This window comes from Paracoccus limosus, from assembly GCF_009711185.1.
Classification (GTDB): domain Bacteria; phylum Pseudomonadota; class Alphaproteobacteria; order Rhodobacterales; family Rhodobacteraceae; genus Paracoccus; species Paracoccus limosus.
Map to the genome: position 1 here is coordinate 217,707 of NZ_WMIF01000001.1, position 106,971 is coordinate 324,677.

The 106,971-nt window shown below is 66.1% G+C and carries 104 protein-coding genes, 1 tRNA gene, 1 pseudogene and 1 riboswitch (1 of these 107 cut by a window edge); of the genes and pseudogenes, 56 read left to right on the forward strand and 50 right to left on the reverse strand.

All coding sequences use genetic code 11. The features are described 5' to 3' along the window. The 3 genes from recJ to GL279_RS01180 form a co-directional block, all read right to left on the reverse strand. Positions 1–783 carry the 5' portion of a single-stranded-DNA-specific exonuclease RecJ gene (gene recJ / locus GL279_RS01170; RefSeq protein WP_155062760.1) on the reverse strand. 984 nt of this gene lie to the left of the window's left edge, so 783 of the gene's 1,767 nt are visible here — the first part of the coding sequence; it begins with the start codon at positions 781–783; the stop codon falls past the left edge of the window. A gap of 47 nt (positions 784–830) precedes the next feature. After that, positions 831–1,796: a class II fructose-bisphosphatase gene (gene glpX, locus GL279_RS01175; RefSeq protein ID WP_155062761.1), complete on the reverse strand. Its 966-nt coding sequence runs from the start codon at positions 1,794–1,796 to the stop codon at positions 831–833. Between the two features lie 78 nt (positions 1,797–1,874). Next, positions 1,875–2,126, reverse strand: a complete 252-nt coding sequence (locus GL279_RS01180; RefSeq protein ID WP_155062762.1) for a BolA family protein — start codon at positions 2,124–2,126, stop codon at positions 1,875–1,877. A gap of 69 nt (positions 2,127–2,195) precedes the next feature. Here GL279_RS01180 and GL279_RS01185 point away from each other — a divergent pair, with 69 nt between their 5' ends. Beyond that, positions 2,196–2,822, forward strand: coding sequence for a J domain-containing protein (locus tag GL279_RS01185; RefSeq protein WP_155062763.1), 627 nt, complete (start codon positions 2,196–2,198; stop codon positions 2,820–2,822). 169 nt (positions 2,823–2,991) lie between these two features. Here the strand turns inward: GL279_RS01185 and metK are convergent, their stop codons facing one another. The 3 genes and pseudogenes from metK to GL279_RS01200 form a co-directional block, all read right to left on the reverse strand. Beyond that, on the reverse strand, positions 2,992–4,158 hold the full coding sequence (gene metK, locus GL279_RS01190) for a methionine adenosyltransferase (RefSeq protein WP_155062764.1): 1,167 nt from the start codon (positions 4,156–4,158) through the stop codon (positions 2,992–2,994). A gap of 4 nt (positions 4,159–4,162) precedes the next feature. Further along, a riboswitch (SAM-SAH riboswitch) is annotated at positions 4,163–4,212 on the reverse strand. 14 nt (positions 4,213–4,226) lie between these two features. Next, entirely contained in the window at positions 4,227–5,771 is a 1,545-nt protein-coding gene (lnt, locus tag GL279_RS01195; protein ID WP_155062765.1) for an apolipoprotein N-acyltransferase, read from the reverse strand. Between the two features lie 552 nt (positions 5,772–6,323). Further along, positions 6,324–7,868: pseudogene (locus GL279_RS01200) on the reverse strand (DEAD/DEAH box helicase); the annotation flags it as partial. Positions 7,869–8,178: 310 nt separating this feature from the next. Between GL279_RS01200 and argS the strand changes: the two are divergent. From argS to GL279_RS01230, 6 genes are all read left to right on the forward strand, one after another. Next, positions 8,179–9,924 (forward strand): arginine--tRNA ligase, encoded by a 1,746-nt coding sequence (gene argS, locus GL279_RS01205; RefSeq protein WP_155062767.1) that lies wholly within the window; start codon positions 8,179–8,181, stop codon positions 9,922–9,924. A gap of 66 nt (positions 9,925–9,990) precedes the next feature. Beyond that, positions 9,991–11,235, forward strand: coding sequence for an SPOR domain-containing protein (locus GL279_RS01210; RefSeq protein WP_155062768.1), 1,245 nt, complete (start codon positions 9,991–9,993; stop codon positions 11,233–11,235). After that, the gene (locus GL279_RS01215; protein ID WP_155062769.1) at positions 11,235–12,227 is read left to right on the forward strand and encodes a glycoside hydrolase family 3 N-terminal domain-containing protein; all 993 of its coding nucleotides are present in this window, start codon (positions 11,235–11,237) and stop codon (positions 12,225–12,227) included. The genes GL279_RS01210 and GL279_RS01215 overlap by 1 nt, the downstream gene beginning before the upstream one ends. A gap of 57 nt (positions 12,228–12,284) precedes the next feature. Then, the gene (locus tag GL279_RS01220; RefSeq protein WP_155062770.1) at positions 12,285–13,103 is read left to right on the forward strand and encodes a segregation and condensation protein A; all 819 of its coding nucleotides are present in this window, start codon (positions 12,285–12,287) and stop codon (positions 13,101–13,103) included. Further along, positions 13,100–13,765, forward strand: a complete 666-nt coding sequence (gene scpB, locus GL279_RS01225) for an SMC-Scp complex subunit ScpB (protein ID WP_155062771.1) — start codon at positions 13,100–13,102, stop codon at positions 13,763–13,765. The genes GL279_RS01220 and scpB overlap by 4 nt, the downstream gene beginning before the upstream one ends. Before the next feature lie 18 nt (positions 13,766–13,783). Next, the gene (locus tag GL279_RS01230) at positions 13,784–13,987 is read left to right on the forward strand and encodes a hypothetical protein (RefSeq protein WP_155062772.1); all 204 of its coding nucleotides are present in this window, start codon (positions 13,784–13,786) and stop codon (positions 13,985–13,987) included. Between the two features lie 93 nt (positions 13,988–14,080). On the opposite strand, the gene GL279_RS01235 is transcribed toward GL279_RS01230, so the two are convergent. From GL279_RS01235 to ihfA, 4 genes are all read right to left on the reverse strand, one after another. Then, positions 14,081–15,148 carry a 2'-deoxycytidine 5'-triphosphate deaminase gene (locus GL279_RS01235; RefSeq protein ID WP_155062773.1) on the reverse strand — a complete coding sequence of 356 codons (1,068 nt, stop codon included), beginning with the start codon at positions 15,146–15,148 and terminating at the stop codon, positions 14,081–14,083. A gap of 61 nt (positions 15,149–15,209) precedes the next feature. Beyond that, positions 15,210–15,287, reverse strand: a tRNA-Pro gene (locus GL279_RS01240). A 122-nt stretch (positions 15,288–15,409) separates the two neighbouring features. Continuing rightward, positions 15,410–16,018, reverse strand: a complete 609-nt coding sequence (locus GL279_RS01245; protein ID WP_155062774.1) for a MerR family transcriptional regulator — start codon at positions 16,016–16,018, stop codon at positions 15,410–15,412. Further along, positions 16,018–16,320 (reverse strand): integration host factor subunit alpha, encoded by a 303-nt coding sequence (gene ihfA, locus GL279_RS01250; RefSeq protein WP_155062775.1) that lies wholly within the window; start codon positions 16,318–16,320, stop codon positions 16,018–16,020. Before ihfA ends, GL279_RS01245 begins: the two co-directional genes overlap by 1 nt. Before the next feature lie 199 nt (positions 16,321–16,519). Between ihfA and GL279_RS01255 the strand changes: the two genes are divergently transcribed. Further along, positions 16,520–16,795 (forward strand): DksA/TraR family C4-type zinc finger protein, encoded by a 276-nt coding sequence (locus GL279_RS01255; protein ID WP_155062776.1) that lies wholly within the window; start codon positions 16,520–16,522, stop codon positions 16,793–16,795. 9 nt (positions 16,796–16,804) lie between these two features. On the opposite strand, the gene GL279_RS01260 is transcribed toward GL279_RS01255, so the two are convergent. The 4 genes from GL279_RS01260 to GL279_RS01275 all read right to left on the reverse strand — a co-directional run bounded on the left by GL279_RS01260 (position 16,805) and on the right by GL279_RS01275 (position 20,287). Further along, positions 16,805–17,776, reverse strand: a complete 972-nt coding sequence (locus tag GL279_RS01260) for a beta-ketoacyl-ACP synthase III (protein WP_155062777.1) — start codon at positions 17,774–17,776, stop codon at positions 16,805–16,807. A 16-nt stretch (positions 17,777–17,792) separates the two neighbouring features. Beyond that, the gene (gene plsX, locus GL279_RS01265) at positions 17,793–18,902 is read right to left on the reverse strand and encodes a phosphate acyltransferase PlsX (protein WP_155062778.1); all 1,110 of its coding nucleotides are present in this window, start codon (positions 18,900–18,902) and stop codon (positions 17,793–17,795) included. Positions 18,903–18,919: 17 nt separating this feature from the next. Beyond that, entirely contained in the window at positions 18,920–19,126 is a 207-nt protein-coding gene (gene rpmF / locus GL279_RS01270; protein ID WP_155062779.1) for a 50S ribosomal protein L32, read from the reverse strand. Between the two features lie 342 nt (positions 19,127–19,468). After that, positions 19,469–20,287, reverse strand: coding sequence for a sulfotransferase family protein (locus GL279_RS01275; RefSeq protein ID WP_155062780.1), 819 nt, complete (start codon positions 20,285–20,287; stop codon positions 19,469–19,471). 131 nt (positions 20,288–20,418) lie between these two features. Between GL279_RS01275 and GL279_RS01280 the strand changes: the two genes are divergently transcribed. Beyond that, positions 20,419–21,996 carry a DUF5928 domain-containing protein gene (locus GL279_RS01280; protein WP_155062781.1) on the forward strand — a complete coding sequence of 526 codons (1,578 nt, stop codon included), beginning with the start codon at positions 20,419–20,421 and terminating at the stop codon, positions 21,994–21,996. 12 nt (positions 21,997–22,008) lie between these two features. Further along, a complete protein-coding gene (locus GL279_RS01285) occupies positions 22,009–22,383 on the forward strand; it encodes an HIT domain-containing protein (protein ID WP_155062782.1) in 375 nt (124 codons plus the stop codon). A 13-nt stretch (positions 22,384–22,396) separates the two neighbouring features. Here the strand turns inward: GL279_RS01285 and GL279_RS01290 are convergent, their stop codons facing one another. Next, positions 22,397–23,350: an ABC transporter ATP-binding protein gene (locus tag GL279_RS01290; RefSeq protein WP_155062783.1), complete on the reverse strand. Its 954-nt coding sequence runs from the start codon at positions 23,348–23,350 to the stop codon at positions 22,397–22,399. Positions 23,351–23,419: 69 nt separating this feature from the next. On the opposite strand from GL279_RS01290, the gene GL279_RS01295 reads away from it, so the two are divergent. Continuing rightward, the gene (locus tag GL279_RS01295; protein WP_155062784.1) at positions 23,420–23,608 is read left to right on the forward strand and encodes a zinc-finger domain-containing protein; all 189 of its coding nucleotides are present in this window, start codon (positions 23,420–23,422) and stop codon (positions 23,606–23,608) included. A 172-nt stretch (positions 23,609–23,780) separates the two neighbouring features. Then, on the forward strand, positions 23,781–26,585 hold the full coding sequence (polA, locus tag GL279_RS01300; RefSeq protein WP_155062785.1) for a DNA polymerase I: 2,805 nt from the start codon (positions 23,781–23,783) through the stop codon (positions 26,583–26,585). A gap of 51 nt (positions 26,586–26,636) precedes the next feature. Here polA and hemN read toward each other — a convergent pair whose 3' ends face one another. Beyond that, positions 26,637–27,992: an oxygen-independent coproporphyrinogen III oxidase gene (hemN, locus tag GL279_RS01305; RefSeq protein WP_155062786.1), complete on the reverse strand. Its 1,356-nt coding sequence runs from the start codon at positions 27,990–27,992 to the stop codon at positions 26,637–26,639. A 49-nt stretch (positions 27,993–28,041) separates the two neighbouring features. On the opposite strand from hemN, the gene fnrL reads away from it, so the two are divergent. After that, positions 28,042–28,791: a transcriptional regulator FnrL gene (gene fnrL / locus GL279_RS01310; protein WP_155062884.1), complete on the forward strand. Its 750-nt coding sequence runs from the start codon at positions 28,042–28,044 to the stop codon at positions 28,789–28,791. Between the two features lie 15 nt (positions 28,792–28,806). Here fnrL and GL279_RS01315 read toward each other — a convergent pair whose 3' ends face one another. Further along, positions 28,807–29,640, reverse strand: a complete 834-nt coding sequence (locus GL279_RS01315; protein ID WP_155062787.1) for a universal stress protein — start codon at positions 29,638–29,640, stop codon at positions 28,807–28,809. 198 nt (positions 29,641–29,838) lie between these two features. Here GL279_RS01315 and ccoN point away from each other — a divergent pair, with 198 nt between their 5' ends. The 8 genes from ccoN (at position 29,839) to ccoS (ending at position 37,982) form a co-directional block, all read left to right on the forward strand. After that, entirely contained in the window at positions 29,839–31,458 is a 1,620-nt protein-coding gene (ccoN, locus tag GL279_RS01320) for a cytochrome-c oxidase, cbb3-type subunit I (RefSeq protein WP_155062788.1), read from the forward strand. Positions 31,459–31,467: 9 nt separating this feature from the next. Continuing rightward, the gene (gene ccoO, locus GL279_RS01325; RefSeq protein WP_155062789.1) at positions 31,468–32,193 is read left to right on the forward strand and encodes a cytochrome-c oxidase, cbb3-type subunit II; all 726 of its coding nucleotides are present in this window, start codon (positions 31,468–31,470) and stop codon (positions 32,191–32,193) included. A gap of 9 nt (positions 32,194–32,202) precedes the next feature. Further along, positions 32,203–32,391 (forward strand): cbb3-type cytochrome c oxidase subunit 3, encoded by a 189-nt coding sequence (locus GL279_RS01330; RefSeq protein ID WP_155062790.1) that lies wholly within the window; start codon positions 32,203–32,205, stop codon positions 32,389–32,391. Further along, positions 32,391–33,461: a cytochrome-c oxidase, cbb3-type subunit III gene (gene ccoP / locus GL279_RS01335; RefSeq protein ID WP_246175065.1), complete on the forward strand. Its 1,071-nt coding sequence runs from the start codon at positions 32,391–32,393 to the stop codon at positions 33,459–33,461. The genes GL279_RS01330 and ccoP overlap by 1 nt, the downstream gene beginning before the upstream one ends. A gap of 234 nt (positions 33,462–33,695) precedes the next feature. Then, positions 33,696–35,144: a cytochrome c oxidase accessory protein CcoG gene (gene ccoG, locus GL279_RS01340; RefSeq protein WP_155062791.1), complete on the forward strand. Its 1,449-nt coding sequence runs from the start codon at positions 33,696–33,698 to the stop codon at positions 35,142–35,144. Beyond that, positions 35,141–35,632 (forward strand): FixH family protein, encoded by a 492-nt coding sequence (locus GL279_RS01345; RefSeq protein WP_155062792.1) that lies wholly within the window; start codon positions 35,141–35,143, stop codon positions 35,630–35,632. The genes ccoG and GL279_RS01345 overlap by 4 nt, the downstream gene beginning before the upstream one ends. A gap of 1 nt (position 35,633) precedes the next feature. Beyond that, positions 35,634–37,814 carry a heavy metal translocating P-type ATPase gene (locus GL279_RS01350; RefSeq protein ID WP_155062793.1) on the forward strand — a complete coding sequence of 727 codons (2,181 nt, stop codon included), beginning with the start codon at positions 35,634–35,636 and terminating at the stop codon, positions 37,812–37,814. A 9-nt stretch (positions 37,815–37,823) separates the two neighbouring features. Further along, entirely contained in the window at positions 37,824–37,982 is a 159-nt protein-coding gene (gene ccoS / locus GL279_RS01355; RefSeq protein ID WP_155062794.1) for a cbb3-type cytochrome oxidase assembly protein CcoS, read from the forward strand. A gap of 13 nt (positions 37,983–37,995) precedes the next feature. Here ccoS and GL279_RS01360 read toward each other — a convergent pair whose 3' ends face one another. The 3 genes from GL279_RS01360 to GL279_RS01370 all read right to left on the reverse strand — a co-directional run bounded on the left by GL279_RS01360 (position 37,996) and on the right by GL279_RS01370 (position 42,626). Further along, positions 37,996–40,008, reverse strand: coding sequence for a capsular polysaccharide biosynthesis protein (locus tag GL279_RS01360; RefSeq protein ID WP_155062795.1), 2,013 nt, complete (start codon positions 40,006–40,008; stop codon positions 37,996–37,998). A 4-nt stretch (positions 40,009–40,012) separates the two neighbouring features. Beyond that, positions 40,013–41,191 (reverse strand): polysaccharide biosynthesis/export family protein, encoded by a 1,179-nt coding sequence (locus GL279_RS01365; protein ID WP_484555858.1) that lies wholly within the window; start codon positions 41,189–41,191, stop codon positions 40,013–40,015. Between the two features lie 100 nt (positions 41,192–41,291). Beyond that, on the reverse strand, positions 41,292–42,626 hold the full coding sequence (locus GL279_RS01370) for a capsule biosynthesis protein (protein ID WP_246175067.1): 1,335 nt from the start codon (positions 42,624–42,626) through the stop codon (positions 41,292–41,294). A 255-nt stretch (positions 42,627–42,881) separates the two neighbouring features. Here GL279_RS01370 and GL279_RS01375 point away from each other — a divergent pair, with 255 nt between their 5' ends. The 7 genes from GL279_RS01375 to GL279_RS01405 all read left to right on the forward strand — a co-directional run bounded on the left by GL279_RS01375 (position 42,882) and on the right by GL279_RS01405 (position 48,064). Beyond that, positions 42,882–43,475, forward strand: a complete 594-nt coding sequence (locus GL279_RS01375; RefSeq protein ID WP_155062796.1) for a riboflavin synthase — start codon at positions 42,882–42,884, stop codon at positions 43,473–43,475. Next, positions 43,472–44,053, forward strand: a complete 582-nt coding sequence (locus GL279_RS01380) for a hypothetical protein (protein WP_155062797.1) — start codon at positions 43,472–43,474, stop codon at positions 44,051–44,053. Before GL279_RS01375 ends, GL279_RS01380 begins: the two co-directional genes overlap by 4 nt. Further along, positions 44,043–45,161, forward strand: a complete 1,119-nt coding sequence (gene ribB / locus GL279_RS01385; RefSeq protein WP_155062798.1) for a 3,4-dihydroxy-2-butanone-4-phosphate synthase — start codon at positions 44,043–44,045, stop codon at positions 45,159–45,161. The genes GL279_RS01380 and ribB overlap by 11 nt, the downstream gene beginning before the upstream one ends. Positions 45,162–45,164: 3 nt before the next feature. After that, positions 45,165–45,710 (forward strand): 6,7-dimethyl-8-ribityllumazine synthase, encoded by a 546-nt coding sequence (locus tag GL279_RS01390; protein WP_155062799.1) that lies wholly within the window; start codon positions 45,165–45,167, stop codon positions 45,708–45,710. Beyond that, positions 45,707–46,207: a transcription antitermination factor NusB gene (nusB, locus tag GL279_RS01395; RefSeq protein WP_155062800.1), complete on the forward strand. Its 501-nt coding sequence runs from the start codon at positions 45,707–45,709 to the stop codon at positions 46,205–46,207. Before GL279_RS01390 ends, nusB begins: the two co-directional genes overlap by 4 nt. 119 nt (positions 46,208–46,326) lie before the next feature. After that, positions 46,327–46,647 carry a hypothetical protein gene (locus tag GL279_RS01400; protein ID WP_211371235.1) on the forward strand — a complete coding sequence of 107 codons (321 nt, stop codon included), beginning with the start codon at positions 46,327–46,329 and terminating at the stop codon, positions 46,645–46,647. Positions 46,648–47,125: 478 nt separating this feature from the next. Beyond that, positions 47,126–48,064 carry a DUF481 domain-containing protein gene (locus GL279_RS01405; RefSeq protein ID WP_155062801.1) on the forward strand — a complete coding sequence of 313 codons (939 nt, stop codon included), beginning with the start codon at positions 47,126–47,128 and terminating at the stop codon, positions 48,062–48,064. 99 nt (positions 48,065–48,163) lie between these two features. Here the strand turns inward: GL279_RS01405 and GL279_RS01410 are convergent, their stop codons facing one another. Both GL279_RS01410 and GL279_RS01415 read right to left on the reverse strand, forming a co-directional pair. Next, positions 48,164–48,841, reverse strand: a complete 678-nt coding sequence (locus GL279_RS01410) for an ABC transporter ATP-binding protein (RefSeq protein WP_155062802.1) — start codon at positions 48,839–48,841, stop codon at positions 48,164–48,166. Between the two features lie 3 nt (positions 48,842–48,844). After that, positions 48,845–50,329 (reverse strand): KpsE/RkpR family capsule polysaccharide export protein, encoded by a 1,485-nt coding sequence (locus GL279_RS01415; protein WP_343039676.1) that lies wholly within the window; start codon positions 50,327–50,329, stop codon positions 48,845–48,847. A gap of 147 nt (positions 50,330–50,476) precedes the next feature. Here GL279_RS01415 and GL279_RS01420 point away from each other — a divergent pair, with 147 nt between their 5' ends. Then, the gene (locus GL279_RS01420) at positions 50,477–51,229 is read left to right on the forward strand and encodes an ABC transporter permease (RefSeq protein ID WP_155062803.1); all 753 of its coding nucleotides are present in this window, start codon (positions 50,477–50,479) and stop codon (positions 51,227–51,229) included. Positions 51,230–51,238: 9 nt separating this feature from the next. Here GL279_RS01420 and GL279_RS01425 read toward each other — a convergent pair whose 3' ends face one another. Further along, positions 51,239–54,265, reverse strand: coding sequence for a calcium-binding protein (locus tag GL279_RS01425; RefSeq protein ID WP_246175069.1), 3,027 nt, complete (start codon positions 54,263–54,265; stop codon positions 51,239–51,241). Between the two features lie 206 nt (positions 54,266–54,471). Between GL279_RS01425 and rfbC the strand changes: the two genes are divergently transcribed. From rfbC to GL279_RS01475, 10 genes are all read left to right on the forward strand, one after another. After that, the gene (gene rfbC, locus GL279_RS01430) at positions 54,472–55,035 is read left to right on the forward strand and encodes a dTDP-4-dehydrorhamnose 3,5-epimerase (protein WP_155062805.1); all 564 of its coding nucleotides are present in this window, start codon (positions 54,472–54,474) and stop codon (positions 55,033–55,035) included. Next, entirely contained in the window at positions 55,032–56,069 is a 1,038-nt protein-coding gene (gene rfbB / locus GL279_RS01435) for a dTDP-glucose 4,6-dehydratase (RefSeq protein ID WP_155062806.1), read from the forward strand. Before rfbC ends, rfbB begins: the two co-directional genes overlap by 4 nt. Further along, entirely contained in the window at positions 56,066–56,917 is an 852-nt protein-coding gene (rfbD, locus tag GL279_RS01440; RefSeq protein WP_155062808.1) for a dTDP-4-dehydrorhamnose reductase, read from the forward strand. The genes rfbB and rfbD overlap by 4 nt, the downstream gene beginning before the upstream one ends. Continuing rightward, positions 56,914–57,801, forward strand: a complete 888-nt coding sequence (gene rfbA / locus GL279_RS01445; RefSeq protein WP_155062810.1) for a glucose-1-phosphate thymidylyltransferase RfbA — start codon at positions 56,914–56,916, stop codon at positions 57,799–57,801. The genes rfbD and rfbA overlap by 4 nt, the downstream gene beginning before the upstream one ends. Before the next feature lie 336 nt (positions 57,802–58,137). After that, positions 58,138–59,241 carry an ABC transporter ATP-binding protein gene (locus tag GL279_RS01450; protein WP_155062812.1) on the forward strand — a complete coding sequence of 368 codons (1,104 nt, stop codon included), beginning with the start codon at positions 58,138–58,140 and terminating at the stop codon, positions 59,239–59,241. Between the two features lie 50 nt (positions 59,242–59,291). Next, positions 59,292–60,374 carry an ABC transporter substrate-binding protein gene (locus GL279_RS01455; protein ID WP_170293892.1) on the forward strand — a complete coding sequence of 361 codons (1,083 nt, stop codon included), beginning with the start codon at positions 59,292–59,294 and terminating at the stop codon, positions 60,372–60,374. Between the two features lie 116 nt (positions 60,375–60,490). Then, positions 60,491–60,637, forward strand: a complete 147-nt coding sequence (locus GL279_RS01460) for a hypothetical protein (RefSeq protein WP_155062815.1) — start codon at positions 60,491–60,493, stop codon at positions 60,635–60,637. A 105-nt stretch (positions 60,638–60,742) separates the two neighbouring features. Further along, positions 60,743–61,825, forward strand: a complete 1,083-nt coding sequence (locus GL279_RS01465) for an ABC transporter substrate-binding protein (RefSeq protein ID WP_155062817.1) — start codon at positions 60,743–60,745, stop codon at positions 61,823–61,825. Positions 61,826–61,892: 67 nt separating this feature from the next. After that, positions 61,893–63,194 carry an ABC transporter permease gene (locus GL279_RS01470; protein ID WP_155062819.1) on the forward strand — a complete coding sequence of 434 codons (1,302 nt, stop codon included), beginning with the start codon at positions 61,893–61,895 and terminating at the stop codon, positions 63,192–63,194. Between the two features lie 5 nt (positions 63,195–63,199). Next, positions 63,200–64,153, forward strand: coding sequence for an ABC transporter permease (locus GL279_RS01475; RefSeq protein WP_155062821.1), 954 nt, complete (start codon positions 63,200–63,202; stop codon positions 64,151–64,153). A gap of 102 nt (positions 64,154–64,255) precedes the next feature. On the opposite strand, the gene GL279_RS01480 is transcribed toward GL279_RS01475, so the two are convergent. The 13 genes from GL279_RS01480 to GL279_RS01540 all read right to left on the reverse strand — a co-directional run bounded on the left by GL279_RS01480 (position 64,256) and on the right by GL279_RS01540 (position 75,387). Then, positions 64,256–65,200 carry an AEC family transporter gene (locus GL279_RS01480; RefSeq protein WP_155062823.1) on the reverse strand — a complete coding sequence of 315 codons (945 nt, stop codon included), beginning with the start codon at positions 65,198–65,200 and terminating at the stop codon, positions 64,256–64,258. Beyond that, on the reverse strand, positions 65,197–66,045 hold the full coding sequence (locus GL279_RS01485) for an MBL fold metallo-hydrolase (RefSeq protein ID WP_155062825.1): 849 nt from the start codon (positions 66,043–66,045) through the stop codon (positions 65,197–65,199). Before GL279_RS01485 ends, GL279_RS01480 begins: the two co-directional genes overlap by 4 nt. Further along, a complete protein-coding gene (locus GL279_RS01490) occupies positions 66,042–66,842 on the reverse strand; it encodes a TatD family hydrolase (protein ID WP_155062827.1) in 801 nt (266 codons plus the stop codon). The genes GL279_RS01485 and GL279_RS01490 overlap by 4 nt, the downstream gene beginning before the upstream one ends. A gap of 22 nt (positions 66,843–66,864) precedes the next feature. Then, positions 66,865–67,944 (reverse strand): DNA polymerase III subunit delta', encoded by a 1,080-nt coding sequence (locus tag GL279_RS01495; RefSeq protein ID WP_155062828.1) that lies wholly within the window; start codon positions 67,942–67,944, stop codon positions 66,865–66,867. Further along, the gene (gene tmk / locus GL279_RS01500) at positions 67,941–68,537 is read right to left on the reverse strand and encodes a dTMP kinase (protein ID WP_155062830.1); all 597 of its coding nucleotides are present in this window, start codon (positions 68,535–68,537) and stop codon (positions 67,941–67,943) included. The genes GL279_RS01495 and tmk overlap by 4 nt, the downstream gene beginning before the upstream one ends. Before the next feature lie 10 nt (positions 68,538–68,547). Further along, on the reverse strand, positions 68,548–69,705 hold the full coding sequence (locus tag GL279_RS01505; protein ID WP_155062831.1) for a D-alanyl-D-alanine carboxypeptidase family protein: 1,158 nt from the start codon (positions 69,703–69,705) through the stop codon (positions 68,548–68,550). 141 nt (positions 69,706–69,846) lie between these two features. Then, positions 69,847–70,545, reverse strand: coding sequence for a transcriptional repressor LexA (lexA, locus tag GL279_RS01510; protein ID WP_155062833.1), 699 nt, complete (start codon positions 70,543–70,545; stop codon positions 69,847–69,849). Positions 70,546–70,656: 111 nt separating this feature from the next. Further along, entirely contained in the window at positions 70,657–71,829 is a 1,173-nt protein-coding gene (locus tag GL279_RS01515; RefSeq protein ID WP_155062834.1) for a molybdopterin molybdotransferase MoeA, read from the reverse strand. Positions 71,830–71,838: 9 nt separating this feature from the next. Continuing rightward, the gene (gene moaC, locus GL279_RS01520) at positions 71,839–72,309 is read right to left on the reverse strand and encodes a cyclic pyranopterin monophosphate synthase MoaC (protein ID WP_155062835.1); all 471 of its coding nucleotides are present in this window, start codon (positions 72,307–72,309) and stop codon (positions 71,839–71,841) included. Beyond that, a complete protein-coding gene (gene trpC / locus GL279_RS01525) occupies positions 72,306–73,094 on the reverse strand; it encodes an indole-3-glycerol phosphate synthase TrpC (RefSeq protein ID WP_155062836.1) in 789 nt (262 codons plus the stop codon). The genes moaC and trpC overlap by 4 nt, the downstream gene beginning before the upstream one ends. Before the next feature lie 9 nt (positions 73,095–73,103). Continuing rightward, positions 73,104–73,769, reverse strand: a complete 666-nt coding sequence (locus GL279_RS01530; protein ID WP_155062837.1) for a uracil-DNA glycosylase — start codon at positions 73,767–73,769, stop codon at positions 73,104–73,106. Further along, positions 73,769–74,800 carry an anthranilate phosphoribosyltransferase gene (gene trpD, locus GL279_RS01535; protein WP_155062838.1) on the reverse strand — a complete coding sequence of 344 codons (1,032 nt, stop codon included), beginning with the start codon at positions 74,798–74,800 and terminating at the stop codon, positions 73,769–73,771. The genes GL279_RS01530 and trpD overlap by 1 nt, the downstream gene beginning before the upstream one ends. Then, positions 74,797–75,387 (reverse strand): anthranilate synthase component II, encoded by a 591-nt coding sequence (locus GL279_RS01540; RefSeq protein ID WP_155062839.1) that lies wholly within the window; start codon positions 75,385–75,387, stop codon positions 74,797–74,799. The genes trpD and GL279_RS01540 overlap by 4 nt, the downstream gene beginning before the upstream one ends. A 127-nt stretch (positions 75,388–75,514) precedes the next feature. On the opposite strand from GL279_RS01540, the gene GL279_RS01545 reads away from it, so the two are divergent. The 5 genes from GL279_RS01545 to GL279_RS01565 all read left to right on the forward strand — a co-directional run bounded on the left by GL279_RS01545 (position 75,515) and on the right by GL279_RS01565 (position 82,852). Beyond that, complete coding sequence (locus GL279_RS01545) at positions 75,515–76,396, forward strand: hypothetical protein (protein ID WP_155062840.1); 882 nt, start codon at positions 75,515–75,517, stop codon at positions 76,394–76,396. An 8-nt stretch (positions 76,397–76,404) separates the two neighbouring features. Then, complete coding sequence (locus tag GL279_RS01550; RefSeq protein WP_155062841.1) at positions 76,405–77,595, forward strand: aminotransferase; 1,191 nt, start codon at positions 76,405–76,407, stop codon at positions 77,593–77,595. A gap of 123 nt (positions 77,596–77,718) precedes the next feature. Continuing rightward, positions 77,719–79,653, forward strand: coding sequence for a peptidylprolyl isomerase (locus GL279_RS01555; RefSeq protein WP_155062842.1), 1,935 nt, complete (start codon positions 77,719–77,721; stop codon positions 79,651–79,653). Then, positions 79,653–81,158, forward strand: coding sequence for an anthranilate synthase component I (gene trpE, locus GL279_RS01560; RefSeq protein ID WP_155062843.1), 1,506 nt, complete (start codon positions 79,653–79,655; stop codon positions 81,156–81,158). Before GL279_RS01555 ends, trpE begins: the two co-directional genes overlap by 1 nt. A gap of 380 nt (positions 81,159–81,538) precedes the next feature. Next, on the forward strand, positions 81,539–82,852 hold the full coding sequence (locus GL279_RS01565; protein ID WP_155062844.1) for a dicarboxylate/amino acid:cation symporter: 1,314 nt from the start codon (positions 81,539–81,541) through the stop codon (positions 82,850–82,852). Positions 82,853–82,994: 142 nt separating this feature from the next. Here GL279_RS01565 and GL279_RS01570 read toward each other — a convergent pair whose 3' ends face one another. Genes GL279_RS01570 through fabI form a run of 4 tightly spaced genes read right to left on the reverse strand, consistent with a single transcriptional unit; the run spans position 82,995 to position 85,432 of the window. Next, complete coding sequence (locus GL279_RS01570) at positions 82,995–83,477, reverse strand: DUF2127 domain-containing protein (protein ID WP_170293893.1); 483 nt, start codon at positions 83,475–83,477, stop codon at positions 82,995–82,997. A 7-nt stretch (positions 83,478–83,484) separates the two neighbouring features. Beyond that, positions 83,485–83,982, reverse strand: a complete 498-nt coding sequence (gene gpt / locus GL279_RS01575) for a xanthine phosphoribosyltransferase (RefSeq protein ID WP_155062848.1) — start codon at positions 83,980–83,982, stop codon at positions 83,485–83,487. A gap of 13 nt (positions 83,983–83,995) precedes the next feature. Next, complete coding sequence (locus GL279_RS01580) at positions 83,996–84,595, reverse strand: LysE family translocator (protein WP_155062850.1); 600 nt, start codon at positions 84,593–84,595, stop codon at positions 83,996–83,998. A 9-nt stretch (positions 84,596–84,604) separates the two neighbouring features. Further along, entirely contained in the window at positions 84,605–85,432 is an 828-nt protein-coding gene (gene fabI / locus GL279_RS01585; protein ID WP_155062851.1) for an enoyl-ACP reductase FabI, read from the reverse strand. 83 nt (positions 85,433–85,515) lie between these two features. Between fabI and pdxH the strand changes: the two genes are divergently transcribed. The 3 genes from pdxH to GL279_RS01600 all read left to right on the forward strand — a co-directional run bounded on the left by pdxH (position 85,516) and on the right by GL279_RS01600 (position 87,349). After that, positions 85,516–86,178 (forward strand): pyridoxamine 5'-phosphate oxidase, encoded by a 663-nt coding sequence (gene pdxH / locus GL279_RS01590; protein ID WP_343039677.1) that lies wholly within the window; start codon positions 85,516–85,518, stop codon positions 86,176–86,178. Positions 86,179–86,267: 89 nt separating this feature from the next. Continuing rightward, complete coding sequence (locus tag GL279_RS01595; protein WP_155062853.1) at positions 86,268–86,861, forward strand: cold-shock protein; 594 nt, start codon at positions 86,268–86,270, stop codon at positions 86,859–86,861. 71 nt (positions 86,862–86,932) lie between these two features. Further along, positions 86,933–87,349: a DUF192 domain-containing protein gene (locus tag GL279_RS01600; protein WP_343039678.1), complete on the forward strand. Its 417-nt coding sequence runs from the start codon at positions 86,933–86,935 to the stop codon at positions 87,347–87,349. Positions 87,350–87,738: 389 nt separating this feature from the next. Here GL279_RS01600 and ptsP read toward each other — a convergent pair whose 3' ends face one another. Then, positions 87,739–89,982: a phosphoenolpyruvate--protein phosphotransferase gene (gene ptsP, locus GL279_RS01605; RefSeq protein ID WP_343039679.1), complete on the reverse strand. Its 2,244-nt coding sequence runs from the start codon at positions 89,980–89,982 to the stop codon at positions 87,739–87,741. Positions 89,983–90,012: 30 nt separating this feature from the next. After that, positions 90,013–91,269, reverse strand: a complete 1,257-nt coding sequence (locus tag GL279_RS01610) for an aspartate kinase (RefSeq protein ID WP_155062856.1) — start codon at positions 91,267–91,269, stop codon at positions 90,013–90,015. A 334-nt stretch (positions 91,270–91,603) separates the two neighbouring features. Between GL279_RS01610 and GL279_RS01615 the strand changes: the two genes are divergently transcribed. After that, on the forward strand, positions 91,604–93,328 hold the full coding sequence (locus GL279_RS01615) for a hypothetical protein (RefSeq protein WP_155062857.1): 1,725 nt from the start codon (positions 91,604–91,606) through the stop codon (positions 93,326–93,328). A gap of 92 nt (positions 93,329–93,420) precedes the next feature. Further along, the gene (locus GL279_RS01620; RefSeq protein ID WP_155062858.1) at positions 93,421–94,386 is read left to right on the forward strand and encodes a tetratricopeptide repeat protein; all 966 of its coding nucleotides are present in this window, start codon (positions 93,421–93,423) and stop codon (positions 94,384–94,386) included. Positions 94,387–94,604: 218 nt separating this feature from the next. On the opposite strand, the gene GL279_RS01625 is transcribed toward GL279_RS01620, so the two are convergent. Next, positions 94,605–96,236: a D-alanyl-D-alanine carboxypeptidase family protein gene (locus GL279_RS01625; RefSeq protein ID WP_246175070.1), complete on the reverse strand. Its 1,632-nt coding sequence runs from the start codon at positions 96,234–96,236 to the stop codon at positions 94,605–94,607. Positions 96,237–96,549: 313 nt separating this feature from the next. Here GL279_RS01625 and clpS point away from each other — a divergent pair, with 313 nt between their 5' ends. From clpS to GL279_RS01640, 3 genes are read left to right on the forward strand one after another with little or no spacing between them, the layout of a single operon-like run. Next, entirely contained in the window at positions 96,550–96,864 is a 315-nt protein-coding gene (gene clpS / locus GL279_RS01630) for an ATP-dependent Clp protease adapter ClpS (protein ID WP_155062859.1), read from the forward strand. Between the two features lie 3 nt (positions 96,865–96,867). After that, the gene (locus GL279_RS01635) at positions 96,868–97,875 is read left to right on the forward strand and encodes a class I SAM-dependent methyltransferase (protein ID WP_155062860.1); all 1,008 of its coding nucleotides are present in this window, start codon (positions 96,868–96,870) and stop codon (positions 97,873–97,875) included. Next, positions 97,872–98,678 (forward strand): SDR family NAD(P)-dependent oxidoreductase, encoded by an 807-nt coding sequence (locus GL279_RS01640; protein ID WP_155062861.1) that lies wholly within the window; start codon positions 97,872–97,874, stop codon positions 98,676–98,678. The genes GL279_RS01635 and GL279_RS01640 overlap by 4 nt, the downstream gene beginning before the upstream one ends. A gap of 4 nt (positions 98,679–98,682) precedes the next feature. Here GL279_RS01640 and GL279_RS01645 read toward each other — a convergent pair whose 3' ends face one another. Then, positions 98,683–99,096 (reverse strand): hypothetical protein, encoded by a 414-nt coding sequence (locus GL279_RS01645; protein ID WP_155062862.1) that lies wholly within the window; start codon positions 99,094–99,096, stop codon positions 98,683–98,685. A 79-nt stretch (positions 99,097–99,175) separates the two neighbouring features. Between GL279_RS01645 and hemF the strand changes: the two genes are divergently transcribed. Beyond that, positions 99,176–100,033 carry an oxygen-dependent coproporphyrinogen oxidase gene (gene hemF / locus GL279_RS01650; protein WP_155062863.1) on the forward strand — a complete coding sequence of 286 codons (858 nt, stop codon included), beginning with the start codon at positions 99,176–99,178 and terminating at the stop codon, positions 100,031–100,033. Next, complete coding sequence (locus GL279_RS01655) at positions 100,030–100,587, forward strand: histidine phosphatase family protein (RefSeq protein ID WP_246175071.1); 558 nt, start codon at positions 100,030–100,032, stop codon at positions 100,585–100,587. Before hemF ends, GL279_RS01655 begins: the two co-directional genes overlap by 4 nt. Here the strand turns inward: GL279_RS01655 and GL279_RS01660 are convergent. From GL279_RS01660 to GL279_RS01675, 4 genes are all read right to left on the reverse strand, one after another. After that, positions 100,572–101,123: a sugar O-acetyltransferase gene (locus GL279_RS01660; RefSeq protein WP_246175073.1), complete on the reverse strand. Its 552-nt coding sequence runs from the start codon at positions 101,121–101,123 to the stop codon at positions 100,572–100,574. The genes GL279_RS01655 and GL279_RS01660 overlap by 16 nt on opposite strands. After that, a complete protein-coding gene (locus tag GL279_RS01665; protein WP_155062865.1) occupies positions 101,120–101,479 on the reverse strand; it encodes an SUF system Fe-S cluster assembly protein in 360 nt (119 codons plus the stop codon). Before GL279_RS01665 ends, GL279_RS01660 begins: the two co-directional genes overlap by 4 nt. Positions 101,480–101,559: 80 nt before the next feature. Next, complete coding sequence (locus GL279_RS01670; RefSeq protein WP_155062866.1) at positions 101,560–102,291, reverse strand: MipA/OmpV family protein; 732 nt, start codon at positions 102,289–102,291, stop codon at positions 101,560–101,562. A gap of 98 nt (positions 102,292–102,389) precedes the next feature. After that, positions 102,390–104,234 carry an ABC-F family ATP-binding cassette domain-containing protein gene (locus tag GL279_RS01675; RefSeq protein WP_155062867.1) on the reverse strand — a complete coding sequence of 615 codons (1,845 nt, stop codon included), beginning with the start codon at positions 104,232–104,234 and terminating at the stop codon, positions 102,390–102,392. Positions 104,235–104,358: 124 nt separating this feature from the next. Here GL279_RS01675 and ndk point away from each other — a divergent pair, with 124 nt between their 5' ends. Next, complete coding sequence (gene ndk, locus GL279_RS01680; RefSeq protein ID WP_155062868.1) at positions 104,359–104,781, forward strand: nucleoside-diphosphate kinase; 423 nt, start codon at positions 104,359–104,361, stop codon at positions 104,779–104,781. Between the two features lie 79 nt (positions 104,782–104,860). Here the strand turns inward: ndk and GL279_RS01685 are convergent, their stop codons facing one another. Then, a complete protein-coding gene (locus GL279_RS01685; protein WP_155062869.1) occupies positions 104,861–105,160 on the reverse strand; it encodes a hypothetical protein in 300 nt (99 codons plus the stop codon). 122 nt (positions 105,161–105,282) lie between these two features. On the opposite strand from GL279_RS01685, the gene GL279_RS01690 reads away from it, so the two are divergent. After that, on the forward strand, positions 105,283–106,197 hold the full coding sequence (locus GL279_RS01690) for a LysR family transcriptional regulator (protein WP_155062870.1): 915 nt from the start codon (positions 105,283–105,285) through the stop codon (positions 106,195–106,197). A gap of 78 nt (positions 106,198–106,275) precedes the next feature. Here GL279_RS01690 and GL279_RS01695 read toward each other — a convergent pair. Next, a partial coding sequence (locus GL279_RS01695; protein ID WP_246175075.1) for a Hint domain-containing protein occupies positions 106,276–106,971 on the reverse strand: 696 nt, incomplete at its 5' end.

The following is a 106,971-nucleotide window of genomic DNA, read 5'->3' on the forward strand; positions in this document are numbered from 1 at the left end:
ACGGACAAAGGCGCGGTTGACGCCGATCAGCGGCGCGACATCGGCCACCGTGGCCAGCGCCACCAGATCCAGCAGTCCGATCAGATCGGGCTGCGCCCACCCGGCCTCGCGCAGCAGGCGGTTGCATTGCACCAACGTCAGAAAGACCACGCCCGCCGCGCAAAGATGGCCAAGGCTGCCGTCCTCATCTGCGCGGTTGGGGTTCACCACGGCCAGCACCGGGGGCAGGGTCTCGCCGCCCTGATGGTGGTCCAGAACGATCACGTCGCAGGTGGCGGCGGCCAGCGCCTCATGGCTGAGCGTGCCGCAATCGACGCAGATGATCAGATCGGCCTTGGCTGACAGCGCCTGAATCGCGGGGATGTTCGGGCCATAACCCTCATCGATGCGGTCGGGGATATACAGCACCGCCTCGATGCCTTGACGGCGCAGCCAGTCGATCAGCAGCGCGGCCGAGGCGCCGCCGTCCACATCGTAATCGGCAAAGATGGCGATGCGCTGCTGGCCTGTGACGGCGCGCAGGATGCGCGCGGCCGCCTTGTCCATGTCACGCAGGCTCAGGGGATCCGGCAAAAGGTCGCGCAGGCGCGGTTCCAGATAGGCCTGCGCCTCATGCGCCGGCACGCCCCGCTCGGCGAGGATCCGGCTGACGGGCAGGGGCAGGCGGCTTTCCTGCGCCAAGGCCTCGGCCGCGCGTTCCAGCGCCGGGTCGGGGCCGCGCCAGAACCGGCCGGTCAGCGAAGAATCGACGGAAAGAAAGGCAGGCGGGGCAAGCAGGGTCATGCGGGCTTCATCCCCCATGACCGCCGCTTGCGCAAGGTGCAGCCGGGTTACTTGACCGGGTTGCGATAGATCATGCGCCGCACCGAGCCGGTCTTCGAGCGCATCAGGATGGTTTCGGTGGTCAGATAGCCCGGCTCGCGTTTCACGCCGGCCACGATCGAGCCATTGGTCACGCCGGTCGCGGCAAAGATCACGTCGCCGGTGACCAACTCATCGCGCGAATAGATCCGGTCCAGATCAGTGATGCCGGCCTTGCGGGCGCGGCCCTTTTCGTCCTCGTTGCGGAACAACAGCTTGCCCCACATCTGGCCGCCCATGCATTTCAGCGCGCTGGCTGCCAGCACGCCCTCGGGGGCGCCGCCCGAACCCATATACATGTCGATGCCGGTCAGTTCGGCCTCGGCGCAGTGGATGACGCCCGCCACATCGCCATCGGTAATCAGGCGGATCGCGGCGCCGGTCGAGCGCACTTCGGCGATCAGATCCTCGTGCCGGGGGCGTTCGAGGATGCAGACGGTGATGTCGCTGTCCTTGACGCCGCGTGCGTTGGCCAGTGCCCGCACGCGTTCGGCCGGGGTCATGTTCAGGCTGACCACGTCCTTTTCATAGCCCGGCCCGATGGCGAGCTTTTCCATATAGACGTCCGGCGCATGCAGCAGCGTGCCGCGCGGCGCCATGGCGATCACGGTCAGCGCATTCGGCATGTCCTTGGCGGTCAGCGTGGTGCCTTCCAGCGGATCCAGCGCAATATCGACCTCGGGGCCATGGCCGGTGCCGACTTCCTCGCCGATATAAAGCATCGGGGCCTCGTCGCGCTCGCCCTCGCCGATGACGACGACGCCCTTGATATCCAGCATGTTCAGCTGATCGCGCATGGCGTTCACGGCGGCCTGGTCGGCGGCTTTCTCATCGCCACGCCCGATCAGCAGGGCCGACGCATGCGCCGCCGCCTCGCTCACCCGGGCAAGGCCCAGCGACAACATGCGGTCATTGAAATCCTTGGGCGAAATCATCGGAGAATTCCTTGGTTGGTGTCCCTGCGGCTTCTACGCGGCGGGGCTGATTGCGGCAATCCTGTGTGCGCTAACAGCTCAATCCCCGGCGATTTCCAGCGCCAGCGCGTGGATCCGCGGCACGATGTCGCCCAAAGCCTTGTGGATGGCACGATGCCGGGCGACATGGCCCAGACCGGCCAGCGCAGGGCTGGCGATGCGGATGCGAAAATGCGTCTCGCCCCCTTCGCGCCATCCGCCATGGCCGCGGTGCTGATCGCTTTCGTCCCAAATCTCCAGCCGGCTCGGCGCCAGCACGGCCAGCCTTTCCCGCATCTCGTCGATGATCATCCGCAATGCCCCTTTCATGTCGCGCGAAATAGCCTAAACTGCGCGTCCCGATGAGGACAAGGCAGTGAAATGAGCAATAGCGACCCGTTCGGTTTCGACATGTCCGCGGCTTCGGACAAGAAGCGCAAGACCAAGGGCCGGCGCGGCATGTCGGGCGCATTCGAGACCTCGACGCGGCGCTGCGACAAGGAGGGCTGCAACGAGCCCGGCCAGTATCGCGCGCCGAAATCGCCCCGGAATCTGGATGACTACTATTGGTTCTGCAAGGACCACGTCCGCGAATACAACCTGAACTGGAACTACTTCCAGGGCCAGTCCGAGGCCGAGTTCCAGCAATTCCTGGACAATGCCACGGTCTGGGAACGCCCGACCAAACCCTTTGGCCGCGCGGCGCAGGAACAGAAATGGGCCCGCCACGGCATCGACGACCCGCTTGAGATTCTTGGCGCCAATGGCACCAACCCCGAGGTCCGCCGCGCCGCCACCCGCAAGCTGCCGCCGACCGAGCGCAAGGCGCTGGAAATCCTCGAGGCCCGCGATAGCTGGACCCGGGCCGAAATCCGCAAGCAATACAAGTCGCTGGTCAAGGATCTTCATCCCGACATGAATGGTGGCGACCGCTCGGACGAGGATCGCTTGCAAGAGGTCGTCTGGGCCTGGGACCAGATCAAGGATAGCCGCAGCTTCAAGGACTGAGGCCGCATGGGGGCTTTGCGCCCCCACGCCCGGCTGACCTGCGGTCCTCCGGGCTTCCCCCGCAGGATATTTGTCCACGAAAGAAGGGCCCGGAATCGCTCCCGAGCCCTTCTTTCGTGCTTAAATATCCTGGGGGAGCGCGGCACGCGCGGGGGCGAAGCCCCCTGCCTTACAGCTCGCGTTTCAGCGCGTCAGCCAGATCGGTGCGCTCCCAGGAGAAGCCGCCGTCCGCCTCGGGTGCGCGGCCGAAATGGCCGTAGGCGGCGGTGCGGCGATAGATCGGCTTGCACAGATCCAGATGTTCGCGGATGCCGCGCGGGGTCAGGTCCATGGCGCGCGAGACGGCGCGTTCGATCTCGGCCTCGGGGATTTCCGAGGTGCCAAAGGTATCGGCATAGATTGACAGCGGCTTGGCCACGCCGATGGCATAGCTGAGCTGGATAACGCAGCGTTTCGCCAGACCGGCCGCGACCACGTTCTTGGCAAGGTAGCGTGCGGCATAGGCGGCCGAGCGGTCGACCTTGGTCGGATCCTTGCCCGAGAAGGCGCCGCCGCCATGCGGAGCGGCACCGCCATAGGTGTCGACGATGATCTTGCGTCCGGTCAGGCCGGCATCTCCATCGGGGCCGCCGATGACGAAGGTTCCGGTCGGGTTCACCCACCATTCGGTGCGCTCGGTCAGCCAGTCGGCGGGCAGGACCTCGCGGATATAGGGCTCGACGATGGCGCGGATATCGTCCGAGGTCTGGGCGATGTCCTTGTGCTGATGCGACAGCACGAGGCTGGTTACCTCGACCGGCTTGCCGTTCTCGTAGCGCAGGCTCAGCTGGGACTTCGCGTCGGGGCCAAGCATGGGTTCGGCCCCGGATTTGCGGGCCTCGGCCAGACGGCGCAGGATGGCATGGGCGTACTGGATCGGCGCCGGCATCAGCTCGGGCGTCTCGTCGACGGCATAGCCGAACATGATGCCCTGATCGCCGGCGCCGTCGCGGTCGACACCCTGGCTGATATGGGCGGATTGCTCGTGCAGGTAGTTGTGGACGTGGCAGGTGTTCCAGTGGAACTTTTCCTGCTCATAGCCGATGTCATGGATGGTATCGCGCGCGATCTGGCCAATGCGGCCCATGTATTCGCCAAGCTTCTTCTGATCGGTCAGGCCGATCTCGCCGCCGATAACCACGGTGCCGGTGGTGGCAAAGGTTTCGCAGGCGACGCGCGCGGCCGGATCCTCGGCCAGCAGCGCATCCAGCACGGCATCCGAGATCTGGTCGCACAACTTGTCGGGATGCCCCTCGGAAACCGATTCCGAGGTGAACACATAATTCTGTCTGGCCATGGAGTGCTCCGTTGAAGGTTACGCCGTCACGCCAGGAAGCCGTTGTGACGGTCAGCGTCAGCGATAGATCACGTCCCGGTTGCCGTCAACCGCCGCCGGGTGATGGCAAGGGCCAATGCCGCCACGGCAGCCAGCACCGCCGGCCAGTCGCCCCAGCGGCACCAGAGCGTGGGCGGCAGCGCGCCGGGCAGGGCGGCGTCGATCCGCCCGTCCAGATCAAGCCCCAGCGTCGCGCGCAGCCCGCCGCGCGCGTCGATCACTGCCGAGACGCCGGTATTGGCCGCCCGCATCAGCGGTAGGCCGGATTCGATGGCGCGCAGCCGCGCCTGCGCCAGATGCTGCCAAGGGCCCGAGAGGCGCCCGAACCATGCGTCATTGGTCACTTGCAGCAGCCAGGCCGGGCGCCCGGCCCCGGTGATCAGGTGGCGCGAGAACACCGCCTCGTAGCAGATCAGCGGTTGAAACGCGGGCAGGCGCGGCAGTTGCATCACCTGCGGCCCTGGCCCGGCGGAATAGCCGAACCCGTGTTGTGCGGCAAAGGCGCGGATGCCAAAGCCCGAGAGCTGGTCGCCCCAAGGCGTGTATTCGCCAAAGGGCACCAGATGGAATTTGTCATAGACCGGACCGATGCCGTCTGCGGTGAACTCGGTCAGGCTGTTGTAATAGCGCTCGCCCTCGGAGCGCTGGATGCCAAGGATGACGGGTGCCCCGGCATAGGCCGCGATGTCCTGCGCGGCGGTGCCGGATTGGTCCAGCAGGAAGTTCACCGCGGTTTCGGGCCAGATCACCGCATCGGGGGCCGGTCGGCCCGGATCGCGGGCGGTGGAGAGGTCAAGCAAGCGGCGAAAGAAGATCTCGGACCAATAAGGGTCCCATTTCAGCGCCTGCTTGGCATTGGGCTGGACCAGCCGGATGTGCAGCGCGCTGTCGGCGGGCTGGGGGGCGGCCAGTCGGGCCATGCCCTGCGTCCAGGCGGCGGCGATCAGCAACAGCGACAGGATCGCGCCGGGGGCAGCGGTGCGCCAGCTGCGGTGTCGGGCCAGCGCCTGCGGCAGACAGCTTGCGGCCATGGTCAGCGCCGAAAGCCCGATCGAGCCAAAGGTCGCGGCCAGTTGCCCGGCCGGCGTCGCAATCCAGATATGGCCCGAGAGCGCCCAGGGCAGGCCGGTAAAGATCCAGCCGCGCAGCCAATCCGACAGCACCATCAGCGCGGCAAAGGCGATACCTTGGCGGGCAAAACCGGGCGCCAGCCGTGCGGCCAGCCAACCCGGCACCGCCCAGAACAGCGCGCCGCCAAGCGCCATGAAGAACAGCGCAAAGGGCGCCATCCAGCCATAGACATCGGGCTCGACCAGAAATGGTTCGACGATCCATGACATGGCCAGCGCGAAATGGCCAAGGCCGGCGGCCAGCGCGTGCCAGAAGGCGCGGCGGGCGCTGCCGGCACCGGCGATGCGCCAGCACAAGAGCGCCATCGCCAGCACGGTCAGCGGCCAAAGGCCCCAAGGCGCCTGACCCAGGGCGGCGGCAAGCCCCAGCCCCAGGTCCAGCACCAAGGCCAGCCAGCCGGGCCGCTGCCTTGCCGGCGTCAGCTCAGAGACCAGCGCAGCCATGGCACGAACTCAGACCTCGGCCTTGTCGCCGGTGCCGGGTTGCGGTTCCGGCTGGGCCTCGGGCTGCGGCTGGGCCAGTTGCGCCTCCGTCGTGACCTCGGCGGGCGCGGCCTTGGCGCGGCTCTTGCGCGGGGCGCGCGGTTTGGCCGGTTTCTTCTCGGCCTTTTCGGCGGCGCCATCCTCGGCAGGGGCGGCCTTGGCGCGGGATTTGCGCTTGGGTTTTTCCGCTGGGGCTTCAGTTGCGGTTACCTCGGTCACCTCGACCGGCGCGGCTTCGACTGCTGCGGCCTCGACCGGCGCGGGCGCGTCGGTGCTGGCTTCGGCCACCGGCTCGGCGGGTTTGGCCTTGGGGGCGCGCGGCTTACGCTTGCGCTTGGCCGGCGCGGCGGCCTCGGCGGCGGCTTCGGCCGCAACCTCGGCCACCGGCTCGGCTGCCGGTTCCACGGCGGCGATGGCTTCGACGGCAGGGGGCTGTTCGACGGGCGCCTGTTCCACCGGAGCCTGAGCGGCGGGGGCGGCCTGCTTGACCGGGGCCGGAGCCGCGTTGGCCGGCGCCTCGACGGGCTCATCGGCCTCGATGACCGCTTCGATGATGCGCGGGCGGAAGCTGCGGGTCATGAATTCGGGCATATGCTCGCCCATGCCCATCACCGGATGGCGGTCGCCACCGCGATCCCCGCGTTCGCGGCGATCCTCGCGCCGGTCGCCCCGGCGTTCGTCGTGACGCGACTCATGACGCGTTTCCTGACGCCGTTCCTCGCGCGGCGGGCGCGCTTCCTGACGGGGGGCCTCGGCGCGAACCTGTTCGACGGGCTCGCGCTCGCTGCGCTGCTCGCTGTCGTCGCGGCGGCCCCGGCGGTCGCCACGGTCACGGTCGCGACCACGCTCGCGCTTGCCGCTTTCGCGGGGTGGGCGGGGGGCGTCTTGCGCGGCGGCCGAGAGCGCAAAGCCCTCGGGCAGCGGCGCGCGGGGCAGGGATTGTTTCACCAGGGCCTCGATTGCGGTCAGGTATTTCTCATCCGCCGGCACGCCGATCGAGATGGCGGTGCCCAGCCGGCCGGCGCGGCCGGTGCGGCCGATGCGGTGGACGTAATCCTCGGCATGGCTCGGCAGGTCGAAGTTGAAGACATGGCTGACGGCCGGAATGTCCAGACCGCGCGCCGCCACGTCCGAGGCGACAAGGAAGCGCAGCTTGCCTTCGCGGAAATCGTCCAGCGTCGCCATGCGGTGGCGCTGGTCCAGGTCGCCGTGGATCGGTGCCGCGTCATATCCATGGGCCTTCAGCGACTTGGCAACGATATCCACATCGGTCTTGCGGTTGCAGAAGATGATGGCGTTTTTCAGCGCCTCGCCCTCGGCGTCGATCAGGGCGCGCAGCAGTTCGCGCTTTTGCTTGGCCGACTGGTCGCGGCGGGTCGGCGTGATCTCGACCAGCTTCTGGGTGATGGTCTCGCTGGTGGTGGCCTGACGCGCGACCTCGATCCGCTCGGGCGAATGCAGGAAGGTGTCGGTGATGCGTTCGATTTCCGGCGCCATGGTGGCCGAGAAGAACAGCGTCTGCCGGGTAAAGGGCGTCAGCTGGAAGATCCGCTCGATATCGGGGATGAAGCCCATGTCCAGCATCCGGTCGGCTTCGTCCACGACCATGATCTGCACGCCGGTCAGTAGCAGCTTGCCACGCTCGAAATGATCGAGCAGCCGGCCGGGTGTGGCGATCAGCACGTCGACGCCACGGTCGATCAGCTTGTCCTGTTCGCCAAAGCTGACGCCGCCGATCAGCAGCGCCTTGGTCAGGCGGGTGTGCTTGGCATAGATGTCAAAGTTCTCGGCCACCTGGGCGGCCAGTTCGCGCGTCGGGCACAGCACAAGGCTGCGCGGCATGCGCGCACGGGCGCGGCCACGGCCCAGAAGCGTGATCATCGGCAGGGTAAAGCTCGCGGTCTTGCCGGTGCCGGTCTGGGCGATGCCCAGCACGTCGCGGCCCTCGAGCGCGGGCGGAATCGCCCCGGCCTGGATCGGGGTCGGCGTTTCATACCCGGCTTCGGCAATGGCTTGCAGAACCTTGGGGTCGAGCTTCAGATCAGAAAACTTGGTCATTCAGGGCTTTCGTGTAATGACGCGGGGTCGTAACCCGCGCCTTGCTTGCGTCCATCGCCGCGCTCTCAATTCCCGGAATCGCGGCGGTCCGGGACGCAATTTCCGCACGCCCCTGCCATGCCCGCCGAATGCAGGCCCCGCCCGACTAGCCGAAAACCCGTCCTGCGTCAATCTGATGCATCATTTACGCCTTGCATGGCGTCCTTGCGGCGGGACGCGGGCGCTTTGCGGGGTCTGTCATCTGCCTGTCGCGTGGTTGACGGCCCCCGGCGGCAGGCGCTATCCCGGCGCGATCTTATGGATGGACGCCATGAACCTGTTTTCCGATATCCGCGCGCTGGTCATCGACGCTCTGGCGCAGATGGAGCAGCTGGGCGAGCTGCCCGCTGGCCTTGACACCACCGCCGTCACCGTCGAGCCGCCGCGCGATCCCGCGCATGGCGACATGGCGACCAATGCTGCGATGGTGCTGGCCAAGCCGGCCGGAAAGAAACCGCGCGAGATCGCCGATGCGCTGGCCGCGCGGCTGGCCGCCGATCCCCGCATCATCGCCGCCGATGTGGCCGGGCCGGGCTTTCTGAACCTGCGTCTGGCGCCGGGTGAATGGCAGGGTGTCGTCCAGGTGGCGCTGCGCGAGGGCGCGGATTTCGGCCGCTCGACCATGGGCAAGGGCACCAAGGTCAACGTCGAATTCGTCAGCGCCAACCCGACCGGGCCGATGCATGTCGGCCACACCCGCGGCGCGGTCTTTGGCGATGCGCTGGCGACGCTTCTGGACTTTGCGGGCTATGACGTCACCCGCGAATATTACATCAACGATGGCGGTGCGCAGGTCGATGTGCTGGCACGCTCAGCCTATGAACGTTACCGCGAGGCGAACGGGCTTGAGCCCGCGATCCGCGAAGGCCTTTACCCCGGCGACTATCTGATCCCCGTGGGCGAGGCGCTGAAGGCGAAATACGGCACCGGCCTGCTGGACAAGCCGGAATCCGAATGGCTGGTCGAGATCCGCGAATTCGCCACCGAGGCGATGATGGAGATGATCCGCGCCGATCTGGCGTTGCTGAATGTCCATATGGATGTGTTCTCCAGCGAAAAGGCGCTTTACGGCACCGGTCGGATCGAGGCCGCCATCGACCGCCTGCGCGAGGCCGGGCTGATCTATGAAGGCACGCTGGAGCCGCCCAAGGGCAAGGCGCCCGAGGATTGGGAGCCGCGCCAGCAGACGCTGTTCCGCTCGACCGCGCATGGCGATGACGTGGACCGCCCGGTCAAGAAATCGGATGGGTCGTGGACCTATTTCGCCCCTGACATCGCCTATCACTGGGACAAGATCGACCGCGGCTTTGATCAGTTGATCGACGTGTTCGGCGCCGACCACGGCGGTTATGTCAAGCGCATGACCGCCGCCGTGAAGGCGCTGTCGGACGGTCGCGTGCCGCTGGACATCAAGCTGATCCAGCTGGTCAAGCTGTTCAAGAACGGCGAGCCCTTCAAGATGTCGAAACGCGCCGGCACCTTCGTCACCCTGCGCGACGTGGTCGAGCAGGCCGGGGCCGAGGTGACGCGGTTCCACATGCTGACGCGCAAGAACGACGCGGCGCTGGATTTCGATTTCGACAAGGTGCTGGAGCAGTCCAAGGACAACCCGGTCTGGTATGTGCAATACGCCAGCGCCCGGGTGAACTCGGTGCTGAAAAAGGCCGCCGAGCTGGGCGTGGACGTGTCCGACGCGGGCCTCGCCGGCGCCGATCTGTCGCTGTTGTCGCATCCGGCCGAGCTGGAGCTGGCGCGCAAAGTGGCAGAATGGCCACGCACGATCGAGATCGCCGCCCGTTCGGGCGAACCGCATCGCATCGCCTTCTTCCTCTATGATATCGCCTCGGACCTGCATTCGCTGTGGAACCGGGGCAATGACGACCCCGCGCTGCGCTTCGTGCAAGAGGGCGATCTGGCGGCGACATCGGCGAAAATCGCGCTGGTGCGGGCCGTTGGCGTTGTCATTTCGGCCGGTCTTGGTATCTTGGGTGTGACTCCGGCAAAAGAGATGCGCTGAAAACAGCCGCCGCCGGATCTGAACGAGCAGCAAGTGAACACCGGGCAAACCGGCAGGCAGGCAGGAATGGCAGTAGTAGATTTCCGCTCCGGCGGCTTTCAGGGTGCGCAACCGCAGCGCCATGCGCAGGATTTTCCCTATGGGCAGGACGCCGGGGCCGAGGAAGGCCAAGGCGACTGGCAGGCCGATTGGGATGACCAATATGCCGCGCAGGGCCATGATCCGGCGCTGATCGAATCGCCCAGCCTGCTGGGCCGGCTGTCGCGGCTGACGCATTATGTCGGCGCGCTGGTGTCGGTCGGGCTGGTGGTGATCCTTGCCGTCTGGGGCTTCAAGCTGGTGGTCCGCGATGTCTCAGGCGTGCCGGTGATCCGGGCCGTGCAGGGCGAGGCGCGCACCGCCCCCGAGGATCCGGGCGGCGAGCTGTCGGACCGCACGGGGCTGGCCGTCAACTCCGTCGCTTCGGGTGAAAAGCCGGGCCGGGTGGACAAGGTCGCGCTGGCGCCGGGTTCGACCGGACTGGAAGATGGCGATCTGGCCATGGGCACGCTGGGCGCGACCGCGCAGCAGCCCTCGCGCGCCGTCGAGCTGCCGCCGCTTGACGATGCCGCCCGCACCATTGCCATGTCGGATGCCGAGGCCAGCGCCGCGGCCGCCGCTGCCGCTGCTGCGGCCGCCGCAGCACCTGCGCCGGCTGCGGTCGAGCCGAGCACCGTCGAGGATGCGATGATCTCGGACGCTCCGGCCGCCGAGGCGCCGGCCAATGAGGCGCTGACCGACCTGTCGGGCGAGGAGCCCGAGGACAGCGGTATCAGCCAGGCCCTGGCCGAGGCGCAGACCGCTGCCCCCGCGCCGGCCCCCGCCGTGGCGCAATCCGTGCGCCCCGCGCCGCGTCCGCGCCGCGTGGCCGCAGCCAGCACCGTGATCAGCGACGCTGCCCCGGCGGCTGCCGCGCCGGTGCCTGCCGCCGCCCCCGTGGCGGCAAGCCGTCCCGAGGCCGCGCCGAAATCATCCGCAGCCCAGCCGGCTGCCGACGCTGCCCCGGCGGCCAAGGTCGCGACCGGCTCGGCCATGGTGCAGATCGGCGCCTTTGACAGCGATGCGCTGGCCAAGGGCGAATGGAGCCGCGTTTCGGGCAAGTTCGGCTCGCTCTTCTCGGGCAAGTCGCGCGTGGTGCAAGAGGCGCAAAGCGGTGGCCGCACCTTCTGGCGGCTGCGGGCTGCGGGCTTTGCCTCCAAGGACGAGGCGCGGCGCTTTTGCGCGGCGCTGATCGCCGAGGGCGTGGACTGCATCCCGGCCGTCGCCAAGTGATGACGCAGACGGGCGCGACCATTCTGGGCGGCATTGCCGGCCCCGATCTCGCGCCCGGCGAGCGGGATTTCTTTCGCGCCGCCGATCCTTGGGGCTTTATCCTGTTCGGGCGCAATATCGACACGCCCGCGCGGCTGGAACGGCTGACCGGCGCCCTGCGCGAGGCCGTCGGCCGCAATGCGCCGGTGCTGATCGATCAGGAAGGCGGCCGCGTCCAGCGCATGCGCGCGCCGCATTGGACCGATTTCCGGCCGCCGCTGGGTCAGGCCGAGCTGGGCGAGCGCGCGGTCTGGCTGCATCACCATGTTCTGGGTCGCGAGTTGCGCGGGGTGGGTATTGACGCCGATTGCGCGCCGGTGCTGGATATCGCCCGCCCCGAGACCCATTCGTTCCTGCGCGACCGCTGTCTGGGCTCGGATGCCGCGACGGTCAGCCGGCTGGGCCGCATCGCTGCCGAGGCGCTGCTGGCGGCGGGCGTGCTTCCGATCATCAAGCATATGCCGGGCCATGGCCGGGCGCGGGTGGACAGCCACAAGGATCTGCCGGTGGTCGATGCGCCGCTGGCCGAGCTGGAGGCCAGTGATTTCGCCTCCTTCCGCGCGCTGTCGGACCTGCCTTTGGCGATGACCGCACATATCCGCTTTACCGCCATCGACGATGCGCCGGCCACGCAATCGGCCCCGGTCATTGCCATGATCCGCGACCGGATCGGCTTTGACGGGCTGCTGATGTCGGACGACATCGGCATGGAGGCGCTGTCAGGCAGCCCGGCCGAGCGGGCAGCGGCGACCATGGCCGCCGGCTGCGATCTGGTGCTGTCCTGCAACGAGACTTTGGCGCAGATGGAGGCCATCGTGGCGGCGGCGGGGCGGCTGTCACCGCAGGGCATGCGGCGCTCGGCCCGTGCCCTGACGTTGCGCCACGCGCCCGAGCCGCTGGATCTGGCCGATCTGCGCGCTGAGCTGCGCGGGCTTGGCGGTTTGGCGGCCTGAATTGACAGCGATGGCGTCTTGCCCGATTCTGCGCGGATTGAACCCGCCGGACCCGCGATGACCAAGGTGCCCTATCTGACCCCGGTGCCCGACGCGCCGGCTGCTGCTGCGGTTTCCGCGCCGGACGTGGCCGAACGCCGCGCCGAAGAGGTGCTGGTCGTCGATGTCTCGGGCTTCGAGGGGCCGCTGGACCTGCTCTTGACGCTGTCGCGCAGCCAGAAGGTGGATCTGTTGCAGATCTCGGTCCTGCAACTGGCCAACCAATATCTGGATTTCGTCGAACGCGCGCGGGCGCTGCGCATCGAACTGGCCGCCGATTATCTGGTGATGGCCGCATGGCTGGCATTCCTGAAATCCCGCCTGCTCTTGCCGCCGGACCCCGAGGACGAGGGGCCTTCGGCCGAGGACATGGCCGCGCATCTGGCCTTTCAGCTGGAACGTCTGGCCGCAATGCGCGAGGCGGCAGGACGGCTGATGGCGCGTGACCGGCTGGGGCATCAGCGCTTTGCCCGGGGCGCGCCGGAAACCGTGGTGCGCGCCCGGCGCGTGGCGTGGCAGGCGGGGCTGATCGACCTGATGCGCGCCTATGCGCGTCTGCGCACCCGTGACGAATTCCGGCCCTATGCCTTTGACCGCAAGGACGTTTTCACCATGGAGCAGGCGCTGGAGCGGGTGCGCGGCCTGATCGGCTATATGGGCGACTGGACCGCGCTGGCAGAGTTCCTGCCCGAGGGCTGGTCCGACGATCCGCAACGCCGCCGCTCGGCCACCGCCGCAACCTTTGCCGCAACGTTGGAGCTGGCGCGGCAGGGGCGGCTGGAGCTGTCTCAGGTCGGGACATTCGCGCCGATCTCGATCCGCAGGCGGCCGCAATGAGCGAGGGTCCGCAAGCCTTTCCGCCGCTGCCGCTGTTCGAGCAGGAGCGCATGGTCGAGGCGGTGCTGTTCGCAGCTGCCGAGCCGATGAGCCTGCGCGAGATTTCCGCGCGCCTGCCCAAGGGCTGCGATGCGGCCGAGGCGCTGCGCCATCTGCGCGCGCGCTATGAGGGGCGGGGGGTGCGGCTGGAGCGCGCGGGCGACAGCTATGCCTTTCGCACGGCGGCCGATCTGGGCTTTCTGATGCAGGAAGAGACCGTCGAATCACGCCGCCTGTCGCGGGCCGCGACTGAAACCTTGGCCATCATCGCCTATCACCAGCCGGTCACCCGCGCCGAGATCGAGGAGATCCGGGGCGTGGCCACCAACCGCGGCACGCTGGATCAGCTTATCGAGCTGGAATGGGTGCGGGTCGGGCGGCGGCGGCAGACGCCGGGCCGGCCGGCAACCTTTGTGGTGACCGAGGCCTTTTTGGACCACTTCGGCCTGGAAAGTGCCCGCGACCTGCCGGGGCTGGCCGAGCTGCGCGCTGCAGGTCTGCTAGAGTCGCGCCCGCAAGGCGAGGCGGGCATGTTCGTGCTGCGCGATCCCGAGGCGGATGCGGCGGGCGACGAAGAGGACGGGGCTGCGGACCCGGCCGAGGATCTGTTCGAGGACGAATAGTCAGAAAAGGCGTCGAGAATGAACCTGAACCAGTTGTTTGCCAAGCTGTCGCGGCTGTTCGGCCAGCGGTTGCTGAACCGGGGCGCGGATGTGGCTTTGCACAAGCGCAACATCGATTCGGATGGCAAGCAGAGCCCGCAACAGCGGCAGCGCGAAAAGGCGGGCCGGGCTGCGGCCAAGCGCGCGCGTCAGGCGGCGCGGATCACCCGGCGGATGCGCTGACCCGGGCGTGGTCCTGGGGCTCTGCCCCACGTTTTTCCTGCCCCTGATCGGGGCCGGGAAAACGTTCCCCGGGATATTTGGGCACGAAAGAACTCAGGCGAATTGCTTGGCGAGCTTGAGGCCCTGGCCCTGATAGTTCGAGGCGATGCCGCTGCCGTAAAGGCGTTCTGGCCGGGCGGCCATGCGTTCATAGATCAGCCGGCCGACGACCTGACCATGTTCCAGCGCAAAGGGCGCCTCGTGGCAGCGCACCTCAAGGACGCCGCGCGCGCCCTGACCGGCGGGGCCGTGGCCGAAGCCGGGATCGAAGAAGCCGGCGTAATGCACGCGGAATTCCCCCACCATGGCGAGATAGGGCGCCATTTCGGCCGCGTAATCGGGGGGAATCGCCACCGCCTCGCGGCTGACGAGGATGTAGAAGGCGCCGGGGTCGAGGATCAGCTGGCCATCGCTGCTGCGCAACTCGTCCCAGAAGTCGCGGGCCGGATAATGGCCGATGCGGTCGAGGTCGATGACGCCGCTATGCGGTCGGGCGCGGTAGCCGACCAGATCGCCCGACGCAGGCCGCAGGTCGACGGAAAAGCCCAAGCCTTCGTCGATCAGCGCCTCGCCGCTGACCAGAGGCTGGTCGGCATGCAGGCGGCGCAGCTCGGCATCGCTGAGCAGGGCATGCCCTTGGCGCAGGCGCAGCTGGTTCAGCCGCATGCCGGGGCGGACCAGCACCGAAAAGCTGCGCGGGCAGATCTCGGCATAGATCGGGCCGTCATAGCCGGGGGGCAGGCGGTCGAATTCGGTGCCCTCATCGGTGACGAGGCGGGTCAGCAGGTCCAGCCGCCCGGTCGAGCTTTTGGCATTGGCGACGGCATCGAGGCCCGGCGGCAGGCTCAGCCGCTCCATCAGCGGCACCAGATACACGCAGCCTTTCTCCAGCACGGCACCGCCGGTCAGGTCCATGCGGTGCATCTCGAAATCCGCCAGCCGGTCGCTGACCCGCTTGCCGCGCCCGGCAAGGAACGAGGCGCGCAGCCGCCATGCGGTCGCGCCCAGCCGCAGGTCGAGGCTGGCGGGTTGGATCTGTTCAGGCAGAATCGGGTGCTCGGCGCGGATGGCGCCGGTTTCGATCATCTGGCGCAGGGCGCCATCGGGCAGGACACCGTTCACGAGACACCCTTTCGGCAAAAGGAAACGCCCACCCCCTGAAAGGAGATGAGCGTTTTCGGAATGGTCGGGCCGGAGAGATTCGAACTCTCGGCCTTCCGCCCCCCAGACGGACGCGCTAACCAGGCTGCGCCACGGCCCGACGAGGGGCATATAGAGCCAAGCGCGGGGGCAGCACAAGGGGAAAGCGGCAGAAATCCAGGCATAAATTTCGCAGCCATTCCCGGTTCTTGAGATTTCCGGGAGAGGACGGCCAAGGCGGGCTCAGCGCGCACCGGTCCGGGCGTCGCGCAGCGCGGTCAGGGCGGCGGCGGGCAGGGGGTGCGACCGCTGCCGGCGCAGCAGCGTGGCGGCATGGCCGAGGCGATCAAGCCAGTCACCGCGGTCGGCGTCGGGCGTGGGGCGCCATGGGGCTGGTGGCTGTTCGTCCGGGAAGGAGGCGTTGTCGGTCTCGGCCCCGGCGGGGGCCAGAATGGCCGGTTGCGCGGCCTGTGCGGTCGTGGCGGGGGCCAGCGCGACAGTGGCGGCCTCGGGCAGGGCCAGACGCACGGCCGGGCCGGTGGATTGCTCGGCGGATGATTCCCCCATGGCCTCGCCCAGACGCAGGGCGCCGATCTGGCGCAGGCCGGCCCCGCGATCAGCCGCGATCAAACGCTTGGCGCCCCGGATGCTCATGCCTTCCTCGCGCATGACCTGACACAGGCCCGCGACCAGACGCACATCCTCGGGGCGGTAATAGCGCCGGCCGTCGCTGCGCTTGACCGGCGACAGCTGGCTGAACTGCGATTCCCAATAGCGCAGCACATGCGGCGCGACGCCGACCAGACGAGAGACCTCGCCAATCGAACGGAAGGCGTCGGGCGATTTCTCCATCAGCTTTTGTTGCCGGCCGCGACGCGGTCCTTCATCAGATGCGAGGGACGGAAGGACAGGACGCGGCGGGGCGTGATCGGCACCTCTTCGCCGGTCTTGGGGTTGCGGCCGATGCGCTCGTTCTTTTCGCGCACCGAGAAGGTGCCGAAGGACGAGATCTTGACCTGTTCGCCGCGCACCAGGGCATCGGAGATATGGGCCAGGACGCTTTCGACCAGCTGGGCCGATTCGTGCCGCGAAAGACCGACCTCACGGAACACGGCCTCGGCCAGATCCATGCGGGTCAAGGTGGAGTCGCTCATCTCGGAAACCTCTCTCTTGCTGGAAGGATGATATTCTTTGCTGCGAGCTGTCAACAATCCGGCCGCGATTCCGGTTCCGGCCGCCGAAAATTTCGTCATCTTATTCGCATCTTATCGCAGCTTCCGCGGCTTGACCAGTTGGCGAGCGGCGTCGGTGTGCCTATCTTGTGCGAATGGGACAAGCTTGGGGGAACAGCGGATGGCCGGTGGCTGGGCGCGCGATGATGCCGTGAACGATCAGATCGATGTCTCGACGCGCGAGGCGATCGAGCGGATGCGGCTGCGCAATGCCCGCGCCGCCGATGCCGAGAGCGCCGAGTTCTGCGACGAATGCGACGAGCCGATCCCGCAGGCGCGGCGCGTGGCGATACCGGGCGTGCGGCTGTGCGTCGAATGCCAGTCGGGACGCGACCGGGCGTTCAGGCCGCAGGCGGGCATCAACCGGCGCGGTTCAAAGGATTCGCAGCTGAAATAGGGTGGCGCCTTACCAGCGCAGCACGACCGAGCCCCAGGCGAGGCCGCCGCCGATGGCTTCGGCCACCAGCACCTGACCGGGCTGGAAACGGCCCTCGGCATTGGCAACCGACAGCGCCAGCGGGATCGAGGCCGCCGAGGTATTGCCGTGATCGGCGACGGTCAGCACCACCTTGTCCAGCGGCAGGTGCATGCGCTTGGCGGTCGCCTCGATAATGCGCAGGTTGGCCTGATGCGGCACCAGCCAGTCGACATCGGCGGGCGTCAGCCCGGCCTTGTCCAGCGCGCGATGCGCGGTATCGGCCAGCTTTTCCACCGCATGGCGGAACACCAGATTGCCCTGCATGCGCAGATGGCCGGCGGTGCCGGTCGAGGCAACGCCGCCATCGACATAAAGCAGCTCGCGATACTGGCCGTCGCTGTTCAGGTCGCAGGCGAGAATGCCGCGATCCTGCGGGGTGCCCTCACCCTCGACGGCTTCCAGCACCACGGCGCCGGCGCCGTCGCCGAACAGCACGCAGGTGCCGCGGTCGGTCCAGTCCATGATGCGGCTGAAGGTCTCGGCGCCGATGACCAGCACCCGGTCGGCTTGACCCGCGCGGATCATCGCATCGGCGTTCGACAGCGCAAAGACGAAGCCGGCGCAGACCGCCTGCACGTCAAAGGCAAAGCCCCGGTTCATGCCCAGCCCGGCCTGAACCATGGTGGCGACCGAAGGGAAGGTGAAATCGGGCGTCGAGGTGGCGACGATCACCGCGTCGATCTTGTTCGCAAGCAGGCCGGCGTTCTGCAGCGCGGCCTTGGCGGCGGCGATGCCCAGATCGCTGGTGCGCTGTTCGGGCGCGGCGAAATGTCGGCGCTCGATCCCGGTGCGGCTGCGGATCCATTCGTCGGTGGTGTCCAGCTTGTCCTCGAACCAGCTGTTTTCGACCACGCGTTCAGGAAGGTAATGGCCGGTGCCCCGGACGATCGCACGCCGCATCAGGACGTCCCTTCGTTCACTTGATATTCGTTTCGCCGGCGGGGCCGGCAGCTTCTGGCGCAAGCGATTGCGCGACACGGGCGGCAAGGCGGTTGTGGAAACCGGTCTGCGCCAGTTGGAACGCCAGCTTGATCGCGGCTGAAACGCCGGTCGCATCGGCCGAGCCATGCGATTTCACGACGGTGCCGTTCAGACCAAGAAACACCCCGCCATTGACCCGGCGCGGGTCGATGCGCTTTTGCAGCCGCTTGAGCGATGTCATCGCCAGCAGCGCCGCGAATTTGGACAGGATGGAATTGCCGAAGGCCTGTTTCAGCAGGTCGGCGATCAGCTTGGCGGTGCCTTCGCCGGTCTTGAGCGCGACATTGCCGGTAAAGCCGTCAGTGACGATGACATCGACCCGATCCGAGGGCAGGTCGCTGCCCTCGATAAAGCCGACATAGTCGAAATTGGCCGATTCGGCCGTAGCCGGCATCAGCTCATGCGCCTGTTTCAGCTCGGCGCGGCCCTTGTGTTCCTCGGTGCCGACATTGAGCAGCCCGACGCGCGGCCGGGCCAGTCCCAGCCCGTTGCGGGCATAGGAGGCGCCCATCAGCGCATAGGTCAGAAGATCCTGCGCATCGGCGCGGATATCGGCGCCCACGTCCAGCATGACGTTGAAGCCATGCGGATTGCGCGAGGGCCAGAGGCAGGCGATGGCTGGCCGGTTGACGCCGGGCAGCTTGCGCAGGCGCAGCATCGACAGCGCCATCAGCGCGCCGGTGTTGCCGCAGGAAACCGCGACCGTCGCCTCGCCATTGCGCACCGATTCCAGCGCCGACCACATCGACGTGCCTTCGCCGCGCCGAAGCACCTGGCTGGGCTTGTCATCCATGGTCACGACGCCCTGGGCATCGCGAATGTCGCAACGCCCGGCCAGATCGCCGCGACGGGCGATCAGCTGTTCCAGCTGGGCCTTGGGCCCATGCAGGATGAAGCGGATGTCGGGATTACGCTCGGCGCTTTCGGCAATGCCGGCGACAACGGCAGCCGGGCCGCGGTCGCCACCCATGGCATCGACGGATATCACCACGCTGCCCCTATTGTCCGGGGCGCGCGTGCCGGTCTTGGTCTCTGCCAAAGTCATCGCCGCGGTCGATCCGCTTAGGCCGCGTCGTCGTCCAGATCGACTTCGTTGGCCTGAGCCACGACCTCACGACCATCGTAATGACCGCAGGACGGGCAAACGTGGTGCGGGCGCTTCAGCTCGCCGCAGTTGGTGCATTCGTTCGGGTTACCGGCGACCAGTGCGTCGTGCGAACGGCGCATGTTGCGGCGGGACCGGGTAACTCGGTTCTGAGGGACGGCCATGTCTCAACCTCAAGGGGTTCGGGGGGCAACCGCAGGGCGGCCCCGGGTGTATCGGGTCTGGGGCGGGGCATAGGCCAATAGGACGCCGACCGCAAGGCGCGAAACTGCATTTGCGCGCCAGGGGACAACGGTCCGGGTCATCCCCCGCCGGTCGAATGAAGGCGGCAAAATAGTCGGGTCTGGCGATTTTGCAAGGAGAATCTTGCCGTGGCGCCGTCGGACGCAGCGGCGCGGGCAAAGCGGCGCGAGGCGCGCCGCTGCCTCCGGCGGGGATATTTGGGCACGAAAGAAACCTGCGGGAAAGGCCGGGGGCCGGGCGCGCGTCCCGGCCGGGACAGGCGCCTATTTGCCGAGCTTGGCGTGGACTTCGTCCAGATCGACCTCGGCCTTGGGGTATTTGTTGTCGGGGTTGTCGAAGTCGTATTTGAAGAGCTGGAAGTCCTTCTTGTAGATCTCCCAGATCAGGTGGCGCGACAGATCGTCGAAGTATTCGCTGATCTTATGGGCGCGCTTGGGGCCGTGGCCTTCGGATTCGTTGAACTTGGGCACGTCGTTCACGTCCAGCTTGACCGGGGTCGGGGCTGCGTCCAGCACCTTCTGCATGCCTTCGTTGAATTTTTCGGTGAAGAAGATCTGGTCGTAGCGACCGCCGTTGACGATGAAGGTCGAGATATGGCCGGACATGGCCGACCAGTGGATGTCGGGCTCCATCGGGCGGCGCCAGCGGATGGTGTCGCGCGCGAAGAGCAGGAAGCGGCGGAAGCTGGCGATCTGGTCGAAGTCGAAATCGTTTTCCGGGCTGCCGACGTCGATGCCGTAGCGCTGGATCAGCTGCGGCACCAGATTGCCGCGGTAGCGTTTGCCGTTGCGCTGGATCCCGGCGATCTTGTCGAAGAACGACGACAGGATGCGGCCATAGGGGTTGCGCACACAGGTGAAGGTCAGGGCGCTATGCGCCTTGACGCTGTCCTCGATCGCCTTCTGGCTGTGGTCCTGGTTCCATTTGTGCAGGCCGGTGGTCGCGTCATGGATGTCGCCGTCGAAATAGCGGCCGTGGTCCGAGAAGAACATGATCTGGCCAATGGACGAGCACGCGCATTTCGGGACGACACGATAGACCATGCTCTGGCTCTCGGTCATCCATGTTCCGGGGAATCCCATAGTCACATTCCTTGTTCGCGGCGCCCGTCGGGTTGCCGACCCTGCCAAAATCGTTACAGACAAATCAAATCACCGGGCGAGATTCAACCGCGTGACGAGGTTTCGGGGCGAAAGACGGGATCAACGGGTAAATGGCGCGCATTGCCTTCATTCTGCTCTGCCACAAGGATCCCAAGGGCATCATTGCCCAGGCCCGGCGGCTGACCGCGACCGGCGACTATGTCGCGATCCATTTCGATGCCCGCGCGAATCCCAAGGATTTCGAGGAGATCCGGCAGGCGCTGCTGGACAACCCTGGGGTTGTGCTGGCCAATCGGCGCTGGAAATGTGGCTGGGGCGAGTGGTCTCTGGTCGGCGCAACTCTGGATACCGCGCGCGCGGCGCTGGAGGCGTTTCCGCAGGCGACGCATTTCTACATGCTGTCGGGCGACTGCATGCCGATCAAATCGGCACAATACGCCCATGGCTTTCTGGACGCCGAGGACTGCGACTATATCGAGAACTTCGATTTCTTCGAATCGGACTGGATCAAGACCGGCTTCAAGGAAGAGCGGCTGATCTATCGCCACTGGTTCAACGAGCGCACCCGGTCAAAGCTGTTCTATGCCAGCTACGAGCTGCAGAAGCGCTTCAAGATCACGCGCGAGGTGCCTTCGGACATTCAGGTGATGATCGGCTCGCAATGGTGGTGCCTGCGCCGGCAGAGCCTTGAGAAGGTGATCGCCTTTTGCGACAGCCGGCCGGATGTCGTGCGATTCTTTTCGACCACATGGATCCCGGACGAGACCTTCTTCCAGACCATCGTGCCGCATGTCGTGCCCAAGAAAGAGCTGCGCGCCCGCACGCTGACCTATCTGATCTTTACCGATTATGGCATGCCGGTCACCTTCTACAACGACCATTACGACCTGCTGATGGGGCAGAACTATCTGTTCGCCCGCAAGATCAGCCCCGAGGCGATCCGGCTGCGCGAGCGGCTGGGCGCGCTTTGGGCGGCCTCGGGGGTGCATTTCCCGATCTCGAACGAGGCGACCGGGCTCTTTCGCTTCATGACCGGGCGCGGGCGGATCGGCCGGCGCTTTGCCCCGCGATTCTGGGAGGTGGACGGCAGTCTGGGCCGGCAGAACGCGTTGCGGCTGGTGGTGGCCAAGAAATGGCATGTCGCCAAGCGCCTGACCGAGGCGATCCGGCGGCACACCGACATTCCGGCCGTGGATTACCTGTTCAACGAGGTCGAGGCGCATCTGCCCGATCTGGGCGGGGTCGAGACCACCGTGTCCAAGCGCGAGCATCACCGCCGCGCCCTGCTGAAGCTGTTGTTCGAGCAATTCGAATCGAACCGGCTGGTGATCTGTCTGGACCCCTCGGCGCTGCACCTGATTCAGGACCTGTGCTCGGACAAGGCCGATACGCGGGTGCTGCTGATCGATTCGCATTTCGACGACGCCTATTTGCGCGGCCATATCCGGCGCGTCGGGCTGGCCGGTTCCGAGACCTCGGCCGAGGTCGTCGAGCGGCTGATTCCCACCGTGCGCGCCGATCTGGAACATGAGGCCGAGCGGCTGCGCGATGCCGATCTGGACGCGCTGCAATCCATCGCGCCTTGGCGTCCGGCCGATGACAATGCCGCGCAGCTGGCCCAATTCCTGGATGTGACGCCCGAGATGGCGCATCAGATCCTGGCTGCCGAACATCTTTTCAGCGACTGACAGGGAAAACAGATGCCTGCCTATGATCCGACGAATATCTTTGCCCGCATCCTGCGCGGCGAGATCCCCAACAAGACCGTGCTGGAAACCGAGCACACGCTGGCCTTTTACGACATCGCGCCCAAGGCGCCGGTGCATGTGCTGGTGATCCCCAAGGGTGCCTATGTCACCTATGACGACTTCGCCGCCCATGCGTCCGAGGCCGAGATTGTCGATTTCCACCGCGCCGTCGCCCACATCACCCGCGAGCTGGGGCTGGATATGGAGACGGGCCAAGGTTTCCGCGCCATCACCAATGCCGGTGAGCACGGGCTGCAGGAGGTGCCGCATTTCCACCTGCATATCCTTGGCGGCCACCCGGTCGGGCCGCTGGTCGCGCCGTTCTGAGCCCCGCGTGGCCCTAGGGCCGCGAGGTCAGCTGCACGAAGACATCTTCGAGATCCGGGGTTTCCACCGCGACATCCCGGATTGGCAGGCCCGCGCCATGCAGCGCCGCGATCAGCGCATCGGTGCTGAGCCGCGAGGGCGCATAGCTGATCGCCAGCCGCCCGTCGGGGCGCCGCTCGGCCCGGGCGCCTTCGGGCAGCGGCGGCAGGGCCGGTTCGGCGGCGGTCTGCACGATCAGCGTCTTGGAATCGGCGCGGCCGAGCAGGGTCGCGGTATCTTCGCAAAGCACCAGTTCGCCCCGGTCGATGATGGCGATGCGGTCGCACATGTCCTGCGCTTCTTCCAGGTAATGCGTGGTCAGGATGATGGTCATGCCCTGCTGGTTCAGCTTGCGGACATTGCGCCACAGCATCTCGCGCAGCTGGATGTCGACGCCGGCGGTGGGCTCGTCCAGCACGAGGATCTGCGGGCGGTGCACCAGCGCCTTGGCCAGCAGCAGCCGGCGCTTCATCCCGCCCGAGAGGTGGCGCGAATAGCTTTCGGCCTGATCGGTCAGCCCGACCAGTTCCAGAAGCTCGTCGGTCCAGCGTTCGTATTTGGGAACGCCGTAGAGCCCCGCCTGCACCTCAAGGCTGGCGCGCGGCGACAGGAAGGGGTCGATGTTGAGTTCCTGCGGCATGACGCCGATGGCGGCGCGCGACTGGCGCGGGTTCACATCCTGATCAAAGCCCCAGATCGTCACCTTGCCGGCGGTTTTGCGCACCAGCCCGGCAAGGATATTGATCGTCGTGGACTTGCCCGCGCCATTGGGGCCGAGCAGGCCAAAGATCGAGCCCGCCGGAATGGTCAGATCCAGCCCCTTTAGCGCCTGTTTGGGCGGGGCGGCGCCAGCTGCGGCATAGGTCTTGGTCAGGCCGCGGATCTCGATGGCATTCGCGGTGTCGATTGGTTGCTGGGGGGCTGGCATCGCGGCTCGGCTGTCATTATGATCGCCCCCGGTTTAACCGCGTTTGTCGTCAAAGCTCAAGGAACCACCATGACCCGTCCGGCCCCAGAGATCCAGACCGTCACCTCCTGGAAGGTGGCTTGCGATGGCGACGAGTCGCGCGGGCTGGGGCATCCCCGCGTCTGGCTGGCGATCCCGCAGGACAGCGGCTGGGTCGAATGCGGCTATTGCGACAAGCGTTTCGTCATCGACCGCGCCCACGCCCACAGCGATCACTGATCGGGTGATGCTTGCCGCATCGCAGGCATGCGGGGCGTGGATTGGCCCCGGCGTGGTGCGGGCGGCTGCCTCCGGCGGGGGTATTTGTGAAATGGCGAAAGCCGGGCCGGGGTTGGCCCGGCGATCCGTTCATGGCAGAAGGTGCGCCTGATCCGGGACAAGGGGGCGCTTCATGGACGGGGTTTTCGGCAAGGGCCACCATCTGCATCTGATCGACGGCTCGGCCTTTATCTTTCGGGCCTATCACGCGCTGCCGCCGTTGACGCGGAAGTCCGATGGGCTGCCGATCGGGGCGGTCGCCGGCTTTTGCAACATGCTGTGGAAATATGTGCAGGATGCGCGCGGGGCGGATGCGCCGACCCATGTCGCGGTGATCTTTGACCACAGTTCCAAGACCTTCCGCAACGAGATCTATCCGCTTTACAAGGCCAACCGCCCCGAGCCGCCCGAGGATCTGCGCCCGCAATTCCCGCTGACGCGCGAGGCGACGCGGGCCTTCAACATCGCCTGTATCGAGACCGCGGGCTATGAGGCCGATGACATCATCGCCGCGCTGTCCTGCCGGGCGCGCGATGCCGGCGGGCGCGTCACGATCATCAGCAGCGACAAGGATCTGATGCAGCTGGTCGGCGGCGGCGTCGAGATGCTGGACCCGATCAAGGGCAAGCCCATCGGTCCCGACGAGGTGCGCGAGAAATTCGGCGTCGGCCCGGAGCGGGTGGTGGATGTGCAGGCCTTGGCCGGCGATTCGGTCGATAACGTGCCGGGCGCGCCGGGCATCGGCATCAAGACCGCCGCGCAGCTGATCGAGGAATTCGGCGATCTGGAGACGCTGTTGGCGCGGGCGGGCGAGATCAAGCAGCCCAAGCGCCGTCAGACCCTGATCGACCATGCCGAGCAGATCCGCATCTCGAAGCGGCTGGTGGAGCTGGATTGCGACACGCCGCTGGAGTTCGGGCTGGAGACGCTGGAGGTGCGCGATCCCGATGCCGAGGCGCTGATCGAATTCCTGAACCGGATGGAGTTCCGCACGCTGACCGGGCGCGTGGCCGAGCGCTTTGGCGCGGCTGCCCCGGCGCCGGTGGTGGTCGATGCCCCTGCCGCCGAGGCGGGGGCCGCGCTGCCGCCGATCGATCGCAGCCGCTATGAGGTGATCCGCGACATGGCGGCGCTGACCGGCTGGCTGGCCGGGATCGCCGACACCGGCATCGTCGCCTTTGACACCGAGACCACTGGCCTTGACGAGATGGCGGCGGAACTGGTCGGCGTGTCGCTGTGCACCGGCCCGGGCCGGGCCTGCTATATCCCGCTGGGCCATGTCGGCGAGGGTGCGCCGGGCGATCTGTTCGGCGGGCCGGTTCTGGCCGAGGGACAGATCGACCGCGCGCAGGCGCTGGCCGCCCTGAAGCCGATGCTGGAGGACGATTCGGTCCTGAAGATCGGCCAGAACATCAAATATGACGTCAAGATCCTTGCCCGCGCCGGCATCCGCGTGGCGCCGGTCGATGACACCATGCTGATGTCCTATGTGCTGAACGCCGGCACGCATAACCATGGCATGGACGAGCTGGCCGCGACCTATCTTGGCCACGCCTGCGTGCCGATCAAGGATCTGATCGGTTCGGGCAAGGCGCAGATCGGCTTTCAGCAGGTCGCCATCGACAAGGCGGCGGAATATGCCGCCGAGGATGCCGAGGTGACCTGGCGGCTGTGGCACCATTTCCGCCCGCAGTTGTCGCGCGAGCGGGTCTCGACCGCCTATGAGCTGTTGGAGCGGCCGATGGTGCCGGTGCTGGCCGAGATGGAGATGGCGGGCATCCGCATTGACGCCGATCACCTGCGCCGCATGTCCAGCGCCTTTGCCCAGCAGATGGCGGGCTTGGAGGCCGAGATCCACGAGCTGGCCGGCGGGTCCTTCAACGTCGGCAGCCCCAAGCAGCTGGGTGAGATCCTGTTCGAGCGCATGGGGCTGGCGGGCGGCAAGCAGGGCAAGACCGGCGCATTCTCGACCAGCGCCGAGGTGCTGGAGGATCTGGCCGCCGAAGGCCATGACCTGCCGGCGCGGGTGCTGGACTGGCGCGGGCTCTCCAAGCTGAAATCGACCTATACCGATGCGCTGCCCTTGCATGTGAACTCTGAGACGGGCCGCGTGCACACCAGCTATTCAATCGCCGGGGCGCAGACCGGGCGACTGGCCTCGACCGATCCGAACCTGCAGAACATTCCGGTCAGGACCGACGAGGGGCGGCGCATCCGCGAGGCCTTTGTCGCCGGGCCGGGGATGCGGCTGGTCAGCCTTGACTACAGCCAGATCGAGCTGCGCATCCTAGCCCATGTCGCGCGGATCCCCGCACTGGTGCAGGCGTTCCGCGACGGCATCGACATTCACGCCATGACCGCCAGCCAGATGTTCGGCGTCCCGGTCGAGGGCATGGACCCGATGATCCGCCGCCGCGCCAAGGCGATCAACTTTGGCGTGATCTATGGCATCTCGGGCTTTGGTCTGGCGCGCAACCTGCGCATTCCGCGGGCCGAGGCGCAGGCCTTTATCGACACTTATTTCGAGCGTTTCCCCGAGATCCGCGTCTATATGGACCGCACCGTGGCCGAGGCCAAGCAGGACGGGTTCGTGCGCACCCTGTTCGGGCGGCGGATCAATACGCCGGGCATCAACCAGTCGGGTCCGGCGGCGGGGGGCGCGCGGCGGGCCGCGATCAACGCCCCGATCCAGGGTGCGGCGGCCGACATCATCCGGCGCGCCATGATCCGCATGCCGGCCGCGATCCGCGACCTGCCGGCCAAGATGCTGCTGCAGGTGCATGACGAGCTGGTCTTTGAGGTCGAAGAAAGCGCGGTGCCCGAACTGATCGCGCGGGCGCGGCAGGTGATGGAAACCGCCGCCGAACCGGCGCTGCAACTGGACGTGCCGCTGATCGTGGATGCGGGCACCGGCCTGAACTGGGCCGAGGCGCATTGAGGATCCGCCGCCCTCCACGCCGATCAAGGCGCGGGAGGGGCGGCGCAACCGTCAGATTGCCGGCGAATGGCCCGAGGCGGCCAGATCATAGGCGTCGAACATGCGCGCGATCATGCGCGTCAGCGCCTGACCTTGCGGCAGGATCGTCAGGCCGGTTTCGTCCAGCGCGACCATGCCGGTAAAGCGTTGGGCGACCGGGGCCAGCCGCGCGGCCAGCGTCTCGGCGGTAAAGCCATGATCGCGGATGAATTCCTGCGCGTCGATGCGGAAATCGCACATCAGTGCCTCGATCATCCGGGCGCGCCAGATATCCTCGGCGCTGAAGGCATGGCCGCGCCGGGTCGAGAAGCGGCCGGCCCGGATCGCCTCGACATGGGCACCGGTCGCCGGGGCGTTCTGGGCGTATCCCTGCGGAAAGCGCGAGATCGACGAGGCGCCGAGCCCGATCAGCACCGGCGCCTGATCGTCGGTATAGCCCTGGAAATTGCGCCGCAGCTTGCCCAGCCGTTGCGCCGTCGCCAGCCCGTCGCCGGGGCGGGCGAAATGGTCAATGCCGATTTCCTGATAGCCGTCCATCAGAAACAGCTCGCGCGCGGTCTGGAACAGGCTCAGCCGGTCGGGCGCGGCGGGCAGGGCCTCGGTGGGGATCATCACCTGCCGCTTGGCCATCCACGGCACATGCGCATAGCCGTAAAGCGCCACCCGGTCGGGCGACAGCGCCAGCAGCTTTTGCACGGAATCGGCGATGCGCTGGTTGTCCTGATGCGGCAGGCCATAAAGGATGTCGGCATTCAGGCTGGCGATGCCACGTTCGCGGATCAGGTCCACCGCGCGGCGGGTCAGCTCGAAGCTTTGCTCGCGGCCGATGGTGCGCTGGATCTCGGGGTCAAAGTCCTGCACCCCGATCGAGGCGCGGCTGAGCCCGGATTGCGCCAGCGCGTCCATGCGCTCGGCGTCGATTTCATTGGGGTCGATCTCGACCGAGAATTCGGCCCCCGGCGCCAGCGGAAAGGCGCTGAGCACGGTATCGGCCAGCCGGCGGATCAGGTCTGCCGGCAAAAGCGTCGGGGTGCCGCCGCCCCAATGCAGGCGCGACAGCGTCACGCCGGGGGCAAGGGCGGATCGCAGCAGGGCGATCTCGGCCAGAAGCGTTTCGGCATAGGCGCGCACCGGCTTGTCGGATTGCGTGCCCTGCGTGCGGCAGGCGCAGAACCAGCACAGCTTGCGGCAAAACGGCACATGCAGGTACAGTGAGATGCTGGCCCCGGCGGGGATTGCCGCGATCCAGTCCTGAAACTGGGCGGTCCCGACGGCAGGTGTGAAATGCGGCGCCGTGGGATAGCTTGTGTAGCGTGGGACCCGCGCGTCAAAAAGCCCCAAACGCTCAAGTTGCGATTGCTGTGTCATGCCGTTAATCTAGGCGGAACAGGAGCCCCTTTCCTTGACCCAGATCAATATGCCCGCTGATGCAGCTCTTATTGCGTCGCAGCAAGCCTGCGACATCTGTCCGGTCCGCTATCGGGCCGTCTGCGCGCATTGCGAGGCCGACGAGTTGGGCGAATTGGAAAGCACCAAGTTCTATCGCACCTATCAGGCCGGGCAGGTCGTGGTCTGGGCGGGCGACCGCATGGATTTCGTGGGCTCGGTGGTCTCGGGCATGGCCGGGCTGACCCAGCAGCTTGAGGATGGGCGCACCCAGATGGTGGGGCTGCTTTTGCCCAGCGATTTTCTTGGCCGTCCGGGCCGCGCCGTTGCCGCCTATACGGTGACCGCGACCAGCGATCTGATCCTGTGCTGCTTCCGGCGCAAACCCTTTGAGTCCCTGCTGATGGCGCGCCCGCGCATCGCGGGCCGGCTGCTGGAGATGACGCTGGACGAGCTGGATGCGGCGCGCGACTGGTTGCTGCTTCTGGGCCGCAAATCGGCGCGGGAAAAGATCGCCTCGCTGCTGGTCATTCTGGCCCGGCGCGAGGCCGCGCTGATCAAGCGTCCCGCCGAGGGGCGCATCACCATCGAGCTGCCGCTGACGCGCGAGGCCATGGCCGATTACCTTGGCCTGACGCTGGAAACCGTCAGCCGCCAGATGAGCGCGCTGAAGCGCGACGGGGTCATCGTGCTGGAGGGCAAGCGCCGCGTCGTCATCCCCAGCTTTCAGGATCTCGTTGTCGAAAGCGGGGACGACTCGGACGGCGGCATACCGAACTGATGCCGCGATGGCGCCTTAGCGCGCCATCAGCACCGGCACTTTTGCCTTTTCCAGCATGTTGCGGGTCGCACCGCCCAGGATCGCCTGACGAAAGCGCGAATGGCCATAGGCCCCCATCACCACCATATCCGCAGCGATCTCGGTGGCGCGATGGTTCAGGATATCGCTGATTTGGGGCAGGGTGCGCGCCAGCACCGCAATCTCGGCTTTGACGCCATGGCGGGTCAGCATCTGGCAGAGCGCGCCGCCCGGATCGGACCGCTCGGGCCCGTTGGGCGAGGGATCGACCACGGTGATCTCGACGGCATCGGCGGCCTGCAGCAGCGGCAGGGCGCGGCGCACCGCAGCCATGGCCTCGGTCGACTGGTTCCACGCGATCAGGATGCGCTTGCCAAAGGGTTCGCTCAGCTCGCCCGGCACGATCAGCACCGGGGCCGCGCCCTCGAACAGCGCGGCTTCGGTGATCGCCTCGGAATCGATGGTGGCATCGGGGCCATAGGGACGCGAAAGCACCACCAGATCGCTATAGCGCGCCCGCATCGCCACCAGTGTCGAGAGCCCGCCCACCTGCGCGACGGCGCTGTCTACGGACCAGCGGATGTCTTCGGGGTTCAGCCGCTCGCGCACCTTTTCTTCCAGCTCGCTGGCGGCGCCGACCGCCTTGTCGATGGTCTCTTGCAGGATATAGGCCGAGGCCCCGGCATAGTAATAGCCCGTCTGGCTGTGATCGACGCCCAGGCAGAACACGTCGAGATGCCCATTCTCGCGCCGGGTCATGGCGATCGCCGAATCAAGCTGTTGCTTCTGATCGGCATTGGTCAGCACGGTCAGGATGGATTTGTAGCCCATCGTCCCCTCTCCATTGGATTGCCGGCGGCGACCAAGGGTGCGCCGTGTGGCATAGGCCCAGCTTACACCTGTTTTGCGCCCCTGAATTGACACAGATCAAAGTCTCGCGATCACGTGAGCATTATTCTTGCCGATGACAGATCGCACGCCCGGCCGTCAGGGTCGGGACGGGTGCAGAGTAAGGGACAGAGAAACCTCATGTTGGATACCATCAAGCTGATAGCGCTTGGGGCGATTGCGGTGCTTGCCGCCATCGCCGCGAACTACGCGCGGCCAGATGACCCCGCCTATCTGGTCAGCGCGCTGATTGTCATGCTGGTTGCCAGCGTCATGTTCATCCGCGTGCTGCGCCAGATGGGGAATGCGCAACCCTCGCTGGATCCGGCGCCGCAGACCGAATATTTCGATTCGGTGGTGCGCGCGGGCGTGACGGCGACCGCCTTCTGGGGCGTCGTCGGCTTTCTGGTCGGCGTCGTCATCGCCTTTCAGTTGGCCTTCCCGGTGCTGAACTTCAGCGATTACACGATGGGCTACACCAACTTTGGCAAGCTGCGCCAGCTGCACACCAGCGCGGTGATCTTTGCCTTTGGTGGCAACGCGCTGATCGCGACCTCGTTCTACGTCGTGCAGCGCACTTCCGCGGCACGGCTCTGGGGCGGCAATGCAGGCTGGTTCGTGTTCTGGGGCTACAACCTGTTCATCGTGCTGGCGGCGACCGGCTATATCTTGGGCGCCACCCAGTCCAAGGAATACGCCGAGCCGGAATGGTATGCGGACTGGTGGCTGACTGTGGTCTGGGTCGTCTATCTGGCGGTCTTCCTTGGCACGATCCTGAAGCGCAAGGAACCGCATATCTACGTCGCGAACTGGTTCTATCTGTCCTTCATCGTGACCATCGCGATGCTGCATATCGTCAACAACCTGTCGGTGCCGGTCAGCTTGCTCGGCTCGAAATCGGTGCAGGTGTTCTCGGGCGTGCAGGACGGCTTGGTGCAATGGTGGTATGGCCACAACGCCGTGGGCTTCTTCCTGACCGCCGGGTTCCTCGGCATGATGTATTACTTCATCCCCAAGCAGGCCGAGCGCCCGGTCTATAGCTACAAGCTGTCGATCATCCACTTCTGGGCCCTGATCTTCATGTATATCTGGGCCGGTCCGCACCACCTGCACTATACCGCGCTGCCCGATTGGGCCACGACGCTGGGCATGGTGTTCTCGATCATGCTGTGGATGCCCTCGTGGGGCGGCATGATCAACGGCCTGATGACGCTTTCGGGCGCATGGGACAAGCTGCGCACCGATCCGGTGCTGCGCATGATGGTCGTCGCAGTGGGCTTTTACGGCATGGCGACCTTTGAAGGTCCGATGATGTCGATCAAAGCTGTCAACTCGCTCAGCCACTATACCGACTGGACCATCGGCCACGTGCACTCGGGCGCTCTGGGCTGGAACGGCATGATCACCTTTGGCGCGCTTTACTACCTGACGCCGCGCCTGTGGGGTCGTGAGCGGCTTTATTCGGACGCGCTGGTCAGCTGGCACTTCTGGCTCGCGACCATCGGTCTGGTGCTCTACGCGGCCTCGATGTGGGTCTCGGGCATCATGGAAGGTCTGATGTGGCGCGAGGTCGATGCGCAGGGCTTCCTGGTCAACGCCTTTGCCGACACGGTTGCAGCCAAGTTCCCGATGAACGTGGTGCGCGCATCCGGTGGCGTGCTCTATCTCAGCGGGGCGCTGATCATGTGCTACAACCTGTGGGCCACCGTCGCCAAGCAACCCAAAACCCATGCGACCGCCATCGCGGTCCCGGCAGAGTGAGGGCGGATCATGGCCATCCTTGAAAAACACAAGATCCTTGAAAAGAACGCCACGCTGCTGCTGGTCTTTTCCTTCCTGGTCGTCACCATCGGCGGTCTGGTCGAAATCGTGCCGCTGTTCTACCTGCAGAACACCATCGAAAAGGTCACCGGCGTGCGGCCCTATACGCCGCTGGAGCTGAAGGGCCGCGACATCTATGTCCGCGAGGGCTGCTATGTCTGCCACAGCCAGATGATCCGGCCGATGCGCGACGAGGTGGAACGTTACGGCCATTACAGCCTGGCGGCTGAATCGATGTATGACCACCCGTTCCAATGGGGGTCGAAACGCACCGGGCCGGATCTGGCCCGTGTCGGCGGCCGCTATTCGGATGAATGGCATATCGACCACCTGACCAACCCGCAGGCGGTGGTGCCGGAATCGATCATGCCGAAATACGGCTTCCTGCGGAACCGGATCATCGACCCGTCGAACATGAAGGAACGTCTCAGCACCGATGAGATGGTCGGCGTGCCCTACAATGACGAGATGGTGGCCAATGCCATCGCCGATTTCCGGGCTCAGGCCGATCCCGATGCCGATGCCTCGGGGCTGGATGCGCGCTATCCCGGCGCCCAGCAGCGCAACTTCGACCGCAAGCCCGGCGTGTCCGAAATGGATGCCCTGATCGCCTATCTGCAAGTTCTGGGCACGATGGTCGATTTCTCGACCTTCGAGCCGGACCCGACGCGCTGAGGAGGGGACATGGACCGCTATACGCTGCTGCGCGAACTGGCTGACAGCTGGGTGCTGCTGAGCCTGGTGCTGTTCTTTGTCGGCTCTTGCGTCTTTGCCTTGCGGCCCGGCACCCGGGCACTGCATCGCGATGCCGCCGAAAGCATCTTCCGCAATGAGACAAGGCCCGTCGAAACGGGCGAGAAGGAAGCCGAGTGATGTCCGAGGACGACAAACGCACGAGCCACCCTGATGCCGGCGCGCCCGATGCCGCCAGCCCGGAAAACGCCGACAACCGCATCGAACTCGGGCGGCTGGCCGCCGATGAGGCCCATGAGGCCAGCATCGCCGCCAACCCGCCCGAGGGGCCCGACGGCGAGCCGCTGCACAAGCCCGCAGCGGTCCAGACCCGCGTGGTGCGCGACCGCAAGGGCGTGCGCCACAAGGTCGAGGTGCCCTCGACCGGCCACAGCTGGGACGGGATCATGGAATATGACAACCCGCTGCCGCGCTGGTGGCTGTGGAGCTTTTACGCCACTGTCGTCTGGGCGGTGGGCTATGTCATCGCCTATCCGGCGATCCCGCTGCTGAACCACGCCACCACCGGCGTCATCGGCACCACCTATCGCGGCGAGGTCGCCGCCGATATCCAGCGTTTTGCCGAGGCGAACGCCCCGATCCAGGCCAAGCTGGTGCAGACGCCGCTGGACCAGATCTCGGCCGATCCGGAGCTGGCGAACTATACCGCCAATGCGGGCTCGGCGATCTTCCGCACCTGGTGCGCGCAGTGCCACGGTTCGGGCGCGGGCGGCAACGCCGGCTATCCGACGCTTCTGGACAATGACTGGCTGTGGGGCGGCACGATCGACGACATCCACACCACGATCCAGCACGGGATCCGCGATCCCAAGGATGCCGACACCCGCTTCTCGGAAATGCCGAAATTCGGCACCGACGGGCTGCTGGACAATGCCCAGATCGGTCAGGTGGTCAATTACGTCCTGCAACTGGGCGGCCGGCCGCATGACGCGACGCTGGCGGCCGAGGGCAAACAGGTCTTTGCCGACAACTGCACCGCCTGCCATGGCGAGAACGGCACCGGTGACCGTGCGCAGGGCGCGCCGAACCTGACCGACGCGGTCTGGCTTTACGGTTCGGACCCGGCGACGCTGACCCGCATCGTGCATGACGGCCCCTATGGCGTCATGCCGGCCTGGGCCGGGCGTCTGTCCGAGGCCGATATCCGCGCCGTCGCTTCCTATGTCCACAGCCTCGGCGGAGGCGAGTGACACCCAGATCCATGGCCGGCCCGCCGGCTGTGGTGGCACCGACCCTCTCTTGTTCGCGCGTTTCCTGGGGGTCGGTGCTCTTGAATTCGTGGAACCTTTGCGGGGATCCCGGTCCGGGGGCGGCAGATGCCTGCCCCCGGGCGCATTTGTCCCGGGCCGTCGGGACTTGATACAGATCAAGGCAGCCAGCGATCCGGCCCCCTAGGCTGGCGCCAGCGCAAGAGGAGCCATTCCATGTCGAAAGCCGACATCGACCCGCCAAATCTATATGCCGCCCGCGAGCCGATCTTTCCGCGCCGGGTCAAGGGTCGCTTTCGCAACCTGAAATGGATCATCATGGCGGTGACGCTGGGGATCTATTACCTGCTGCCCTGGATCCGCTGGGACCGTGGTCCCAGCCTGCCCGATCAGGCGGTGCTGGTCGATCTGGCCAACCGGCGCTTCTTCTTTTTCTGGATCGAGATCTGGCCGCATGAATTCTATTTCGTCGCCGGCCTTCTGGTCATGGCGGGGCTGGGGCTGTTCCTGTTCACCTCGGCGCTGGGCCGGGTCTGGTGCGGCTATACCTGCCCGCAGACAGTCTGGACTGATCTTTTCATCCTGACCGAGCGCTGGGTCGAGGGTGATCGCAACGCCCGTGTCCGGCTGTGGAACGAACCCTGGAGCGCGCGCAAGGCCCGGCTGCGGCTGACGAAATGGACGATCTGGCTGGTGATCGCGCTGATGACCGGCGGCGCCTGGGTGTTCTATTTCACCGACGCCCCGACGCTTCTGGGCAATCTGCTGACCGGGCAGGCGCATCCGGTGGCCTATATCACCATCGCGACGATGACGGCGACGACCTTCCTGTTCGGCGGCTTTGCCCGCGAACAGATCTGCATCTATGCCTGCCCCTGGCCGCGGATTCAGGCCGCGATGATGGACGAGGAAACCCTGACCGTCGCCTATCGCGACTGGCGGGGCGAGCCGCGCGGCAAGTCCAAGGTGACCCCCGATGCCGCGCCCAAGGGCGATTGCATCGACTGCATGGCCTGTGTGAACGTCTGTCCGATGGGCATCGACATCCGCGATGGCCAGCAGCTGGAATGCATCACCTGCGCGCTCTGCATCGACGCCTGCGACGATGTGATGGACAAGATCGGCAAGCCGCGCGGGCTGATCGACTATATGGCGCTGAAGGACGAGACCGCCGAACGTGCCGGCGCGGCGCCGAAATCGGTCTGGCGCCATATCCTGCGCCCGCGCACGGTGCTGTATTTCACGCTTTGGGCCGGTATCGGCATCGCGCTGATCGTGGCGCTGTTCCTGCGCTCGCCCTTTGACCTGAACGTGACGCCGGTCAGAAACCCGCTTTACGTCACCATGGCCGACGGCGCGATCCGCAACACCTATTCGCTGCGCCTGCGCAACAAACAGGGCAAGGAACATGAGTTCGCGGTTTCCGTGACCGCTGCCGATGGCTCGGTGCCGCAGGGCATTGCCGTGTTGCTGGAAGGCCAGCCCGACGCCCGCATTCACGTGGCTCCCGACACCACCCAGACCCAGCGGCTGTATCTGACCGCCGCCCCGGGCTCGGCCATGGCCGAGGGCGGGCAGGCCGAGATCGAACTGTGGATCGAGGATCTGTCGGACGGGCTGAAAACGCATGTAAACACCGTCTTCCACGGAAGGAGCGAGAAATGAGCGCAGCGCGCGGCAAGCCCCTCACCGGCAAGACGCTGACTGGCAAGCATGTGCTGGCGATCACCTTGACCGCGTTCGGGGTCATCATCGGCGTCAACGTGCTGATGGCGGTCAAGGCTGTCGGCACCTTTCCCGGACTCGAGGTCGCTAACAGCTATGTCGCGTCGCAAAGCTTCGACCGCGACCGCGCCGCGCAGCAGGCCTTGGGCTGGAAGGTCAGCGCCGATTACGATGGCAAAGAGCTGGTGCTGGCGATCCGCGACGCCCAAGGCAACCCGGCGCGCATCCGCGACATCGCGGTGACGGTCGGCCGCCCCACCTATGTCGCCGAGGATCAGCACCCGCAGATGCGTTATGAGGGCGGGCTTTATGTCGCGCCCTTGACGCTCAAGCCAGGGCTGTGGAACATCCATGTCGTGGCGACAGCGTGGGACGGCACCGAGTTCCGCCAGCGCATCGACCATTACCACGGCAACCGGGTCCAGTAAGATGAGCGATGCTGCCTATGAGGCCCGGCTTTCCGCCTGTCCGGCTTGCGATGCCGCACCGCTGGCTCAGCGCGTTGCCGGCTCGGGCGGCACCGTCGATATCATCCTGTCGCTGCCCACGGTGCATTGCGCCGCCTGCATCAGCGATGTCGAACAGGCGCTGACCCGCCATCCCGGCGTCAAGGCGGCGCGAGTGAACCTGACCCGCCGCCGCGTCACCGTCGATGCCTCGGGCCTGACCGCCGAGGAGCTGATCCCGGTGGTCGAGCGCATCGGCTATGAGGCGCATGAACTGGATCCCGGCGCGCTGTCGGCCAGCGCCGCCGACCGGCAGGGCCGCGACATCCTGATGCGCATTGGCGTGTCGGGTTTCGCGATGATGAACATCATGATCCTGTCCATTGCCGTCTGGTCGGGGGCCGATGATGCGACGCGCGACCTGTTCCACCTGATCTCGGGGGTGATCGCGCTGCCGACGGTGGCCTTTGCCGGGCAGCCGTTCTTTTCCAGCGCATGGCGCGCGCTCAAGGCGCGGCGGCTGGGCATGGACGTGCCGATCTCGCTGGCGCTGATCCTTGCCTCGTCGATCTCGGTCTATGAGACGCTGCATTCCGGGCATCACGCCTATTTCGATGCGGCGGTGATGCTGTGCTTTTTCCTGCTGATCGGGCGCTATCTGGACTATCGCACCCGCGCCGTGGCCCGTTCCGCCGCCGAAGAGCTGACCGCGCTTGAGGTGCCGCGCGCCTTTCTGATCACGCCCGCAGGCGATCAAGCCGTGCCGGTGGCCGAGCTGCGCCCCGGCGATCTAATCCGCATCCGTCCCGGTGCCCGCATTCCCGCCGATGGCGAGATCGTCGAGGGCGGCAGCGAGATCGACCGCTCGCTTTTGACCGGCGAAAGCATCCCGGTGCCGGTGGGGCCGGGGACAGCCCTGTCGGCGGGCGAGGTCAATCTGACCGGCGCGTTGGCGCTGCGCGTGACGGCGGCGGGGCGCGACAGTTCGCTGGCGCGGCTGACGGCGCTGGTCGCGGCAGCGGAATCGGCGCGTGGACGCTATACCGGGCTCGCCGACCGGGCCTCGCGGCTTTATTCGCCGTTGGTGCATCTTTTGGCCTTCAGCAGTTTTCTGGGCTGGTATCTGGCGACGCGCGACCTGCGCCTTGCCATCAATATCGCGGCGGCGGTGCTGATCATCACCTGCCCCTGCGCGCTTGGGCTGGCGGTGCCTGCGGTGGTGACGGCGGCCTCGGGGCGGCTGTTCCGGCGCGGCATGCTGATCAAGGACGGCACCGCGCTGGAACGTCTGGCCGAGGTCGATTGCGTGGTCTTTGACAAGACCGGCACCCTGACCCTTGGCGTGCCGCAGCTGGTCAGCGCGGTGCCGCCGGAACTGCGCCCGGTCGCCTTGGCGCTGGCGCAGGGCTCTGGCCATCCGCTGTCGCGGGCGCTGGCGCAGGCGATGCAGGATCTGGGCGTGACGCCGGCTGCGGTGCAGGATCTGCGCGAATGGCCGGGGCAGGGTGTCGAGGCCGATGTCGATGGCCAGCAGGTCCGGCTGGGCCGCGCGGGCTGGCTGGGTGCGGCGCATGGCGAGGCCACGCTGTCGGCAAGCTGGCTGGCGATTGGCGATCAGCCGCCGCTGCGGCTGGATTTCAGCGACCGCCTGCGCCCGGGCGCGGCTGAGGCGGTTCGCCGCATCACCGAATCCGGTCGCCGGGTCATGCTGCTGTCGGGCGACGCCCGCCCGGTGGTCGCCGAACTGGCCGAGCGGCTGGGCATCGCCGAATGGCAAGCCGGGGTCGGTCCCACCGACAAGGCGCAGGTGGTGCAGGATCTAGGCGCGCTGGGGCACAAGGTGCTGATGGTCGGCGACGGGCTGAACGATACGGCGGCGCTGGCGGCGGCCCATGTCTCGGTCTCGCCGGCTTCGGCGCTGGATGCGGCCCGCGTCGCCTCGGATATCGTCACGCTGGGCGCCGATCTGGCCCCAGTGGCCGAGGCGCTGGATCTGGCCCGCGCCGCCCGCCGCCGCATCCGCGAAAATTTCGCGCTGTCGCTGGGCTATAACGTTGTGGCGGTGCCCTTTGCGATTGCTGGTCTGGCGACGCCGCTGATGGCGGCGCTGGCCATGTCGCTCAGCTCGATCAGCGTCACGCTGAACGCGCTGCGGCTGCGATAGGAGGTCGGGATGGATGTTCTTGTCTTGCTGATCCCGATTTCGCTGGGGCTGGGCGGGCTGGGGTTGATGGCCTTTGTCTGGTCGCTGCGTTCGCGGCAATATGACGATCCCAAGGGCGATTCCGAGCGTATCCTCAGCCGCGAATGGGACGACCGGCCAAAGCCCTGATGGCCGGGGCTGTTCAGCGCCGCCACAGCCAGGCATGGCCGCTGAAAAGCCCCTGCGCCTTGGCAAGGATCCGCAGGCCGGGGCCCGCCAGCCCAAGCTCGGGATCTGCCAGCCGCTCCAGAACCACCTCGGGCGGGCAGGGCAGGCCGCTCACCGGATCGAAATAGCGCGGATAGGCGATCAGTGCGACATGGGTCAGCTGTGCCAGATCGGCCCGCAGCCGGCGGCGTTCGGGCATCGGGCCCAGATCGCGCGTCAGCCCCCAGCCGGCATAGAAGGGCGCGCCCAGCGTGGTGACCGGCAGGCCGCGCAGCAGCGCCTCGAACCCCATGGTCGAGGTGATGGTCCAAAGCTCGTCGATCTCGGCCAGCAGCGCCGCGGGGCTTGCCTCATGCGCGACCACATCGGCCAGCTCTGTCATGCGGGCGGGCGCGATCAGGCCGGGGCGCAGCCCCGCCTCGACATCGGGATGCGGCTTGTAGATCAGCACGGCATCGGGGTTTTCGGCCCGCACCCGTTCCAGCAGCGCAAGGTTGCTGCGCTCGGCCCCGCCGCCCAACCGGACCGAGGCGTCGTCCTCGACCTGACCGGGCACGAGAATGCGCCGGCCCGGCGGCAATTTCGGCAATTGGCCGGCAAGGTTGTATTTGGTGATCCCCGACGTCACCAAAGCCCGGCCAAGTGCCAGCGCGCGCGCGCGATCTTCGTCCGACAGGGAGGCGGCCATCAACTGCTCGAACCGGCTTTCGCGCGTCGGATCGTAATAGATGCCGAGGTCGTCGGCGACCAGCGACAGCGGCGGCACAAGGGCCGCGCCCAACCCGCGCGAGCGCAGAAACCCATCCTCGACGCGCAGCGCTCCGGGGGTTTCGCTGGCACGATTGGCCCAGGCCAGCGTCACCTGCGGTCCCGGCGTCGTGGTGAAGCGCACCGGGCGGGCGCCGCCAAAAGCCCGGGCGATAAAGGGACGTTTCCACAGCCGCATGCCGTAGGCCAGGTGGCCGGCATGGTCCTGTTGCCAAGCCTTAGCCTCGGCCTCGATCTGGTGCAGGGCGGTTTCGAAATCGGTCAGCCGGTCGCGGCAGGGATCATACCAGACCGGGCCGCGCAGGTGGCTGGCGGCAAATAGCGCCTCGATCGGGGCAGGGCGGCGGCGCGGAAAGGCCTGCGCGTCGTCGGAAAGCCCCCAGCCGGCATAGAACGGCTGGCCAAAAATCCGGGGCCGGTGCCCGGCCAGCATCGCCTCATAGCCCAGCTGCGAGGACATGGCATAGACCCGCGCCGCGCCGCCAAGCAGCGCCCAGGGCGAAATCGGCCCGTCCGAGAAGGCATCGCCGGGGCGCAGGTCATCGCGGCTGAAATGCCCCGGCCGGAACCCGGCGGCGGTTTCGGGATGGCTGCGGATCAGGATCGGCAGACCGGGGTTTTCGTCGCGCGCCGCCCGCAGCATGTCAAGGAATTCGGCCCGGCCCGCGCCCGCCAGCGAGGCGTCGCCTCCGGTTTGGTCGATCACCAACACATAGCCGGGTGGCAGCGACGGCTGGTCCGCCGCTTCGGGCAGATGCGCATTGTATTTCGACAGATCGGCCGCGATCAGCCGCCGGATGCCCGAACGGGCGCGGTCCTGCCAGTCGGCAGTCTGCGGATCTAGGATCAGCTGCTCCAGCAACGAGGGCACATCGGCGCGGAAATGCAGGCCGATCGGGTCCAGCAACAGGCCGATGGGGCCACGCCGTGCCACCGGAGGCCCGTTTCGCCGTGCCGCCCGGCCGGGCAGGATTGAGCGCAGAAAGGCATCCTCGACCCGCAACAGCCGGGCGCCGCGCCGCCGTGCGACCGCCTCGCCACGCCATGCGGTCGGGCTCGCGCCCCAAAGCCCGACGGTATCGCCCGGACCCGGCAGCCCGACTGTCACTTGCCATCCGGCAAGGCCAAGGATGCGCCGCAGGCGCGGGCCGGTGAAAAAACCGCCGTTGAAAACGAAAAGCCGCCGGGAAATCCCGGCGGCTTTGTCTGCCTGGGTCATGCCCTTACCTGAACGCGCGGTCCGCGGTGCCGACCTGCGTCACCGGGGTCAGGATCGAGTTCAGCGTCTTTTGCCACTGCACGAAGGGCGCTTCGGTCACATAGACAGTGTCGCTGTCGCGGATCACGAAGTCCCGGGCCAGGAACATGCCGTCAGGCTTGGTCAGGTCCAGCACATAGGCCATGCGCTGCGTGCCATAGATGTCGTTGCGGCCCAGAACGGCGCGGGCGACCGATTGCGGCTCGTCGCGCAGGATGAACAGCCCTTTCGGGTCGGCCAGCTGCGTCGAAAGACCGCCGACCATGGCGATCGCCTCGATGGCGTTGATCTGGTCATTGCCCAGCGGAACCTTGGTCTGGCCACCCAGCGCACCCAGAGCGGTAAAGCTGCGCTCATCCTCTTCGACGAGGATGATGTCGCCCGGACGCAGCGCGATGTCGTTGCGCGAGCTGGAGTAGAGGTCGCGCAGCCAGACCTTGCCGCTGGCGTTGCCGCGCTTGACGGTCACCACCGCGACCTCGGGCTCGATCGAGACGCCGCCGGCTTTCGAAAGCATGGTCGACAGCGTCCGGGTCGGCCGTTCGATCGGGTAGACGCCCTGACCATTGACCTTGCCCATGACCGAGACGGTCGCGCCGTCGCCTGCCACGCGGGTCACCATGACCTGCGGGTCGGGGGTCTGGGTTTCCAGTTTCTGGGTGATGATGCGGCGCAGCTCGTCGGGGCTGTTGCCCGCAGCCTTGATGCGACCGGCATAGGGCACGAAGATATAGCCTTGGCTGTCGACCTGGAGCTGCTGCAGATTGGTCGAGCTGGAGCCCATCGAGGCCAGCAGGCCATCATCAACGTTTTCCCAGATCGACAGGCCCAGCACGTCGCCCGGCCGCACTTCGTCGGCGCCGACCTGACCTGCGGCCTGGAAGTCGCGGCCAAAGCCATAGGCCGGCGTATAGTTGGCTGCGCGGTTCACGCGGTCATCGACCGGGACGATATGCGTGCTGCCGCCTTTTTCGACGGAGCCATTGTAGATCTGACTTTTGGTCGGGCCCGAACGCGGCAAGCCGCAGGCGGACACCAGAATCACAGCGCCAAAAATGGCAAGCCGCACTGCGCGCATGGCAAGGCCACGCTGCAATCCGGACGCAGGGCCAAGATCGCGGTTGGAAAAACTCAATGCGCTCAAATTGTTACTCCTGTGTCTCTCGTCCGAGTCCAGCATTTGGCCGGTTTTGTTGTCGGTAACCTATCGCAGCACGCTTAAGAATTCCATAATCGCGGAACTGTCATTCTGTATAAGTCTCCATTTGTTGCCGATGCTTGCCGCGACCGGCCAGAAGCGCCTCATAGGGGTCGTCCTCGGCCAGCATCAGATCGGCGACGATGCGCAGCGCATGCCCGCGCGAGCGTTCGGAATAGAACCCCCCCGGCACCTGACTGCTTTCCAGAAGGAAATCGCGGTAATGCCGGTAGGCAGCTGGCTGCGGCGGCTTGGGCTCCTTGAGGAATTCGGCCAGCTCCTGATGCGAGACGATGCCGGGCTTGTCATAGACCGCGCGGCCCATCGCCTTGACCGGCAAGCCGCGCCACAGCGCCTGCTGGGCCGAGGTCGAATTGACCGTGACCACCGCCCGCGCCTGATTGAGCAGCTGCGCCAGCTTGCCGCCGCGCACGTAATGCACGCGATCCGCGATGCCCATGCCACGCGCCTTGTCGGCGATGGCCTGACGGATGCCGCCGCGCCCATCCTCCAGCGGATGCGCCTTGAAGACGACATGATGGTGGCGCGGCGCGAAGTTGGCGAATTCGGTCAGCACCTCATCGGTGAATTCGGCCATCCGCTCATAGGGGGAATGCGCCACGAAATTCGAGTCGTGCTCCAGCTGCATCGGCACCAGAACATAGGGAAAGCCGCCGCGCCGCACGGCCCGCGTTTCACGCCATTGCGCCACCATATCGATCGGCGTCATCAACAGCCGGCGCAGGTTCAGCCGGAATTCCTGCAACACGCCGATCTGGCGGTGGGTGCGATAACCGGCGTAACGCCGGTTCGCGATCAGGACAAAGAAATGATAGAGCGCGCCATAAAACTTGTGCTGGCGCATGTCGCCCCAATGGGCGGGCGGGCGGCTGCGGGGCTCGCCCGAGGTGCCGCGCAGGGCGTGGCGCATCTCGCGCAGCGGGATCCCGACCAGAGCCGAGCGACCGTTCGAGCCGCCGCGTTCATAGGTGATCCAGAACGGACGCAGATAGCCTTCCTCAAAGACATGCAGCACCAGCCCGTGACGTTGCGCGGCCTGACGGGCGGCGGCATGGACCGGGCGCACATCGCCGTAAAGCACGATGTCGGTGACGCGTTTTTCGGCGATCAGCCGTTCCAGATGCTGGGGCCATTCCTCGGGGGTGCCGGTGTGGCGGATGAAATGCGCCTTGTCCTTCCAGAAGAATTCGTCGCCGGCATTGAAGCCTGCGCGCCACACCGTCGAGCCGGCTGCGCGCAAAAGTCGCGCGAGCTGGTCAAAGAACGGGCCATGCGGCCCTTGCAGCATCAGAAAGATGCGCTGGTCTGCCGGCCGCGTCGCAATCCCGACCTGCATCGCCTGCACGGCTGAAACGGACATTTGATTCACGGTTTTTCCACAACGGAGATAAAGCGCTGGCTCTTTGGCAACCCGCGAAACCGGCCCAATAGAGGAATTAAACTTGATGAGTCTTGATACCAACAGATTTTCCTGACTCATGCACGAATCAGCAACCCCTGTCACGGTCTTTCCCGGTTTCCGGTGAACGGCGCGGCAAAGCGTGGCACTGGCGTCGCTTGAAGATCGCGCAGCAAAGCTCTAGGTCTCGGGACAGCAATTGCAAGCGAGGTGGCGATGTTTACCGGCATTATCAGCGATATCGGCACCGTGGTGCAGGTCGAGATGCGCGGCGACATGCGCGCGCGCATTGCCTGTCATTACGACATGGCCGGGGTGGATCTGGGCGCCTCGATCGCCTGTGACGGGGTTTGCCTGACCGTGGTGGAAAAGGGCGCCGACTGGTTCGACGTCGATATCTCGGCCGAGACGTTGTCCAAGACCAGCATCGGCGCCAATGGCTGGGCCTCGGGCAAGCGGCTGAACCTGGAACGCGCGCTGCGGGTCGGCGACGAGCTGGGCGGGCATATCGTTTCGGGCCATGTCGATGGCGTGGCGCGCATCGACGAGATGCATGACGATGGCGACAGCACCCGCGTCACCTTCAGTGCGCCGCCGGCGCTGGCGCGGTTCATCGCCGAAAAGGGCTCTGTCGCGCTGAACGGCACCTCGCTGACCGTCAATGAGGTCGAGGGCAACCGCTTTGGCGTCAACCTGATCCCGCATACGCAATCGGTGACGACTTGGGGCGATGCCCGCCCCGGCGATGCCGTCAATCTGGAAATCGACACGCTGGCGCGCTACGTCGCCCGGCTGGCGCAAACAGCATGAGCGCCGGGGCCGCCATCGGCATCGGCCATAACGGCGGGCCGGGCACGGCCAGCGGTTTTCGCACCCATTGCTGGACGCAGGCCCGGCGCGAGCTTTTGGGCGCGCGCCTGCCGACCGAGGTGGTGCGTCTGCAACTGCGCCGCGCCAAGGCGCTGGGGCTGGATTACAAGACCTATGCCGGGGTGCGGGCCACGACCGGGCGCGATCTGGTGGCGTTCCTGTATTCCTCGAATGCGCTTGGCGTGTTCCGTCCCGGCCAAGCGGTCCCCGCCCCCGAGGCCGCCCGCATCGCCGCCAGCGCTGCCGCCGCGCATCTGGGCGGCTCGCCCGGCGTGCCGCTGGACGTGCTGGCGCGCCAGATCGGCGCGGCATCGGCCCGCCGGCTGCCGGCCTTTGGCGCCAGCTGGTCCGAGATGCGGCAAGAGATGAAGCATTGGCTGCGCGCACAGGACTTGCCGGGCGACGCGGTGCTGATGATCGGCGAAACCGCGCATGAGCGTGAAATGATGACGGCCGGCGGGCTGGCGGGCTTCGTCAGCGGGCAGGCCTTCTTTGCAGGAGTTGCGGATGCAATTTGACAAACCCGGCGCGGTCGAGCGCGACTGGTCCGACGTGATTTCCCGGACCGAGGACATCATCAACGAGGCCCGCAACGGCCGCATGTTCATCCTTGTCGATCACGAGGACCGCGAGAACGAGGGCGATCTGGTCATCCCGGCGCAGATGGCCACGCCCGAGGCGGTGAACTTCATGGCGACGCATGGGCGCGGGCTGATCTGCCTGTCGATGACCGGGCCGCGTATCGACGCGCTGGGTCTGCCGCTGATGAGCTCGAAGAACTCCAGCCGCCACGAGACCGCATTCACCATGTCGATCGAGGCGCGCGAGGGCGTGACCACCGGCATTTCGGCGCATGACCGCGCCCTGACCATTGCCGTGGCCATCGACCCGACCAAGGGCGCGGCCGATATCGCCACGCCCGGCCATATCTTTCCGCTGCGCGCCCGCGAAGGCGGCGTGCTGGTCCGCGCCGGCCATACCGAGGCGGCCGTCGACATCTCGCGTCTGGCCGGGCTGAACCCCGCCGGGGTGATCTGCGAGATCATGAACGACGATGGCAGCATGGCGCGGCTGCCCGATCTGGTGGCTTTTGCCCAGAAACACGGGCTCAAGATCGGCACCATCAGCGACCTGATCGCCTATCGCCGTCGCCACGACAACCTGATCGCCGAGCGGGCGCAGCGCGCCGTGCATTCGATCTATGGCGGCGACTGGATGATGCGGGTCTTTGCCGACGAAACCACCGGCGCCGACCATGTCGTGCTGACCAAGGGCGACCTGACCACGCCCGAGCCGGTGCTGGTGCGGATGCATGCGCTGGACCCGCTGCATGACGTGCTGGGCATCGGGCGCGAGGATGCGGGCGAGCTGGGCGCCGCCATGCGGCTGATCGGCCAAGAGGGGCGCGGCGCGGTGGTGCTGTTCCGCGACCTCGAACGCCGCCTGCCCGATCAGGGCGAGACCTCGCCGCATGTGCTGCGCCAATATGGGCTTGGTGCGCAGATTCTGTCGGTGCTGGGCCTGTCGCAGCTGGTGCTTCTGACGAATTCCGCGCCGGTCAAGGTGGTCGGACTTGACGCCTACGGGCTTTCGATCCATTCCACGCGTCCGATTCCCAAAGAGTAAGCCATGGCCGCCAGCATCGAACACCATCAACTGCCGCTGCCCAGGGTCGCGGGCGCGCGCCTGCTGATCGTGGTGGCGCCCTATTACAAACAGATCACCGACGCCCTGACCGCCGGGGCGCGCCGCGCCATTGCCGAGGCCGGGGCCGAGGCCGAGCTGATCGAGGTGCCGGGCGCGCTGGAGGTGCCGACCGCCATCGCGCTGGCGGCGGCGCGCGGGCTTTGCGATGGCTATGTCGCGCTGGGCTGCGTCATTCGTGGCGAGACGACGCATTACGACACCGTCTGCAACGACAGCTCTCGGGCGATCACGTTGCTGGGGCTGCAGGGGCATTGCATCGGCAATGGCATCCTGACCGTTGAGAACTACCCGCAGGCCGAAGTCAGGGCCGAGGTCGCGGGCCAGAACAAGGGCGGTGGCGCTGCCGCCGCCGCGCTGCATCTGATCGCATTGAAGCGGCAATGGGAAACACGCCCGGCCCGCGAGGCGGCCGCCAAGCCGGATCTGATCCGTCTGGCTGGCGAACTGGAAGGACCGCGTGGCGCATGAGCGGACAGGGTGGAAACCGGCAAAGCCCGGAAGCAAAGGCAGAACGTCAGGCCCGCACCTCGGCCGCGCGGGTCTATGCCGTGCAGGCGCTGTTCCAGATGGAGGCTGCGGGGCAATCCGCCGACCGCGTGCTGCGCGAATTCCGGCAATGGCGCATCGGCCGCGATGACGAGGATGCCGACATGGTCTCGATCGAGGCCGATGAGGCGCTGTTCACCCGCATCGTCGATGACGCGGTGAACTGGCAGTCGCGCATCGACCAGATGACCGACCGCGCGCTGGTCGCGAAATGGCCGATCGACCGTATCGACCCGGTGCTGCGGGCGCTGTTCCGCGCCGCCGGCGCCGAGCTGGTCGGGGCCAAGGCGCCGCCGCGTGTGGTCATCGTCGAATATGTCCGCATTGCCGAGGCGTTTTTCCCCGAGGGCCGCGAGCCGAAATTCGTCAATGCCGTTCTTGACCACATGGCGCGCGAGGCCCGGCCCGAGGCTTTCTAAGCCGGCGGGACAACGTGTCGCGGGACATGCTGCCGTCACCCGGTCCGGGTGGCGGCATTTTTCGTTTCGGGACGGGGCGTCCGGGTCTATGCTGGGGCATCCTGAACCCGGTGGATGCCATGCCTCGTCTCATTCGGCTTTACCTGCGCAGCATCACCTTGGGCTTTAGCCTTGGGCTGATCTTTACGCTGCTGCTGTTATGGTCCGATGTCGGCGGGCTGCGGCATTTGCTGATGACGACTGCGGGCGGCTGGCTCGCCATCGCGCTGTTACTCATCTTTCACGGTCTGCTGTTTTCCGGCGTGCAATTCGCCATCGTGGTGATGGCGATGGGGCAGGGACCATCGGACAGCGGTGGAAAAAGGCAGCGCCGGCACGCCCCGGGCACGGCTGCGGCGGCGGCAATCGCCCCGCTGCCTGCGGCATCAGGCCGGCGCTGACACCGCCGGATTGCGTGTGGATTGCGTGGAAATCCCGGTGAAACACTGTTCCGCCGTCAAAGTTCCCGGTTTTTGATCGCAATTGCATAAAATGTGTGTGGCAAGGGCAACAATGCTGCGGCCGGATCGCAACATTAAGTCTGCCTATTTTTCGGGCGCGCCCATCGTCAGCCGCCGATATTGCCGAACTGTCATTTTTTGTGAGCCGCGATGGTGCGCAATTACCACCTGATCTTGGGCGAAAAATTGCCATCGGCGGGGCGGGGCGGGTTTGGTTTCATCACAATTTTACATGAGCCAAATTCCGCCGATGCGGAAATGACACAGGAGTTTCACGATTTCGCGACAGGCGGTGCGTGTGCCGGCGGTCTTTATCGACGGGGAAGGCGGGGTTAATTCTTCGGCAGCAGAGACGCTCGTGGCTGCTGCAAGAGTGGCCACGGACATGAAAAGACGGTTCAAATAAAGGACTGAACTGATGAAAACCCTCGCTTACCTCGTCGGCGCCACCGCTCTGGCCGCTTCGTTCGCCGCGCCCGCTTTTGCGCAGTCGGAAACCTCGGCCGGTGCGAACGCCGTTGGCATCTCGCAAGTCAACGAAGACATGAAAGACATCGAACGCGACGTGCGTGATGACTTTGCCCGTTCGAACGACCCCTACCGCAATGGCAACCCCGACCAGCGTCAGGGCGTGTTCGGTTCGGTCGCGCTGAGCTACTCGGGTTCGACCGGCAACAGCGAAAATCAGGACTTCAACCTGTCGGGTCGTCTGTCCAGCAACCAGGGTGCCTTCTCGCAGTCGGTCGGTATCCTGCTGCAATTCGGTGACAACAACGCCGGCAAGAAAGACACCGAGAAAACCTTCGTGATCTACGAAGGCATGTATAACATCAACGACAAGTTCTACGCTTTCGGTCTGGGCCGTCTGGCCACCGACGCGCTGGCTGGTGATCCGATCACCCTGTCGAACGGCGAAGGCTTTGGTGCTCTTGAAGGCCGTGCGAAACGCGATGCCTACTTCGGTGTGGGTCCGGGTTACCGCGTGATCAACAACGACACCACCGCATGGCGTGTGCAGGCGGCTGTCGGTGTCCGTTACACCAAGCTGGTTGACGTTCTGACCGTTGACGATACGGCGCCGACCCCGACCGGCACCCTTGAATACGACAGCAACACCGAAGTCGGCTACCTGCTGTCGTCGCGGTTCTATCACCGCATCAACGACACGTTCTTCGTGACGAACGATACCGACTACCTGACCTCGGACGCCAACGACACGATCACCAACGAACTGGGTCTGAACTTCAAGATGGCGGACGCGTTTGCGACCCGCGTGTCCTACAAGACCGAATATGTCTCGGACCGCGCGATCCGCACCGACAACACGCTGGGCGTGTCGCTGGTCTACGGCTTCTGAGCCGGTTCCAATCTCTCTCTCTCGTGACACGAGGGGCGGCCTACGGGCCGCCCCTTTTTCCATTGGTCCCGGCCCGTTTCGGATCCGGGCCGGCGGGGGTCAGTCGCCGGCGACGTTGGGCGGCACGCGCAGGATGGATTCGTGCAGCGCGATCGCGTCCTCCAGGTTATAGAAGACCCGCAGCTGCCCGCCCTCCAGCACCGCGCCCATGTTGCACATCTGCCGGATCATCGGCATCGAATGGCTGACCACGATGGCGCCCGAGGTGCTCATCCGGTCGTTGAACACCCGCTGCGACTTGGCGCGGAATTCGGCATCGCCGACGCTGGTCACCTCATCGACCAGATAGGTGTCGAAATGGATGCCCATGCTGGTGCCCATCGCCAGCCGCGAGCGCATCCCCGACGAATAGCTGGCAAAGGGCTGGTGATAATGCGCGCCAAGTTCGGAAAACTCGGCGACGTAATCGACCAGCTCATCGGTATCCACGCCATAGATGCGCGCGACAAAGCGCACGTTCTGCGCCCCGGTCAGCTCGCCGTGAAAGCTGCCGGCAAAACCCACCGGCCATGAGATGGTGCCATCCGACACCACGCGGCCCGAATTGGGCGACACGGTGCCGGCGATCATCTTCAGCAGCGTCGATTTGCCGGCGCCGTTGCGGCCCAGCAGCGCGACCGAGGCGCCGGTGGGAAATTCCGCGTTCAGCGCATCGGCCACCACATGGCGGCGCCCTTTCAGGCGGTAGGCCTTGGTCAGGTTCTCGAGCCGGATCATGGCTTAGGCGCGGTCACGGATGCTGTAATAGATCAGGACAAGGATCGACCAGCCGGTCAAGAGCAGCCCCGCCACGATCAGCAAGAGCCAGGGCCGGTTCGGCGCGGTCGAGCTTTGCGCCACCTTGGGCTCGATATGGGCAGCCAGATAGCGCGACTTGCGCTGCGCCTCGGCCAGCGAGGTCTCATAGGCGACACGCGCGGCGCGATAGGCGCCCTCGGCGAATTCGCGGTCCACCATCAGCTTTTCATATTCGGCCATCAGCTGGGAATAGCTCTCGCCGGCGGGGCCGGACGAGGACGAGCCGAATTTCGACCGCTCGGCCTCGATCAGCTTGCGCAGCGCCTCGATCTTTTGTTGCGACTGGATGACGCGGTGATCGGTCGGCTTGGCATTGTCCAGAAGCAGGTCGTTGGCGACCAGTTGCTCGGCCAGCTTGGCCTGCAGCCCGCTCAGCACGCCCATCTGGCTGGTGAGGTCCGCGGTCGGATCGACGATCTGCGAGCGGATGCGGAAATCGGTCATCGCCTGCCGGGTCCGGGTCAGCTCGCCCCGCGCCTTGGCCAGCTCTTCCTCGGTCAGCCGCAGCGTGTCTGCGCGCGCGATGGCCGAGAGATCGTTGATCTTGTTGGCGCTTTCCTCGAACACCGCCTGCGCGATCTGCTGGGCGTCGTCGGGGCTGAAGGCCAGCACCTTCAGCGTGATGAGGCTGGTCGAGGTGTCGTAAAGCACCTTGACCTGACGCGGCCAGTAATCGGTCAGATCCTCGATATGGCCGTCGGGGTTATAGGCAAAGACAAAGTCATGCGGCCAGTCGCGCGAGAATTTCTGCCGCAGGTTCAGTTTCTGGTCGATCTTTTCGACCATGTCCTGACTGCGGATATATTCGTAAAGCACGTCCGAATCCGTGGCGCTGGAGGCACCGCCGGCCAAGGCGCCAAGCCCGCCCAGCAGGTCGATCGAGGGCACGCCGCCCTCTTTGTGCACGGCAAAGCCCACGGTCGAGACATATTGGTCCGAGGCCCGCGCCCACAGATACCACGCCCAGAACAGGCTGGGCACCACCACCATGACCACGAACGAGGCCAGCAGCAGCCAATGCCGGCGCCGGGGCTGGGCGATGGGCACGGTCGGGCGCACGGCCGGGGCGCCGGGCACGGCGGGCGGCGGGGCATTGGGACGCAGCGCCGGGGCCTGCGCGCCGGGGTTCTGCGGGGCAGGGCGCACGGCTGGCTGCGGCATCGGCCGCACCGGGATCGGCTGGGTGGCGGCGCGCTGCGCCGGCAGGGGCGAGGCCTGGAACGGGCGCGCGACCGCCGGGCGCGGCTGCTCGCCGCTTTGGGCCGGCTGGATGCGCGGCTGCGCCTGGAACGGACGCTGGGCCGCCTGCGGCTGTTGTCCGCCGCTGGTGCCGGTATCGGCAGGGGCTGCGGTGGCTCGCGGCGCGGTGCTGCCGGGTGTTCCGGTCTGATCGTTGGGTTTGCTCACAGACGTGGCGCTTTCGCTGGTTTACCTTTTCTGCGCATTTGTTACATATTGCCTCTCGTCTAGACCAGTCTTTGCATTCACATGTCCGAGATCAGCCCCTTGAATCCTGCGCCGCAACGCCCCTCTCACCACGGGCCGAGGTTCCGGATGCCGCGTATCCTGCTGGCGCTGATGCTGCGCGAGATGGCGACGACCTATGGCCGATCGGCCGGCGGCTATATCTGGGCCATCCTTGAGCCGGTGCTGGGGGTGGTGCTGCTGTCGGTGGTCTTTGGTCTGGCGCTGGCCAAGCCGGGGCTCGGATCGAACTTTCCGCTGTTCTATGCGACGGGGTTTCTGCCCTTTACCATGTTCAACGATCTGGCGGCCAAGGTGGCCAGCTCGATCCGCTATTCGCGGCCGTTTCTGGCCTATCCCAGCGTCACTTATCTTGACGCCATGCTGGCGCGGATCATCCTGAATGCGCTGACCCATGCCACTGTCATGGTCATCATCATCGGCGGCATCTTCGTGATCTATCAGCTGCCCGTGGTCATCAATCTGGGCGAGATCTGCGAGGCGCTGCTGATGATCACCGCGCTGGCGGTCGGGATCGGCACGCTGAACTGCTATCTGATGATGACATTCCCGGTCTGGGAACGTGCCTGGCAGATCCTGACGCGGCCGCTGTTTCTGGCCTCGGGCGTGTTCTTTCTTTACGACATGATGCCGATGCCGGCGCAGAACGTGCTGTGGTACAACCCGGTGCTGCATTGCATCACGCAGCTGCGGCGCGGCGTCTATCCGACCTATCAGGCCAGCTTCGTGTCGGCGGAATATGTCTTTGTTCTTTCGGCGGTGCTGACGCTGTTCGGTCTGCTGCTGTTGTCGCGCAACTATCGCGACATGCTCGAACGCTGAGGCCGCCCGTCACAACAGCAGGTCGTCGGCGCCCAGGGCGCCCCGGTTCTGCAGCATAATGGTCAGATCGGCCTGACCGTCGCCGTTCAGGTCGATCTCGACCCAGCTGTTGACGGGGCCGGCATAGCTGCGGATCTGGCCCGCGCCGCTGAACCCTGCATCGCCCACGAAGCTCAGCCCCAGCCCGCGGAAATCCATCCGGTCGGCGCCGGCGCCGAAATCGGCGATCACATCGGTGCTGCCGTCGAATGCGGCGCGCGCGGTAAAGACAAAGACATCCGCGCCCGCGCCGCCGCGCATGCTGTCGCTGCCCATGCCGCCATCCAGCGTGTCATTGCCCGCCCCGGCCAGCAGCGTGTCCCTGCCGGCCCCGCCGATCAGCCGGCCATGGCCGAACATGTCGATCAAAAGATCGTTGCCCGGCCCGCCGTTCAGCGTGTCATTGCCCGTCCCGCCGTCCAGCCGGTCGTCGCCGGCATCGCCATACAGCACGTCATTTTCCGAGCCGCCATGGATGGTGTCATTGCCGGCGCCGCCGGTAATGCTGTCATTGCCGCCATCGCCACGCAGGATGTCGATGCCGTCGCCGCCCTGGATCCAATCCGCGCCCGGCCCGCCAAAGATGCGGTCATTGCCGGCATTGCCCGCCAGCCGGTCATTGCCATAGCCGCCATAGATCAGGTCGTTGCCGTCATCGCCATAGATCCAGTCATTGCCGGCATTGCCGTAAAGCAGGTCATTGTGCAGCCCGCCCGAGATGGTGTCATTGCCGTCGCCGCCGGCGATGCTGTCATTGCCGGCCTCGCCGCGCAGCACATCGTCATGGGCGCCGCCCCAGATCATGTCGCTGCCCGCGCCGCCCCAGATCTGGTCGCGACCAAAGCCGCCCGAGATGCGGTCATTGCCGTCCCCGGCCCAGATGGTGTCAAAGCCATAGCCGCCATGGATGGTGTCGTTGCCGGGTCCGCCCTGAATCATATCGTGATCCAGACCGCCGTCGATGTAATCATTGCCGAAGCCGCCCTGCAGCAGATCGTTGCCGGCGCCGCCCCAGATCGAATCATTGCCACCCCCGGCCGAGATCGTGTCCTGCCCGGCCTCGCCGGCGATACGGTCGTTGCCGCCCCCGGTCACAACCTCGTCATTGCCGGCACCGGCCCAGATCGCCGCCGCGCCGGTCCAGTCCTCGATATGGTCGTCGCCATCCTCGCCATAGATCAGGTCATTTCCGGCATAGCCGTACAGGCTGTCATTGCCGGCACCGCCATACAGCGTGTCATTGCCGGTCCCGCCCTGCAGCTCGTCATCGCCATCGCCGCCGATCAGGCGATCATTGCCCTCCTCGCCGATCAGGCGGTCGTTGCCGGCGCCGCCCATCAGCGTGTCGTCGCCCGCGCCGCCGATCAGCGTGTCGCGGCCCTCGGCCCCCATCAGCAGGTCGGCGCCGCCAAGGCCGTAAAGATAGGCATTGCCCGCCACGGCGGTCAGCGTGTCATCGCCATCGGTGCCGATCAGGTTCGAGGGCGCCGCTGGCGGCTGGTAATGCGCGGCCGGGAACATGCTGTCGTTGAAATCGCTGGCCTGCAGCGTGCTGCCGTCGCGGGTGCGGATCACGATCACCGTATCGCCAAAGACGATGCGGATGCCGTCCCATTGCCCGCGAAAGGTCAGCTGCGTGATGCTGCGCAACATGCCGAGGTTGGAAAGGTCCAGCCGGTCCACGCCCAGCTCGAAGTCGCGGATGACGATCTGTCCTGAAACCGCAGTCGGCACAAAGATGTCGGCGCCATTGCCGCCGGCCAGCTCGACCGGCTCGCTGCCCGAAATCAGGATGTCGTCGCCATCGCCGCCCCGGATCCGCGTCGTGCCCTCGCCCGCGCGCAGCAGATCGTCGCCGGCGGTGCCGGTCACGGCGCCGGCGCCCACGGTCCGGGTCTCGCCGATCTGGCCGGGGTCAAAGACCAGATGCGTCAGCCCGGCCTCGGTCGCCGAGGTGACGAAAAGCGCGATCTTGCCGCCGATCACCATGGCCTGGATCGCCGAAACATCGGCCAGACTGCGGTCGTCGGCATCGACCAGCGTGGTCAGAAACAGCAGCCGCCCGTTCGGCATGACCGTAAAGACCGAGATGCCATCATCGCCGCCGCCGGCAAAGACATAGGCCCGGCCATCCACCATCGCCGTCTCCAGCGCGGTGGCGCCGCTGAAGCGGGTGTTGAGCGAGTCGATGACGTGATCGACCGGCACCAGCGTGCCCTCATAGGTGATGCGCATGGTGGTCAGCGACGAGCTTTGCGCCCCGGCCACGATCAGATAGGTCACGCCCTGCACAGTGACCGTGCCGATGTGGTTGGGCGCCGCCAGACCGATGCCGCTGTCGGACCACAGCACCTGCGTGCGCCCCAGCGTGCCATCGCCATTGATACCCTGAATTGCGACGTAATTCCCCAGCGCCGAGGCGGTCAGCATGAAGCTGCGGTCGCCCAGCTGCACCACCTGCATGTCGTTGATCTCGGTTCCCTGCTGGCCGGGCAGCCAGGGCAGGTTGCCGATGGCGGTCTTGCCAAGGCTGCCGTCGCCATTCACCTGCCAGATGGTAAAGGCGGGCAGGTTGTTGCGCGCCGAGTAGAGAAAGGTTCCCATCGGCGTCTGAAACGAGCCGAGCTGCGTCACGTCCTGACCCAGCGGCCCCAGTGCTGCGCCGCCGACCATCGCCCCGTCGGCGCCAAGGCTCAGCCCGGCGGTGGTGCCGTTGACCAGCCCCACGCCGAACAGCGCCGCACTGCCGCCCATCTGCACCAGCGCCGCTGCCGGCCGGTCCAGATAGCCCATGCCCGGCGCATAGGCCTGCGTGCCGGTCAGTTGCAGCGCCTGATCGGCGGCGTCCAGCCGATAGGCGGCGATGCCACCGCCCTTCTGGGTCACGGTGTAAAGGGTGTTTCCGGCACTGGACTGAAAGGCCTGCATATCCGCGATGCCGATCGCGAAGGGGACCTTGTCGCCCAGATAGGTTGCGACGTGGCGGTAGGTCAGCATGGAAATGGTCTTGGGTTATGGGGGTGGTGGTGAAAGTTCTTGGCTATGCCCCACAGAAACCCGCCGGGGCGCTGACGTCACCTGCTTTAAGCCGGGCATTTTAGCTTCATCGCGCCTTGAAAACCCCGGCCGGCGCGGCCCCCTGCTTGCGAGGCGGGGGAACATGCGCCATACGTTTTTCCAAAGGCAAGGGAATTGGAATAACGATGCAGATCGAACGCACCGCACTTCCTGGCGTGCTGATCCTGGTCCCGCGCCGGCACGGCGATGCGCGCGGCTTCTTCTCGGAAAGCTGGAACCGGCGCACGCTCAGCGAGGCGGGGGTCGACCTGCCGGAGTTTGTGCAGGACAATCATTCGCTTTCAGCGGCTTGCGGCACATTGCGTGGCCTGCATTTTCAAGCGCCGCCCCATGCGCAGGGCAAGCTGGTGCGCTGCGGGCGCGGCCGGCTGTTTGATGTCGCGGTCGATATCCGCAAGGGCAGCCCGACCTATGGCCAGTGGTTCGGAACCGAGCTTTCCTTTGAAAACGGTCGCCAGATTTGGATCCCGGCGGGGTTTCTGCATGGTTTCGTGACCCGTGATCCCGACACCGAAATTTGCTATAAATGCACCGATCATTATGCGCCGGAATGCGATGGCAGCGTCGCCTGGGACAGTCTGGGCATCGACTGGGGCCTGTCGCAACCGCCGCTTCTGTCGGGCAAGGATGCTGCGGCCACGCCATTTTCCGAATTTGATTCTCCTTTTGTTTACGAGGCCGGCAAATGAAGATTCTGGTGACGGGCGGGGCGGGGTTCATCGGCTCGGCCGTGGTGCGGCTGGCGGTGGCGCGCGGCCATGAGGTGGTGAACCTTGACGCGCTGACCTATGCCGCCAATCTGGAAAACGTGGCCTCGGTCGCGGACCAGCCGGGTTACGCCTTTGAGCAGGCCGATCTGCGCGACCGGGCGGCGCTGGACCGCGTGCTGGCCGATCACCAGCCCGATGCCATCATGCATCTGGCCGCCGAAAGCCATGTCGACCGCTCGATCGACGGGCCGGGCGCCTTTATCGAAACCAACATCACCGGCACCTATAACCTGCTGGAGGCAGCGCGGGCCTATTGGGTCGCGCAGGGCCGGCCCGAGGGCTTCCGCTTTCACCATATCTCGACCGACGAGGTTTTCGGCAGTCTGGGCGAGACCGGGCAGTTCACCGAAGACACCCCTTATGACCCGCGCAGCCCCTATTCGGCCAGCAAGGCGGCCTCGGACCATCTGGTGCGGGCATGGCACGAAACCTACGGGCTGCCGGTAGTTCTGACCAATTGCTCGAACAATTACGGCCCGTTCCATTTCCCGGAAAAGCTGGTTCCGGTGGTGATCCTGAACGCACTGCACGGCCGGCCGATCCCGGTCTATGGCGACGGCGGCAATATCCGCGACTGGCTTTATGTCGAGGATCACGCCGACGCCCTGCTTCTGGTGCTGGAAAAGGGCGAGTTGGGCCGCAGCTACAATATCGGCGGCGAGAACGAGGCGAAAAACATCGATCTCGTGCGCACGATCTGCGCGCATATGGATCGGCTGCGTCCCGATGCCGCGCCGCATGACCGGCTGATCACCTTTGTCACCGACCGGCCGGGCCACGACCGGCGCTATGCCATCGACCCGACCCGCATCCGCACCGAACTGGGCTGGCGTCCCTCGTTGACCGTCGAAGAGGGGCTCCGCCGCACCGTCGAATGGTATCTGGACAATCAGGACTGGTGGCAGCCGCTGCTGGCCCGGCAGGGCGTCGGCGAGCGGTTGGGCAAGGCATGACCGGGCTTCTGGTCTTTGGCCGGGGCGGCCAGCTTTCGACCGAACTGGCGCTGCAGGCGCCCGAGGCGCAGTTTCTGGGCCAGGATCAGGCCGATCTGACCGATCCCGCCGCCTGCGCCGCGCTGCTGCGCGACCTTGCGCCGCGCGCCGTCATCAACGCCGCCGCCCATACCGCCGTCGACCGCGCCGAATCCGAGCCCGAGATCGCGCATCTGATCAACGCCGCCGCCCCCGCTGCCATGGCCAAGGTGGCCGCCGATCTGGGTATCCCGTTTCTGCATGTCTCGACCGATTATGTCTTCGACGGCTCGGGCGACACGCCCTGGCGCGAGACCGATCCGACCGGCCCGCTGGGCGTCTATGGCGCCTCGAAACTGGCGGGCGAGCAGGACGTGGCCACCGCTGGCGGGCAATGGGCGGTGTTGCGCACCTCATGGGTGTTCTCGGCGCATGGCAACAATTTCGTGCGCACCATGCTGCGACTGGGGGCCGAGCGCGACGAATTGCGCGTGGTCGCGGACCAGCATGGCGGCCCGACGCCGGCCCGCGCCATCGCCGGTGCCTGCCTGACCATGATCGCCGCGATGCAGGCCGATCCGGCGCGCGGCGGCATCTATCATTTCGCAGGCGCGCCCGACACCACATGGGCCGGCTTCGCCCGCGCGATCATGCAGCGTGGCGGGCTGTCCTGCCGCATCATCGACATTCCCTCCAGTGATTATCCCACCCCGGCGCACCGCCCGGCCAATTCCCGGCTGGATTGCAGCGCCATCGCCCGCGATTTCGGAATTTCCCGCCCCGACTGGCGCGACGGACTGGCACATGCAATTACGGAGCTTCAGGCATGAACGACACAACCAATTCTCGGCGCAAGGGCATCATTCTGGCCGGCGGCTCGGGCACGCGGCTGTATCCGATCACCATGGGCGTGTCGAAGCAGCTTTTGCCGATCTATGACAAGCCGATGATCTATTACCCGATCTCGGTGCTGATGCTGGCCGGCATCCGCGACATCGCCATCATCACCACGCCCGAGGATCAGGCGCAGTTCCAGCGTCTGCTGGGCGACGGCAGCCAATGGGGGCTCAGCTTTACCTTCATCGTGCAGCCCTCGCCGGACGGGCTGGCACAGGCCTATATTCTGGCCGAGGATTTTCTGGACGGCGCGCCCTCGGCCATGGTGCTGGGCGACAACATCTTTTTCGGCCATGGCCTGCCCTTGCTGCTGGACGCGGCCGACAAGCGTCCTTCGGGCGGCACGGTCTTTGGCTATCGGGTCGCCGATCCCGAACGTTACGGCGTCGTGGCCTTCGACGATCAGGGACAGGTGCGCGAGATCATCGAGAAACCGCCGGTGCCGCCGTCCGACTACGCCGTCACCGGGCTCTATTTCCTTGACGGCACCGCGCCCGAACGCGCCAAGCAGGTCAAACCCTCGGCCCGGGGCGAAATCGAGATCACCACGCTTCTGGAAACCTACCTGCACGAGGGCAACCTGACCGTCGAGCGCATGGGCCGCGGCTTTGCATGGCTGGACACCGGCACCCATTCCAGCCTGCTGGACGCGGGAAACTTCGTGCGCACGCTCGAGGATCGGCAGGGCTTGCAGACCGGCTGCCCCGAAGAGATCGCCTTCGATCAGGGCTGGATCGACGAGGCGGGCCTGCGCCGTCAGGCTGAGCGGTTCTCCAAGAACGAATACGGCCGCTACCTGCTGCGCCTGCTGGGCTAAGCCTCGGCCCGGCGCGGGCTCTGCGACAATCATATGGCAGTTTTGCGACCGACCACCGGGTGCTGACCACCGCCCCCGGCGGCAGGGCCGGTTTTTGCCACAGGCTGCCTGCGCGGCAGGCGGTCGCGCCGGGCGTTTTCCATCTGCCGCAGCCAAGGATTGAACGGCTTGCCGGTGGTGCTGCCGGGCGGGGTGGTGCCGACGGATAGGGCCGCCTGTTCATGAGGCATTACCGGTGTCGATGCCCAAGCACTGCACATGTCAGTTGCAAAGCCGGCGAAGCCCCGCGTAGTTTTGTGAGGCGGAAACACAAGACAGAAAACAGGGAGCCCGCATTTGGCAAGTAAAGCTGGTGGCGATGCCTTCGTCGTCTTTGATCACGTCCAGAAAAGCTATGACGGCCAGAGCCTCGTGGTTAAGGATCTGAACCTTACCATCGGCAAGGGCGAGTTCCTGACGATGCTGGGGCCATCGGGGTCAGGCAAGACCACCTGCCTGATGATGTTGGCCGGGTTCGAAACCGCCACGCATGGCGAGATTCGCCTGAACGGGCGCAACATCAATGACGTGCCGCCGCACAAGCGCGGCATCGGCATGGTGTTCCAAAGCTACGCGCTGTTCCCGCACATGACCGTGGGCGAGAACCTGTCCTTTCCGCTGGAAGTGCGCGGCATGGATTCGGCCGAGCGCAACACCCGCGTCGCCCGGGCGCTCGACATGGTGCAGATGTCGAAATTCGCCGCGCGCCGCCCGGCCCAGCTTTCGGGCGGCCAGCAGCAGCGGATCGCGCTGGCCCGGGCGCTGGTCTTTGACCCCGAGCTGGTGCTGATGGACGAACCGCTGGGCGCGCTCGACAAGCAGCTGCGCGAACATATGCAGTTCGAGATCAAGGCCCTGCACGACCGGCTGGGCATCACCGTGGTCTATGTCACCCATGATCAGGGCGAGGCGCTGACCATGTCGGACCGCATCGCGGTCTTCAACGATGGCCGCATCCAGCAGCTGGCGCCGCCGCCGGTGCTGTATGAAAAGCCGGAAAACAGTTTCGTCGCCGGCTTTATCGGCGAAAACAACGCCCTGCGCGGCACCATCGAACAGCTGGACGGCCCCAAGGCGCTGGTGCGGCTGGGCAATGGCGACCTGATCGACGCGACGGCGGTGAACATCCGCGAAAAGGGGCAAAAGACCACGGTGTCGATCCGTCCCGAGCGGATCGAGTTCAAGCCCGACCTGATGCCCGCCGGCGCCCATACGCTGCAGGCCGAGGTGCGCGATGTCGTCTATATGGGCGACATCCTGCGGGCGCGGCTCAAGGTCGCGGGGCAGGATGATTTCGTCATCAAGTATCGCAACACGCTGGGGCAGGTGAAGCTGACCCCCGGCGAGACCATCCGCATCGGCTGGCATCCCGAGGATGCCCGCGCGCTGGACCCGGTCTGATCTTCGCAGCTTCGCAGTTTCACGACAGAACCCGACGACAAGGAGCCATGATGAAACGCACCCTTATCCTGACCACTGCGGCGCTAGCTTTGGCGACCGCCGCGCAGGCCGAGACCAAGGAGGTGAACCTGCTGTCCTGGGGCGGGGCCTATGGCAACAGCCATGTCCAGGCCTATGTGAAGCCCTTCGAGGCCAAGACCGGGGGCAAGGTTTCGGTCGCCGATGCCGACAACCCGGCCACCCCGCTCAAGGCGCAGGTCGAGGCGGGCAATGTCTCGACCGATGTCGCCTCGGTGGAATATGCCGATGCGGTGCGGCTCTGCGACGAAGGCCTGCTGGAACAGATCGACCCGTCCATTCTGGTCCCGGCCGCCGATGGCACCAAGGCCACCGATGATTTCATCCCCGGCGCCGTGACCGACTGCTTTGTCGGCACCGATGTCTATTCGATGATCATCGCCTATGACGACGCCAAGTTCAAAGATGCCAAGCCCACGACCCCGGCGGATTTCTTCGACACCGCCAAGTTCCCGGGCAAGCGCACCATGCGCAAAGGCGCCAAGTTCAATCTGGAACTGGCGCTGATGGCCGATGGCGTCCCCGCCGATCAGGTCTATGAGGTGCTGGGCACCCCCGAGGGCGTCGACCGCGCCTTCAAGAAACTGGCCGAGATCAAAAAGGACGTGATCTGGTGGGAAGCCGGCGCGCAACCGCCGCAGCTTCTGGCCGATGGCGAGGTCAGCATGGCCTTTGCCTTCAACGGCCGGATCTTCGACGCCGCCCAGAAAGAGGGCAAGCCCTTCAAGATCCTCTGGGACGGTCAGATCTATGAGATGGAGGGCTGGGTGATGCCGAAAGGCGCGCCGCATCCCGAAGCGGCCAAAGAGTTCATCGCCTTCTCGACCGCGCCGGAAAATCAGGCCCGCGCTGCCGAATTCATCAGCTACGGCCCGCCGCGCAAATCGGCTGCCGCGCTGGTCGGCAATATCGAGGGCACCGATGTGCCGATGGGCCCGAACCTGCCGACCTCTGCCGAGAACATGAAACAGGCGCTGGCCTCGAACCTCGACTTCTGGGTCGATCACGATGCCGAACTGCAAGAGCGTTTCAACGCCTGGCTCGCGGCCAACTGATCTCCCGGCTGCGGCGGGCGACTGCCGCAGCCAACCCGCGCCGCCCCGGCGGCGCCCGTGCGACCGGCCCAGATGCCGGGTCGATCAGCTTGATGACGGGGTAACGGATGACACGAATGCGGATCCTGATTTCGGCCCCTGACAGCCCGGCGCAGACCGGCACGGGCATGGCCGGGGGCAGGGGCGTCTGGCGCGCTGTTTCTGTCCCCGTGATCCAGCCAAGCTCTGCCGTGGCCGCCCGGCCCCTGCCGGTGCGCGGCTGACGCCATCCGGCCCGCGGCCCGACCGGGCGCGCGATCCGGCCTGCATCCTTCGGGATGCCAACAAGACCCGGCCAATGCGCCGATCACACCAACGGGAGCAATGCCATGAAAACAATGCTGATCCTGACCACGGCCCTCTGCGGGCTGGCCGTCTCGGCCCAGGCCCAGAACAAAGAGGTCAACGTCGTCTCCTGGGGCGGCGCCTATGAGAAATCGCAGGTCGAGGCCTATAACATTCCCTTCACCGCCAAGACCGGCATCAAGGTCAATATGATGGCCGCCGACAACCCGGCCACCCCCTTGAAGGCGCAGGTCGAGGCCAAGAACATCACCGGCGACGTCTTCGACATCGAGGTCTCGGACGCCATCCGCATGTGCGACGAGGGCGCGCTGGTCCAGATCGACCCGGCGACGCTGCCGGCTGCGCCCGACGGCACCCCGGCCAAGGATGATTTCATTCCTGGCGCGCTGCAGGATTGCGCCGTGGCCAACATCTTCTGGGGCACGGTCATCGCCTTCGACAAGACCAAGTTCGCCGACAATCCGCCCAAGACGGCGGCGGATTTCTTCGACACCGCGAAATTCCCCGGCAAGCGCGGCCTGCCCAAGAACCCCAAGCGCACGCTCTATCTGGCGCTGATCGCCGATGGCGTCGCGCCCGACCAGATCTATGAGACGCTCTCGACCCCCGAAGGCGTCGACCGCGCCTTTAAGAAGCTCGACACGATCAAGAAGGACGTGGTCTGGTGGGAGGCCGGCGCCCAGCCGGTGCAGCTGCTGGCGGATGGCGAAGTGACCATGGCCACCGGCTATAACGGCCGCTTCTTCGATGCCATGGTGGCCGAGGGCAAGCCCTTCGAGATCATCTGGGACGGCCAATACATGGACATGGACATGTTCGCCATTCCCAAGGGCTCGCCCAACCCCGAGGCGGCGATGGAATACCTGAAATTCGCCACCGACACCCAGCAGCTGGCCAATCAGGCGAAATGGATCGCCTATGGCCCGTCGCGGAAATCCTCGGCGGCGCTGGTCGGCAAATATCAGGACGGCAAGACCGACATGGGCCCGCATATGCCCACCAATGCCGAACACATGACCACCGCCGTCATGGACGATCCCGAATTCTGGGCCGACCATTCGGCCGAGCTGTCGGAACGTTTCAACAGCTGGCTGGCGGCCGGCTGATCCCGCTGTCGCCGCCCGGCCCGTCCGGGCGGCACCCCTTGCACGTTTTTTCCGCTGAAGGACCAAGATGGCCAACGCGCTTGACCCCCATGCAGCCATTGTCATCGAGGCGGGCGGCCTCGATCAGGGCGGCACGCTGAAAACCGCGGACGGACAGCCGCTTACCCGCGCCCTGGCGCGCAGCTCGCGCCGGGCGCGGCGCCGCGCCTTCCTGCTGGTGCTGCCGCTGCTTCTGTTCATCTTGATCACCTTCGTCGTGCCGATCGGGCAGATGCTGCAACGCTCGGTCAAGAACGACGGCTTCTCGGCCAATATGCCGCAGCTTTCGGCGTGGTTTCACGACCACCCGCGCGGCACCGAGCCCGATGATGCCGCCTGGGCGGCGCTGGCCGCCGACCTGACCGCCTCGGCCGAGGCGCGCAATATCGGCGTCGTCGGCACCCGCATCAACTATGACATGCCGGGCACGCGCTCGCTGTTCACCGCAGCCGGGCGCAAGGCGCGCGGCGGGATCGCGCCGCCCTATCGCGACGCCATTCTGGCGATGGACAAGAAATGGGGTGACCCGAAGCTTTGGGCAGTCATGCGCGAGGCGGCCTCGCCCTATACCGCGAACTTCTACCTTGCCGCCATCGACCGCAGCCGCGACGAAACCGGCAAGATCGTGCAGGCTCCGCCCGAGCAGCGCGTCTATCTTATGCTGTTCATGCGCACCTTCTGGCTGTCGCTGGTCATCACCTGCACCACCTTCCTGCTGGGCTTTCCGATCGCGCACCTTCTGGCCACGCTGCCGATGCGCAAGTCGAACCTGTTGATGATCCTTGTGCTTTTGCCGTTCTGGACCTCGCTTCTGGTCAGAACCACGGCCTGGATGGTGCTCTTGCAACAGCAAGGGGTCGTCAATGACGTGCTGGTCTGGCTGGGCATCATCAGCGACAGCGGCCGGTTGCAGATGATCTACAACCAGACCGGCACCATTATCGCGATGACGCATATCCTGCTGCCCTTCATGATCCTGCCGCTTTATTCGGTGATGCGCACGATCAACCCCTCTTATGTCCGCGCCGCCCGCAGTCTGGGCGCCAGCAGCTGGACGGCCTTCCGCCGGATCTATTTCCCGCAGACGCTACCGGGGCTGGGGGCGGGGGCGCTCCTCGTCTTCATCCTCGCGGTCGGCTATTACATCACGCCCGCGCTGGTCGGCGGCTCGTCGGGGCAGCTGATCTCGAACATGATCGCCATGCATATGACGCAGACACTGAACTGGTCGATGGCCGCGGCCCTTGCCGCGCTGCTGCTGGGCGGCGTGCTGCTGCTCTACTGGGTCTACGACCGTCTCGTCGGCATCGACAATCTGAAACTGGGGTAATCGCCATGGCGCTTCCGAAATACGCATCGCCTTTGGAAAAGGCCTGGCATTACGCCTATCTGGTGATCTGTGCCGCGATCTTCTTCTTCCTGATCGTGCCGATCGTGGTGGTCATTCCGCTGTCCTTCAACGCCGAGCCCTATTTCACCTTCACCAGCAAGATGCTCAGCTTCGATCCCTCGGGCTATTCGATGCGCTGGTATGACAGCCTGCTGACCTTCGGCATGCAGCAGCCCGACGCGCCGCGCGGGCTCAGCTGGTGGGCGGATGTCTGGCACAATGCGAAATGGGTGCAGGCGACGAAAAGCTCGATCATCATCGGCTTCTTCTCGACCGTCGTGGCGACGGTGCTGGGCACATTGGCCGCACTCGGTCTGTCGCGCCCCGAGATGCCTTACCGCCGCATCATCATGGCCATGCTGATCTCGCCGATGATCGTGCCGATCATCATCACGGCGACGGGGATGTTCTTCTTTTACTCGAACCCCTGCGAGCCGCTGACCTGGATCGGCCTCAACCCCAGCTGCGGCAAGCTTGCCGGCACCTATCTCGGCGTCATCCTGGCCCATGCCACGCTGGGCATCCCCTTCGTCATCATTACGGTGACGGCGACGCTGATCGGCTTTGACCAATCGCTGGCCCGCGCCGCCGCCAGCCTTGGCGCCAACCCGCGCACCACCTTCTTCCGCATCATCATGCCGCTGATCCTGCCCGGTGTGATCTCGGGCGCGCTCTTTGCCTTCGTCACCTCCTTCGACGAGGTGGTAGCGGTGCTCTTCATCGCCGGCCCCGATCAGCAGACGATCCCGCGCCAGATGTGGAACGGCATCCGCGAACAGATCTCGCCGGCGATCCTTGCGGTGGCGACGCTGCTCGTCATCTTCTCGATCGCGCTCCTGACCACGGTCGAGATGCTGCGCCGCCGCTCGGAACGGCTGCGGGGCATCACCCCGCACTAGGCGCCAAAGCCCCGACCCCCCGGAGCGCCGCCCATCAAGGCGGCGTTTCTCATATCCTTCACCATTTTCGCAAATACCCCCGCCGGCAGGCGGAACCGCGTCTCAGGGCAGGACCGAGATCCAGAACCAGATCGTCAGGATCGACAGCGCCGTCGAGACCAGCACCGTCGAGGCCGCCACCCGCTTCGCCGAATTGTAGATCGAGGCGAACAGATAGGCGTTCACCCCCGGCGCCATGCTGGCGGTGATCACTGCCGAGCGCATCGGCCCCACCGGCAGCTGAAACAGATGCCCCAGCGTCCATGTCGTCACCGGATGGATCACCAGCGAACACAGGCAGCAGATGGCAATGGCGGTGCTGTCGCCCTCGGGGCGGTAACGATACAGCACCCCGCCCAGACCGAACAGCGCCGCCGGCAGCGCCGCCTTGGCCATCATGTCGACGGCGGCCCAAAACCCCTGCGGCATCACCAGCCCCGCCTGCATCAGCAGGTTCATCACCGCCCCGCACAGGATGCCGATGATCAGCGGCGTATGCAGCACGCCCGACAGCGCCCGCATGGCGATCTGGCCCACGCGCAGGCTTTGCCCACGCGCGCGCGTAATCTCCATCATGGTGATGCCGAATGTGTAAAGCAGCGGCGAATGGATGGCGATGATCGCCACGTTGCCGGCCAGTGCTTGGGCGCCATAGGCGCGCTCCATGATCGGAATGCCGAGCAGCAGCGAGTTCGAGAACAGGCAGCAGAACCCGATCGCCACCGCATCCGTCGCCGGCCGCTTCAGCCAGTAAAGCGCCAGCCCCCAGCCGATGAAATAGGACAGGAAGGCGCCGCTATAGAACGCCACCCACATACCCAGATTGAAATTCTCGGCCATGTCCAGCCGCGCCACATTGGCAAACAGCAGCACCGGCACGGCAAAGTTCTGCGCAAAGCGCATCAGCCCGTCGACCGCCACCTCGGTGAACATCTTTCGCCAGGCAACCAGATAGCCAAAGCCGATGATGATGAAGACCGGAAGGATGACGTCGAAAAGAATGGTCATGTCAGGTGGAGGGTCAATCCGTCATGGGCAGGGATGACATGCGGCGGCGTCTCCTGCATGACCCGGTCGTGGTCCAGATCGATATGCATATTGGTGATGACACCGCGCAGCGCCTCGGAGCGCGCGATCCAGTCCAGCGCCTGCGCCAGATGGGCGTGGCTCGGATGCGAGCGATAGCGCAGCCCGTCGCAGATAAAGACCTCGGGCCCGGCGATGGCGGGCCATGCCGCCTCGGGGATGTCCTTGACATCGGGCAGATAGACCAGCCCGCCGGCGCGGCCGGGAATGCGAAAGCCAAGCGCGGGAATGTCGCCATGGCTGACCTCAAAGGGGATCAGCTCCAGCGTGCCGCCCTCGCCCTCGACGCGGAACGGTCCCTCGATCGGGACCAGCGTGCAGATCGGCGGATAGGACGAACCTTCGGGCGTTTCGAACACATAGCCAAAGCGCGCAAGCAGCGCGTCGCGGGTCTGGGCATCGGCATGGCAGGGGATGCGCCGGTCCATGTTATAGGCGATCTGGCGCAGGTCATCGATGCCATGGATGTGATCGGCATGGGGATGGGTATAGACCACCGCATCCAGCGCGCCGACCCCGGCATCCAGCAGCTGCGGCACCATGTCGGGCCCGGTGTCGATCAGCACGCGGGTCACGCCCGCCCCCGAGTGCCGCTCCAGCAGCAGCGAACAGCGGCGGCGGCGGTTGCGCGGATTGGTCGGGTCGCAATCGCCCCAGCGGTTGCCGAGCCGCGGCACCCCCCCGGACGAGCCGCAGCCCAGAATGATGGCGCGAAAGCCGTCATCCGTGCCGGAGGCCTCTGCCCCCAGACCGTTCGCGCCGCTCATATCCGGGCCTTGCTGAACAGCCGGTCGAAATTGGCCGTGGTCAGCGCGGCGAATTCGGCCTCGGTCATGCCCAAAGCTTCGGCGCCGACGCGCGCGGTATGCACGACATGCGCCGGCTCGTTGCGCTTGCCGCGATAGGGCGGCGGCGCCAGATAGGGAGCATCGGTCTCGATCAGGATGCGGTCGCGGGGCGCGGCGATAAAGATGTCGCGGATCTCGGTCGAGCGCGGAAAGGCCGCAATGCCCGACATCGACAGGTAAAAACCCAGATCCAGCGCGGTCGCCGCCAGCTCGGGGCCGCTGGTATAGCAATGCATGACACAGGAAAACGCGCCGACCCGGCGCTCTTCGGTCAGGATGCGGGCCATGTCGGCATCGGCATCGCGCGAATGGATGATCAGCGGCAGGCCGGTGCGGCGCGCGGCCTCAATATGGACGCGCAGGCTTTCGGCCTGAACGGCGGCACTTTCGGCGGTGTAATGGTAATCCAGCCCGGTCTCGCCGATGCCGACGAATTTCGGATGCCGGGCCAGCGCCACCAGCTGCTCGACCAGCACCATCGGCTCTTCGGCGGCATACATCGGATGGGTGCCGGCGGCATAGAACAGCCCGTCATGCGCCTCGGCCATGGCACGCACGGCGGGTTCCTTGCGCAGGCGGGTGCAGATGGTGACCATGCGGCGCACGCCTGCGGCATTGGCCCGTGTGATCAGCTCGGCGGTCTGGCCCTCGAAATCGGGGAAATCCAGATGGCAATGGCTGTCGACGAATTCGGGCAGGGCGGGGCGGTCGGTCATGGGATTTCCCTGTCGGCCCGGATCAGGCGGGCTGGTTCGCAAGCCCGATCAGCATATCCATCACCAGCGCGGCAGGGTCAAGGTTGACGGCTCGCGCCCTGCGGGCACGGGCCGATAGCTCGGCCTGCGCCGCAGCCCATTGCTGGGCGGCGCGCTGGTCGGGCGCCAGCCGCGTCAGCACCTCGGCCTCGCCTCGCGCGGCCTCGGGCAGGGGGGCGCCCAGCAGCCCGGCGCGGGCGGCGCGGGTCAGGAACCGGTCCAGCAGCGTCACGATCAGGTCAAAGGGATCGCCCTCGGCGCTGGCGCGCCCGGCGGCCTGTTCGGCCAGCGCGGCGGCACTGGGCCGGTCGATGCGCGGATGGCGGCTGAACAGATCGACGATCTTCTGATAGGCAGCCAGCCCGTCCTGCCCGGCCAGCCGCACCGCCTCGCCGACCGAGCCGCCGGCCAGCGCCGCCAGCTTTTCGGCATCGCCACCGATGCCGAGGTCCTGCAGGATATCCGCCATGTCTTCGGCGCCCAGCGGTTGCAGCCGCAACTCGCGGCAGCGCGAGCGGATCGTCGGCAGCAGACGGCCCGGCTGATGCGCGACCAACAGCAGCGTGGCCTGCGCCGGCGGTTCCTCCAACTGCTTCAGCAGCGCATTGGCGGCGGCCGGGTTCATCTCGTCGGCGGCATCGATGATGGCGACGCGGCTGCCGCCCTCGGCGGCGCTCATGTGAAAGAAGCCTTGCAGCTTGCGGATCTCGTCCACGGTGATTTCGCTGCGCAGCCGGCCGGTCTTTTCATCGACGGGGCGGCGCACCAGATGCAGGCGCGGTTCGGACAGCGCGCGAATGCGCCGCGCGACCGGCAGCTCGGGGTCGATGTCCAGACTGTCCTCGGGCGATCCGGCCAGCAGCCAGTGCGCAATGGCCCAGGCCAGCGTCGCCTTGCCGGTGCCGCGCGGGCCGGTCAGCAGCCAGGCGTGATGCAGCCGGCCGGCGCGGGCCGAGGCCAGAAAATCGCCGACCGCCTGATCCTGACCCAGCACCCGCGTGGCCTCGCGCGGGTGGGGGGCGCCGGGGGCGCGGTCGGGTTCGGGCGGGGTGTCGTCGCTCATAGCGCGGCCATGATGCGGGCGGCGACGGTATCGGCATCGCCGCTGCCGTCGATCACCCGGATGCGGTCGGGAAATTCCTGCGCCAGCGCCAGAAATCCGGCGCGCAGCCGCTGCTGAAAATCAAGGCCAAGGCTTTCGTAACGGTCCTCGCTTCCGCCGCGCGACCGACCGCGCGCCAGCGAAACCGCCGGGTCAATGTCGATGACAAAGCTGCGGTCAGGCTCGATGCCGATGACCAGCCGGTGCAACTCCTCGACCAGCCGGCGGTTCTCGGCCCGCACCAAGCCCTGATAGACGCGGCTGGAATCGGCAAAGCGGTCGCTGATGACCCAATCGCCACGCGCCAGAGCCGGGCGAATGGTGCGTTCCAGATGGTCGCGGCGGGCGGCGTTGAACAGCAAAAGTTCGGTCTCCGGCGACCAGCGTTCGCCGCCGCCCTCGACCAGCAGGCGCCGGATTTCCTCGGCGCCGGGGCTGCCGCCGGGCTCGCGGGTCAGGACGCAGTTCTGGCCACGAGCGCGCAGCACCTCGGCCAGCCGCCGGGCCTGAGTGGACTTGCCCGAGCCGTCGATGCCTTCGAAACTGAGAAACATCAGCGCCGGATCAATTCGCGACGGCGTGGACGGCGCGTTCGCTCAGGCGCAGCGCGGCGTTCTGCAAGCGGCCAAAGACACCGGCGCGGCCCACATCATCGGCCGCCAGCAGCGGCAGGCGCGACTGGCCGGCGCCGGGGATATTGACCAGCAATTCGCCCAGCTTGTCGCCCTTGGTGATCGGCGCCTCGATCGGGCCGTTGAAGACGGCCTCGGCAGTGACACCCGCTTGCGCGCCCGCCGGCAAAAGCACCCGCACGCCCTCGGCAGTGGTCAGGCCGACGCGGCTGCGCTCGCCCAGCCAGACCGGGGCCTGCGCCACGATTTCGCCCTTGGGCAGCAGGGTCCGCATGGTGAACTGGCGATAGGCCCAATTGGCGATGCGCTCGGCCTCTTCGGCGCGGGCCTTGTCGCTGGGCAGGCCGGTGATGACAAAGATGATGCGCCGGTCACCCTGCACTGCCGAGCCGACCAGACCATAGCCCGCTTCCTGCGTGTGGCCGGTCTTCAGCCCGTCGGCCTTCCAGTCGCCACCATGCAGCTTGAGCAGCGGGTTGCGGTTGTTGGCGTTCGAGGGCACGCGATTCTTGTAATTATATTCGGTCAGGGCGAAGTTCTTGTAAAGCTCGGGAAAATCATTGATCAGATGCTCGGCCAGGATGCCCAGATCGCGCATGGACATGCGGTGGTCGGGATTGGGCCAGCCCGAGGCATTGGCAAAATGCGATTGCGTCATGCCCAGTTGCTTGGCGCGCTCGTTCATCGAGCGGGCGAAGGCCTCTTCGGTGCCGGCCAGCCCTTCGGCCACCACGACGCAGGCGTCATTGCCCGAATTGATGATGATGCCGTGGATCAGCTCTTCGACCGTGGGGCGGTCGGCAGGCTCGACGAACATGCGCGAGCCGCCCATCTGCCAGGCCTTGGTCGAGACCGGGAATGTGGTGTCCATGTTGACACGGCCGTCATGCAGCGCCTCGAACAGCATGTTCAGCGTCATTAGCTTGGACATCGAGGCGGGCGGCAGCGGCTGATCGGCGTTCTTTTCCATCAGCACGGTGCCGGTCGGCACGTCATAGACCCAGGCCGCGCTGGCATTGGTGTCGAAGGCGCGCGCCGGAAGAGCCAGCGTCATGGCCAGGGCGATGAGGCGAAAAGTCAGAGCGCGCATGGATCTTCCTCGGGATGTCGCTTTGCCTTCATGGTTAGCGCAGCGCCCGCCGGCCCGCAACGCCGGACCGACAACGCGAATACCCGCGGGTTCGATCTGCCACAGGTTGCAACCCGCGCCGCCCGCCACCGCCCCGCCGCGTCAATAGCTGCGGATCAGCCCCACCAGCCGGCCCTGTACGTTGACCTTGTCTTCGGGCAGCACGCGGGTTTCATAGGCCGGGTTCGCCGCCTCCAGCGCGATCATGCCCCCCTTGCGGCGATAGCGTTTCAGCGTCGCCTCGAACCCCTCGACCAGCGCCACGACGATATCGCCATTCTCGGCCGTATCCTGTTCGCGGATCACCACCACATCGCCATCGTTGATCCCGGCCTCGATCATCGAGTCGCCCTTGACCTCCAGCGCATAGTGCCGCTCTTTCCCCGCGAGCATCGAGCCGGGCACGGCGATGTGATGCGAGACCTCGGAAATCGCCTCGATCGGCACGCCGGCGGCGATGCGTCCCATCACCGGCAGATCCACCGCCGAAACCGACACCTCCAGCGCGCCGCGCGGCAGCGGTTGCGCCGGGCGGGCGTCGCCTTCGATGACGCGGGGGGTGAAATTGCCGCTGCCACGGCTCAGCGTTTCGGGCAGCCGGACGATTTCCAGCGCGCGGGCGCGATGCGGCAGGCGGCGGATGAAGCCGCGTTCTTCAAGAGCGGTCACGAGGCGATGAATTCCCGATTTCGAGCGCAGGTCCAGCGCGAGTTTCATTTCGTCAAACGAGGGCGGCACACCGTCGCGGGCCATGCGCGCCTGAATGAACTCAAGCAGCTGGATTTGCTTTTTCGTCAGCATATTTGTCCCCGCCTTGCCGAAACCGGCATTATGTTCCGCTAATGTTCTAGCGGACTCAATCTCTTGCGTCAACTCTTAAGCCGATTCGGGTAAACAGCCGGTTAAGCAAGATCAGAGCGGCAGATAGTGCATCATTTCGCCGGCGCGACGGGCCGGATCGCCTGCCGGGCGCAGCAGCAGCGCATCGGCTTCGGCCAGAATCCACAGCCGGGCGCTGTCCTGATCGCCAAAGGGGTCGATGCCGGGCAGGCCCGCGCCGGGCACCAGCCTAGCGCGCAGGTAATGCTGGCGATCACCCTCGGGCGGCAGGTCGCGGGTCAACAGGCCCGAGGCCAGCTCCGGCCCCGGCGGCAGCCTCTGCATGGCCCGGATCAGCGGTTGCATGAACAGTTTCGCGCAGACCACGGCCGAGACGGGATTGCCCGGCAGACCCAGCATTGCAGCCGTCCCGATCCGCCCCGCCATCAGCGGCTTTCCGGGCCGCATCGCCAGCTTGTAGAAACTGCGCTCCATGCCCAGATCGGCCGAGACCTTGGCAATCAGGTCGTGATCGCCGACCGAGGCGCCGCCGATGGTCACGATCAGATCGCAGCCCCCGGCCTCGGCAAAACGGGCGCGCAGGCTGTCTTCGGTGTCGCGCGCCAGTTCCAGCACCAGCGGCTCGGCCCCGGCCTCGCGCGCGAGCGCCGCAATGGCGATGTCATTGCTGCTGATGATCTGGCCTGCCGCCGGCGTCTCGCCCGGGCGCACCAGTTCATCGCCGCCGGCAAGGATCGCCACCCGGGGCCGCCGCGCGACCGTGATCCGCGCCACATTCATCGCCGCAATCAGCCCCAGATCCGAGGCGCGCAGCGCCCGCGCCGGCTGGAACTCCGATCCTTGCGCGAAATCATTGCCTTGCGCGCGGATATTGCGATTGTCTCCGACCTCGGCCACGCGGATCGTATCGCCGTCACGCGTGACGATTTCCTGGATCACCACGCGGTCACAGCCCGCAGGCACCGGCGCGCCGGTAAATATGCGCACCGCCGCGCCCTCGGGCACCGTCCCCGCATAGGGCACGCCTGCCGCCGCCGTGCCGACCACGGGCAGCGGCCCCGGCAGATCGTCCGAGCGCAGCGCATAGCCGTCCATGGCCGAGGCATCAAACGGCGGCTGCGTCAGCCGCGCCACCGCCGGCGCCGCCATAGCGCGCCCCAGCGCATCCTCTACGGCGATCTCTTCGGTTTTCACCGGGCCGGCCAGCGCCAGCACCAGCGCATGGGCCTCATCGACGCTGATCATCATTCCCCCTCAGGGCGCGCGGAATTCGCCCGATTTGCCGCCGGTCTTGGAAAGCAGACGGATGCCTTCGATGCGCATGTCCTTCTGCGCGGCCTTCAGCATGTCATAGACGGTCAGACAGGCGGTCGAAACGGCGGTCAGCGCCTCCATTTCCACCCCGGTCTTGCCTGCCGTGCGCACGGTCGCGGTGACGCGGATGCCGGGCAGGGCGGGTTCCGCCACCAGATCGACGGCGACCTTGGTGATGGGCAGCGGATGGCACAGCGGGATCAGATCCGAGGTGCGTTTCGCCCCCATGATCCCCGCCAGCCGGGCCACGCCCAGCACGTCCCCCTTGGCCGCGCCGCCCTGCGCGAGGGCCAGCGTCTCGGGCGACATGATGACGACGCCCTCGGCCACCGCCTCGCGCGCAGTGTCGGGCTTGGCCGAGACATCGACCATATGCGCCTGACCCGCCGCGTCGAAATGCGTCAGGCTCATGCGGCAAGGCCCAGAATTTCGCGGGTGGCGGCGGTCACGTCCTGCTGGCGCATCAGGCTTTCGCCGATCAGGAAACGCTCGATCCCGGCATCCGCCATGCGGTCCAGATCGGCAGGGGTGAAAAGCCCGCTTTCGCAGACCAGATCGCGGCCCTGCACCATCGGGGCCAGCCGCAAGGTGGTGTCCAAACTGACCTCGAAGGTTTTAAGGTTGCGGTTGTTCACCCCGATCAGTGGCGATTTCAGGCGCAGGGCGCGCTCCATCTCGGCCTCGTCATGCACCTCGATCAGCGCGTCCATGCCCCAATGGAACGCGGCATCTTCAAGCTCGGCGGCAAGGGTATCGTCAAGGCTTGCCATGATAATGAGGATGCAATCGGCGCCCCAGGCACGGGCCTCGGCCACCTGATAGGTGTCGTAAAGGAAATCTTTGCGCAGCGCCGGCAGATCGCAGGCGGCGCGGGCGGCGGTCAGAAACTCGGGCGCGCCTTGGAAGCTGGGACCGTCGGTCAGCACCGAAAGACAGGCCGCGCCGCCCGCCTGATAGGCCTGCGCCAGCGCCGGCGGATCGAAATCGGGGCGGATCAACCCTTTCGACGGGCTGGCCTTTTTGATCTCGGCAATCAGCGCATGGCCGGTTGCCGCCTTGTCCGCAAGCGCCCGGGCAAAGCCGCGCGGGGCGTCTGCGGCACGCGCGGCCTCCTCGACGCTAGACAGCGGGCGGGCGGCCTTTGCGGCGGCGATTTCCTCAAGCTTGTAGGCTTTGATGCGGTCCAGAATATCCATGTCTTGTCCTTACGCTGCCGGGGCGGTTTCGCAAAGCGCCCAGTCGATGGGCGTCTCGCCTTGCGCGGCCAGCCAATCATTCACCCGGCTGAACGGGCGTGAGCCAAAGAACCCCCGCCGCGCCGACAAGGGCGAGGGATGGGCGCTTTCGATCACCAGATCCTGCGGGCGCGGCAAACCTGCCAGCGCCTTTTGCGCATGCGCCCCCCACAGGATAAAGGCCAAGGGCCGCTCGGCTTGCGCGCGGCGCACCGCCTGCCGAGCCAGCCGGTCCCAGCCCCATTTCGCATGCACGCCCGCCTGACCCGGCAGGACCGACAGCGAGGTATTGAGCAAAAGCACCCCCTGCCGCGCCCAATGCGACAGATCGCCATTGCCGGGCGTTGCGCCCAGATCGTCGCGCATCTCGGCATAGATGTTCTTCAGCGACCGGGGCAGGGCAGTTTCCGGCGTTACCGAAAAGGCCAGCCCATTGGCATCGCCGGGTGTCGGATAGGGGTCTTGCCCCAGCAGCACCACGCGCACCCGCTCGGGCGGGGTCAGCTCCAGCGCGGCAAAGACCCGGTCGGGGCCGGGCAGCCAGTCCGGGGCCACCAGCCGGTCGCGGATCGACGGCCAGTCCTCGCGGAAGAACGCCAGATCGGCCCAGGCCGGCGGGATCCGGGCCGGTTGCATCAGGCTTGCGGCTCGGGTGCGCCGACCAGAGCGGCCAGCGCAGCCAGCTTGGCGGCCGCCTTGCCGCTGTCAATCGACTCGGCCGCCATCGCCGCACCTTCGCGCAGATCCGCAGCCTTGCCCGCGATCAGCAGCGCGGCGGCGGCGTTCAGCAGCACCGCATCGCGATAGGCGCCGGTATCGCCCGCCAGCAGCCGACGCAACGCGCCCGCGTTCTGCGCCGGATCGCCGCCCAGCACCGCCTCGAACGGATGCACCGGCAGGCCGGCATCCTCGGGGCTGATCTCGAATTCGCTGATCTCGCCGCCTTTCAACTCGGCGACCCAGGTCGGCCCGGCGATGGAGATCTCATCCGTACCGTCCGAGCCATGCACCAGCCAAGCCAGATCACTGCCCAGCTCGCGCAGCGTCTCGGCCATGGGCCGGTTCCAGACCCGGTCGAAGGTGCCCGTCAACTGCCGCCGCACCGAGCCCGGATTGGTCATCGGTCCCAGCAGGTTAAAGATCGTGCGCGTGCCCAGCTCGGCCCGCGCCGGGCCGACATGGCGCATGGCGGGGTGATGCATCGGCGCCATCATGAAGCAGATGCCGGTTTCGGCCAGCGCGCGTTCGGCCACCTCGGGCGGCGTCATCACGTTCAGGCCCAGATGGGTGATGGCATCGGCGCTGCCGGATTTCGACGACAGGTTGCGGTTGCCATGTTTCGCCACCGGCACGCCCGCGCCCGCCACCACAAAGGCCGTCGCAGTCGAGATGTTCAGCGTGCCCTTGCCGTCGCCGCCGGTGCCGACGATGTCCATCGCGCCTTCGGGCGCCTTGATGCGGTTCATGCGCGCGCGCATGGCGCGGGTGGCGGCGGCCATTTCCTCGACCGTCTCGCCACGCACGCGCATCGCCATCAACAGGCCGCCGATCTGGGCGGGGGTGGCCGCCCCCTCGAACAGCGCTCCAAAGGCATCCTCGGCCTCGGCTCCGGTCAGCGGGCGGCTGGCGGCAACGCCGATCAGCGGGCGGATATCGGTCACGCTCATGCCGCCGCGCCCAGATTGCTGCACCGGCTCAGGAAATTGCGGATCATGTCGTGACCGTATTCCGAGGCGATGCTTTCGGGGTGGAACTGCACGCCCTCGATGGGCAGGCTGCGGTGCATCAGCCCCATGATGGTGCCGTCGCCTGCCGTCGCGGTCACGCGCAGGCAGTCGGGCAGGGTCTCGGGTTCCACGGTCAGCGAATGATAGCGCGTTGCCGTCAGGGGCGAAGGCAGGCCGCTGAAGACGCCGGTGCCGTCATGGCTGATCGCATCGGTCTTGCCATGCACGATGCGCGCGGCGCGTACGACCTTGCCGCCAAAGGCCTCGCCGATGGCCTGATGGCCCAGACAGACGCCGAACAGCGGAATCGCCCGCGCGGCCGCCGCCTTGATCAGCGGCACGATGATGCCCGCCTGCGCCGGATCGCAAGGCCCGGGCGAGATGACGATGCCCTGCGCGCCCATGGCCAGCGCCTCATCGACCGACAGCACGTCATTGCGCCGCACCACCACATCGGCCCCCGCCTCGCCCATGTAATGCACGAGGTTCCAGGTAAAGCTGTCGTAATTGTCGATGAGCAGGATCATGGCACTCGCCTTGGGTTGGGGGCATTGCATTAGGGGTGCACCCCGGGAAATCTGCGGCTATAGATGGGCTAAAGTGCCGCAAGGGGTCAAGCCTGCGGGGCAAGAAAAACAGGCGCGGGCGGGACGGATGGCCAGGGGATTTGCGGCAGGGCTGGTTCATGGGGCGCTGGCATGCGGCGCGGGGCTGGTGGCGCTGTCGCTGCTTTTGCCGCAACCGCCGCGCCCGGTGGCCTTGCCTGAAACCGTGGCCCCCGAAACTGCGCCTCCTGAAGCCGTGATCCCGAAGCCGGTGATCCCCGAAACCATGGCCCCCGAAACGCCCGCAGCCCCGGCGATGCCGCAGGCCGCGCCCGGCCCGGCCCCGACCCTTGGCGATACCACGCCCGAGTCCGCGCCGCAGATCCCCGCCGCAGAAGCGCCCGCCGGCCAGCCCTCGGCACCCGCCGCCCTGACCGGGGCCGGCCCGGCGGCCTCGGCGCTGGACCTGCCGGTCGGCTCGGAATTCGCGCGTGGCCCCGACAGCGCCCCGTCGCGCCCCGAGGCGATGGCCCGCGTCGCGCCGCCGGCTGCGGCGGTGCCGCAGGTCGCCCTTCCGGCGCGCGAGGTGGTGCCCGCCATGGACAGCAGCACCGAGCCCCGGCAAGAGGCCCCCGGCGCGCCGCTCTTGCCGGTGCCCCCCGCCGATGCGCCCATGGCACCCGAAGGGGCGGGTGCTGCGCCTGCGGCCGATGCCGCCCCGTCGCGCGCGGCCGCCCCGGCGCTGGATCACGTCACCGCAGCCGCCCCGGCGCCGGTCAGCGCACCGATGCCCGAAGCTCAGGCCAGCGCCCATGAGGCCCCCGAGGCTCCGGCCCCCGAGATCCCCGCCGCAACACCGGCCCCGGTCGCCATCCCCGAGACCCCGGCCAGCGCCCCGGCCGAGACCGCACCCGCCGCAACCCCGGCGACCGGCACCCCCGACCTCTCCACCCCGCCCGATTTCGGCGCCCTGCGCCTGACCAAACCATGAGAATGCCGATGCCGCCCCTCAGCGCCGCCCCCGTCAACCCCGCTCTGGCCGCCACCTTCCGCCCGCCGGTGATGGAGGCGCGGCGCTGGCTCGACGGCGTGACATTCCCGCCCGACCGTCCGCTGATCAACGTCAGTCAGGCTGCCCCGGTCGATCCGCCGCCAGACCCCCTGCGCCGCGCCATGGCCGAGGCGGCGCTGAACCAGCCCGACGCGCATCTTTACGGCCCGGTGCTGGGCCGCAGCGCGCTGCGCGAGGCGGTGGCCCGCGAGTGGTCGGCGGCTTACGGCGCGGCCATCGCGCCCTCGCAGGTGGCCATCACCCAGGGCTGCAATCAGGCTTTCTGCGCCGCAATCCAGACGCTGGCCGGGCCGGGGGATGAAATCATCCTACCGCTGCCCTGGTATTTCAACCACAAGATGTGGCTCGACATGCAGGGCATCACCGCCGTCGGACTGCACTGTGGTCAGGGCATGATCCCCGACGCGGCCGAGGCCGCCAAACTGATCACCGGGCGCACGCGCGCCATCGTGCTGGTCAGCCCCAACAACCCCTCGGGCGCGGAATACCCGGCCCGGACGCTGCGCGCCTTTTATGATCTGGCACGCGCGCATGGCCTCGCGCTGATCGTGGACGAAACCTATCGCGATTTCGACAGCCGCGACGGCGCGCCGCATGACCTGTTCACCGATCCCGGCTGGGGCGACACGCTGATCCACCTCTACAGCTTTTCCAAGGCCTACCGGCTGACCGGCCACCGTGTCGGCGCGCTGGTCAGCGGCGAATCGCGGATGATCGAGGTCGAGAAATTCCTTGATACCGTGGCGATCTGCGCCAGCCAGATCGGCCAGATCGGCGCCACCTGGGGCATGGAGCACCTGCGCGACTGGGTGGCGGGCGAACGCGACGAGATCCTGCGCCGCCGCGCGGCGATGCAGGCCGGCATGGACAGTCTGGATGGCTGGGTGGTCAAGGGCTGCGGCGCCTATTTCGCCTGGGTGCGCCACCCCTATGCACAAAGCTCGGCCGAACTCGCCCCGCGTCTGGTGGCCGAGGCAGGTCTTCTGATGCTGCCCGGCACCATGTTCATGCCCGAGGGCGACCCCGAGGGCGCGGCGCATTTCCGCATCGCCTTCGCCAATGCCGATCCCGCCGGCATCGCCGAAATGGTCGAACGGCTGCGGCACTGGCGACCCTGATCCGACAGGGGGGCCCCGGCGCATTTGTGACCGGGTTCGCCGGGGGCCCGGCGGGCGCGGCACTTGCCGCCGGACCCGCATCCCCCTAAAGACAGCCGCAGGACCAAAAAAAGGGCAGGGCGGATGCGCGGCAAGGGCAAACAAACCATCGTCTGGTTGCTGATGGGCATGCTGGTGCTGGGGCTTGGCGGCTTTGGTGTCAGCAATTTCTCGGGCGGGACCGCAGATGTCGGTCAGGTCGGCGGGGTCGAGATCTCGTCGCAGGATTACGCCCGGGCGCTGCGCGCGCAGAAACAGGAATTCGCCGCCCAGACCGGCAAACAGGTCAGCCCGGCCGAGGCCAAGGCCTTTGGTCTGGACCAGGCGGCGCTGTCGCGGCTGTTCGTGGCCGCAGGCCTCGAGGCCGAGGCGAACCGGCTGGGCGTCTCGGTCGGCGACAAGGCCGTGGCCGAGCAGATCACCAGCGCGTCCGCCTTCAAGGGCCTTGATGGCAAGTTCGACCGCGCCCGCTATGCCGACGTGCTCAAGCGCGAAGGCATGCGCGAGGCAGAGTTCGAACATGACCTGCGCATGGACGAGGCGCGCATGATCCTGCAAAGCGCCGCGCTGGCCGGCGTGACCGCGCCCGCGCCCGTCACCGATCTGGCGCTGAACTGGCTTCTGGAAACCCGTGACATCCACTGGCGCGAACTGACCGCCGCCGACCTCCCCGATCCGATCGCCACCCCCGATGAGGCGACGCTGGAGGCATGGCACAAGGCCAATGCCGACCGCTTCACCGCGCCCGAGACGCGCAAGATCACCTATGTCTGGCTGACCCCCGAGATGCTCGAGGACAAGGTGCAGGTCGACGAGCAGGCGCTGCGCGATCTCTACCAAAGCCGCATCGCCGATTACCAGCAGCCCGAGCGCCGCATGGTCGAGCGTCTGGTGTTCCCGACCCAGGCCGCTGCCGAAGCCGCCAAGGCCGCGCTCGACAAGGGCGAAACCAGCTTCGAGAAACTGGCCGGCGAACGCGGCCTGTCGCTTTCCGACATCGACCTTGGCGAAGTGACCAAGGCGCAGCTTGGCGCGGCGGGCGATGCGGTCTTTGCGCTGGATCAGCCCGGCATTGCCGGTCCGGCCAATTCCAACCTTGGCCCGGCGCTTTACTCGATGAACGCCATCCTCGATCCGGTGAACACCAGCTTCGAAGAGGCCGAACCCGACCTGCGCGTCGAAGCCGCGCTCGACCGCGCCCGGCGCCAGATCGAAAGCGAGACGGGCGATCTGTCCGACCAGATCGCCGGCGGCGCCACGCTCGAGGATCTGGGCAAGCAGGGCCCGCTGCAACTGGGCCATATCGACTGGACCGGCAAGGACGAGGCCGGCCCCGGCAGCATCGCCGCCTATCCCGAATTCCGCGCACAGGCCTCCAAGATCACCGACAAGGACTTCCCCGAGCTGATCACGACCGAGGATGGCAGCATCTTTGCCCTGCGCCTCGATCAGGTGGTGCCGCCGACGCTGGAGCCCTTTGAACAGGTGCGCGCCCGCGTGGCCGAGGACTGGTCCCAGAACGAGACCAAGCGCCAGCTTCTGGCCCTGGGCGAGGATCTGAAGATGGCGACCGATGCCGCAAGCGAGCCCGTGGTGTCGCCCTTGCCTGCCGCCACCACCCCGGTCGCGCAGGCCGTGGGCGCCGCCGAGGCGCCGCAGCCCGCCCCCGCCCCGGCCGAGGCGCCGGCCAAGGGCAAGCCCGAAACCGGCCTCGCCCGCGGCGGCTTCATCCAGGGCGTGCCGCAGGCCGTCGTCGCCGATGCCTTCGAGATCAAGAAGCCCGGCAGCGGCGAGGTGGTCGAGGCCGAGAATCGCGTCTTCCTCGTGACGCTGGACCAGATCCATGCCGCCCAGACCTCCGGCTCCGAGGCCGAGCAGATCCGCGACGGCATCCAGAACCGTCTGGCCGATTCGATGCGTCAGGACGTGTTCGACTATTTCGCGCGCGCCGTGCAGGCTCAGGCCGGCGCGACGGTGAACCAGACCGCCGTGGATGCGGTCAACGCTCAGGCTCAATGATGGACATCTCGCCCAGTTTTCCCGATTTCGAACGCGGCTGGACTGCGGGCCGCAACCAGCTTCTGACCATGCGGCTGGCGGCCGATCTCGACACGCCGGTCAGCCTGATGCTGAAACTGGCCGAGGCCGCGCCGAATTCCTTCATGCTGGAAAGCGTCACCGGCGGCGAGATCCGCGGCCGCTATTCCTTTGTCGGCATGAAGCCTGACCTGATCTGGGAATGCCGCGACGGTCAGGCCCGCCTGAACCGTCAGGCCCGCTATGCCGAGGAATGGCAGCAAGACGACCGCCCCGCGCTTGATAGCCTGCGCGCGCTGATCGCCGAATCCCGCATCGACATGCCTGATGGCGTGCCGGCCGGGGCGGCGGGCCTGTTCGGCTATCTGGGCTATGACATGATCCGGCTGGTCGAGCGTCTGCCCGATGTGAACCCCGATCCACTGGGCCTGCCCGATGCGATGATGCTGCGCCCCTCGGTCGTGGCCGTGCTTGATGGCGTCAAGGGCGAGGTGCTGCTCTGCGCCCCCGCCTGGCATCAGGACGGGCTAGGCGCCCGCGCCGCCTACGCCCAGGCCGCCGAACGGCTGGCCGAGGCGCTGCGCTCGCTCGACCGCCAGCCGCATGAGCCGCGCGCCCTGGGCGAGGATCTGAAGGTCGGCGAGCTGCGCAGCAATTTCAGCAAGCCCGCCTATCTGGCCGCCGTCGAAAAGGCCAAGGATTACATCCGCGCCGGCGACATCTTTCAGGTGGTGCCCTCGCAGCGCTGGTCGATGGACTTCCCGCTGCCGCCTTTCGCGCTTTACCGCTCGCTGCGCCGCACCAACCCGTCGCCCTTCATGTTCTTCCTGAACTTCGGCGGCTTCCAGATCTGCGGCGCCTCGCCGGAAATCCTCGTGCGCCTGCGCGGCGGCGAGGTGACAGTGCGCCCGATCGCCGGCACCCGCCCGCGCGGCGCCACCCCGGAACAGGATGACGCGCTGCAAGCCGACCTGCTGGCCGATCAAAAGGAACTGGCCGAGCATCTGATGCTTCTGGACCTTGGCCGCAACGATGTGGGCCGCGTGGCGAAAATGGGCACGGTCAAGCCGACCGAGCAATTCATCGTCGAACGCTACAGCCACGTCATGCACATCGTCTCGAACGTGGTGGGTGAACTGCGCGAGGGCGAGGATGCGCTGTCGGCGCTCTTGGCCGGGATGCCCGCCGGCACCGTCTCGGGCGCGCCGAAAGTCCGCGCCATGCAGATCATCGACGAGCTGGAGCCGGAAAAGCGCGGCGTCTATGCCGGCGGCGTCGGCTATTTCGCCGCCAATGGCGAGATGGACATGTGCATCGCGCTGCGCACCGGCGTCATCAAGGACGGCCAGCTTTACATTCAGGCCGGCGGCGGCGTCGTCTATGACAGCGACCCCGAGGCCGAGTTCATGGAAACCGTGAACAAATCGAACGCCCTGCGCCGCGCCGCCGAAGAAGCCGCGCGTTTCGTGCGCAGCGGCAACGCCTGACGATCAGGCCCCGCCGCGGGGCAACCTGCGGCGGGCCATCCGGCGCCCAAGGCCCGGGGCCGTGCCTGCACAGGCCCCCGCGCGCCCATCGGCCAGCGGCCAAACCCTCGGCAATCGCCCCCACGGGCTGTCGCGCCGAGCGGCATCCTGAAAATCTGGCCCCATTATTCCGCTTTTGCATAACATATCCGGATAATGAATTAGCTAACTGATGCTCGACACCCTAAGAGCAGCGCAGTTCAACCTTCCGTGACCGATCCCCTCCATGACATGCAGCGCGCAAAGACCGGCGCGGGCTCTGCCCCGGCGGCGCATGTCCCTTGCGGGCCCGGTGCGGGGCGTTGGCCGCCAGCAGCCATTGCAAGAAACAAGGGAAAAGAATGAAGTCCATCTCGGGGAATGAACTGCAACCGACGAAAAGCCGGTTGACCTTCTGGATCGGCGTCGGCGTGGTTGCCGGGGTCGCGCTTGGCGCATGGTGCCACAACACGGCCGCCACGCCCGAGGCCGCCAAGGCGCTGGCCAAGAATTTCACCATCGTCACCGATATCTTCCTGCGGCTGATCAAGATGATCATCGCGCCTCTGGTGCTGGCCACGATCATCTCGGGCATCGCGAGCCTCGGCAATGCCAAGGCGGTCGCGGGCATCGCCGGCAAGGCGATGTGCTGGTTCATCCTTGCCTCGCTGACCTCGCTGGGGATCGGCCTTGTCGCCGCCAACCTGCTGCAACCGGGCGCCGGGCTGAACCTGCCGATCCCGGCCGAGGTCGCCGAAACCGGGCTCAAGACCGAGGCGCTCAGCTTTGCCACCTTCCTGACCCATGTGTTCCCGACCAGCGTGATCGAGGCCATGGCCGAAAACAACATCCTGCAGATCCTCGTCTTTGCGGTGTTCTTTGGCGTCGGTCTGGGCGCGCTGCCGCGTCAGGTCGCGGCCCCTGCGGTCAAGGTCGCCGATGCCGTGGCCGGCACCATGTTCAACGTCACCGGCTATGTGATGAAGCTGGCGCCGCTGGCCGTCTTTGCCGCCATGGCCGCCGTGGTCACCGTGCAGGGTCTGGGCGTGCTGGTGGATTACGGCCGCTTCATCGGCTCGTTCTATGCCGGGCTTGCGGTGCTGTGGCTGGCGCTGATCGGGGCCGGCTGGCTGATCCTGCGCGGCGAGGTCTGGCGCCTTCTGGGCCTGTTGCGCGAACCGATGCTGCTGGCTTTCTCGACCGCCTCCAGCGAGGCCGCTTTCCCCAAGACCGTGCGCCAGCTTGACGAATTCGGGGTCAAGGAACGCATCTCGGGCTTTGTGCTGCCCTTGGGCTATTCCTTCAACCTCGACGGCTCGATGATGTATCAGGCCTTTGCGGCGCTTTTCATCGCGCAGGCCTTCGGCATCGAGATGACGCTGGGCCAGCAGATGATCATGCTGCTGGTGATGATGATCGCCTCCAAGGGCATCGCGGGCGTGCCGCGCGCCTCGCTGGTGGTGGTCGCGGCCATCGCGCCGATGTTCGGCCTGCCGGCGGCGGGGATCCTGCTGATCATGGGCATCGACCAGATCCTCGACATGGGCCGCACCATGACCAACGTGCTGGGCAACGGGCTTGCCACCGCCGTGGTCGCGAAATGGCAGGGCGATGTCGGCGAAGAGGACGCCCATCCGCATGGCGCCGATCTGGAACCCGTCGAAAGCCTTGCCTGACGCCATGGCGGTGTACGGCCTGTGTACGCCCGGTGTACGGCTGCTGCACGCAGATCACAGCAAAAACCCCAGCATTCGCTGGGGCTTTTCGTTTCCGTCCCGGGATGGGGTCTGTGCGCAACGCACGCAGCCGTTGCGCGCCTCAGTCGGGCTGGCTGCGCCACTCGCGCCATGTCAGCCAGATCACGGTCGCATCCAGCAGGCTCAGCGCCAGCAGCACCGGCGAGTGGGTATGCGTCCAGCGGTGCATCTGCATGACGATGAACCCGGCAAAGACCGCGATCCCCAGAGGATAGGCAAAGGCCAGCTTGCGCATCAACAACGCGATGATCGCCATTTTGATCGCGCCATGGCCCAACAGGTAAAAGGCATAAAAGTGCTGGCTGGCCAGACTGAACTCGGCCAGCGCCCGGGCAATGCCGGCATAGACCGGGCTGTGATGCCCCTCGATCAGATCGTTGCGCGTCAGCCATGCGGTGAACTGGGCGATGCGCTCATGCGGCACCAGCCACAGGCCCAGCCCGGCCGCGATCTCCAGCCCGGCAAAGACCGCCTTGACCACCAGCGTCGATTCGAAAAGCCAGTGCAGCGGCCCGTGCTGGCCCTGGATGTGCTTGATGCTCAACGGAAAATCAATCCTCGCCCCGATAGGGCTGGACATATTGCAGCGCCATGTCCCACGGAAAAAAGATCCAGGTTTCCTGGCTGACCTCGGTGACATAGGTCTGCACCATCGGCCGGCCCTTGGGCTTGGCATAGACGGTGGCGAAATGTGCCTTGGGATACATGGTGCGGACATGTTCCAGCGTGCGCCCGGAATCGACCAGATCGTCGATGACCAGAATGCCGTCGCCGTCCTGCATCACCGCCGGGTCCGGCGCCTTCAGCACGCTGACCGAGCCGCGTTCCTGCCCGCCCTTGCCGTGATAGGATTTGACCGAGATCGTGTCGATCACGCGAATGTCCAGCTCGCGCGCGATGATCATCGCCGGCACCAGCCCGCCGCGGGTGATGGCAAGGATCGCGCGCCATTCGCGATCCTCCAGCCGCCAGGCCAGGGCGCGGGAATCGCGGTGGAGCTGATCCCAGCTGATGTGGAACCCGCGTTCATGGGGCAGGCGGTCGGTCATTCTGTCTGGCTCCTTAGTGCTTGACGATCAACAGCACCCCAAGCACGGCCATGGCAAGGCTGGCGGCGCGGTCGATCCAGAATTTCGCAGCAAAATAGCGTGCCCGCATGGTGGCTGTCGACATCAGAACCGCGACGGTCGAATACCAGAAAAGCTCAGTTGACAGGCAGATCGCATAAAGTACCGCCTGATGCCCGGCCGACAGGGGCGCCGGAAACACCGACAGGATCAGGGCGGCGTAAAACATCGCGGGCTTGGGGTTGGACAGGTTCAGCGTGATGCCGCCGAAGAACCCCTTGGCCCCGCCCGCCGCCGCCGGCAGCGGCTGGTTGGCGGATTGCCACAGCCTCCAGGCGAACCACAGCAGATAACAGCCCCCTGCGACCTTGAAGCCGGAAAACCAGCCCGGATGCAGCTTGAAGACCAGCGCCAGCCCAAAAAGCGCCGCCAGACACCACAGCGAGGCGCCGCAGGCCAGACCCAGCGCATAGGGCAGGGCACGCTCGCGCCCATGCGCGAACGCGGTCTGGATGGTGGCGATGATCGACGGCCCCGGCGTCAGGATCGCCAGCGACAGCGCCGAGACAAGCGTGAGGACCTGCTCGACGCTCATGGCTGCGACTTAATCTTTTTTTGTCGTGGCGATGTCGGGCGCGTCCACGGCCTTCATGCCGACGATATGATAGCCCGAATCGACGTGATGGGTTTCCCCGGTCACGCCCGAGCCCAGATCCGACAGCAGATACAGCGCCGACTTGCCGACCTCGTCCTGGCTGACGTTGCGGCGCAGGGGCGAGTTCAGCTCGTTCCATTTCAGGATATAGCGGAAATCGCCGATGCCCGAGGCGGCCAGCGTCTTGATCGGCCCGGCCGAGATCGCGTTGACGCGGATGCCGTCCTTGCCCAGATCCTCGGCCAGATAGCGCACCGATGCCTCAAGCGCCGCCTTGGCCACGCCCATCACGTTGTAATGCGGCATGACGCGTTCGGCACCGTAATAGGTCAGGGTCAGCATGCTGCCGCCATTCGTCATCATCGCAGCGGCGCGGCGCGCCACGGCGGTGAAGGAATAGACCGAAATGTCCATGGTCATCAGGAAGTTGTCGCGCGTCGTATCGGCATAGCGGCCGCGCAGCTGGTCCTTGTCGGAAAAGCCGATGGCATGGACGATGAAGTCCAGGCTGTCCCAGCGTTCGCCGATCGCGGCGAACAGCGCATCGATGGATGCCTCGTCGGAAACGTCACATTCGGCCAGCAGATCCGAGCCGAGCTGGGCGGCCAGAGGTTCGACCCGGCGCTTGAGCGCCTCGCCCTGATAGGAAAAGGCCAGCTCGGCCCCCTGGTCGGCCAGCGCCTTGGCGATGCCCCAGGCGATGGACTTGTCGTTGGCAAGACCCATGATGAGGCCGCGACGCCCTTTCATCAGCCCCAGACCGGCTTCACTTGACATGTTGCTGCCCCTCGCGCTTCTTCGGTTTTCAGCAGGATTAGGACAACTGCAAGGGGGCATCAAGTGTCGGTGATTGTGCAGCCGTGAGCGATCGCAGTGGAATATTCGCGGGCAGTGACCCGTTTGCCCTGGCGCGGAGCTGGTTGGCCGAGGCCGAGCGCACCGAGCCGAACGATCCCAACGCCATCGCGCTGGCCACGGTGGACGGCGCGGGCATGCCCGATGTCCGCATGGTCTTGCTGAAAGAGATTGAGGGCAGCACCCGCGATGGCGCCTTCGTCTTTTACACCAATTTCGAAAGCGCCAAGGGCTGCGAGATCGAGGCGACGGGCGTGGCGGCCTTTGTCATGCATTGGAAATCGCTGCGCCGCCAGATCCGGGTCCGCGGCCATGTCTCGCGCGTCGAGGACGATCTGGCCGATGCCTATTTCCAGTCGCGCGCGCTGCAGTCGCGCATCGGCGCATGGGTCTCGCGGCAAAGCCGGCCGCTGCAGAGCCGGGGCGCGCTGATGGCCGAGGTCGCGCGTAAGGGAATCGCCCTAGGGCTGACCCCGCCGCGCCCGCCGCATTGGGGCGGCTACCGTATCCGTCCGGTTCAGATCGAATTCTGGGCAGATGGCGCCTTCCGGCTGCATGACCGCTTTCAATGGCAGCTTATTGGCAACAACGAAGAAAAAGCCGCAGAACCGGGCGAAGACATTGAGGCTGTCGAAAGTTTCTGGCGTGTGCGCCGTCTTAGCCCTTGATACGCGTGATGGTTTTATTCATGTTGTGGAAAACCTGACCGCTTTGCTTAGGCGGTCCAGGTTTTCTTTGGATGGGATGTCAGAGTGAAATGAGCGAAAACGACGAACAGCAGCGCGAAGTCGCCGGCGTCGTGAAATGGTTCGACGGCAACAAGGGATTCGGTTTCCTGACCGACCCCGACGGGGAAGCCGACATTCTTCTGCATGCCAACGTTTTGCGCAATTTCGGGCAAAGCTCGGTCGCCGAGGGGGCGCAGGTCAGGGCTCTGGTGCAGAAGACGCCGCGCGGAATCCAGGCCGTCGAGATCCTTTCTATCGAACCGCCCGCAAGCGAGCCGATGCCCGCGATTGCCGATCTGTGCATGGCTGCGCCCGAAGAGGTTGCGCGTCTGCCGCTGATGCCCGCGCGGGTGAAATGGTTCGACAAGGCCAAAGGCTTTGGCTTTGCCAATATCTTTCAGCAAAAAGCCGATGTGTTCCTGCATATCGAAGTGCTGCGCCATTCAGGCTTTTCCGATCTGGCCGTGGGCGAGGCGATTGCCCTGCGCGTGGTCGATGGCCGGCGCGGCATGATGGCGGCGCAGGTGCTTTCCTGGGAACGGGCCGTGCTTGAATCTCAGGAATTGCAGCCGGGGGGAGCAGCCGCGCCCGCTAAACTGCGGCTGGTTGCGGGCGCGTTATGAAATGGCAGGCTGCAGCGGTTCTTCTGATCCTTGCTGAGCCTGTCGCCGCATCTGCCCGAGCCGCCTGTGCGGTGGACCGGGCGGTTTTCACTGGGCAGGGCAAGACCGTTTCGGTTCAGGTCGAAATCGCCAAGACGCCGCAAGAGCGTGCGCAGGGGCTGATGTTCCGCAAGCATCTGAACCCCGACAGTGGCATGTTGTTCATCTATGAGGCGCCGCAGCCGGTCAGCTTCTGGATGCACAACACGCTTATTCCCCTTGATATGGTTTTCATGGATGCGACCGGGCTTGTCCGTCACATCCATCCCAAGGCGCGGCCGCTGGACGACAGCAGTGTGCCCGGCGCCCAGATTGGCGACCCGGACCCGGATCGGCTGATGGTGCTGGAGGTCGCTGGCGGCGAGGCCGCCCGGCTGGGCATCCACGAGGGTATGGTGCTGGCCCATCCCGATCTGCCACAGGACATTGCCCGACAGCCTTGCGACTGATTGCGCCCCGGATGGCCGGGACAGCAACTGAAAACGGCGGGTTACCCCGCCGCTTTGCGATGCATGTCGTCTGCGCGACAGCCTAGTCAGCTTTCTTGGACGAGGCCTTGTCGTCGTCAAGATTTCCCGCGGCACCCTTCAGCTTCTGGCGCTCTTCGATCAGGGCGCGCTTGAGTTGGCGTTTCAACTGGCTGGTCATGTCAGTCCTCCCAAAAAGGGCAGCGGTCTGCTGCACATGTTCAGGCTAACACAACCTTTCCGATCTTATAGCGATAAAATAGGTCGTGTTTTTCGGGGCTTGCGATTTTTTCGCCACAGGTCGGGAAAATCTTGCGGGGATTCTTGGCGGGCCGACGCGCTGCGCCGGCCCGTGATTCAGCCGCCATTCGCTACTGGCGCGCCAGCCAATCGGTGACGGTCGCGCGCAGGTTGACCTCGCCCAAGGCACGAACATCGTCGAGAACCTTGCGCAATTCGGTCAGGTCGATGCGGCGGATCAGGTGCTTGACCGGGCCGATCGAGGCCGGACGCATCGACAGCCGGCGAAAGCCCAAGGCGGCAAAGGTCACCGCCTCAATGGGCTTGCCGGCGTCCTCGCCGCAGAAACTGACCGGCACCCGCGCCTCGTTGCAGCGTTGCAGGATCTGTTCCAGCAGGCAGATGAACGAGGTGTTCAGCGCGTCATAGCGGCGGCGCACGCGCTCATTCTCGCGGTCGGCGGCAAAGAAGAACTGCTTGAGGTCATTGCCCCCGACCGAGATGAAATCGCACATCTCGAAGAATTTCTTCGGTGCAAAGGCAAGGGCAGGGGTTTCCAGCATGGCACCGACCCGCACGTCGCTGGGCATCGGATGGCCCAGACGCTGCTCGCGGGCGATCTGCTCCATCAACAGCCGATGCGCCTCTTCGAATTCGTGCATCTCGGTGACAAAGGGGAACATGACGTAAAGCGGCCGTCCGACCGCCGCCCGGATCAGCGCCTGCAACTGCATGCGCAGCACGCCGCGCTTGTCGAGGCCCACACGGATCGCCCGCCAGCCCATAGCCGGGTTCGGCTCATCCTGCGGCTTCATATAGGGCAGGACCTTGTCCGAGCCGATATCCAACGTGCGGAACATCACCGGCTTGCCATGGGCATTGTTCAGCACATGCGAATACAGTGCCGCCAGCTCGCCCCGGCGCGGCACGCGGGTCCGGGTCAGGAATTGCAGCTCGGTGCGGAACAGGCCGACGCCCTCGGCGCCCGAGCCTTCGAGGCTGGGCAGGTCGGCCATCAGGCCGGCGTTCATGTAAAGCTGCACCGTGCTGCCCGACAGGTCGGTGGCGGGCAGGTCGCGCAACCCGGCATAGCGGTGCTGCGCCTCGGCCTGCATCGCCATCTTGTCGCGAAAGGCCTTGGCCACGGTTTCCTCGGGGCGCAGGTGCACGGTGCCGACATCGCCATCGACCAGAATCTGGTCGCCGTTCAGGGCCTCGCTGGTGATGCGCTCGGCATGGATGACCAGCGGGATCGCCAGTGCCCGGGCGACGATGGCGGCATGGCTGCCGACGGAGCCACCCTCCAGCACGACGCCGCGCAGCCGCCGGCCATAGTCCAGAAGCTCGGCCGGGCCGATGTTGCGGGCGACAAGGATCGGGTCGTCGGGCATCTCGGCCCCGGTATCCTTGCCCTGTCCGGTCAGGATGCGCAGCAGCCGGTTCGACAGATCGTCAAGATCGTGCAACCGATCACGCAGATAGGGGTCGGCGGCGCTTTCCAGCCGGGCGCGGGCGTGGCTTTGTTCCTTTTCGACGGCGGCCTCGGCGGACAGGCCCAGCTCGATGCTTTCCTCCATCCGGCGCAGCCAGCTGCGCGAATGGGCAAACATGCGATAGGTCTCCATCACCTCGGCGCTGTCGCCTTGGCCCATGTCGGTGGCAGCCAGCAGCGAATCGACCGTGCTGCGCAGCATGGCAACCGATTCGTTCAGCCGCGCCTTTTCCTTCAGCGGATCGTCCGCGACCGGGTTCGAGATCACCACGCGCGGCTCGTGCAGCCAGACGCGGCCCTCGGCCACGCCTTCTTGCCCGGTGGCGCCCCGGAACATCACCGGAAAGCGGTGCACCGGCGGCAGTGAATCCGATTGCGTGCCCTGAAACGCGCCCAGCTCGGCCATTTCGGCCAGCACCATGGCCACGACTTCAAGGCCATAGACCTCGTCCTCGGTGAACTGGCGGGCGTCGCGCGATTGCACGACCAGCACGCCCAGCTTTTCGCCCACGCGCTGGATCGGCACGCCCAGAAAACTCGAGAACACCTCTTCGCCGGTTTCCGGCATATAGCGGAAGCCGGGTTCGGCCGGAGCATTGGCGGTGTTCACATGCCGGCCGGCGCGGGCGACGCGGCCAACCAGCCCTTCGCCCAGCCGCAGCCGGGTCTGGTGCACCGATTCGGGCTTCAGCCCCTCGGTCGCGCACAGCTCCAGCGTCTCGGCATCGCGAAACAGATAGATCGAGCAGACCTGAGTCCCCATCGAATCGGCGATGTGATGGGTGATCTGATCCAACCTGTCCTGACCGCCACCTGGGGCTGCCAGGGTCTCGCGCAGCCGCCGCAGCAGCTTGCGCGAATCACTTTCTTTGCGTTCGGCCACGGAACCTCCGCTTACGGCCCGGCCGATGTGTCAGGCCTGTTCCAGCTGGAAGGCATCATGCAGCGCCTGCACGGCCAGTTCCATATATTTGCGGTCAATCAGCACCGAAATCTTGATCTCGCTGGTGGAAATGACCTTGATGTTGATGTTTTCATCGGCCAGCGCCTTGAACATGCGGGCGGCGACGCCAGCATGGCTGCGCATGCCGATGCCGACGACCGAAACCTTGGCCACGTCGGGATCGACGACCAGCTCGTCATAGGCGATGGTGCCGGCGGCCTTGGCCTCTTCCATCGCCTTGCGGGCACGGGCGACCTGATTCACCGGGCAGGAAAAGGTCATGTCGGTCACCGAACCGGGGTGATCCTCATAATCCTTTTCCGAGATGTTCTGCACGATCATGTCGACGTTCACGCCGGCCTCGGCCAATGGCGCAAAGATCGCGGCCGAGATGCCGGGCCGATCCTCGACGGTGACGAGCGTGATCTTGGCCTCTTCACGGGAATAGGCGACGCCGCTGACGACTTTCGATTCCATGATTTCATCCTCATCGCAGACCAGCGTGCCGCTGGTTTCGTCGGTTTCCTCGAACGAGCTCAGCACCCGCAGCCGGACGTTGTAGCGCATCGCCAGCTCGACCGAGCGGGTCTGTAGGACTTTGGCGCCCAGGCTGGCCAGTTCCAGCATCTCCTCGAAGGCGATCTTTTCCAGCTTGCGCGCCTTGGTGGTGATGCGGGGGTCGGTGGTATAGACGCCGTCCACATCGGTATAGATGTCGCACCGCTCGGCGCCAAAGGCGGCGGCAAAGGCCACAGCGGTGGTGTCCGAACCGCCCCGGCCCAGCGTAGTGATGCGGCCTTCGGGCGACAGGCCCTGAAAGCCCGCGACCACGGCGACCTTCATGCCCTCGGCGAATTTCGTGTCGATGTTCTTGCGCGGAATATCGATGAAACGGGCGGCCGAATGCGCGGCGGTGGTGTTGATCGGCACCTGCCAGCCCTGCCATGAGCGTGCGGGCACGTCCATTTCCTGCAGGGTCAGGGCCATCAGCCCGGCGGTGACGTTTTCGCCCGATGCGACCACGGCGTCATATTCGCGCGCATCGAACAGGGGCGAGGTTGCCTCGACCCAGCCGACCAGCTCGTTCGTCTTTCCGGACATGGCGCTGACGATGACGATCACGTCATAGCCCCGCTCGACCTCGCGCTTGACCTTCAGCGCGGCATTTTTGATGCGGTCCGGGTCGGCCACGGACGTGCCGCCGAATTTCATCACCAGAAGCGGCATTCCCTACCCCCAGCAGCCACAGGATTCAGGGGCGCGTTCTATGGGCGGCATCGGAAAAGGGCAAGGGGCTGCGGGAAAAGCCGGCACATCCACTTGCGATCGCTTGGGCCGGACGGGGCTTGGCAGCGGTCATAACGGGCCAAAGATCTGGCGGATTGGCGGTGGGAAAGCGTTGATTTCCTCAGGCGGGGGCCACGGTTTGTTCGCGAAGTCGTTTTAAAACATGATGTTGATATTATTTCGGGAAATTTCGTCACGCGATGCAACCGTTAATTGTTCGTTAACCATACGCAGCCTAAAAACCATTTGATCATAATCGCATGCAGGGGCAGTCATGTCGGAGCAGTCGTTCGAATCCATCCAGGCGCCGGTCAAGCTGGTCATCTGGGATCTTGACGAGACATTCTGGTCCGGCACCCTGTCCGAGGAGGGAATCCACACGGTCGAGGCGCATGTGCAGATGATCCGCACCCTGGTCGATCGCGGAATCATGTGCTCGATCTGCTCCAAGAACGATTTCGCTCAGGCGCAGGCAGCGGTCGAGGCGCTGGGGATCTGGGATCTGTTCGTCTTTCCGCATATCGCCTGGTCGCCCAAGGGGCAGGCCATCGCGCAGATGATCGATGAAATGGGGTTGCGCGACGAAAACGTGCTGTTTCTGGACGACAACCACCTGAACCTCGAAGAGGCCACGTTCTTCAGCCCGCGGCTGATGGTGGTCGATGCCTCGAAGGGGGGGCTGACCGGGTTGCTGGACCTGCCGCAACTCAAGGGCAAGGATGACCGCGGCCACAGCCGGCTGGCGCAATACAAGGTCATGGAGCAGAAAAAGGACGAGCGCGAGAACTCGGGCCTGTCCAATGCCGAATTCCTGCGCCAGTCGCAGATCAAGATCAAGATCATCACCGATGTGGAAAACCACATGGACCGTGTGCTCGAAATCCTGAACCGCACCAACCAGCTGAATTTCACCAAGATCCGCGCCAATTCGGAGACCGAGCGCGCCGCGCTCGAAGAGCTTCTGGCGGTGTCGGGGATGCATGCCGGGTTGGTCCATGTTCAGGACCGTTATGGCGATTACGGCGTGGTCGGGTTCTTTTGCGTGCGCACCAAATTCTCGGGGACGGCAGTGCATCACTTTGCCTTTTCCTGCCGCACGCTCAACATGGGCGTCGAACAATGGGTCTGGCAGCACCTGAACCGGCCGGATTTCGATGTGGTGGGCCCCGTCGCCAGCAAGCTGACCGATCATGGCGAGATCGACTGGATCACCGAGGTCACCGATTTCGAGACCGGCACCAACCAGCTGGAAGAGCGGCGGCTGTGCCTAGTCGGCGGCTGCGACCTGTTGCAGGTCTCGTTCTATTGCGGCACCAACCGCGATGAATTCGTCAACAAACCGGATGAGAACGGCCTGCTGGTGCGCCACGACGATGTCGGCTTCATCCTGAATCCGCGCGACAAGTCGCTGCGCCATTCCTTTCCGCTGCGCCATCTGGTCGGGCAAAGCTATGAGGACATGCTGGCCTTTGACGCATCGGTCAAACAGGCGGATCTGGTGCTGCTTTCCCTATATTTCTCGGTGCCTTCCGACCTGTTCTTTACCTATGGCGGCAAGGAATGGGGCGGCGAATACTGGGCCACGATCCCGCCGCGTCGCTTCAAGCGGCTGATGAAGGATCCCGATCTGGCCGCGCGCTTTGCCAAGGAGATGTTCCACCGCCGTCTCAGCCTTGCCGAGCGGCTGGAGCTGACCCGGCGCTGCTTTGCCCGCGTCGACAGCCTGCGCTTGCCCGAGGCGCCGCTGTTCATCCTGTCTGCGGCCAGCGAACATGGCGAACAGGCACAGCGCACGCATGAGATCCGCGTCGCCTATAACGCCATGTGCCGCGATTTCTGCGATGTCACGCCGAACACGCATTTCATCGACGTGGACCGGCTGCTGAGCCCCGACGAATTCGTCGACAGCGACCATTACACCCGCACCGGCTATTTCAAGGTGGCCGAGTTCGTGAACAGTTTTGCGGCCAAGCAACCGGCGCAGGAACAGGCCGCCTGAAACGTCGCGCGCCCCCGCTTTGCGGGCGGGAGCGCGACCTGATCCGCCTGTGGGCGGGCCCGCGCCGCCAGGCAAGATACGAGGCTTTGCGCATGTTCCAATCCCCGATGCCGGCGGCTCCGTCTCGCCCCGAGCCGCCGCAAGTCCTTTTCGATGGTGAGCATCTGCAACTGCTTTACCAGCCCGGGCCGGGGCCGCTGACGGTGCTGAGCTTTGACATCATGCATGCCCGCGCCAATGGCCGGAATGCCTTTGCGCGCAAGCTTTGCCTGCGCAACGGGCTGCCGCTTTTGGGCGTGGTGCCCAAGTACCCCTGCTGGTATCCCGCGACCGAGATCGTCCGGATCGCCGAGATCTGTCGCCGGCTGGGCCGGGGGCCGGTCATCGCCTATGGCGCCTCGATGGGCGGCTATGGCGCGCTGCGCTGGGGCAAGTTTCTGGGCGCGCATCATGTGCTGGCCTGCAGCCCGCAGGCGACGATCGACCCCGGCCAGACCGGGCCGGGGGATCGTCGCTATGGCCGGTATTTCCAGCCCGCGCAGCATGCTGTCATGGCGGTGCGGGCCGAACATGTCGCGGGGCAGGCGGCGGTGCTTTATGATCCGCGCTTTGGTCCCGATCGCGTGCAGGCCGGCTTGCTGGCGGATCTGGATGGCGTATCGCTGCTGCCACTGCCCTTTGTTGCGCATGGCACGGCTGCCTGTCTCAGCGGCTCGGCCAATGCGCTGGCCGCATTCCAGCATCTGATCGCGGGCGATTTCGCCGCGCTGCGCCGGCAATTGCTGGCCCGGCGCAAACTGGGCGGGCGTTATCATCTTGAACTGGCGACGGCGGCCATTCGCCACGGCCGGCACGCCTTGGCCCAGCGGCTTGCCGCCCCGGTGCTGGCGACCGATCCGCTGGGCTATCACATGGTCATGGCCCGCCGGGCGATGGCCGTCGGCGAGCCTGCGGCTGCCGCCGGGCATTACCGCAGCGCGCTGGCCGCGAAACCCGGCCATCGCATTGCCGAGATGCATTTGGCTAAGCTAGTCGCGGAAGCCGGCGAGGTCGCCTGACGAGGGGCATGACTGCAGGGTCGCCGCTGGTCGGGCCGGCAAAGCGCCGCGCGCGCGGTCGGTTGCCTGCTGCGCACAGGGCTGCGATCCGGCTCGACTCTCTCCCCTTGGCTGCAATCCGTCCCGCGCCCCGCGCATCCGAGGCAGGGCCAAACCCAAATGAAAATGCCGCCCCTAGGAGCGGCATTTCGGATCTTGCGCAGAACCGTTAGGCTGGCTCAGGGGCCAAGGATGGTGCAGGCCTGTTGCCGGGCGGCAAGGCGGCTGCAGGCCAGTTCGGCAGTTTCCTGCGACATGCCAAAGAAATTCGCCTCATAGCCGCGCTGGGTGTTCAGCACCCGGCTGGCCGCGTTGCCAAGCGCGCTGTTTTCCTGCAGCGCGGTGCGCAGCAACAATTGCTCGGCCTCGCTCTGCGAGCGGTAAAGGCCCAGCGAAACGCCATAGCTGCTGCCATTGTCGCCACGGGCCACGACCTCGACCGGCTGGGCCGGATCCGTCGCTTCGGCGCCGGGGGCGGTCAGCAGGATCGCGCCCGCCTTCGGCGCGGCACGCTCGGCCAGGGCCATGCCTGAGGCCGGGGCAACCGGGCTCAGCACAAAGAGCGAGGCGGCACCCGAACGGTCCAGACTGGCCGATTCGTCGCTGCGCGGCGCGCGGTTGGGCCGGGCCGAGCTGGCCAGCCCGTCCGCCTCGGGCGAGTCGCCCTCGGGGCGACCGGCAGGACGGGCAGCGGCGATCTCGTCGGCGCCCTTGGTCGAGGCGCGGGCAACGGGTTGGCCGGGCTTGCGCTGCGGACGCGACGCATCGCCCGGCTGCTTTTCACGGGCGGCCAGCTGCGCGCGCTCGACGGCGGCGGAAATCGCCTGTGGCGTGACCACGGCGGTATTCGACGCGCGCGCCACCGGCCGGTCCGAAGCCGAAAGCCGGACTTGGGCGCTGGCGGTCGATGCCGCTGCGGCGGGCTGGGTGCGGCTCGGGGCCACAGCCACCGGCGCGGCCGGGGCGACCTGAACCACGGGTTCGTTCCGCGCAACCTGCACCGTGCGGCGCACTTCACGCGGCGTTGCAACCAGCACCGGCGCGGGTTTCACCTCGCGCACGCGGGACGGAGCTTTGCCGAAGCCGGCGTCCAGCAGCTGCGCCATCACCGCGTTGCGATGCGCCGTCGAATTGCCGCCCAGCACCGTGGCGATCAGCCGTTTCGGCCCCCGCTGTGCCGAGGCGGTCAGGTTGAAGCCCGCCGCGCGGGTATAGCCGGTCTTGATGCCATCCGCGCCCTCATAGCTGTCGAGGAAACGCTTGTTGGTGCTGGACACCGTCGCGATGCCGGCATCCGCCGTGCGGCGCGAAAAGATCGAATAATACTGCGGGAAATCGTAGAACAGCCGCCGGCCAAGAATGGTCAGGTCGCGCGCGGTGGAGTAATGCCCGTCGATCGTCAGCCCGTTGGCATTGCGGAACTGCGAGTTCCGCATCCCCAGCGCCTTGGCCATGGCGGTCATCTGCGCGGCAAACTTGGGCTCGGAACCGGCAAGGTTCTCGCCAATCGTGGTGGCCGCGTCATTGGCCGATTTCACGGCGGCGGCGCGGATCAGGTAGCGCAGCTCGATGCGCTGGCCGGGGCGCAGCCCCAGACGCGACGGCGGCTGCGAGGCCGCGTGCTGCGATACGAGGAATTTGCTGTCCAGACGGACCTGCCCCCGTTCGATGGCGGTAAAGGCCATGTAAAGCGTCATCATCTTGGTCAGCGAGGCAGGGTGCAGGGGCGTATCCGCGTTCTGCGAATAGATCTCCTGTCCGCTGCGCGCGTCCATGACATAGGCGGCAAAGGGGGCCGCGGTGACCGCCATGGGCAAGGCCCAAGCCAATAGGACCATCAGTCCCAAACGGACGTTCTTGGTGATTCTGCTCACTGTCCCGGTCTCTTCTGCCTCTGAGGGTCCATTCGTTATGCGGACCCTTCGTTAATATTCCGATAATATCACGGGTTGACGCTTTCGGGAACACGAAGTTTGGCGCCCCCGGTGGATTTTCTACCCGTGGTTGAGGCGTCCGCCCGCCGCCCGTGATGACGCGGGGGGCTTACATCGGCGGGATTTGCGCCTATATTCAACCCCAACCCCAACCATTCATGTCCTTGGCCCCGTGACCGATCCCCTGAAGATGAGCGATCCAAACCACCGTGAGGACGTCGATCTGGCGGTCAAGACCAAGCCGCGCACGCAACGGCCGCCGCTCTACAAGGTCTTGCTGCTGAACGACGATTTCACGCCGATGGAATTTGTCGTGCATGTGCTTGAACGCCTGTTCAGCATGACCCGCGCCCAGGCGATCGAGATCATGCTGACCGTGCATCGCAAGGGGGTCGCCGTCGTCGGCGTGTTCTCGCATGAGATCGCCGAAACCAAGGTGGCGCAGGTCATGGAACTTGCCCGCCGTCAGCAGCATCCGCTGCAATGCACCATGGAAAAAGAGTAGAATTTGGCTGGATCTCGTCTGGATCTCGTGTTCGGCGGCGTGCCGCCCGAAGGTCGTTTGTTGTTGGTCGGGGCGGATGGCGACAGCGATCTGTCCGGATTCGATCCCGCGCGCACGCAGGTCGTGCAGCGATTCTTTCCCGATGTGGCCAGCCTGAAGGCGCGCGGTTTCGAGCCGGTGACGCAGGCCGAGGGTCGCTTTGATGGCGCGGTCGTGTTCCTGCCCCGCGCCCGGGCCGAGGCCCGCGCCCGCATCAGTGCCGCCGCCGCGCATCTGGCCGCCGGCGCGCCGCTGTGGATCGACGGGCAAAAAACCGATGGCATCGATTCCGTTCTCAAGGAAATGCGCGGCATCACCGAAGTCGACGGCGTGCAATCGCGCGCCCATGGCAAGATCTTTCGCGTGCATCTGCCCCAGCCGGGGCTGATCCCCGCCGATTGGGCGGCCCGCGATCATGAAGCCGCGCCCGGTTTCGTCACCCGTCCGGGCGTGTTCTCGGCTGATGCGCCCGATCCGGCCTCGGTCGCGCTGGCCGCGCATCTGCCCGAAAAATTGCCGACGCGGGTGGTTGATCTGGGTGCCGGCTGGGGCTGGCTTTCGGCGCAGATCCTGCGCCATCCCGGCGTCGAGACGCTGCATCTGGTCGAGGCCGATGCCGTGGCGCTGGACTGCGCGCGGCGCAATGTCACCGATCCGCGCGCGCAATTCCATTGGGCCGATGCGCTGGATTTCCGCCTGCCCGAGCCGGTGAACGGCGTGGTGATGAACCCGCCCTTCCATGACGGCCGCGCGGCGGATCCGGCGCTGGGGGCGGGCTTTATCCGCGCGGCGGCCGGGCTTTTGACCGGGGCGGGGCGGCTCTGGATGGTGGCGAACCGGCATCTGCCCTATGAGCAGGCGCTGCGCGACAGCTTTGCCGAGGTAACCGAGCTGGGCGGCGATGGCCGCTTCAAGATCCTGACCGCCACCGGCGCCCGGCGCGGCGGCAAAGCCGCAAAGGGACGTAGATGAGCATCTCGATTCAGGGCAGGACGGCGATTGTCACCGGCGCGGCGCGGGGCATCGGGCTGGCCATCGCCCGGCATTTTCAGGATGCTGGCGCGCAGGTCGTGTTCGCCGACAGCGACGAATCGGCGCTGCTGACGGAAACCGGCGATCCCTCCGAGGGGCCGATCCGGGCCTTTGCCGGCGATCTGGCGCAAAAGCTGACCTTGGCCAATCTGGTTTCGGCGACCATCGACGCCTTTGACCGCATCGACATTCTGGTCAATGCCCATCGCACCGTGCAGCCCTGCGATCCGCTGGCGCCGAATGACGAGCTGTTGGGCCAGATGCTGCGCGAAAACATGATCTCGGGGCTGAAGCTGTCGCAGATGGTGGCCAAACGCATGGTCGCGCAGGCCGAGGCCGAAGCCAATGACGGCGCCTTGCAATGCGGCGCCATCGTCAATGTGGTCTCGCTGGCGGCCGACCGGCCCAGCCCGGACATGCTGGCCTATTCCATCGCCAGTGCAGCGCAGGCGCAGGCCACGCGCGCGCTGGCCATGGCGCTGGCGCCCAAGCGGATTCGCGTGAATGGCGTGGCCTTTGCCTCGATCATGTCGAATCAGCTGCAACTGACGCTGCGCGAGGATCCGGGCATCCGCGACCGGCTGATCGCGCTGACGCCCTTGGGCCGTATCGCCAGCGCCGATGAACTGGCCGAGACGGTGCAGTTTCTGGCCAGCGAAGGCGCCTCTTTCATGACCGGGCAGATCCTGCGCGTCGATGGCGGCCGCAGTCTGGGCGATCCGATGCAACCGGGTGTCTATTAGGCGGTCATTTCTGCTTTTCGGGATAGGCGGCCTTGCAGGCATCCATCGCCACCACCGCCGATTTGGCCAGCTTCGCCTTGCGCGCGGCAAGATAGTCGCGTTTGCGCGTCTCGGCCGCCGGGTCGATCGGCACGCGATAACGCTCGGTATCGACGGTATTGCGCAGGCAGGGCCGATAGGTGACGGCGGATTTGCCGTCTCGGCCGCGCACCACGGTTGGGCAATCGTCCCATTCCGGCCGCGTCACCTGACGTTCCTGCCAGGCGTAGCCGCGCGCCAGATTGCCCTCGACCTCGGCCAGCAGGCGCGACACGGTGCGGTATTCGCTGGTATTGCGGCTGATGCATTGCTCTTGCGGGGTGCCGCAGGCTGCGACAATCAAGACAAGCGGCAGGCCAAGGGCGATGTTGCGGGTCATGGTCCGGGGCTCTAGTTGTTTCGGCAAGCATAGAGCCGGCACCGATGCCGGGCAATTCACGAATGCAGGGAAACACGGGATGCAGATGCAGGCAGAGCGCGACGAGGCCGCCGCATGGTTCAGGGTGCTGCGCGACCGGATCGTCGCCGCCTTCGAGGCGCTTGAGGATGCCGGGCCGGGCAGCAATGCTCCGGGCCGTTTCGAGGTGCGCCCGACCCAGCGCCCCGAAGGCGGCGGCGGGCTGATGTCGGTGATGCGCGGCGGCCGGGTCTTTGAAAAGGTCGGCGTGAACTGGTCGGCGGTGCATGGCACGCTGTCGCCCGCCGCGCAGCAGGCGATGGCCGCGCGTGGCGTGCCGGGAGTTAAGACCGATCCGCGCTTCTGGGCCTCGGGGATCAGTCTGGTCGCGCATATGCAGAACCCGCATGCGCCGGCGGTGCATATGAACACCCGCATGTTCTGGACGCCCGGCGCGTGGTGGTTCGGCGGCGGCACCGACCTGAACCCCTGCCTTGAGATCGCCGAGGATACCGCGCATTTCCACGACACGTTGCGCGCCGCCTGCGCGCCGCATGGCACCGATTACTATGACCGCTTCAAGGCCTGGGCGGATGAATATTTCTTTGTCCCGCACCGGGGCCGGGCGCGCGGCGTCGGCGGCATCTTCTATGATGATCTGAACAGCGGCGACTGGCAGGCCGATTTCGCCTTTACCCGTGCGGTGGGCGAGGCCTTCCTGCCCGCCTTCCTGCCGCTGGCCGAAAAACGCATGGCCCAACCCTGGGGCGAGGCGGAAAAGGACGCGCAACTGATCCATCGCGGGCTCTATGCCGAATATAATCTGGTCTATGACCGGGGCACCAAGTTCGGCCTTGCCACCGGCCATGATGCCGAGGCGGTGCTGATGTCGCTGCCACCTCTTGCGAAATGGGCATGACGCCAACGCTTTACCTGCTGCGCCACGGTCAGACGGAATGGAACGCGCAAGGCCGGCTGCAGGGACGGCTGGATTCGCCCCTGACCGCGCTGGGGCGGGGGCAGGCCAAGCGGCAGGCGCAGCTGATCGCCGCCCTGCCGCCCGAACTGCAATGCTGGAGCAGCCCGGCAGGCCGGGCGGTCGAGACGGCGCGGATCGCGCTGGGGGGGCGGCCGCTGGCTTTCGACGCGCGGCTGGCCGAAATCGACATCGGTGCCTTTACCGGCCGCACCCTGTCCGAATTGCAGTCCGCCCATCCCGAGCAGTTTTCCGGCGGTGGGCTGGACTGGTATGACCGCACCCCGCAGGGCGAGGATTTCGCGGCGCTGCACGCCCGCGTCCGGTCATTTCTGGACGGGTTGCGCGCGCCGGCGATCATCGTCACCCATGGGGTGACGCTGCGCATGATCCGGCTGGTCGCCATGGGGTTGCCCTTGGCGCGAATCGGAGAAATGTCGGTGTTTCAGGGGGCGCTGCACCGAGTCAGCGCCGGCAGGCATCAGGTGTTTTTCTGATGCAGTGGTCGCGCCGGGTTGCCGGCCACGGTCAGGCCGGCCGGCACATCCCGCGTCACCACCGCGCCCGCGCCGATGATGGCGCCATCACCCACGGTCACGCCCGGCAGCAGGATCGCGCCACCGCCGACCCAGACATCATCGCCGATGGTGATCGGGCGGCCCCATTCCACGCCTTTGGCGCGGCGCTTGATATCGCGGGGACGATCCTCGGTCAGCAGGTGCACGCCAGTGCCGAACTGGCAGCGCGCCCCAATGCGAATGTCGCAGATATCCATGAAATAGCAGCCGAAATTGACAAAGCAATCCGGACCGAAATGGATATGCTTGCCGTAATCCACCGCAAAGGGCGCGCGGATGACCGCGCCGTTCCACGTGCCCAGAAGCTGGTTCAGGGTGCGGGCGCGGGTCTTGTCGCCGATGATGGTGGCATTGTAGTCGCGCATCAGCCCCTGCGCCACCCGGCGCATCGCGACGAGCTCGCCATCGCCGGGATCATAGGGGCGCCCGGCCAGCATATCCTCGCGTGCGGTCAAATGAACCCCAACTCCAACCTGGCTTCGTCCGACATCATGTCCATGCCCCATTGCGGTTGAAAGGTCATTTCGACATCGACCTGCTTGACGCCGGGCAGCGCCTCGACGGCATCGGCGACCCAGCCGGGCATCTCGCCCGCCACCGGACAGCCCGGCGCGGTCAGCGACATGATGATGCGCACCGCGTTCTGATCGTCGATCGCGATGGTATAGATCAGCCCCAGATCAAAGATATTCACCGGGATTTCAGGGTCGTATACCGTCTTGCAGGCTTCGACGACACTGTCATACAGCGGATGGTCCGTGGTCGAAGGGGCGATCAGCGGATCGCCTTCCTGAAGGGTTTCACTGGTCATTCGGCGCGTCCTGTCACTTGTTGGCGATTATATAGGACTCTGACCGGCCGGGGTCCAGCCCGCCGCGCCATTCGCCGGGATCAGAAGCGGAAGTTCAGCCGCCGCGCGATGCCAATGCTGATCGAGGGCTGGCTGCGGGTTTCGACGATCGGTGAATCGCCGGCGTCGCCCAGCAGGCGGCCATAGGTGACGCGGCCCATCAGCGCGGTGTCGGGCATGAATTCGTAACGCGCCTCCAGCGTGGCGCGGGCGATATAGGCGCCACCATCAGGGTTAAAGGCGCGCTTGCCGCTGCTGGCCGATTCGCCCTCGGTCACGCCGAAATAGGTGCCGGTAAAGTCGCTGCTGCCAAGGCCCAGCTCGCCGCCGGCCCAGAAGGTCAGCTTGTCATTGTATTCAAAGCGGTATTTGGCGCCGACTTCGCCAACGGTGCCGTGGTGGCCGCCAAAGCCCTTGCGCAGCGCGCCATAGCTGACGGCATTCCCGCTGCGCCAGGACAGTTTGAAGCCGATCTCGCCGGCATAGCCGATGTCATCCAGACCATGCAGGCCGCGGGTGTCATCGGCGTCGCGCTTGCCGATATAGTTCAGCGAGGGCGCGATCGACAGCCCGTCAGGCTGACCGCGATCGGCGTCGACATTCTTCAGGATCAGCCAGGGCGCGGCCTCAAGCTTGTCCGAGCCCATGAATTCAGGCGTGTACTTCATGCCCAGCCCGGCATCGACCGACAGCGAACGGTCAAGGGTCTGCGCCCCGGCGACAGAGGCGGCACCGATCACGCAGGCGGCGGCAAGGGCAAGAGGTTTGAACATGGCGAATCCTTTGAACTGCGCGCAGGCTTGGACCATGTGGCCCTGTCAGGCAAGCATGTGATCCATCCAGTAGGCGGGAAAATTCCCGACTGTTGCATTCAGACGCGTTCGGCGGCCTCCAGCCGTTCCAGCGCCTGCATCCACAGCCCCTCGGCGCGCAGCATGGCCTCGCTGGCCTCGGCATGTTTGCGGCCAAAGGCCTCGGCCTTTTGGGCATCGTCATAGGTGGCCGGGTCGGCCATGATCGCGTCCAGCTTTTCCAGCATCGCGTCCAGCTTCTCGACCCGCTCTTCGGCGCGACGGGCTTCGGCGCGCAGATCAAGGATCTGGTCGCGCGAGGGGCGCTTGACCGCGGGCTTTTCCGCCTTTGGCGCGAGCTTGTCATCGCCCGTCAGCAGCATGCGGCGATAATCGTCCAGATCACCCTGCCAGGGCGAGACGCCGCCCTGATCGACCAGCCACAGCCGGTCGGCGACCAGATTGAGCAGATGCATGTCGTGGCTGACCAGCACCACGGCGCCAGTGTAATCGTTCAGCGCCTCGGTCAGCGCCTCGCGCGATTCGATGTCGAGGTGGTTGGTCGGCTCGTCGAGGATCAAGAGATGCGGCGCGTCGATGGTGGCCAACAGCAGGGACAGCCGCGCCTTTTGCCCGCCCGAAAGCTGGCGCACCTTGGTTTCGGCCTGCGCCTCCATCAGTCCGAAGCCCGCCAGCCGCGCCCGCAGCCGGGGCGGCGCCTCATCGGGACGCAGCCGCCGCACATGCGCAAGAGGCGTCTCGTCCAGCTCCAGCTCATCGACCTGATGCTGGGCGAAATAGCCGATGCGCAGCTTGCCCGAGCGGTTGATCCGCCCCTCCATCGGCTCGAGCCGCCCGGCAAGCAGCTTTGACAGCGTCGATTTGCCCTGACCATTGCGGCCCAGCAGCGCGATGCGGTCGTCCTGATCGATGCGCAGGTTCAGCCGGTGCAGCACGATGCGCGTGTCGTAACCCACCGAAACCCCGTCCAGCGAGACGATCGGCGGCGACAGCTGATCGGGCTGCGGAAAGCTGAAGCGGTGGAACTTGGCCTCTTCGGGCGCGGTGATCGGCTCCATTCTGGCCAGCATCTTGATGCGGGCCTGCGCCTGCACGGCCTTGCTGGCCTTGGCGCGGAAACGGTCGACAAAGCTTTGCAGATGCGCGCGGCGGGCTTCCTGCTTTTTCGCCTCGGCGGCCTGCAACGCGCGTTTCTCGGCGCGGGTGCGGGCAAAGGTGTCATAGCCGCCGGTGTAAAGCACCAGCTTGCGATCCTCGAGATGCAGGATATGGCCCACGGCGCGATTGAGCAGGTCGCGGTCGTGGCTGATGACGATGACGGTATGCGGATAGCGTTGCAGATAGCTTTCCAGCCACAGCGCGCCTTCCAGATCCAGATAGTTGGTCGGTTCGTCCAGCAGCAGCAGATCGGGCTGCGAGAACAGGACCCCCGCCAGGGCGACCCGCATCCGCCAGCCGCCAGAATAATCGCTGGTCGGGCGGGCCTGATCTTCGGTGGAAAAGCCAAGGCCGCGCAGGATCGTCGCGGCGCGCGCCTCGGCGGACCAGGCGTCGATATCGGCCAGCCGGGTCTGGATTTCCCCGATGCGATGGGCGTCGGTTGCGGTCGCGGATTCCGCCAGCAGGCTTGCGCGTTCCTCATCGGCGGCCAGCACGGTGTCCAGCACGCTGACCTCGGTTCCCGGCGCCTCTTGCGCGACGCCACCGATGCGGGCGCGTGAGGGCAGGGTGATCTGGCCGCCGTCAAGGCCAAGGTCGCCCCGGATCAGCTTGAACAGCGTGGTCTTGCCGGCGCCGTTGGGGCCGACAAGGCCCACCTTGTGGCCGTCCGGAATGGTGGCGCTGGCCTGCTCAAAGAGCGGCCGGCCGGCGATGGAATAGGAAATGTCGTCGATACGCAGCATGCCCCTCGCATGGCGCAAGGCGGGGGCGGCGTCAATGCCGCGCCCGCTTTTCAAGCCGCTGCGAAGATGTTAACCGGGCGCGGAATTTCGGGCCAAGGGGTCCGGAACAGCAAAGGATAGAACCATGGCCACCGAACGCACGCTTTCGATCATCAAACCCGACGCCACCAAGCGCAACCTGACCGGCAAGATCAATGCCAAGTTCGAGGATGCCGGCCTGCGCATCGTCGCGCAAAAGCGCATCCAGCTGACCCTGGCCCAAGCCGGCCAGTTCTATGCCGAGCACAAGGAACGCCCCTTCTATGGCGAACTGACCGAATTCATGATCTCGGAGCCGGTCGTGGTGCAGGTTCTGGAAGGCGAAGGCGCCATCCTGAAAAACCGCGAAGTCATGGGCGCGACCAACCCGGCCAACGCCGACGAAGGCACCATCCGCAAGGAATTCGCCCTTTCGGTCGGCGAGAACTCGGTCCACGGTTCGGACAGCCCGGAAGCGGCTGCGCGCGAAATCGCCTTCTTCTTCTCGGGTCTGGAACTGGTCGGCTGATCTGCCGCCAACCATGGCTTTGACATGTTTGCGGGCCGCCCTTGGGGCGGCCCGTTCGCGTCCTGACTGGCGCGCGGGATCAGTTGTCGCTGCCGATGTGGGTGACCAGCCCGAAGTTCGCCGAATGGCCCAAGGTGTCGTCGCTGGCCACGGCCGAGTTGATGCCACGGCTGCTTTGTTCGGTCAGGAACTTGACCAGAGCGGCGCGGCGGTCAGCATGCTTTTCAGAAGCGATCTGGCCCAGTTGGCTGGTGGTGAACTGGCCGGCGTCAAGGCCCAGCAGAGCGGCCTGCATGCGGTCGCCCGAGTTCACGGTGCCGGCAAAGGCGGGGGCGGCAACGGTCAGCGCAACGGCGGCAATCGCGAATTTGTTCAGCATTTTCTTCTCCATGTGGCCGGCGCAGTTTCTGTTTGCGCCGGTGATGAGTGCAATATGATCATTGCGATCCGGCGTTAAACTGGCCAGAAAGAACAGTGATTGTGCGAAACTGAGTTGAACCAATGCGACTGAACCTGTGGACGGAAATCCGCACCGTGGCGCAGGTGGCACGGCTTGGCCGGGTCAGCGCCGCAGCCGAGGCGCTGGGGATGCATCATGCCTCGGTCATCCGCCATATCGACACGCTCGAGGCCGAGCTGGGCGCCAAGCTGTTCCAGCGCCACGCGCGCGGCTATACCCCGACCGAGGCCGGGCAAGAGCTGCTGCGCACCGCCAGCCTTGTCGATGAGCATTTCGTGCAGATGCGCGCCCGCATCGATGCCGCCCGGCACGAGATCTCGGGGCGGCTGGTGCTGACCGTGGTGCCGGGGCTGGTGGATCTGATGCTGCCGGTAATCCGGCGCTATCTGCTGGCGCATCCCAAGGTGCAGCTGGTGTTCAGCGCCGATCAGCGCAATTACGAATTGTCGCGCGGCGAGGCGCATATCGCCCTGCGCGCCGGGCCGCGTCCGACCGGGCTGGATCATGTGGTCTCGCGTGCCTTCGACTGGACGCACGCGTTGTTCGCGGCGCCCGAATATATCCAGAAACACGGCCAGCCCCGGCATCTGGACGAGCTGGCGCAGCATCGTTTCGTCGGCGGCGAGGACAGTTTCGCCCGCGTGCCCTTCAACCTGTGGCTCGACAGCCGCGTCCCCGAGGATGCTTTTGCCCTGCGCACCCCGCAAAGCGGCGCCGCCTATCGCGCCATCCGCGACGGGCTGGGCATCGGCTTTCTGGGCCGGGCGACGGCATGGCCCAAGATGGTCGAGCTGTTTCCCGATTTCGATCCGCCGGAATGGCGGGTGGCGGTCTGGATGGTGACGCATGTGGATCTGCACCGCAGTCCCAAGGTGCAAAGCCTGACCCGGTTCATTCAGGACGAGATCCAGACCCTCTGGCAGACCGGGCGCCAGAACCCGACGCCCACAGGCTAGCCCCCCGAGAGAGGCGGCGGAAAATGAAAAGGGCCGGCGCGCGGCCAGCCCTTTCCGATCCTGCCTCATCGGCCTGGCTTATTCTACCAGTGCCTTGTTGTGTTGGGCATGGCGCACTGCCAGCTTGCGGCCCTGACGGCCCGAAGCCAGAATGCGTGCGCCCTGCGGCATCTCGGCCGTTTCGGTGTCGCGCAGCTCGGGGAAGATCGCAAAGATCTCGTCCCGCGCGGCCTCGCCGACGGCTTTCAACGCCTCGGTCCCGGTATAGAGCGACTCGGTCTGGGCGCCCTCCGAGAAGACCACCTCGTGGCGGTCGAACAGGAAGTGGACATATTCCACCTCATGCAGGTCGTCGGCGATGTCGATGCCGTCGATCTGCAGCAGCTGCTTGGCCGCAACCAGAATTTCGGTCGCGCCAAAGATCTTTTGCGCAATGCGCGAACGCACCAGAACGCGGTGCTGCGGCGACACGATCAGATCGCGTTGCGGCAGCCCGCAACCAAGCGCGCCGGCGCGGATGCGGATCGGGCGCAGCTGCGGATTCGCGGTCATGGTCGCGGCATCGATCAGCTGGGCGCCAACCCAGCGCAGCTCTTGCGGGCCGTGATCTGCGGTCATGACCATCATGCCGGGCTGCAGCGCCTCGACAGGCAGATCGCCCTCCTCGGTGCGGATCAGCGTGCCACGGGCAAAGCAGGGAACACAACCGCCGCCGCCACCGCCGCCGCCACCGCCGCCGCCGCCACCGCCGCCGCCACCGCCGCCGCCGCCGCC

Bases quoted from the DNA above. Each gene is read 5' to 3' on its own strand.
- glpX (WP_155062761.1), bottom strand. From the start codon at position 1,796: ATGATTTCGCCCAAGGATTTCAATGACCGCATGTTGTCGCTGGGCCTT.
- GL279_RS01180 (WP_155062762.1), bottom strand. From the start codon at position 2,126: ATGATCATCGACGAGATGCGGGAAAGGCTGGCCGTGCTGGCGCCGAGC.
- GL279_RS01185 (WP_155062763.1), top strand. From the start codon at position 2,196: ATGAGCAATAGCGACCCGTTCGGTTTCGACATGTCCGCGGCTTCGGAC.
- metK (WP_155062764.1), bottom strand. From the start codon at position 4,158: ATGGCCAGACAGAATTATGTGTTCACCTCGGAATCGGTTTCCGAGGGG.
- lnt (WP_155062765.1), bottom strand. From the start codon at position 5,771: ATGGCTGCGCTGGTCTCTGAGCTGACGCCGGCAAGGCAGCGGCCCGGC.
- argS (WP_155062767.1), top strand. From the start codon at position 8,179: ATGAACCTGTTTTCCGATATCCGCGCGCTGGTCATCGACGCTCTGGCG.
- GL279_RS01210 (WP_155062768.1), top strand. From the start codon at position 9,991: ATGGCAGTAGTAGATTTCCGCTCCGGCGGCTTTCAGGGTGCGCAACCG.
- GL279_RS01215 (WP_155062769.1), top strand. From the start codon at position 11,235: ATGACGCAGACGGGCGCGACCATTCTGGGCGGCATTGCCGGCCCCGAT.
- GL279_RS01220 (WP_155062770.1), top strand. From the start codon at position 12,285: ATGACCAAGGTGCCCTATCTGACCCCGGTGCCCGACGCGCCGGCTGCT.
- scpB (WP_155062771.1), top strand. From the start codon at position 13,100: ATGAGCGAGGGTCCGCAAGCCTTTCCGCCGCTGCCGCTGTTCGAGCAG.
- GL279_RS01230 (WP_155062772.1), top strand. From the start codon at position 13,784: ATGAACCTGAACCAGTTGTTTGCCAAGCTGTCGCGGCTGTTCGGCCAG.
- GL279_RS01245 (WP_155062774.1), bottom strand. From the start codon at position 16,018: ATGGAGAAATCGCCCGACGCCTTCCGTTCGATTGGCGAGGTCTCTCGT.
- ihfA (WP_155062775.1), bottom strand. From the start codon at position 16,320: ATGAGCGACTCCACCTTGACCCGCATGGATCTGGCCGAGGCCGTGTTC.
- GL279_RS01255 (WP_155062776.1), top strand. From the start codon at position 16,520: ATGGCCGGTGGCTGGGCGCGCGATGATGCCGTGAACGATCAGATCGAT.
- GL279_RS01260 (WP_155062777.1), bottom strand. From the start codon at position 17,776: ATGCGGCGTGCGATCGTCCGGGGCACCGGCCATTACCTTCCTGAACGC.
- plsX (WP_155062778.1), bottom strand. From the start codon at position 18,902: ATGACTTTGGCAGAGACCAAGACCGGCACGCGCGCCCCGGACAATAGG.
- rpmF (WP_155062779.1), bottom strand. From the start codon at position 19,126: ATGGCCGTCCCTCAGAACCGAGTTACCCGGTCCCGCCGCAACATGCGC.
- GL279_RS01275 (WP_155062780.1), bottom strand. From the start codon at position 20,287: ATGGGATTCCCCGGAACATGGATGACCGAGAGCCAGAGCATGGTCTAT.
- GL279_RS01280 (WP_155062781.1), top strand. From the start codon at position 20,419: ATGGCGCGCATTGCCTTCATTCTGCTCTGCCACAAGGATCCCAAGGGC.
- GL279_RS01285 (WP_155062782.1), top strand. From the start codon at position 22,009: ATGCCTGCCTATGATCCGACGAATATCTTTGCCCGCATCCTGCGCGGC.
- GL279_RS01290 (WP_155062783.1), bottom strand. From the start codon at position 23,350: ATGCCAGCCCCCCAGCAACCAATCGACACCGCGAATGCCATCGAGATC.
- GL279_RS01295 (WP_155062784.1), top strand. From the start codon at position 23,420: ATGACCCGTCCGGCCCCAGAGATCCAGACCGTCACCTCCTGGAAGGTG.
- polA (WP_155062785.1), top strand. From the start codon at position 23,781: ATGGACGGGGTTTTCGGCAAGGGCCACCATCTGCATCTGATCGACGGC.
- hemN (WP_155062786.1), bottom strand. From the start codon at position 27,992: ATGACACAGCAATCGCAACTTGAGCGTTTGGGGCTTTTTGACGCGCGG.
- fnrL (WP_155062884.1), top strand. From the start codon at position 28,042: ATGCCCGCTGATGCAGCTCTTATTGCGTCGCAGCAAGCCTGCGACATC.
- GL279_RS01315 (WP_155062787.1), bottom strand. From the start codon at position 29,640: ATGGGCTACAAATCCATCCTGACCGTGCTGACCAATGCCGATCAGAAG.
- ccoN (WP_155062788.1), top strand. From the start codon at position 29,839: ATGTTGGATACCATCAAGCTGATAGCGCTTGGGGCGATTGCGGTGCTT.
- ccoO (WP_155062789.1), top strand. From the start codon at position 31,468: ATGGCCATCCTTGAAAAACACAAGATCCTTGAAAAGAACGCCACGCTG.
- GL279_RS01330 (WP_155062790.1), top strand. From the start codon at position 32,203: ATGGACCGCTATACGCTGCTGCGCGAACTGGCTGACAGCTGGGTGCTG.
- ccoP (WP_246175065.1), top strand. From the start codon at position 32,391: ATGTCCGAGGACGACAAACGCACGAGCCACCCTGATGCCGGCGCGCCC.
- ccoG (WP_155062791.1), top strand. From the start codon at position 33,696: ATGTCGAAAGCCGACATCGACCCGCCAAATCTATATGCCGCCCGCGAG.
- GL279_RS01345 (WP_155062792.1), top strand. From the start codon at position 35,141: ATGAGCGCAGCGCGCGGCAAGCCCCTCACCGGCAAGACGCTGACTGGC.
- GL279_RS01350 (WP_155062793.1), top strand. From the start codon at position 35,634: ATGAGCGATGCTGCCTATGAGGCCCGGCTTTCCGCCTGTCCGGCTTGC.
- ccoS (WP_155062794.1), top strand. From the start codon at position 37,824: ATGGATGTTCTTGTCTTGCTGATCCCGATTTCGCTGGGGCTGGGCGGG.
- GL279_RS01360 (WP_155062795.1), bottom strand. From the start codon at position 40,008: ATGACCCAGGCAGACAAAGCCGCCGGGATTTCCCGGCGGCTTTTCGTT.
- GL279_RS01370 (WP_246175067.1), bottom strand. From the start codon at position 42,626: ATGTCCGTTTCAGCCGTGCAGGCGATGCAGGTCGGGATTGCGACGCGG.
- GL279_RS01375 (WP_155062796.1), top strand. From the start codon at position 42,882: ATGTTTACCGGCATTATCAGCGATATCGGCACCGTGGTGCAGGTCGAG.
- GL279_RS01380 (WP_155062797.1), top strand. From the start codon at position 43,472: ATGAGCGCCGGGGCCGCCATCGGCATCGGCCATAACGGCGGGCCGGGC.
- ribB (WP_155062798.1), top strand. From the start codon at position 44,043: ATGCAATTTGACAAACCCGGCGCGGTCGAGCGCGACTGGTCCGACGTG.
- GL279_RS01390 (WP_155062799.1), top strand. From the start codon at position 45,165: ATGGCCGCCAGCATCGAACACCATCAACTGCCGCTGCCCAGGGTCGCG.
- nusB (WP_155062800.1), top strand. From the start codon at position 45,707: ATGAGCGGACAGGGTGGAAACCGGCAAAGCCCGGAAGCAAAGGCAGAA.
- GL279_RS01400 (WP_211371235.1), top strand. From the start codon at position 46,327: ATGCCTCGTCTCATTCGGCTTTACCTGCGCAGCATCACCTTGGGCTTT.
- GL279_RS01405 (WP_155062801.1), top strand. From the start codon at position 47,126: ATGAAAACCCTCGCTTACCTCGTCGGCGCCACCGCTCTGGCCGCTTCG.
- GL279_RS01410 (WP_155062802.1), bottom strand. From the start codon at position 48,841: ATGATCCGGCTCGAGAACCTGACCAAGGCCTACCGCCTGAAAGGGCGC.
- GL279_RS01420 (WP_155062803.1), top strand. From the start codon at position 50,477: ATGCCGCGTATCCTGCTGGCGCTGATGCTGCGCGAGATGGCGACGACC.
- GL279_RS01425 (WP_246175069.1), bottom strand. From the start codon at position 54,265: ATGCTGACCTACCGCCACGTCGCAACCTATCTGGGCGACAAGGTCCCC.
- rfbC (WP_155062805.1), top strand. From the start codon at position 54,472: ATGCAGATCGAACGCACCGCACTTCCTGGCGTGCTGATCCTGGTCCCG.
- rfbB (WP_155062806.1), top strand. From the start codon at position 55,032: ATGAAGATTCTGGTGACGGGCGGGGCGGGGTTCATCGGCTCGGCCGTG.
- rfbD (WP_155062808.1), top strand. From the start codon at position 56,066: ATGACCGGGCTTCTGGTCTTTGGCCGGGGCGGCCAGCTTTCGACCGAA.
- rfbA (WP_155062810.1), top strand. From the start codon at position 56,914: ATGAACGACACAACCAATTCTCGGCGCAAGGGCATCATTCTGGCCGGC.
- GL279_RS01455 (WP_170293892.1), top strand. From the start codon at position 59,292: ATGAAACGCACCCTTATCCTGACCACTGCGGCGCTAGCTTTGGCGACC.
- GL279_RS01460 (WP_155062815.1), top strand. From the start codon at position 60,491: ATGCGGATCCTGATTTCGGCCCCTGACAGCCCGGCGCAGACCGGCACG.
- GL279_RS01465 (WP_155062817.1), top strand. From the start codon at position 60,743: ATGAAAACAATGCTGATCCTGACCACGGCCCTCTGCGGGCTGGCCGTC.
- GL279_RS01470 (WP_155062819.1), top strand. From the start codon at position 61,893: ATGGCCAACGCGCTTGACCCCCATGCAGCCATTGTCATCGAGGCGGGC.
- GL279_RS01475 (WP_155062821.1), top strand. From the start codon at position 63,200: ATGGCGCTTCCGAAATACGCATCGCCTTTGGAAAAGGCCTGGCATTAC.
- GL279_RS01480 (WP_155062823.1), bottom strand. From the start codon at position 65,200: ATGACCATTCTTTTCGACGTCATCCTTCCGGTCTTCATCATCATCGGC.
- GL279_RS01485 (WP_155062825.1), bottom strand. From the start codon at position 66,045: ATGAGCGGCGCGAACGGTCTGGGGGCAGAGGCCTCCGGCACGGATGAC.
- GL279_RS01490 (WP_155062827.1), bottom strand. From the start codon at position 66,842: ATGACCGACCGCCCCGCCCTGCCCGAATTCGTCGACAGCCATTGCCAT.
- GL279_RS01495 (WP_155062828.1), bottom strand. From the start codon at position 67,944: ATGAGCGACGACACCCCGCCCGAACCCGACCGCGCCCCCGGCGCCCCC.
- tmk (WP_155062830.1), bottom strand. From the start codon at position 68,537: ATGTTTCTCAGTTTCGAAGGCATCGACGGCTCGGGCAAGTCCACTCAG.
- GL279_RS01505 (WP_155062831.1), bottom strand. From the start codon at position 69,705: ATGCGCGCTCTGACTTTTCGCCTCATCGCCCTGGCCATGACGCTGGCT.
- lexA (WP_155062833.1), bottom strand. From the start codon at position 70,545: ATGCTGACGAAAAAGCAAATCCAGCTGCTTGAGTTCATTCAGGCGCGC.
- GL279_RS01515 (WP_155062834.1), bottom strand. From the start codon at position 71,829: ATGATCAGCGTCGATGAGGCCCATGCGCTGGTGCTGGCGCTGGCCGGC.
- moaC (WP_155062835.1), bottom strand. From the start codon at position 72,309: ATGAGCCTGACGCATTTCGACGCGGCGGGTCAGGCGCATATGGTCGAT.
- trpC (WP_155062836.1), bottom strand. From the start codon at position 73,094: ATGGATATTCTGGACCGCATCAAAGCCTACAAGCTTGAGGAAATCGCC.
- GL279_RS01530 (WP_155062837.1), bottom strand. From the start codon at position 73,769: ATGCAACCGGCCCGGATCCCGCCGGCCTGGGCCGATCTGGCGTTCTTC.
- trpD (WP_155062838.1), bottom strand. From the start codon at position 74,800: ATGAGCGTGACCGATATCCGCCCGCTGATCGGCGTTGCCGCCAGCCGC.
- GL279_RS01540 (WP_155062839.1), bottom strand. From the start codon at position 75,387: ATGATCCTGCTCATCGACAATTACGACAGCTTTACCTGGAACCTCGTG.
- GL279_RS01545 (WP_155062840.1), top strand. From the start codon at position 75,515: ATGGCCAGGGGATTTGCGGCAGGGCTGGTTCATGGGGCGCTGGCATGC.
- GL279_RS01550 (WP_155062841.1), top strand. From the start codon at position 76,405: ATGCCGCCCCTCAGCGCCGCCCCCGTCAACCCCGCTCTGGCCGCCACC.
- GL279_RS01555 (WP_155062842.1), top strand. From the start codon at position 77,719: ATGCGCGGCAAGGGCAAACAAACCATCGTCTGGTTGCTGATGGGCATG.
- trpE (WP_155062843.1), top strand. From the start codon at position 79,653: ATGGACATCTCGCCCAGTTTTCCCGATTTCGAACGCGGCTGGACTGCG.
- GL279_RS01565 (WP_155062844.1), top strand. From the start codon at position 81,539: ATGAAGTCCATCTCGGGGAATGAACTGCAACCGACGAAAAGCCGGTTG.
- gpt (WP_155062848.1), bottom strand. From the start codon at position 83,982: ATGACCGACCGCCTGCCCCATGAACGCGGGTTCCACATCAGCTGGGAT.
- GL279_RS01580 (WP_155062850.1), bottom strand. From the start codon at position 84,595: ATGAGCGTCGAGCAGGTCCTCACGCTTGTCTCGGCGCTGTCGCTGGCG.
- fabI (WP_155062851.1), bottom strand. From the start codon at position 85,432: ATGTCAAGTGAAGCCGGTCTGGGGCTGATGAAAGGGCGTCGCGGCCTC.
- GL279_RS01595 (WP_155062853.1), top strand. From the start codon at position 86,268: ATGAGCGAAAACGACGAACAGCAGCGCGAAGTCGCCGGCGTCGTGAAA.
- GL279_RS01610 (WP_155062856.1), bottom strand. From the start codon at position 91,269: ATGCCGCTTCTGGTGATGAAATTCGGCGGCACGTCCGTGGCCGACCCG.
- GL279_RS01615 (WP_155062857.1), top strand. From the start codon at position 91,604: ATGTCGGAGCAGTCGTTCGAATCCATCCAGGCGCCGGTCAAGCTGGTC.
- GL279_RS01620 (WP_155062858.1), top strand. From the start codon at position 93,421: ATGTTCCAATCCCCGATGCCGGCGGCTCCGTCTCGCCCCGAGCCGCCG.
- GL279_RS01625 (WP_246175070.1), bottom strand. From the start codon at position 96,236: ATGGCGGTCACCGCGGCCCCCTTTGCCGCCTATGTCATGGACGCGCGC.
- clpS (WP_155062859.1), top strand. From the start codon at position 96,550: ATGAGCGATCCAAACCACCGTGAGGACGTCGATCTGGCGGTCAAGACC.
- GL279_RS01640 (WP_155062861.1), top strand. From the start codon at position 97,872: ATGAGCATCTCGATTCAGGGCAGGACGGCGATTGTCACCGGCGCGGCG.
- GL279_RS01645 (WP_155062862.1), bottom strand. From the start codon at position 99,096: ATGACCCGCAACATCGCCCTTGGCCTGCCGCTTGTCTTGATTGTCGCA.
- hemF (WP_155062863.1), top strand. From the start codon at position 99,176: ATGCAGATGCAGGCAGAGCGCGACGAGGCCGCCGCATGGTTCAGGGTG.
- GL279_RS01655 (WP_246175071.1), top strand. From the start codon at position 100,030: ATGACGCCAACGCTTTACCTGCTGCGCCACGGTCAGACGGAATGGAAC.
- GL279_RS01665 (WP_155062865.1), bottom strand. From the start codon at position 101,479: ATGACCAGTGAAACCCTTCAGGAAGGCGATCCGCTGATCGCCCCTTCG.
- GL279_RS01670 (WP_155062866.1), bottom strand. From the start codon at position 102,291: ATGTTCAAACCTCTTGCCCTTGCCGCCGCCTGCGTGATCGGTGCCGCC.
- GL279_RS01675 (WP_155062867.1), bottom strand. From the start codon at position 104,234: ATGCTGCGTATCGACGACATTTCCTATTCCATCGCCGGCCGGCCGCTC.
- ndk (WP_155062868.1), top strand. From the start codon at position 104,359: ATGGCCACCGAACGCACGCTTTCGATCATCAAACCCGACGCCACCAAG.
- GL279_RS01685 (WP_155062869.1), bottom strand. From the start codon at position 105,160: ATGCTGAACAAATTCGCGATTGCCGCCGTTGCGCTGACCGTTGCCGCC.
- GL279_RS01690 (WP_155062870.1), top strand. From the start codon at position 105,283: ATGCGACTGAACCTGTGGACGGAAATCCGCACCGTGGCGCAGGTGGCA.